Source organism: Streptomyces sp. NPDC028308 (genome assembly GCF_055565855.1).
In genome coordinates this window covers 54,542-166,702 of sequence record NZ_JBVHTO010000007.1, presented here as the reverse complement: position 1 = coordinate 166,702, position 112,161 = coordinate 54,542, and the positions used below count along the sequence as shown (strand labels likewise).

105 protein-coding genes, 1 tRNA gene and 1 riboswitch (2 of these 107 only partly in view) are annotated in these 112,161 nt (G+C 73.2%); of the genes, 57 read left to right on the top strand and 49 right to left on the bottom strand.

All coding sequences use genetic code 11. From position 1 onward, the window contains the following. Positions 1–57 carry the 3' portion of a hypothetical protein gene (locus ACZ4VA_RS17550; protein ID WP_355786761.1) on the top strand. 528 nt of this gene lie to the left of the window's left edge, so the window shows 57 of its 585 coding nt (coding positions 529–585); its start codon lies beyond the left edge, outside the window; its stop codon occupies positions 55–57. A gap of 78 nt (positions 58–135) precedes the next feature. Here ACZ4VA_RS17550 and ACZ4VA_RS17545 read toward each other — a convergent pair whose 3' ends face one another. Continuing rightward, complete coding sequence (locus ACZ4VA_RS17545) at positions 136–639, bottom strand: hypothetical protein (protein WP_468081933.1); 504 nt, start codon at positions 637–639, stop codon at positions 136–138. A gap of 140 nt (positions 640–779) precedes the next feature. Here ACZ4VA_RS17545 and ACZ4VA_RS17540 point away from each other — a divergent pair, with 140 nt between their 5' ends. Further along, positions 780–1,337 carry a SigE family RNA polymerase sigma factor gene (locus tag ACZ4VA_RS17540; RefSeq protein ID WP_355786756.1) on the top strand — a complete coding sequence of 186 codons (558 nt, stop codon included), beginning with the start codon at positions 780–782 and terminating at the stop codon, positions 1,335–1,337. Further along, positions 1,334–2,560: a WD40 repeat domain-containing protein gene (locus ACZ4VA_RS17535; protein ID WP_356175622.1), complete on the top strand. Its 1,227-nt coding sequence runs from the start codon at positions 1,334–1,336 to the stop codon at positions 2,558–2,560. Before ACZ4VA_RS17540 ends, ACZ4VA_RS17535 begins: the two co-directional genes overlap by 4 nt. Positions 2,561–2,667: 107 nt before the next feature. On the opposite strand, the gene dapA is transcribed toward ACZ4VA_RS17535, so the two are convergent. Next, positions 2,668–3,612, bottom strand: coding sequence for a 4-hydroxy-tetrahydrodipicolinate synthase (dapA, locus tag ACZ4VA_RS17530; protein ID WP_468081931.1), 945 nt, complete (start codon positions 3,610–3,612; stop codon positions 2,668–2,670). A 191-nt stretch (positions 3,613–3,803) separates the two neighbouring features. Between dapA and ACZ4VA_RS17525 the strand changes: the two genes are divergently transcribed. From ACZ4VA_RS17525 to ACZ4VA_RS17510, 4 genes are all read left to right on the top strand, one after another. After that, positions 3,804–3,941: a hypothetical protein gene (locus tag ACZ4VA_RS17525; protein WP_355786749.1), complete on the top strand. Its 138-nt coding sequence runs from the start codon at positions 3,804–3,806 to the stop codon at positions 3,939–3,941. Continuing rightward, positions 3,938–4,600, top strand: a complete 663-nt coding sequence (locus tag ACZ4VA_RS17520) for a hypothetical protein (protein ID WP_356175619.1) — start codon at positions 3,938–3,940, stop codon at positions 4,598–4,600. Before ACZ4VA_RS17525 ends, ACZ4VA_RS17520 begins: the two co-directional genes overlap by 4 nt. Before the next feature lie 65 nt (positions 4,601–4,665). Then, on the top strand, positions 4,666–5,079 hold the full coding sequence (locus tag ACZ4VA_RS17515) for a phage holin family protein (protein WP_388905466.1): 414 nt from the start codon (positions 4,666–4,668) through the stop codon (positions 5,077–5,079). After that, a complete protein-coding gene (locus ACZ4VA_RS17510) occupies positions 5,076–5,612 on the top strand; it encodes a DUF3618 domain-containing protein (RefSeq protein WP_388905385.1) in 537 nt (178 codons plus the stop codon). The genes ACZ4VA_RS17515 and ACZ4VA_RS17510 overlap by 4 nt, the downstream gene beginning before the upstream one ends. 558 nt (positions 5,613–6,170) lie before the next feature. Here the strand turns inward: ACZ4VA_RS17510 and ACZ4VA_RS17505 are convergent. Next, positions 6,171–7,193, bottom strand: a complete 1,023-nt coding sequence (locus ACZ4VA_RS17505) for a YihY/virulence factor BrkB family protein (RefSeq protein WP_356175617.1) — start codon at positions 7,191–7,193, stop codon at positions 6,171–6,173. A gap of 137 nt (positions 7,194–7,330) precedes the next feature. On the opposite strand from ACZ4VA_RS17505, the gene ACZ4VA_RS17500 reads away from it, so the two are divergent. Together ACZ4VA_RS17500 and ACZ4VA_RS17495 are read left to right on the top strand one after the other, a co-directional pair. Further along, a complete protein-coding gene (locus ACZ4VA_RS17500) occupies positions 7,331–7,963 on the top strand; it encodes an ArsR/SmtB family transcription factor (protein ID WP_355786721.1) in 633 nt (210 codons plus the stop codon). Between the two features lie 68 nt (positions 7,964–8,031). After that, positions 8,032–8,766: an SRPBCC family protein gene (locus ACZ4VA_RS17495; RefSeq protein WP_356175615.1), complete on the top strand. Its 735-nt coding sequence runs from the start codon at positions 8,032–8,034 to the stop codon at positions 8,764–8,766. Positions 8,767–8,884: 118 nt separating this feature from the next. Here ACZ4VA_RS17495 and ACZ4VA_RS17490 read toward each other — a convergent pair whose 3' ends face one another. Beyond that, positions 8,885–10,711 (bottom strand): endonuclease/exonuclease/phosphatase family protein, encoded by a 1,827-nt coding sequence (locus ACZ4VA_RS17490; RefSeq protein ID WP_468081927.1) that lies wholly within the window; start codon positions 10,709–10,711, stop codon positions 8,885–8,887. Between the two features lie 488 nt (positions 10,712–11,199). Between ACZ4VA_RS17490 and ACZ4VA_RS17485 the strand changes: the two genes are divergently transcribed. Continuing rightward, positions 11,200–12,624, top strand: a complete 1,425-nt coding sequence (locus tag ACZ4VA_RS17485; protein WP_356175609.1) for a hypothetical protein — start codon at positions 11,200–11,202, stop codon at positions 12,622–12,624. 282 nt (positions 12,625–12,906) lie between these two features. Here the strand turns inward: ACZ4VA_RS17485 and ACZ4VA_RS17480 are convergent, their stop codons facing one another. Then, complete coding sequence (locus tag ACZ4VA_RS17480; protein WP_356239103.1) at positions 12,907–13,815, bottom strand: NAD(P)-dependent oxidoreductase; 909 nt, start codon at positions 13,813–13,815, stop codon at positions 12,907–12,909. Positions 13,816–13,899: 84 nt separating this feature from the next. Between ACZ4VA_RS17480 and ACZ4VA_RS17475 the strand changes: the two genes are divergently transcribed. The 7 genes from ACZ4VA_RS17475 to ACZ4VA_RS17445 all read left to right on the top strand — a co-directional run bounded on the left by ACZ4VA_RS17475 (position 13,900) and on the right by ACZ4VA_RS17445 (position 20,557). Beyond that, complete coding sequence (locus ACZ4VA_RS17475) at positions 13,900–14,271, top strand: winged helix-turn-helix transcriptional regulator (RefSeq protein ID WP_355785199.1); 372 nt, start codon at positions 13,900–13,902, stop codon at positions 14,269–14,271. Positions 14,272–14,426: 155 nt separating this feature from the next. Continuing rightward, positions 14,427–15,872 carry an alkaline phosphatase PhoX gene (locus tag ACZ4VA_RS17470; protein WP_355785201.1) on the top strand — a complete coding sequence of 482 codons (1,446 nt, stop codon included), beginning with the start codon at positions 14,427–14,429 and terminating at the stop codon, positions 15,870–15,872. 64 nt (positions 15,873–15,936) lie between these two features. Further along, positions 15,937–16,015: transfer RNA gene (locus tag ACZ4VA_RS17465), tRNA-Met, on the top strand. Between the two features lie 372 nt (positions 16,016–16,387). Beyond that, positions 16,388–17,971: a TROVE domain-containing protein gene (locus ACZ4VA_RS17460; protein ID WP_468081924.1), complete on the top strand. Its 1,584-nt coding sequence runs from the start codon at positions 16,388–16,390 to the stop codon at positions 17,969–17,971. A gap of 147 nt (positions 17,972–18,118) precedes the next feature. Beyond that, positions 18,119–18,787: a GntR family transcriptional regulator gene (locus tag ACZ4VA_RS17455; RefSeq protein WP_468081922.1), complete on the top strand. Its 669-nt coding sequence runs from the start codon at positions 18,119–18,121 to the stop codon at positions 18,785–18,787. Positions 18,788–18,843: 56 nt separating this feature from the next. Further along, positions 18,844–19,860: a 1-aminocyclopropane-1-carboxylate deaminase gene (locus ACZ4VA_RS17450; RefSeq protein ID WP_468081920.1), complete on the top strand. Its 1,017-nt coding sequence runs from the start codon at positions 18,844–18,846 to the stop codon at positions 19,858–19,860. 148 nt (positions 19,861–20,008) lie between these two features. Then, entirely contained in the window at positions 20,009–20,557 is a 549-nt protein-coding gene (locus ACZ4VA_RS17445) for a TetR/AcrR family transcriptional regulator (RefSeq protein WP_356175593.1), read from the top strand. Positions 20,558–21,053: 496 nt separating this feature from the next. On the opposite strand, the gene ACZ4VA_RS17440 is transcribed toward ACZ4VA_RS17445, so the two are convergent. The 8 genes from ACZ4VA_RS17440 to ACZ4VA_RS17405 form a co-directional block, all read right to left on the bottom strand. Then, a complete protein-coding gene (locus tag ACZ4VA_RS17440) occupies positions 21,054–22,226 on the bottom strand; it encodes a TerD family protein (RefSeq protein ID WP_356173560.1) in 1,173 nt (390 codons plus the stop codon). A 64-nt stretch (positions 22,227–22,290) separates the two neighbouring features. Further along, positions 22,291–22,512 carry a hypothetical protein gene (locus ACZ4VA_RS17435; RefSeq protein WP_356173409.1) on the bottom strand — a complete coding sequence of 74 codons (222 nt, stop codon included), beginning with the start codon at positions 22,510–22,512 and terminating at the stop codon, positions 22,291–22,293. A gap of 41 nt (positions 22,513–22,553) precedes the next feature. Next, the gene (locus ACZ4VA_RS17430; RefSeq protein ID WP_356239111.1) at positions 22,554–23,543 is read right to left on the bottom strand and encodes a zinc-dependent alcohol dehydrogenase family protein; all 990 of its coding nucleotides are present in this window, start codon (positions 23,541–23,543) and stop codon (positions 22,554–22,556) included. Beyond that, a complete protein-coding gene (locus ACZ4VA_RS17425; protein WP_356173414.1) occupies positions 23,540–24,391 on the bottom strand; it encodes a carbohydrate ABC transporter permease in 852 nt (283 codons plus the stop codon). Before ACZ4VA_RS17425 ends, ACZ4VA_RS17430 begins: the two co-directional genes overlap by 4 nt. Then, entirely contained in the window at positions 24,388–25,326 is a 939-nt protein-coding gene (locus ACZ4VA_RS17420; RefSeq protein WP_355785561.1) for a carbohydrate ABC transporter permease, read from the bottom strand. The genes ACZ4VA_RS17425 and ACZ4VA_RS17420 overlap by 4 nt, the downstream gene beginning before the upstream one ends. Next, positions 25,323–26,690 carry an ABC transporter substrate-binding protein gene (locus ACZ4VA_RS17415; RefSeq protein WP_355785564.1) on the bottom strand — a complete coding sequence of 456 codons (1,368 nt, stop codon included), beginning with the start codon at positions 26,688–26,690 and terminating at the stop codon, positions 25,323–25,325. Before ACZ4VA_RS17415 ends, ACZ4VA_RS17420 begins: the two co-directional genes overlap by 4 nt. 114 nt (positions 26,691–26,804) lie before the next feature. Further along, positions 26,805–27,575, bottom strand: coding sequence for a DeoR/GlpR family DNA-binding transcription regulator (locus tag ACZ4VA_RS17410; protein WP_356173422.1), 771 nt, complete (start codon positions 27,573–27,575; stop codon positions 26,805–26,807). A 265-nt stretch (positions 27,576–27,840) separates the two neighbouring features. Beyond that, complete coding sequence (locus tag ACZ4VA_RS17405) at positions 27,841–28,665, bottom strand: NAD-dependent epimerase/dehydratase family protein (RefSeq protein WP_355785567.1); 825 nt, start codon at positions 28,663–28,665, stop codon at positions 27,841–27,843. A gap of 287 nt (positions 28,666–28,952) precedes the next feature. On the opposite strand from ACZ4VA_RS17405, the gene ACZ4VA_RS17400 reads away from it, so the two are divergent. Next, entirely contained in the window at positions 28,953–29,894 is a 942-nt protein-coding gene (locus ACZ4VA_RS17400; protein ID WP_468081915.1) for a 5-dehydro-4-deoxyglucarate dehydratase, read from the top strand. Continuing rightward, positions 29,891–31,090: an HAD family hydrolase gene (locus ACZ4VA_RS17395; protein ID WP_356173431.1), complete on the top strand. Its 1,200-nt coding sequence runs from the start codon at positions 29,891–29,893 to the stop codon at positions 31,088–31,090. The genes ACZ4VA_RS17400 and ACZ4VA_RS17395 overlap by 4 nt, the downstream gene beginning before the upstream one ends. Here ACZ4VA_RS17395 and ACZ4VA_RS17390 read toward each other — a convergent pair. Together ACZ4VA_RS17390 and ACZ4VA_RS17385 are read right to left on the bottom strand one after the other, a co-directional pair. Continuing rightward, positions 31,024–32,262, bottom strand: a complete 1,239-nt coding sequence (locus ACZ4VA_RS17390; protein ID WP_468081913.1) for an MFS transporter — start codon at positions 32,260–32,262, stop codon at positions 31,024–31,026. The genes ACZ4VA_RS17395 and ACZ4VA_RS17390 overlap by 67 nt on opposite strands. Positions 32,263–32,312: 50 nt before the next feature. After that, positions 32,313–33,293 (bottom strand): NAD(P)-dependent alcohol dehydrogenase, encoded by a 981-nt coding sequence (locus ACZ4VA_RS17385; RefSeq protein WP_468081911.1) that lies wholly within the window; start codon positions 33,291–33,293, stop codon positions 32,313–32,315. 107 nt (positions 33,294–33,400) lie between these two features. Between ACZ4VA_RS17385 and ACZ4VA_RS17380 the strand changes: the two genes are divergently transcribed. The 14 genes from ACZ4VA_RS17380 (at position 33,401) to ACZ4VA_RS17315 (ending at position 49,650) form a co-directional block, all read left to right on the top strand. Further along, positions 33,401–33,988 carry a TIGR03086 family metal-binding protein gene (locus tag ACZ4VA_RS17380; RefSeq protein ID WP_389390692.1) on the top strand — a complete coding sequence of 196 codons (588 nt, stop codon included), beginning with the start codon at positions 33,401–33,403 and terminating at the stop codon, positions 33,986–33,988. Positions 33,989–34,507: 519 nt separating this feature from the next. Beyond that, positions 34,508–35,293 (top strand): MBL fold metallo-hydrolase, encoded by a 786-nt coding sequence (locus tag ACZ4VA_RS17375; RefSeq protein ID WP_452921251.1) that lies wholly within the window; start codon positions 34,508–34,510, stop codon positions 35,291–35,293. Positions 35,294–35,438: 145 nt separating this feature from the next. Beyond that, entirely contained in the window at positions 35,439–36,095 is a 657-nt protein-coding gene (locus tag ACZ4VA_RS17370) for a GntR family transcriptional regulator (RefSeq protein ID WP_355790167.1), read from the top strand. Next, positions 36,092–37,000: a dihydrodipicolinate synthase family protein gene (locus tag ACZ4VA_RS17365; protein WP_355790169.1), complete on the top strand. Its 909-nt coding sequence runs from the start codon at positions 36,092–36,094 to the stop codon at positions 36,998–37,000. Before ACZ4VA_RS17370 ends, ACZ4VA_RS17365 begins: the two co-directional genes overlap by 4 nt. Then, positions 36,988–38,727: an L-arabinonate dehydratase gene (gene araD, locus ACZ4VA_RS17360; protein ID WP_468081908.1), complete on the top strand. Its 1,740-nt coding sequence runs from the start codon at positions 36,988–36,990 to the stop codon at positions 38,725–38,727. The genes ACZ4VA_RS17365 and araD overlap by 13 nt, the downstream gene beginning before the upstream one ends. Positions 38,728–38,954: 227 nt before the next feature. Then, complete coding sequence (locus ACZ4VA_RS17355) at positions 38,955–39,890, top strand: carbohydrate ABC transporter permease (protein WP_355788123.1); 936 nt, start codon at positions 38,955–38,957, stop codon at positions 39,888–39,890. Further along, positions 39,887–40,789, top strand: coding sequence for a carbohydrate ABC transporter permease (locus tag ACZ4VA_RS17350; protein WP_388905370.1), 903 nt, complete (start codon positions 39,887–39,889; stop codon positions 40,787–40,789). The genes ACZ4VA_RS17355 and ACZ4VA_RS17350 overlap by 4 nt, the downstream gene beginning before the upstream one ends. Then, positions 40,786–41,979 (top strand): Gfo/Idh/MocA family protein, encoded by a 1,194-nt coding sequence (locus ACZ4VA_RS17345; RefSeq protein ID WP_468081905.1) that lies wholly within the window; start codon positions 40,786–40,788, stop codon positions 41,977–41,979. The genes ACZ4VA_RS17350 and ACZ4VA_RS17345 overlap by 4 nt, the downstream gene beginning before the upstream one ends. Then, complete coding sequence (locus tag ACZ4VA_RS17340) at positions 41,976–42,818, top strand: DUF6807 domain-containing protein (RefSeq protein WP_355788118.1); 843 nt, start codon at positions 41,976–41,978, stop codon at positions 42,816–42,818. Before ACZ4VA_RS17345 ends, ACZ4VA_RS17340 begins: the two co-directional genes overlap by 4 nt. After that, positions 42,815–44,383: a glycoside hydrolase family 43 protein gene (locus ACZ4VA_RS17335; protein WP_389390697.1), complete on the top strand. Its 1,569-nt coding sequence runs from the start codon at positions 42,815–42,817 to the stop codon at positions 44,381–44,383. The genes ACZ4VA_RS17340 and ACZ4VA_RS17335 overlap by 4 nt, the downstream gene beginning before the upstream one ends. A 267-nt stretch (positions 44,384–44,650) precedes the next feature. Further along, complete coding sequence (locus ACZ4VA_RS17330; protein ID WP_355795105.1) at positions 44,651–46,003, top strand: ABC transporter substrate-binding protein; 1,353 nt, start codon at positions 44,651–44,653, stop codon at positions 46,001–46,003. A gap of 108 nt (positions 46,004–46,111) precedes the next feature. Beyond that, the gene (locus tag ACZ4VA_RS17325; protein WP_356239128.1) at positions 46,112–46,918 is read left to right on the top strand and encodes a rhamnogalacturonan acetylesterase; all 807 of its coding nucleotides are present in this window, start codon (positions 46,112–46,114) and stop codon (positions 46,916–46,918) included. A gap of 18 nt (positions 46,919–46,936) precedes the next feature. Next, the gene (locus tag ACZ4VA_RS17320) at positions 46,937–48,268 is read left to right on the top strand and encodes a pectate lyase family protein (RefSeq protein WP_355792427.1); all 1,332 of its coding nucleotides are present in this window, start codon (positions 46,937–46,939) and stop codon (positions 48,266–48,268) included. A 260-nt stretch (positions 48,269–48,528) separates the two neighbouring features. Beyond that, on the top strand, positions 48,529–49,650 hold the full coding sequence (locus ACZ4VA_RS17315; RefSeq protein ID WP_468081901.1) for a pectinesterase family protein: 1,122 nt from the start codon (positions 48,529–48,531) through the stop codon (positions 49,648–49,650). Between the two features lie 178 nt (positions 49,651–49,828). On the opposite strand, the gene ACZ4VA_RS17310 is transcribed toward ACZ4VA_RS17315, so the two are convergent. From ACZ4VA_RS17310 to ACZ4VA_RS17300, 3 genes are all read right to left on the bottom strand, one after another. Next, positions 49,829–50,659: a pectate lyase gene (locus tag ACZ4VA_RS17310; RefSeq protein WP_355795021.1), complete on the bottom strand. Its 831-nt coding sequence runs from the start codon at positions 50,657–50,659 to the stop codon at positions 49,829–49,831. A 145-nt stretch (positions 50,660–50,804) separates the two neighbouring features. Beyond that, positions 50,805–51,677, bottom strand: a complete 873-nt coding sequence (locus ACZ4VA_RS17305) for a hypothetical protein (RefSeq protein WP_356239140.1) — start codon at positions 51,675–51,677, stop codon at positions 50,805–50,807. Then, on the bottom strand, positions 51,674–52,240 hold the full coding sequence (locus ACZ4VA_RS17300) for a SigE family RNA polymerase sigma factor (protein ID WP_356239143.1): 567 nt from the start codon (positions 52,238–52,240) through the stop codon (positions 51,674–51,676). Before ACZ4VA_RS17300 ends, ACZ4VA_RS17305 begins: the two co-directional genes overlap by 4 nt. A gap of 258 nt (positions 52,241–52,498) precedes the next feature. On the opposite strand from ACZ4VA_RS17300, the gene ACZ4VA_RS17295 reads away from it, so the two are divergent. Continuing rightward, a complete protein-coding gene (locus ACZ4VA_RS17295; RefSeq protein WP_452921263.1) occupies positions 52,499–53,950 on the top strand; it encodes an NCS2 family permease in 1,452 nt (483 codons plus the stop codon). A 79-nt stretch (positions 53,951–54,029) separates the two neighbouring features. On the opposite strand, the gene ACZ4VA_RS17290 is transcribed toward ACZ4VA_RS17295, so the two are convergent. The 6 genes from ACZ4VA_RS17290 to ACZ4VA_RS17265 all read right to left on the bottom strand — a co-directional run bounded on the left by ACZ4VA_RS17290 (position 54,030) and on the right by ACZ4VA_RS17265 (position 59,966). Beyond that, positions 54,030–55,481: a peptidoglycan D,D-transpeptidase FtsI family protein gene (locus tag ACZ4VA_RS17290; RefSeq protein WP_468081897.1), complete on the bottom strand. Its 1,452-nt coding sequence runs from the start codon at positions 55,479–55,481 to the stop codon at positions 54,030–54,032. Positions 55,482–55,563: 82 nt separating this feature from the next. After that, on the bottom strand, positions 55,564–56,226 hold the full coding sequence (locus ACZ4VA_RS17285) for a response regulator transcription factor (protein WP_468081895.1): 663 nt from the start codon (positions 56,224–56,226) through the stop codon (positions 55,564–55,566). After that, positions 56,223–57,494 carry a sensor histidine kinase gene (locus ACZ4VA_RS17280; RefSeq protein ID WP_468081893.1) on the bottom strand — a complete coding sequence of 424 codons (1,272 nt, stop codon included), beginning with the start codon at positions 57,492–57,494 and terminating at the stop codon, positions 56,223–56,225. The genes ACZ4VA_RS17285 and ACZ4VA_RS17280 overlap by 4 nt, the downstream gene beginning before the upstream one ends. Next, entirely contained in the window at positions 57,491–58,513 is a 1,023-nt protein-coding gene (locus ACZ4VA_RS17275) for a hypothetical protein (RefSeq protein ID WP_468081891.1), read from the bottom strand. The genes ACZ4VA_RS17280 and ACZ4VA_RS17275 overlap by 4 nt, the downstream gene beginning before the upstream one ends. A gap of 207 nt (positions 58,514–58,720) precedes the next feature. Continuing rightward, positions 58,721–59,191 (bottom strand): GNAT family N-acetyltransferase, encoded by a 471-nt coding sequence (locus ACZ4VA_RS17270; RefSeq protein WP_355790683.1) that lies wholly within the window; start codon positions 59,189–59,191, stop codon positions 58,721–58,723. Position 59,192: 1 nt separating this feature from the next. Further along, entirely contained in the window at positions 59,193–59,966 is a 774-nt protein-coding gene (locus ACZ4VA_RS17265; protein WP_355790681.1) for an IclR family transcriptional regulator, read from the bottom strand. 132 nt (positions 59,967–60,098) lie between these two features. Here ACZ4VA_RS17265 and ACZ4VA_RS17260 point away from each other — a divergent pair, with 132 nt between their 5' ends. Further along, complete coding sequence (locus ACZ4VA_RS17260) at positions 60,099–61,628, top strand: aldehyde dehydrogenase (NADP(+)) (protein WP_355790678.1); 1,530 nt, start codon at positions 60,099–60,101, stop codon at positions 61,626–61,628. A gap of 26 nt (positions 61,629–61,654) precedes the next feature. Continuing rightward, positions 61,655–62,263, top strand: a complete 609-nt coding sequence (locus ACZ4VA_RS17255; protein WP_355790675.1) for a DUF1349 domain-containing protein — start codon at positions 61,655–61,657, stop codon at positions 62,261–62,263. A 57-nt stretch (positions 62,264–62,320) separates the two neighbouring features. On the opposite strand, the gene ACZ4VA_RS17250 is transcribed toward ACZ4VA_RS17255, so the two are convergent. Continuing rightward, positions 62,321–63,706 (bottom strand): MFS transporter, encoded by a 1,386-nt coding sequence (locus tag ACZ4VA_RS17250; protein WP_468081888.1) that lies wholly within the window; start codon positions 63,704–63,706, stop codon positions 62,321–62,323. 70 nt (positions 63,707–63,776) lie between these two features. Between ACZ4VA_RS17250 and ACZ4VA_RS17245 the strand changes: the two genes are divergently transcribed. The 5 genes from ACZ4VA_RS17245 to ACZ4VA_RS17225 all read left to right on the top strand — a co-directional run bounded on the left by ACZ4VA_RS17245 (position 63,777) and on the right by ACZ4VA_RS17225 (position 68,451). Continuing rightward, a complete protein-coding gene (locus ACZ4VA_RS17245; RefSeq protein WP_389390708.1) occupies positions 63,777–64,772 on the top strand; it encodes a GlxA family transcriptional regulator in 996 nt (331 codons plus the stop codon). Then, complete coding sequence (locus tag ACZ4VA_RS17240; protein WP_468081886.1) at positions 64,769–65,284, top strand: GNAT family N-acetyltransferase; 516 nt, start codon at positions 64,769–64,771, stop codon at positions 65,282–65,284. Before ACZ4VA_RS17245 ends, ACZ4VA_RS17240 begins: the two co-directional genes overlap by 4 nt. A 75-nt stretch (positions 65,285–65,359) precedes the next feature. Further along, on the top strand, positions 65,360–66,079 hold the full coding sequence (locus tag ACZ4VA_RS17235; protein WP_402383457.1) for a DsbA family oxidoreductase: 720 nt from the start codon (positions 65,360–65,362) through the stop codon (positions 66,077–66,079). A 124-nt stretch (positions 66,080–66,203) separates the two neighbouring features. Next, positions 66,204–67,253, top strand: a complete 1,050-nt coding sequence (locus ACZ4VA_RS17230; RefSeq protein ID WP_355794824.1) for an aminotransferase class V-fold PLP-dependent enzyme — start codon at positions 66,204–66,206, stop codon at positions 67,251–67,253. 151 nt (positions 67,254–67,404) lie between these two features. Further along, the gene (locus tag ACZ4VA_RS17225) at positions 67,405–68,451 is read left to right on the top strand and encodes a maleylpyruvate isomerase family mycothiol-dependent enzyme (protein ID WP_389390711.1); all 1,047 of its coding nucleotides are present in this window, start codon (positions 67,405–67,407) and stop codon (positions 68,449–68,451) included. A gap of 76 nt (positions 68,452–68,527) precedes the next feature. Here the strand turns inward: ACZ4VA_RS17225 and thpD are convergent, their stop codons facing one another. The 5 genes from thpD to ACZ4VA_RS17200 form a co-directional block, all read right to left on the bottom strand. Continuing rightward, positions 68,528–69,427 carry an ectoine hydroxylase gene (gene thpD, locus ACZ4VA_RS17220; RefSeq protein ID WP_356239161.1) on the bottom strand — a complete coding sequence of 300 codons (900 nt, stop codon included), beginning with the start codon at positions 69,425–69,427 and terminating at the stop codon, positions 68,528–68,530. Between the two features lie 5 nt (positions 69,428–69,432). Further along, entirely contained in the window at positions 69,433–69,831 is a 399-nt protein-coding gene (locus ACZ4VA_RS17215) for an ectoine synthase (protein ID WP_355791480.1), read from the bottom strand. Positions 69,832–69,865: 34 nt separating this feature from the next. After that, on the bottom strand, positions 69,866–71,140 hold the full coding sequence (gene ectB / locus ACZ4VA_RS17210; RefSeq protein ID WP_355791477.1) for a diaminobutyrate--2-oxoglutarate transaminase: 1,275 nt from the start codon (positions 71,138–71,140) through the stop codon (positions 69,866–69,868). A gap of 58 nt (positions 71,141–71,198) precedes the next feature. After that, positions 71,199–71,738, bottom strand: a complete 540-nt coding sequence (ectA, locus tag ACZ4VA_RS17205) for a diaminobutyrate acetyltransferase (protein WP_468081882.1) — start codon at positions 71,736–71,738, stop codon at positions 71,199–71,201. Between the two features lie 588 nt (positions 71,739–72,326). Continuing rightward, a complete protein-coding gene (locus tag ACZ4VA_RS17200) occupies positions 72,327–73,433 on the bottom strand; it encodes a pyridoxal-phosphate-dependent aminotransferase family protein (protein WP_468082095.1) in 1,107 nt (368 codons plus the stop codon). A gap of 242 nt (positions 73,434–73,675) precedes the next feature. On the opposite strand from ACZ4VA_RS17200, the gene ACZ4VA_RS17195 reads away from it, so the two are divergent. The 5 genes from ACZ4VA_RS17195 to ACZ4VA_RS17175 all read left to right on the top strand — a co-directional run bounded on the left by ACZ4VA_RS17195 (position 73,676) and on the right by ACZ4VA_RS17175 (position 78,463). Beyond that, positions 73,676–74,527: a transporter substrate-binding domain-containing protein gene (locus tag ACZ4VA_RS17195; RefSeq protein ID WP_355789981.1), complete on the top strand. Its 852-nt coding sequence runs from the start codon at positions 73,676–73,678 to the stop codon at positions 74,525–74,527. Continuing rightward, positions 74,524–75,357: an amino acid ABC transporter permease gene (locus ACZ4VA_RS17190; protein ID WP_355789984.1), complete on the top strand. Its 834-nt coding sequence runs from the start codon at positions 74,524–74,526 to the stop codon at positions 75,355–75,357. The genes ACZ4VA_RS17195 and ACZ4VA_RS17190 overlap by 4 nt, the downstream gene beginning before the upstream one ends. Continuing rightward, positions 75,354–76,163, top strand: a complete 810-nt coding sequence (locus tag ACZ4VA_RS17185; RefSeq protein WP_356173509.1) for an amino acid ABC transporter ATP-binding protein — start codon at positions 75,354–75,356, stop codon at positions 76,161–76,163. The genes ACZ4VA_RS17190 and ACZ4VA_RS17185 overlap by 4 nt, the downstream gene beginning before the upstream one ends. 34 nt (positions 76,164–76,197) lie before the next feature. Beyond that, a complete protein-coding gene (locus ACZ4VA_RS17180; protein ID WP_389390712.1) occupies positions 76,198–77,289 on the top strand; it encodes an amidohydrolase family protein in 1,092 nt (363 codons plus the stop codon). 268 nt (positions 77,290–77,557) lie between these two features. Continuing rightward, complete coding sequence (locus tag ACZ4VA_RS17175) at positions 77,558–78,463, top strand: SCO1860 family LAETG-anchored protein (RefSeq protein ID WP_389390713.1); 906 nt, start codon at positions 77,558–77,560, stop codon at positions 78,461–78,463. A 30-nt stretch (positions 78,464–78,493) separates the two neighbouring features. Here the strand turns inward: ACZ4VA_RS17175 and cobC are convergent, their stop codons facing one another. From cobC to cobM, 6 genes are read right to left on the bottom strand one after another with little or no spacing between them, the layout of a single operon-like run. Continuing rightward, a complete protein-coding gene (cobC, locus tag ACZ4VA_RS17170; protein ID WP_356173520.1) occupies positions 78,494–79,594 on the bottom strand; it encodes an Rv2231c family pyridoxal phosphate-dependent protein CobC in 1,101 nt (366 codons plus the stop codon). Beyond that, positions 79,584–80,516 carry a sirohydrochlorin chelatase gene (locus tag ACZ4VA_RS17165; RefSeq protein ID WP_356173522.1) on the bottom strand — a complete coding sequence of 311 codons (933 nt, stop codon included), beginning with the start codon at positions 80,514–80,516 and terminating at the stop codon, positions 79,584–79,586. Before ACZ4VA_RS17165 ends, cobC begins: the two co-directional genes overlap by 11 nt. Then, positions 80,513–81,169 carry a precorrin-8X methylmutase gene (locus ACZ4VA_RS17160; RefSeq protein ID WP_355790951.1) on the bottom strand — a complete coding sequence of 219 codons (657 nt, stop codon included), beginning with the start codon at positions 81,167–81,169 and terminating at the stop codon, positions 80,513–80,515. The genes ACZ4VA_RS17165 and ACZ4VA_RS17160 overlap by 4 nt, the downstream gene beginning before the upstream one ends. Continuing rightward, a complete protein-coding gene (gene cobJ, locus ACZ4VA_RS17155; RefSeq protein WP_452921277.1) occupies positions 81,166–82,866 on the bottom strand; it encodes a precorrin-3B C(17)-methyltransferase in 1,701 nt (566 codons plus the stop codon). The genes ACZ4VA_RS17160 and cobJ overlap by 4 nt, the downstream gene beginning before the upstream one ends. Then, positions 82,863–84,122, bottom strand: a complete 1,260-nt coding sequence (gene cbiE, locus ACZ4VA_RS17150) for a precorrin-6y C5,15-methyltransferase (decarboxylating) subunit CbiE (RefSeq protein WP_355790957.1) — start codon at positions 84,120–84,122, stop codon at positions 82,863–82,865. The genes cobJ and cbiE overlap by 4 nt, the downstream gene beginning before the upstream one ends. Further along, positions 84,119–84,937: a precorrin-4 C(11)-methyltransferase gene (gene cobM / locus ACZ4VA_RS17145; protein ID WP_356173527.1), complete on the bottom strand. Its 819-nt coding sequence runs from the start codon at positions 84,935–84,937 to the stop codon at positions 84,119–84,121. Before cobM ends, cbiE begins: the two co-directional genes overlap by 4 nt. Before the next feature lie 115 nt (positions 84,938–85,052). Between cobM and ACZ4VA_RS17140 the strand changes: the two genes are divergently transcribed. After that, a complete protein-coding gene (locus ACZ4VA_RS17140) occupies positions 85,053–85,781 on the top strand; it encodes a ZIP family metal transporter (protein ID WP_356173529.1) in 729 nt (242 codons plus the stop codon). A 35-nt stretch (positions 85,782–85,816) separates the two neighbouring features. On the opposite strand, the gene cobI is transcribed toward ACZ4VA_RS17140, so the two are convergent. The 10 genes from cobI to ACZ4VA_RS17090 all read right to left on the bottom strand — a co-directional run bounded on the left by cobI (position 85,817) and on the right by ACZ4VA_RS17090 (position 99,522). Further along, positions 85,817–86,548 (bottom strand): precorrin-2 C(20)-methyltransferase, encoded by a 732-nt coding sequence (gene cobI / locus ACZ4VA_RS17135; protein ID WP_356173532.1) that lies wholly within the window; start codon positions 86,546–86,548, stop codon positions 85,817–85,819. Next, a complete protein-coding gene (locus tag ACZ4VA_RS17130; protein WP_468081876.1) occupies positions 86,545–88,002 on the bottom strand; it encodes a cobyrinate a,c-diamide synthase in 1,458 nt (485 codons plus the stop codon). The genes cobI and ACZ4VA_RS17130 overlap by 4 nt, the downstream gene beginning before the upstream one ends. Next, positions 87,996–88,595, bottom strand: coding sequence for a cob(I)yrinic acid a,c-diamide adenosyltransferase (gene cobO, locus ACZ4VA_RS17125; protein ID WP_355794744.1), 600 nt, complete (start codon positions 88,593–88,595; stop codon positions 87,996–87,998). The genes ACZ4VA_RS17130 and cobO overlap by 7 nt, the downstream gene beginning before the upstream one ends. After that, positions 88,595–90,661, bottom strand: a complete 2,067-nt coding sequence (locus ACZ4VA_RS17120; protein ID WP_452921283.1) for a putative cobaltochelatase — start codon at positions 90,659–90,661, stop codon at positions 88,595–88,597. The genes cobO and ACZ4VA_RS17120 overlap by 1 nt, the downstream gene beginning before the upstream one ends. After that, positions 90,658–94,311, bottom strand: coding sequence for a cobaltochelatase subunit CobN (cobN, locus tag ACZ4VA_RS17115; protein ID WP_468081873.1), 3,654 nt, complete (start codon positions 94,309–94,311; stop codon positions 90,658–90,660). Before cobN ends, ACZ4VA_RS17120 begins: the two co-directional genes overlap by 4 nt. Further along, positions 94,308–95,816, bottom strand: a complete 1,509-nt coding sequence (locus ACZ4VA_RS17110; RefSeq protein ID WP_356173546.1) for a cobyric acid synthase — start codon at positions 95,814–95,816, stop codon at positions 94,308–94,310. Before ACZ4VA_RS17110 ends, cobN begins: the two co-directional genes overlap by 4 nt. Further along, on the bottom strand, positions 95,813–96,754 hold the full coding sequence (locus ACZ4VA_RS17105) for a cobalamin biosynthesis protein (RefSeq protein ID WP_356173548.1): 942 nt from the start codon (positions 96,752–96,754) through the stop codon (positions 95,813–95,815). Before ACZ4VA_RS17105 ends, ACZ4VA_RS17110 begins: the two co-directional genes overlap by 4 nt. A 106-nt stretch (positions 96,755–96,860) precedes the next feature. Then, positions 96,861–97,003: riboswitch (cobalamin riboswitch) on the bottom strand. Positions 97,004–97,140: 137 nt separating this feature from the next. Then, complete coding sequence (locus ACZ4VA_RS17100) at positions 97,141–97,362, bottom strand: hypothetical protein (protein WP_355793092.1); 222 nt, start codon at positions 97,360–97,362, stop codon at positions 97,141–97,143. A gap of 12 nt (positions 97,363–97,374) precedes the next feature. Further along, positions 97,375–98,613, bottom strand: a complete 1,239-nt coding sequence (locus tag ACZ4VA_RS17095) for an inorganic phosphate transporter (protein WP_356173551.1) — start codon at positions 98,611–98,613, stop codon at positions 97,375–97,377. Between the two features lie 168 nt (positions 98,614–98,781). After that, positions 98,782–99,522, bottom strand: a complete 741-nt coding sequence (locus ACZ4VA_RS17090) for a lysozyme (protein WP_356173554.1) — start codon at positions 99,520–99,522, stop codon at positions 98,782–98,784. A gap of 214 nt (positions 99,523–99,736) precedes the next feature. Here ACZ4VA_RS17090 and ACZ4VA_RS17085 point away from each other — a divergent pair, with 214 nt between their 5' ends. The 3 genes from ACZ4VA_RS17085 to ACZ4VA_RS17075 all read left to right on the top strand — a co-directional run bounded on the left by ACZ4VA_RS17085 (position 99,737) and on the right by ACZ4VA_RS17075 (position 104,108). Next, a complete protein-coding gene (locus ACZ4VA_RS17085; protein ID WP_452921288.1) occupies positions 99,737–100,570 on the top strand; it encodes a class II aldolase/adducin family protein in 834 nt (277 codons plus the stop codon). Positions 100,571–100,755: 185 nt separating this feature from the next. Further along, a complete protein-coding gene (locus tag ACZ4VA_RS17080) occupies positions 100,756–101,883 on the top strand; it encodes an alpha/beta hydrolase family protein (RefSeq protein WP_356174070.1) in 1,128 nt (375 codons plus the stop codon). An 818-nt stretch (positions 101,884–102,701) separates the two neighbouring features. After that, positions 102,702–104,108, top strand: coding sequence for a hypothetical protein (locus ACZ4VA_RS17075; RefSeq protein ID WP_356174071.1), 1,407 nt, complete (start codon positions 102,702–102,704; stop codon positions 104,106–104,108). A gap of 7 nt (positions 104,109–104,115) precedes the next feature. Here ACZ4VA_RS17075 and ACZ4VA_RS17070 read toward each other — a convergent pair whose 3' ends face one another. Next, positions 104,116–104,529 (bottom strand): VOC family protein, encoded by a 414-nt coding sequence (locus ACZ4VA_RS17070; protein WP_355781399.1) that lies wholly within the window; start codon positions 104,527–104,529, stop codon positions 104,116–104,118. Between the two features lie 198 nt (positions 104,530–104,727). Continuing rightward, the gene (ypfJ, locus tag ACZ4VA_RS17065; protein WP_468081867.1) at positions 104,728–105,618 is read right to left on the bottom strand and encodes a KPN_02809 family neutral zinc metallopeptidase; all 891 of its coding nucleotides are present in this window, start codon (positions 105,616–105,618) and stop codon (positions 104,728–104,730) included. A 199-nt stretch (positions 105,619–105,817) separates the two neighbouring features. On the opposite strand from ypfJ, the gene ACZ4VA_RS17060 reads away from it, so the two are divergent. From ACZ4VA_RS17060 to ACZ4VA_RS17045, 4 genes are all read left to right on the top strand, one after another. Beyond that, positions 105,818–106,636: a hypothetical protein gene (locus tag ACZ4VA_RS17060; RefSeq protein ID WP_468081865.1), complete on the top strand. Its 819-nt coding sequence runs from the start codon at positions 105,818–105,820 to the stop codon at positions 106,634–106,636. A 92-nt stretch (positions 106,637–106,728) separates the two neighbouring features. Next, on the top strand, positions 106,729–108,327 hold the full coding sequence (locus ACZ4VA_RS17055; protein WP_355781407.1) for an ABC-F family ATP-binding cassette domain-containing protein: 1,599 nt from the start codon (positions 106,729–106,731) through the stop codon (positions 108,325–108,327). A 373-nt stretch (positions 108,328–108,700) separates the two neighbouring features. Further along, on the top strand, positions 108,701–108,922 hold the full coding sequence (locus tag ACZ4VA_RS17050; RefSeq protein WP_006123601.1) for a helix-turn-helix domain-containing protein: 222 nt from the start codon (positions 108,701–108,703) through the stop codon (positions 108,920–108,922). Positions 108,923–109,054: 132 nt separating this feature from the next. Then, on the top strand, positions 109,055–109,846 hold the full coding sequence (locus tag ACZ4VA_RS17045) for an enoyl-CoA hydratase/isomerase family protein (protein ID WP_356174080.1): 792 nt from the start codon (positions 109,055–109,057) through the stop codon (positions 109,844–109,846). Between the two features lie 488 nt (positions 109,847–110,334). Here ACZ4VA_RS17045 and ACZ4VA_RS17040 read toward each other — a convergent pair whose 3' ends face one another. After that, positions 110,335–111,075 carry a nucleopolyhedrovirus P10 family protein gene (locus tag ACZ4VA_RS17040; protein WP_356239192.1) on the bottom strand — a complete coding sequence of 247 codons (741 nt, stop codon included), beginning with the start codon at positions 111,073–111,075 and terminating at the stop codon, positions 110,335–110,337. Between the two features lie 87 nt (positions 111,076–111,162). Here ACZ4VA_RS17040 and ACZ4VA_RS17035 point away from each other — a divergent pair, with 87 nt between their 5' ends. The 3 genes in view from ACZ4VA_RS17035 to ACZ4VA_RS17025 are tightly spaced (at most 32 nt apart) and all read left to right on the top strand, a layout consistent with a single transcriptional unit that may run on beyond the window. After that, positions 111,163–111,660 (top strand): Asp23/Gls24 family envelope stress response protein, encoded by a 498-nt coding sequence (locus tag ACZ4VA_RS17035; protein ID WP_355795689.1) that lies wholly within the window; start codon positions 111,163–111,165, stop codon positions 111,658–111,660. Positions 111,661–111,692: 32 nt separating this feature from the next. Beyond that, entirely contained in the window at positions 111,693–111,878 is a 186-nt protein-coding gene (locus ACZ4VA_RS17030; protein ID WP_355795692.1) for a hypothetical protein, read from the top strand. 3 nt (positions 111,879–111,881) lie between these two features. Then, a protein-coding gene (locus ACZ4VA_RS17025) for an Asp23/Gls24 family envelope stress response protein (protein ID WP_356239195.1) crosses the window boundary here: on the top strand, positions 111,882–112,161 show its 5' portion. It continues 104 nt past the right edge of the window; the window shows 280 of its 384 coding nt (coding positions 1–280); it begins with the start codon at positions 111,882–111,884; its stop codon lies beyond the right edge, outside the window.

Below are 112,161 nucleotides of genomic sequence, written 5' to 3'. Positions count from 1 at the left end.
CGCGAGGACCGGTACCTGATCTGGCACCGTCACGAGCCGTTGCCGACCAGAGATTGACGCCGACAGCGGGCCGCACCCACACCGTGCGTGATACCGAGCGCCCTTCCGTCGTCCGTGCGGGAGGGCGCTCGGTCGTCAGCCGGGGGCGGCCGCGGCGAACCGTGCGAGCGTCTCGAAGTCGCCCTCGCGCAGGCCGGTGCGCGGGTTCACGTGGTGCAGGAGGGCGGGGCCCGGATGGCGGGCGGCCACGTACGCGGTGTCCGCCGGGCTCTGTTCGTCGTCCACCCATGCGAACGGGCGCCGTCCCGCGTACGTGAGGATCGCCTCCGTCTTCCAGTGGACGCCGTCCGGCCGCTCCGTCAGCAGCGTGTCCCCGAAGTCGACGTACGGCAGCTCGGGCAGGCCGACGACGGGAGCGATCCACCGATTGGCGGCGTCCATCCACGTGGTGGCCCAGCACAGGTCGAAGCCGAGACCGAGCAGCGCCCGCCCGTGGCCGGGGTGGAGCCACACCCGTAGGGGGCGGCCGGGCCGCAGGGCCACCAGGATCGTGGTGTAACCCTCGGGCGGACGCCGCGGCCCCGCCGCGTACGGGTTGAGGGGGCCGTCCACATCGAGGAACAGCAGGGGTCTGCTCACCCCGCCAACGTACGGCAGCGGGCGGCCGGCGCACCGGAAGGTTCTTTCTCGCGGGCGCAGGCATAGCGGGGGCCCGTCCGGAGCGTCACATGGGGCAGAGGGGACGGGCACATGCCCGGCCGGGGAAAGAGAAGGTGACGATGGATGCCGAAGGGCAGGAACGATTCCGGGAGTTCGTGGCGAACCGGTCGTCCGCGCTGCTGAAGACGGCCGTGCTGCTCAGCGGTGGGGACCGGCACGCGGCCGAGGACCTGCTGCAGAACGCCCTGATCAAGGCGGCCGGCCGCTGGCACCGCATCGACGAACCCGAGGCGTACGTACGGCAGATCCTCTACCGGCAGCAGATCAGCCGCTGGAGGCTGAAGTGGCCGCGCCGTGAACTGAGCGTCGCCGAGCCGCCGGAGGGGACGGCGGACGCGGACACCTCCGCCGCGGCCGACCTGCGCCTGCTGATGCGCGGGGCGCTCGCCCGGCTCACCGCCCGGCAGCGCACCGTGCTGGTGCTGCGCTACTTCGAGGACCTGCCGGAGGCCGACGTGGCCCGGCTCCTGGGCTGCTCCGTCGGAACCGTGCGGTCCACGACGCACCGCTCCCTCGCCCGGCTGCGCGCCCTCGCCCCCGAACTCGCCCCCCTGGCGCCGGCCGACGGCGAAGAGCGGCCGTCCCGTGACTTCTCGCCGATGGAGGCGCGCCCGTGAACGTCGAAGAACTGGTACGCGAGTCGCTCCGCGAGCAGGCCCTCGAACAGCCGCCGCTCGGGCCGGAGTTCGCCGATCGGGTGCTGGCCGTGCGGCGCCGCCGCCGCACGCGGGCTTTCGCGTCCGCCGCCGCGGCCACCGCCGCCGTGGTCGCCGTCGCCGTGGCGGTGCCGCTGCTCGGCTCCGGCAAGGACGAGGTGCGCCTCGCGAGCGAGATGAACCGCAGCGACATCATCGCCCACCCAGGCCAGACCCCGCCCAGGGACCTGATCGCGGCGGGCGACACCGCGCTGGCCGCCTACTACACCCTGCACCGGGTCGAGCGGAGCGCGAAGACGGCCGTCAACACCCGTACGTACTCCCTGCTGGACCAGAAGACCGGCAAGTACGTGAAGACGGCCAAGTGGTCCTTCGTCAGCGTCGCGCCGGGGATGCGCACCGCCGCCGTCCTGGAGAAGAAGCTGCCCGCGAAGCGGATCGGCGTGCTGGACCTGCTCACCGGCAAGGTCGAGCGCTGGATCCCGGCCGCCCGCGGCGTCGGGTCCGTCGAGTTCTCGCCCGACGGCGGCAAGCTGGTCGCGACGACGTACTCCGAGAACCCCGACCTGGTCTACAAGGCGGACTACGACAGCGACGGCGACGGCAAGAAGAACGACTGGATGCCGTCCTACGACCAGTCGCACCGCACCGGCTTCTACGTCGTCGACGTGGGCTCCGGCACGAGCTCCTGGGGCGGGGTGGAGAAGGAGACGTCGGAATCCGGGGGCGTCAACCCCCGCCAGGACTTCTCCTTCAGCGCCGACGCCGGACTGGTCTACTCGGGGCTCACCTCCGAGCCCTCCGAGCAGTACTACGACCTCAAGGGCAACAAGGTCCCCGAGCCCGCGAAGGAGAAGTACCTCCACTGGTACGTCCAGGCGCGGCTCTCGCCCGACGGCAAGCTCGCGGCCGGGGATTTCGCGGGCGGGGCGAAGACCACGGCCTCCGAGATCCTCGACCCCTACACCGGCAAGAGGGTGGCCAAGGTGCACGGCCAGCAGCTGCTGGCCTGGGTCGACAACAAGCGGCTCATCGCCTGGGACATCGAGCCCGGGACCAACGAGTTCCACAACCGGCTGATGCTCGTCACCATCGGCAGCGACAAGGTCGTCCCGCTCAGTGGTTTCCGCAAGGGCGACGAGAGCGGGGGCGGGCGCTGGACACCGGTCTTCGCCCGGCGCTGACGCGTCGGGCGACGCGGGGCGGGCGTCGGGAGCCGAGGGGCCGGGCCGGCCGGGGACCGGCCCGGCCCGTCAGGACGGTGGGGGCGGACGGGGGTCGGCCCCACCCGTCAGGACACCTCGGCGACCAGCCGCTCGTACGCGGCCAGCAGCCCGTCGGACGCCTCGCGGCCGGCGGGCCGCAGCGGCGCGCGGACCGGTCCGGAGGGCAGATCGAGCCGGGCGAGGAGCGCCTTCGCGGTGACCGCTCCGGGCAGCCCCGCGGACATCATCAGCTCGGTCAGCCCGATGGTCAGCCGCTGCCTGCGCGCCGCCTCCGCCGTGTCACCGGCGTCGAACGCGTCGAGCACGGAACGGAACTGACGGGGCGCCACATTCGCGACCGTGGACACGTATCCCGCGCCACCGATCGCGTACAGGGCGAGGACCTGTTCGTCGCAGCCCGCGTAGAACGCCAACTCCGTGTGCGCCAGCACCTTCTGGGTGCCGAGGAGGTCGTACGCGCAGTCCTTGACCGCCACGATCCGGGGGTGCTCCGCCAGCCGGATCATCGTCGCCGGTTCGATCCGGGTCCCGGTGCGGCCGGGGATGTCGTAGAGCACGATCGGCAGTCCGCAGGCGTCGGCGACGTCCCGGAAGTGGGCCTCGACGGCGTCCTGGGGCGGCCTGCTGTAGTAGGGCGCGGTGACCAACAGCCCGTCCGCGCCCGCCTGTTCGGCCGCCAGGGCCAGTTCCACGGTGTGCCGCGTATCGGCGGTGCCCACCCCCGCGACGACCGGCACGTGCGGGCCGACCGCCGAGCGCACCGCGCGCACGAGCGCGGACTTCTCCGCGTCCGAGGTCGTCGGCGACTCACCCGTGGTGCCGGAGAGCACCAGGCCGTCGCACCCCTCGGCGATCAACCGGACGGCGAGCCGCCGTGCTCCGTCGAGGTCCAGCGCGCCGCTCTCGTCGAACGGGGTGACCATCGCGCAGAGCGCGCGGCCGAAGGGGGCGCCGGGTGCCACCCGCGCGGCGCCCGCGGCGGTGCCAGGAGCGGTGGCCTGCGTACTCATGCGGTGTCCTGTGTGCTCATACCGACAGTCTCGGCACCCGGACAGTGAAGCTCCACTTAATTCTGCTACGAGATATTGGGCGCGTTCACTACACAGTCGCGGCAGTGAGGGCGGGAGGCACTGGTGCCAAGCGGGCCCCTCATGGGTCACCATGACGGGGTCGGAGTCGACGGCAGGTCACGGGAGGCACGATGAGGCTGGGCAAGGCACTCGCCACCGGAGTCGCGGAGGAGACCGGCACCACCGAGCAGGAGGCCGACCTCCGGGTCGCCGAGGCCATGGAGGAGATCGACGCTCCGTCGCCCGAAGAGGTCCCGGTCGCCCGATGAGGCTGCGGCTCCCCGAGGAACGCCCGACGGAGCCGCCGACCGGATACAAGATCGCCCACCCGGTGCTGTCCCAGGACGGCACCCGGGCCGAGTTCACCGGCGTCTCGCTCGGCGGCGCGCTGCCGTACGGAGTGCTGGACGAGGCGCGCTGCGTCTACGGACGGCGCCACCGCGCACCCCACCGCCGCTGCGACTGCGGCTTCCACTGCGTGCACGACCGCGCCGCGGCCCGGGCCCTGCTGTGCACCGCCGAGCACCGGGCGGCGGTCCTGCTGGAGGTTTCGGTCCTCGGCGCCTACATCCGATTCGAACACGGATTTCGGTACGCCCGCCAGCGGGTCCGGACCGCCACCGTCGGCCCCTGTGCCTGCGGAGCCACGGCCGTGGCCCTCGCCGACGCGGCCTGGGGGCGCCCGGGGTGGCTCGCGCTCACGGCGGCGTGCGCGGGATGCGTACGCGGCCGTACGTCGCTGTCACTCGCCGGATTCGCCCGCCTCGCCGGTGAGGGGCTGAGGGTACGGGCGGCCGACGGGATGGCTCTCCCGCCCGCCGAACAGGGCCTGCGCGAGCTGGTCGCGGAGGCCGCGTTCCTCCAGGCGCGGCTCGACGTGTTCCAGAGCCAGTTGGCGCGTCTGGACGAACGGGGACCGCAGGGGTAGCCCCCGCCGGTCCGGGTACCCGGCCCTCCTCAAGCGAGAGGAGGCGGGACACCGTGACCGGGATCATGAACAGCAGGCCCGTGCGGGACGAACACGGGAATCAGTCGGTGGGCGAGCTCGTCGGGCAGGCCACCGAGCAGCTCTCCCAGCTCGTACGCCAGGAGATGACCCTGGCCAAGGAGGAACTGGCCGAGAAGGGCCGGCGCGCGGGCAAGGGCGGCGGGATGATCGGCGCGGCCGGCGCCGTCGGCTACGTCGGGCTGATGGCCCTGGCCGGGACCGGCGTGGCCGCCCTCTCCCTGGTGTTGCCGGTGTGGGCCGCGGCGCTCATCGTGACGGCGGTGCTCTTCGTGATCGCCGGAGTACTGGCGGCCATGGGCCGGGCACAGCTGCGCCAGGCCACTCCGCCCACACCCGAACGGGCGCTTGACAGCGTCAAGGCCGATGTCGACGAGATCAAGGAAAGGGCGCATCGATGACGAACGACAAGACGGGCGCGGACGCCGCGAAGGCGGCCGGAGCACAGGTCCCCGGTGTGCAGCCGGGCACTGACACCGCCGGGGCCACCGCGGGCGCCAAGCCCGGTTCGGACGCCCCGGAGTCGGTGGGCGCCAAGGGCCCCGAGGAGCTGCGGCGGCAGATCGAGGAGACCAGGAGCCGGCTCGGCGACACGGTCGAGGAACTCGCCGCGAAGGCAGACGTGAAGGCCCGCGCCCGGGCCCGCGCCGCCGACCTCAAGGACAAGGCCGGCGCCATGACCGTCCAGATGAAGGGCACCGCCGGCCAGGCGGGCCAGGTCGTGCAGACCAAGGCCGCCCAGGCCGGACACGTCGTGCAGGGCAAGGCCGCCCAGTGCGGTCACGTCGTGCAGGAGAACATGCCGGAGCCGGTGCGCAACGCGGCGTCCACCGTCGTCCAGGCCGGACGTCGGCACCCCGGCCCCGTCCTGATCGGCGCGGGCGTGATCCTCGCGGTCTCCCTGATGCTGCGGCGCCACAACGGACACCACTGACACCGGCGGCACCGGCGGGCCCCCTGCCGGCGCCGACCCGGACGCCACCAAGCGCGCGACACCGCGCCAGTGCCCCTGAGAACCACGGCACTGGCGCTTCGTCGTGAGTGGGGGCGGGAGGTGGAGGCGTAGCAGCCGAACCGGGCGCGGAAGGCGGGGACTTGGGAGCAACGCCGGGCGTCGCGCCGGTGGTGGGGCGTTGAAGCGGCGCCGGGCATCGCGACGGCGGCGGGTGCGGGGGCGGCGGGCATCGCGATGGTGGCTGGGACGAGGGTGTCGCCCGGTGGCGGGGACTTGGGAGCCGCGTCGGACATCGTGACGGTGGGGGTGGGGGTACGGGAGCGGCTCCGGGCATCGCGACCGTGGTGCGGGTGCGGGTGCGGGTGCGGGTGCGGGTGCGGGAGCGGCGCGTCGGGCATCGCGACGCCGGCAGGGGTGCGGACGTAGGCGCGGCGGCCGCGACGACGAGCGGCGACGGGCGGGACCGACCAGGTCCCGCCACCGTCGCCGCGTACGGTGGCGCCGCCGGACGGCACCCGCGTCCGGTGCGGCGCCGCCTCAGCCCGTCCTGCCGCCCTGCGCCGCCCGCGCCCGGGCCTCGCGGAGGGCCCGCAGCCGCGGCGGCCACTTGCGGGTGTCCCGCGGCTCCACGTAGGGCTCCTCGGTGGCCGGCTGACCTCCGGTGATCGCGCGCTGGCGGGCGAGTTCCGCGTCGAACTCCAGGCCCAGCAGGATCGCCAGGTTCGTCAGCCAGAGCCACACGAGGAAGATGATGGCGCCCGCGAGCGCGCCGTACGTCTTGTTGTAGGAACCGAAGTTGGCCGCGTAGAGGGCGAACCCGGCGGAGGCGGCCAGCCAGACGAGCGTGGCGAGGACGCTGCCGGGGCTCACCCAACGGAAGCCGCGGTCACGGACGTTGGGGGCCGCCCAGTACAGCAGGGCGATCATCAGGATCACCAGCACCAGCAGTACGGGCCACTTGGCGATCGACCAGGCGGTGATCGCCGCGTCGCCGAGCCCGACCGCGGTGCCCGCCCGCTCGGCCAGCGGACCGGTGAACACGACGATCATGGCGCTCACCGCGAGCATCACCATCAGGGCGATGGTCAGGATCAGCCGCAGCGGGGTGACCTTCCAGACGGGGCGCCCCTCCGGCAGGTCGTACACCGCGTTCGAGGTGCGGATGAAGGCGGCGACGTAACCTGACGCGGACCACAGGGCGAAGAGCAGGCCGACGATCGCGAGCACGCTCCCCGTGCCGCCGCTGTCGCCCAGCTGCACGACCGCGTCGTGCAGGATGTCGCGGGCCGGCCCGGGGGCCAGGTCGCCGACGTTGTCGAGGAGTTTGTCCGTGGTGCGCTGTCCGGCCACGCCCAGCAGGGACACCAGCACCAGCAGCGCGGGGAACATCGACAGCACGCCGTAGTAGGTCAACGCGGCCGCCCGGTCGGAGAGTTCGTCGTCCATGAACTCCTTCGCCGTGCGTCGCACCACCGCCCACCAGGAGTGCGCGGGCAACTCGGAGGGGCTGTCCTTTTCGGTCAGCCCCTCTCTCTCCGGATCCGGTCGCTTCTCGTCCATGACCTGACGTGTCTCCCGAAACGGCGCCGTGAAGCCGCCCCGGGAAGCCGAATCCTGCTTCGGTGCCCGGCGGGGCGCGGCCCGCCGACAATCCGAGTCGCCTGGACAAATTAATTGTTCGGTGAGACCGTGGAGGCATGCTGGACGTGACCGTGATCGAGGACGCAGAGGCCGCCGCCGCCTCCCTGGACCCGACGAGGGCCCGGCTGCTGGCGGAGCTGGCGGCCGGCCCGGCGTCGGCCGCCATGCTGGCGGGGCGGGTCGGGCTGCCCCGCCAGAAGGTGAACTACCACCTGAAGACCCTGGAGCGGCACGGCCTGGTCGAGCTCGCGGGCGAGCGCCGCAAGGGCAACGTCACCGAGCGGCTGATGCGCGCGACCGCGGCGTCGTACGTCATCTCGCCGCTCGCTCTCGCCGCCGTGCAGCCCGACCCCGACCGCTTCCGGGACCAGCTGTCCGCGCGCTGGCTGCTCGCGCTCGGCGCCCGGCTCGTCCGGGACGTCGGGTCACTGATCACCGGTGCGGCGAAGGCGCGCAAGCGCCTGGCCACCTACGCCCTCGACGGCGAGGTGACCTTCGCCTCCGCCGCCGACCGCGCCGCGTTCATCGAGGAGCTGACGCAGGGTGTCGGCGCCCTCGTCCGCAAGTACCACGACCCGGACGCGCAGGGCGGGCGGGACCACCGCATCGTCCTCGCCGTCCACCCCACGGTCAGACCCGGCACCGGTGCCGACGAACCGCCCGCGCCGGAGATCGGGGCGCCGTCATGAGCGCCGCCACCGCCGTCCGACCCGCCCCCCGAGTGCCCGCCCAGGGCCGAACAGCAGGAGTGACCGTCATGTCCAAGGAATTCGAGATCGCCCGCGAGTTCGAGGTCGAGGCCCCGCCCGAGAAGGTGTGGGAGGCGATCACCAGCGGTACGGGCGGCTGGCTGTGGCCCATGGAGTACGAGCCCAAGGAGGGCGGCACCGGACCCTACGGGGCCACCATCACCGCCTGGGACCCGCCGCACCGACTGACCAGCCGTGTCGAGGACGTCGACGGGATCGACGTCCAGACGCTCAACCAGCTCGACCACACCATCGAGTCCCGCGACGGCGGGCGCTCTTCCTGGGTGCGCTACGTGCACAGCGGCATCTTCGTCGACGACTGGGACAACCAGTACGACGGCGCCGCCAAGCACACCGACTTCTACCTGCACACCCTGCGCGAGTACGTGACGCACTTCGCGGGCCGCCCGGTCGCCTTCACCACCTTCGACGGACCCGAGGCGTCCGTCGCCCCGGAGGCCTTCGCCGCCGTCGGACGGGCGCTCGGTCTCGCCGACGACACCGCCGAGGGTGCGCGGGTGCGGGCCGAGGGACCCGAGGGCCGCGTCCTGGACGCCGTGGTCGACTACCGCAACCCGTACTTCATCGGCCTGCGCACCGACGACGCCCTCTACCGCTTCTTCGGTCGCAACCACTGGGGCGCCCCCGTCGGCGTCAGCGTCCACGACTTCGCGCCCGGTGCCGACGCCAAGGGCACCGAGACGGCCTGGCGGGGCTGGCTCGACGGAGTCTTCGCCGGCTAGTAATGCCGTCCGGACTGCTCCGGGCCGCCGGACGCGAGGAGCCCGGCCCCCTGACGCGGGGCCGGGCTCCGGCGCGTGGGCGGCCGTGGCGGCGTACGAAGGCCGCCGGCCGCCGGTGCTACGGCTTGAAGCGGAGCACCTGCGGGTCGTGGTCGCTGATCTGGTCCGAGAACTCCGAGTTGATGTGCACGCTGTCGTACTCCAGGTCGCAGCCCTTGCGGATCGACGGGCTGACCAGGATCTGGTCCAGGACCTGGCTGTTGCCCTGGTAGTCGTACGTGTAACGCTCGCTCCTCGGCAGCGACTTGATCGCCGACCAGAGCTCGCCGTCGCCCTCCAGCAGCTCCGCCGTCCCGGAGAACTCGAAGTCGTTGATGTCGCCGAGCGCGACGACGTCCGCGTTCTTCTGCGTCGCGAGGATGTCCTTGACGAAGGAGTTCACCGCGGTCGCCTGGAGGTGGCGCTGGGTCTCCGAGCTGCGCACCGGCGGCTGGAACTGCCCGTGCAGCGACTGGTCGCCGCCCTTGGACGCGAAGTGGTTGGCGATCACGAAGACCGTCTTCCCGCGGAAGACGAACTCGCCCGCGAGCGGCTTGCGGCTGCTCTTCCAGGCGTCGGAGGCCGGGTCGATACGGCCGGGGGAGACCGTCAGGGCGGCCTTCCCGCGCTCCTTGGTGACCCCGACGGCGGTCGTCGCGTCGCCGCCCGCGCGGTCCGTGAAGGACACCCGCTCCGGGTTGAACAGGAACACCTGCCGGATGTTGCCGCCCGGCTCGCCGCCGTCGGCGAGGTCGACCGGGTCGATGGACCGCCACTCGTAGGCCGGGCCGCCCGCCGCCGCGATGGCGTCGACCAGCTTGCGCATCGTCAGCTCGGCGGAGACCGTACCGTCGTTCTTGGCGCCGTTGTCGTCCTGGATCTCCTCCAGCGACACGATGTCCGGCGACTGGAGGTTGTTCACGATCGCGGACGCGTGGGCCGCGAACGTCGTGTCACCCGGGTCCAGGTTCTCGACGTTGTACGTCGCGACGGCCAGTTCCTTGCGGCCCTGCGCGTCGGTGGTCTCCCGCTCCAGGCCGCCCTTGTCCAGGGTGCCCAGCTTGCCGGCGACCAGCGTGTAGCCGCCGTACTGGTTGTAGTCGAGCGGGCCGGAGGTGGTGCCCGCGAGCTCGTCGCCCACGTTCGCCGTCGGGAAGTCGGCCGCGGCGCCCAGGGACTGGATCTGCAGCCGCCCGGTGTTCTGCGAGGTGTACGAGCCGTAGACCGTGCCGCCGCGACGGGCGGCGTGCTCGTGCGGCTTCACCGTGACCCACAGTTCGGCGTACGGGTCGGTGGCGGTGACCACCCGGACGTCGGAGACCTGGACGTTCATGCCCTCCAGGGACTCGTAGAGGTCCAGGGCGTACTCCGCCGGCCGGAGCGGCAGGCCGTTGACCGAACCGCCCGCGGCGGGGTCGCCGTCGGCCGTGTAGGCGTCCGGGACCGAGTCGGCGTCGACGACCGTGGCGGCCGGGACCGCGTTGCCCGCGGAGACCACGGTCACCGTCGGCTTGGTGATCTCCGTCAGCGACTGGTTGCCGGTGGAGGCGCCGCCCGGCACGTACTCGGAGACGGTGCCCGTGACCGTCACCTTGTCGCCGACGGCGACCTTCGGGGCGGAGCTGGTGAAGACGAACACGCCCTCACTGGTGGCCGGGTCGGCGTCCGCGTCCGGGTCCTGGAACCAGAACCCCTTCGACGAGCCGTAGGTGCGCACACCGGTGACGATGCCGGTCACGTCCGTGACCTTCTGGCCCGCGAACGGGGAGACGCGGGTGGTGCCCTGGATGTCGTGGATGTGGACGGTGTCCGCGTGGGCGGGTGCGGTGAGCACCACGGCGGAGACGGTGGAACAGACCGCGGCGACGGTCAGCGCGGCGATGCGCGCGGTTCTCTTGCTCGGCAAGGGAATCCCTCCGGGGACGTTACGTGAGCGCCGGGACGAGGGCGGATCGATGGCGGGAGCGCGACCTGCGTGCGGGCCGGTGACGCGCGTAGAAGCAGGTGGGGCGGGCGCCCGTTCGACTTCTACGCGCGTCAATCTCGTGTGTGGCCGGGGGAGTTGTCAAGGTTTCGGGGGTGTACGACTCCTGACAGGGACATGAACCGGGCGGCATGCGTCCAAATCCGTCTAGGCTGAGTCGCCACGGCTGTGCGGTGCGGGCGGCGGGGGGTCACGCGTCTCCACCACGCCCGCCTCCGCCCCGCCGTATCCGTTTTTGTCCGCCCCGCCGTCTCCGGCCCCGACCGTTCGCCCGACACCCGCCCGCGGTGCCGCCTCCCGGCGCCGTCCGCCCGCCCCGCGCCGTACGGTGCCCGGCCGTTCCGCCCGCCGGGCCGGCCCGGCCACCGACACCCCCCGCCTGTCCTGCTTGTCCGGAGGAGAACCAGCCGATGTCAGACAGCTCACCCCTGCCGCCCGTGCGGCTGTCGTCCGAAGCGGAGCTGGCGCGGGACGCGCTCGCCACCCCGCTGCTCTCCCGTGCCGCGCGGCTCGCCCGCTGGGCCGGTCCGGACACGCGTGTGGGCGCGGGCGGTGAACTGGTCGAGGAGCAGCTCGCGCGGGCGGCCGGCGAGCTCGGTCTCACCGGCGACGAGGCCGCGGCGTACGCCAGCGAGGCATGGCGGGTGGCCGTGGACGCCGGTCTGGTCGAGATCGTGGACGAGGAGGAGGGCACCGTCGCGGCGGGCGCCGACCTCGGGCAGCTGACTGCGGGCGCTCCGCACGACGTCCTCGGCGTGTGGCTCGCCGCCCTGGAGACCGTGCTGGCCGACGCGAGCGTGCCGGACCTCGACGACATCGTCGGCGCCATGGACGAGGGCGGCACGATCGACTTCTCCCAGCTCGACTGGGACCCCGAGGCGGAGGCCCGGTTCCTCGACGGCGTGCTCGGCAACCTGTACGTGCTGACGGTCAGTGAGGACGGCCCCGGCGGCAGCCCGGTCCCGCTGCCCGCCCTGGCCGCGTCGATGATCGTCCCCGACGACATGGGCGAGCCCACCAACGACGTGCTGGAGCAGGTGTCGGACGCGATGATGCGGCTCGACGACCAGTTCCGGCTGCTCGAACCGATCGGGCTCGTCGAGTTCCAGCCCGTCGACGAGGCGCTGATGGCGGACGCCGACGAGGAGCCGGCGGCGATCGACGAGACGGACGTCTCACGCTACGGAATGGTGCGGCTGACCCCGCTCGGCCTGTACGGGCTGCGGGCCCGGCTCCTGGAGTCCGGGATCGAGGCACCGGCGGTCGGCGACCTCACGGACAAGGGTGCCGACGCGCTGCTGCACGGTACCTCCGCGTTCCCCCCGGCGGCGGCCCAGGCCGAGACCGAGCAGTGGCTCGCCCGCCGTGAGGCCCTCGCCGCCGCACGCGAACTGCTGGCCGCCGCGCGGGGCGCCGACGCCGGTGCGCCGCTGCGCCGGCTGCGCTGCCAGCAGGCACTGTCGCTCGTCGGGGCCGAGGCGGAACCGGCGCTGCGCGAGGTGCTCGACGACCCCGAACTCGGCGGGCTGGCGCGGGTCTGGCTCACGGAGCGGGGCGCGGCCGACGTACCGGCGCCCTCGGAGGCGATGGTCTTCTGGCTGACCATCGACACCCTGGCCGCGCAGCTCGCGGCCGAGGGCAACTCCGACGAGCTGCAGGGCCTCGTCGAGGGGCTCGCCCAGCAGCACGGCGGCTTCTTCGCGACCGCCTGGCGGGTCGACCACCCGGCCACGCCGGACGTCCTGGAGGCGATGGGCCGTCTGCACCCGGACCGCAAGATCGCCAAGGAGGCCCGCAAGGCGGCGTTCAAGGCGCGCTCGCAGCAGGGGAGTTGACCCATCCCGGCCGGTGATTGAGGGCGGCCTCGCGGGGGCCCGTTCGTGAGGGTGGGCTCGCTGGGCGCCCGTCCGAGAGGCCGGGCTCAGGGGGTCCTGTCCGTGACGCCGGCCTCGTGGGGCGCTGTGTCCGTGAGGCCGGGCTCGCGGGGCGCTGTCCGGCGGGCCCGGTCGCTTTCCCCGGACCGTGTGCCGGGGGTCCGCCCGAATCGGCCCCGCCGCGGGCCGCGGCACCGCCGATCGCGGCCACGGCGACGAGCGCCGATCGCGGCGGCACCGACATCAGTCGGGCGCCCGGATGCTGTCGATGATGCGGGTCCAGTTGTCGCCGCCGTGCCCGGCCTCGATCGCGCGCCGGTAGTGGGCCTGCACGGCCGACGGCAGCGCCAGGTCCAGGCCGAGCGAGGCGCTGGTCTCGACGATGTGGTCGGACGTCGCGCCCATCATGGTGACCGTGCTGAGGTCGCCGGGGTGTTTCCCGGCGTCCAGCGCGCTGCCGGGGTGCTCCTCCGCCGACCGCAGGATGGCGCCGATGGAGTCGGCGGACGAGAGCAGCTCCGGCAGCGCCTGGGCCGCCTTCATCCCCGCGGTGCCCAGCATCGCCGTCGCGTGCATCAGCCCGGACAGCGTGGTGAGGAACACCGCGAGCTGGGCCTGGTACATCATCTGCGCGAGGCCCGGGTCCTCGCCCAGGTACTTCGGCGACCCGATCCGTGCCAGGACCGGACGGTGACGCTCCATCACCCCGGCGGGGCCGCTGTAGTAGACGTGGGCCGCCTCCGAACCGACCATCGGCGCGGGGACCATGACGCCTCCGGTGAGGAACGCGGCGCCGTGGTCCGCCGCCCAGGCCGCTGCCCGGCGTGAGCGCTCGGGGGTGTCGGAGCTCAGGTTGACCAGTGTGCGCCCGGCGAGCGAGGTGGCGGCGTCCCCGAGGATGTCGTACATCGCTCCGTAGTCGGTGAGGCTGAGGATCACGAGGCCGCTCGCCCCGACCGCCGCGGCCGGTGTCGCCGCGAGCGTCGCGCCGTCGGTGACGACGCCGTCGGCGCGGCCGGGAGTGCGGTTCCAGACCGTGACCGGGTGGCCGGCCGCGAGCAGGGTGCGGGTCATCGCCCGGCCCATCGGGCCGAGTCCGATCACGGTGACGGCGGTGTCCCGCCCGGTGGTGTCGTTCTGTCGTTCGTTCACCCCTCCATGCTCGGAGAGCACCGCCCCGCCCGGAAGTACCTACTATTTTCTGCGGTACTCACCTTTCGGTAAGGGGGAACAGCGATGGCCAAGGCACCGAGGAACGGGCCCTACATCTGCGGGATCGACGCCGCGCTCGACGTGGTGAGCGGCAAGTGGAAGGGGCTGATCCTGTGGGAGCTCCACGCGCACGGCGTACGCCGCTTCGCGGAGCTGCGCCGCGGTCTGCCGGGGGTCAGCGAGAAGATGCTGACCCAGCACCTGCGTGAGCTGGAGGCGGACGGGCTCGTGCACCGGAAGGTCCACGCCGAGGTGCCGCCCCGGGTGGAGTACACGCTGACCGAGCACGGGCACACCCTCAACCAGGCGCTGGCCCCGCTCGGTGCCTGGGGCGTCGAGCGGATGCGCCGCGAGGGCTGCGAGAGGGTCGGCGCGGCCGGGACCGCGCACGGGTAGGCGTCCCGGCCGGTGGCCAGGTGGATTCACGTAACGGGGTCCTCCGATGTCGGGCCGCGTTCAACTGCCGTTCAGCCGCGGGCGGGACGGTGGCGCCGCAACGAGGTCCGCCACCCCCCTCACGACAGTCCCACTCCACCGTCACAGGAGACAGCATGTCGCTCACCCGCAGGGACTTCGCCAGACGGTCCGCGCTCACCGGCGCCGGAGTCGCGCTGGCCGGCAGCGTCGGCGCCCTCGCCACCGCGCCGAACGCCCTCGCGTCCACCGACACCGAGAGCACCGGCGACGACTCGGCGGACCGGCACGGGGGTGTCGGCTACGGACCGCTGATCCCCGACCCCGACGGCCTGCTCGCCCTGCCCGCCGGGTTCAAGTACCGCGTCATCACCTACAGCGGCCGCACCAAGCTGGAGTCCGGCGAGTTCACCCCGTCCAACCACGACGGCACGGCCACCTTCGACGGGCCGCGCGGCGCCACCCTCCTGGTCAACAACCACGAACTGTCCGGCGCCCGGTCCAAGTGGAAGTACCCCGTCCCGCTCACCGAGGGCCTGGTCTACGACCCGGCCGCGTCCGGTGGCTGCACGGTCGTCGAGGTCCGCCACGACAAGGTCGCCGAGTGGGTCGGCATCGCCGGCACCGCCACCAACTGCGCGGGCGGCAGCACTCCTTGGGGAACCTGGCTCACCTGCGAGGAGACCGAGGACAAGGCCGGCCAGAACGGCATGACCAAGGACCACGGCTACGTCTTCGAGGTCGACCCCGAGGACCGCCGCCGCAACCGCGACCCCAAGCCCGTCAAGGCCCTGGGCCGGTACGCCCACGAAGCCGTCGTCGTCGACCCCAAGCGCGGCCGCCTCTACCTCACCGAGGACGCCTCGAACCCGAACGGCCTCCTATACCGCTGGACCCCGCCGCAGGGCTTCGAGCACGGCCACGGCCGGCTGGCCGGCCTCGCCGACGACGCGGGCGCGCTCCAGGCGTTCAAGTGCTTCGACTCCGGCGGCCAGTTCGTCGACGACCTGTCCCGCGCGACCAGGATCGGCACGGTGTACGGCGTCGACTGGGTGGACGTCCCGGACCGCGACGCGAAGACGGTCTCCGTGCGCAAGCAGTTCGGCGCCGGCCAGGTCACCCGGGCCCGCAAGCTCGAAGGCATGTGGTGGAGCGACGGCGGCGCCTACATCGTCTCCTCGTTCGCCCGCGCGGAGAGCCCCCTCCAGCACGACGGCCAGGTCTGGTTCTACGACCCCAAGCGCCGCACGCTGACCCTGAAGGTCCTGCTCGGTGTGAACCCGGACCCCGGCAAGGACGGCGCCTTCGACGGCCCCGACAACATCACCGTCTCCCCGTACGGCGGACTCGTCATCGCCGAGGACGGCGCGGGCGTCCAGCACCTCTTCGGGGCCACCGACAGCGGCCGCACGTACCCGATCGCCCGCAACGAGCTCAACATCGGCACCGAAGAGGAGCCGGAGTACAGCGAGTTCACCGGTGTCACGTTCTCGCCCGACGGCCGGACCCTGTTCGCCAACATCCAGGACCCCGGCATCATGCTGGCGATCACGGGACCGTGGAAGCGTCAGCAGCGTCGGTGAGAATCCGCCCGCGGCGGGATGATTAATTCATTGGCCGGTTCCGCGGCCGCCCTTTTAGAGTGATGCCTGTCCAGGTGCGAAGGCAGGACCTACTTCCACTCATAATGGGGCGGCCACGGGTTCGAATCCCGTCACCGGTACCACGCGCCGGTGTAGCTCAGGGGCAGAGCACCTACGTCGGTTCCGCCGACCTGAACTCTGGACACCACAACTTCACGCACCTCCCGGTGCGCAGGCTGCGGCTACTTCTCTCTCAAAGAATCCCCGCCGCCGCCGACTTGATCTCGGGAGGCGCAGCTCATGGTGGGTGCCCGGTGCGCAGGCAACGGTTACTTCTTCCGGATCGGACGGTTGCGGGTTCGAGTCCCGTCATCGGCTCAGGGCCGATGTAGCTCAATCGGCAGAGCATCTGACAAGTCCGTCGCCGACCCCTGATCTCGGGCACCCTCCATTTGCCGCGCCTTCCGCCGAAAACGCGACAGTCACCGTCGCCGACGAATTCGGGGGAATTCATCATGGCGCGATTCAACATCAGGACCGCGAAGCCCAGGAGCACGTCGCGGGTGACCTCCACCGGCCGTGTCCTTCGCACCTACGAGGGCGGCCGCGGCCGTGAGCGCGACGCGCGCTCCGAGCTCTTCCTCCTGGCCGTCGCCAACTTCGTCTCGCAGAACACCTTCTACGAGACCGGCGCCGACCGCGACGACCGGTTCGCCGCGCTCGTGCGGCGGCTCGCCGTCGAGGACCCGTCGTGGACGGCGGGACTGCTCGGCTGGCTGCGCGGCGAGGGCAACCTGCGGACCGCCTCGATCGTGGGCGCCGCCGAGTACGTGAAGGCGCGGCTCGACGCCGGCGCCACCGAAGGCCCCGCCAACCGCGAGGTCGTGGCCTCCGTGCTGCGGCGCCCGGACGAGCCCGGCGAGCTGCTCGCGTACTGGACCTCCCGCTACGGCCGCAACGTGCCCAAGCCCGTCAAGCGCGGTGTCGCCGACGCCGTACGGCGGCTCTACCACGGCGGGTCCCTGCTGAAGTACGACACCGCGTCGAAGGGCTACCGCTTCGGCGACATCCTCAACCTGGTGCACGCGGCGCCGGACCCCGACAAGCCGTGGCAGGGCGACCTCTTCCGGTACGCCCTCGACCGGCGCCACAACCCCGACACCGCCGTCCCGCCCGCCTCGAACCGCGTGCTCGTCGCGCACCGCGAGCTGATGGCGCTGCCGGTCGCCGAGCGGCGGGCCGTGGTCACCGCGCCCGACGGGCCCGAACGGCTGCGTGCGGCCGGTCTCACCTGGGAGGCGCTCGCCGGATGGCTCCAGGGCCCGATGGACCGGGCGGCCTGGGAGGCCGTGATCCCGTCCATGGGCGCGATGGCCCTCGTACGCAACCTGCGCAACTTCGACGAGGCGGGCGTCAGCGACGAGGTCGCGGCCCGGGTCGCGGCGAAGATCAGCGACCCGGCCGAGGTGGCGCGGTCCCGGCAGTTCCCCTTCCGCTACCTCGCCGCCTACCAGCACGCGCCCTCGCTGCGCTGGGCGTATCCGCTGGAGCAGGCGCTCGCCCACTCGCTGGCCAACGTGCCGGCGCTGGGCGGACGCACACTCGTCCTCGTCGACCGGTCCGGCTCGATGTTCTACTCGCGCCTCTCGGAGCGCTCCGAGCTGAACCGGGCGGACGCGGCCGCGATCTTCGGTACGGCGCTCGCGCTGCGGGCGGCGGACGCGGACCTGGTCGAGTTCGGCACGAGCAGCGAGCCCGTGCGGTTCCGCCGGGGCGAGTCGGTGCTGCGGGTCCTGGAGCGGTTCGGGGACCTCGGCGGCACCGACACGAGTGCGGCGGTGCGCCGGCACTACCGGAAGCACGACCGGGTGCTCATCGTCACCGACGAGCAAGCCATGTACAGCCACCACGGCGACCCGACCGAGCAGGTCCCGGCCGACGTCCCCGTCTACACGTGGAACCTCGCGGGGTACCGGCCGGGCCACGGCCCGTCGGGCACGCCCCTCCGGCACACCTTCGGGGGGCTCTCGGACGCGGCCTTCCGGATGGTGCCGCTCCTTGAGGGGGCACGGGACGCCGACTGGCCCTGGGCGAGTTGAGCGACGGGGGCGGAGGCGGGGCTCGGCTCGGGGCGGGCGCTGAGGGGGCGGTTCGTGGTGCGGGGTCGCTGACTGCTGGGGGGCGGTCCGTGGTCGTGCGGGTCGCCCTCTTGTGGCGCGGGACAGCTGATATCTAACATTTCAGTTGTGGAGACGATGCGACCCGTGCGGCGGACCCTGCTCCGGGACCGGGCCTACGAGACCATCCGGGACGCCATCGTGGCCGGTGACCTCGCGCCGGGCGCGGTGGTGCGGGACGCCGAGCTCGCCGAGCGGCTCGGGCTGTCGCGGGCACCGGTCCGCGAGGCGTTCGCCCGGCTCGTGGACGACGGGCTCCTGGAGTCCAAGCCGCAGAGCTACACCAGGGTGACCCCCGTGAACGCCGCCGATGTGCGCGACGCCGCCGCCGTCGTCGGCGCCATGCACGAACTGGCCGTCCGTACGGCGGTTCCCCGGCTCGACGCCGGTCACATCACCGTGATGCGGGAGGCCAACGCGCGGTTCGCCCGCGCCGTGCGGGACGGTGACGTGGACGCCGCCCTGCGTGCCGACGACGAGCTGCACGACGTCCTGGTGCGGGCCGGCGGCAATCGTGCCGCCGCCGCCACCGTCGCCCGGTACACCCCCCTCATCCGGCGGCTGGAGCGGCGCCGCTTCGGTGAGGGGGGCAACTGCCGGTCGGCCGGTCTGCACGAGCGGCTGATCGACGCGTGTGCCGACGGGGACGTGGACGAGGCCGTCCGCGTCACGGCGGACATCTGGCGCGGGCTGGAGGAGCTGGCGGATGGGGATGCCGGTGCCGTCGACGGTGGTTGAGAAGTGGTGAGCGTGCTGGTTTCCGAGACGGCACCCGAATCGGGGAGGACCCCCTCATGTCCCTTGCCTCGTACGCGCGTTACCCCCTGCTCTTCGGGCCCTCGCCCGTGCATCCCCTGGAGCGACTGACCGCACACCTCGGGGGCGCCGCGCTGTGGGCCAAGCGGGAGGACTGCAACTCCGGCATCGCCTACGGCGGCAACAAGACCCGCAAACTGGAGTACCTCGTCGCTGACGCGCTCGCCCAGGGTTGCGACACCCTAGTCTCGATCGGCGGGGTCCAGTCCAACCACACCCGCCAGGTCGCCGCCTGCGCCGCCCGCGCCGGTCTCAAGTGCGTCCTCGTGCAGGAGAGTTGGGTGGATTGGCCCGACGCCGTCTACGACAAGGTCGGCAACATCCTCCTCAGCAGGCTCGCCGGCGCCGACGTGCGGCTCGTCCGGGCCGGGTTCGGCATCGGCGTCAAGGAGAGCTGGGAGCGGGCGCTGCGTGAGGTCGAGGAGGCGGGCGGCAGGCCGTACGCCATCCCGGCGGGCGCCTCGGACCATCCGCTCGGCGGGCTCGGGTTCGCCGGCTGGGCCTACGAGGTCGCCGCACAGGAGGAGGAGCTGGGCGTCTTCTTCGACACCGTGGTGGTGTGCTCGGTGACCGGATCCACCCAGGCGGGGATGGTGGCCGGGTTCGCGGCGCTCGCCGAGGCGGGCGGGCGACCGCGTCGCGTCCTCGGGATCGACGCGTCGGCTGAGCCTGCCCGCACCCGCGAGCAGATCTCGCGCATCGCCCGGGGCACCGGCCGGCTGATCGGTCTGCGGGCCGAACTGACGGAGGCGGACGTCGAGCTCGACGAGAGGTACCACGCAGGTACCTACGGGGTTCCCGACGAGGCGACGCTGGAGGCGATGCGGCTCGCCGCGCGTACCGAGGGGATGGTCACCGACCCCGTCTACGAGGGGAAGTCGATGGCCGGCCTGATCGATCTGGTCGCTCGCGGCGAGATCGGGCGGGAGTCGACAGTGCTGTACGCCCACCTCGGGGGGCAGCCCGCCCTGAACGCCTACAGCGCCCTGTTCTGAGCCGGGCCGGACGGGCCTTCTCCGGTGCTCGTTACGATGCGGAGAGGGGCCCCGGTTGGTGAGGAGTGTGGGGATGGTGGGTGCGGGTGCGGGTGCGGGTGCGGGTGCGGGTTCCGGTGCGGGTTCCGGTGCAGGGGCCGTGCGGGGCATGAGGGCTGACGCGCGGCGGAACTACGAGCGGTTGCTCAAGGAGGCCGCGGTCGCGTTCGCCGAGCACGGGGAGAGCGCGTCGCTGGACGACATCGCCAAGCGGGCGGGGGTGGGGTCCGGCACGCTGTACCGGCATTTCCCCACGCGGCGGGCGCTGTTGGAGGCGGTGTACGTCGACAGTGTCGAAGCGCTGGCGGTCCGGGCGGACCAGATCGCGCGGGAGCTGCCGCCGGGCGAGGCGCTGGGGGAGTGGCTGAACGAACTCGGCGAGGGCATGGTCCGGATGCGCGGGCTGAAGGCGTTGCTCGGGTCGGCTGTCGCGGACGGGTGTGCTCCTGTGCTGAGCGCGTGTGGGGAGCCGTTGAAGCGGGCGGTGGGGCGGTTGGTGGGGGCGGCGCAGCGGGAGGGGACGCTGCGGGCGGATGTGGAGCCGATCGAGGTGCTGCGGCTGGCGCACGGGGTCGTTACGGCGTCGGAGCTGGCCGGGGGTGGGGGGCCGTGCATCCGGCGGTACCTGTCGCTGCTGACGGAGGGACTGCGGGCGTAGGGCCTCCGGCCGACTCCGGTGCGCTGGTCGCCGTTGGTGCGGTGTGGTGGGCGTCGGGCGCCTTCGGTTCGGTGGGTGGGTCGGGGCCGTGCCGGTACATCCGGCCGTCGGTAGTTGTTGTTGGCGTCCGTTACCAGCGTTCCTCGGTCGGGTACGTCCCCGTCTCGACGGCCATTTGATGTACCGGCACGGCCCCTTCGGTGCGATGGCGACTGCGGGTCGCGGGCGGCTGAGCTGCGGGGGCTCGGGCCCGGTGGCTCCCGTGCGGGCCGTGGGGGCTGAGCCCGCGGGGGCGCGGGGCCGGTTGCTCCCGTGCGGGCCGTGGGCGGCGGTCCCGCCCCTAGCTGCGCAATCCTGATGATGGGGAGGGTGGGCGCAGCGGCACCCGTTGGCGTCGGGTTCGCCGGCCCACCCTCGTGACCACCGGTGCTGAGGAGTGTGAGAGGAGTGGGCCCACCCGGGCGGCGTTTCAGGGCGGGTGGGCCTGGTGGGTGGGTCAGAGGGCGGCGGCTGCCGGCTTGACCATGCCTCGGACCGTGCGGGACTTGACGAAGTCGCCCACTGCCGTCATCTCCCACTCGCCGGAGAACTGCTTGATCAGCTTGGCCATGATGACGCCCGTCTGGGCCTCGGCGTTGGTGAGGTCGAAGCGGACCAGCTCCTCGCCCGTCGCGGCGTCGAGGAGGCGGCAGTAGGCCTTGGCGACCTCGGTGAACTTCTGGCCCGAGAAGGAGTTGACCGTGAAGACCAGGCCGGTGACCTCCTGGGGGAGACGGCCGAGGTCGACGACGATCACCTCGTCGTCACCGCCGCCCTCGCCCGTCAGGTTGTCGCCGGAGTGCTTGATCGCGCCGTTCACGATGGAGAGCTTGCCGAAGTAGCAGCTGTCGATGTGATTGCGCTGCGGCCCGTACGCGATGACCGAGGCGTCCAGGTCGATGTCCTTGCCGCGGAACGCGGGCTCCCAGCCGAGGCCCATCTTGACCTGGGAGAGCAGCGGGCGGCCGCCCTTGACCAGGGACACCGTCTGGTTCTTCTGCAGGCTCACCCGGCCCTTGTCGAGGTTGATCTTCCCGGACGAGGGGGCGGCGGGTGCGGCGGCGGGCGGTGCGGCCGGGACGGGCGGGGCCGCCACGGGCTGCGCCGGGGGTGCGGCCGGGGCGGCGGCGGGCGCCGGCTCCTCGACCGTCACACCGAAGTCCGTGGCGATGCCGGCCAGGCCGTTCGCGTAGCCCTGGCCGACCGCGCGGGCCTTCCAGACGCCGTTGCGCAGGTAGACCTCGACGATCACCAGGGCCGTCTCCGCGCCCAGCTGCGGCGGGGTGAAGGAGGCCAGCACGGAGTTGTCGTCCGCGTTGCGGATGGTGGCCGTGGGCTCGATGCCCTGGAAGGTCTGCCCCGCGGCGTCCGGGCTCGCGGTGACGACGATCTTCTCGATGCCCGGGGGGACCGCGGCCGTGTCGACCGTGATCGCGTCCGGCGCGGAACCGCCGCCCGAGCGGTACGTCACGCCGGGGCCCGCGGGCTGGTTGTAGAAGATGAAGTCGTCGTCGGAGCGCACCTTGCCGTCGGCGGTGAGCAGCAGGCCCGAAACGTCGAGCCGCACGGGAGCGGCGACGTCCACCGTCACGCGGGTGACGGGGAGAGGGATGTTCGAGCCGGGGGTCATAGCGGTCATGCCGGGTGAACGACCGACACCGCTTTACCGTTCCCTTACCCGAGGGCCAATCGGGTCATCGCCGGTTGCGGGGGTGGTTGCGCGCCGTGCGTTCGTTGCCGTGCTTGTAGTTCCCGGTCCAGCGGGCCATCACCAGCTGGGGGTCCCCGGCCGCGATCTCGGCGAGGAACCGTTCGGCGCGGGCGCCGCGCAGGGTGCCCGCGGGGCGGTCACGGTGGGTGATGGTGACCGAGCCGTCCGCGTGCTCCTCGTACCGGAATCCCTGGGGTGCTGGCATGGCCGGATGCTAGGCCCCCGGCCATGCCCGGGACCACCGGTTTACGGCGTCACCACGATCTTGCGGCCGACGCCCGCCGCGAACTGCTCCAGTGCCTGCGGGTAGCTCGTCAGCGGCAGCCGGTCGCTGATGAAGACGTCCGGGTCGAGGGCGCCGTTCGCGAACAGCTCGGCCGCGCGTTCGAAACTGTGCAGGACCGCCATCGAGCCGGTGATGGTGATCTCCTGGTTGTAGATGCGGTACGGGTCGATGGTGACCCGGGTCGCGTAGTCGGCGACGCCGAACTGGAGGAAGGTGCCGGCCTTGGCGACCCGGTCCAGGCCGTCCTGGATCGCGGCGCCGTTGCCGGTCGCGTCGACGACCACGTCCCAGCCCTGCGGACGGTCCAGTTCGTCGGCGCCGGTGGCGGCCCCGGAGACGCCGAGGAGCCTGGCCGTGGACAGCCGCTGCTCGTTGAGGTCCACCACGTCGACGCTCGCCGCGCCGGTCCGCTTGGCGAGCTCCAGCATCATCAGGCCCATCGTGCCCGAGCCGTAGATGAGGACGTGGGCGCCGAGGCGGGAGTTGAGGACGTCGTAGCCGCGCACCGCGCAGGAGAGCGGCTCGACGAGGGCGGCGTCCTGGGTGCGGACGTGCTCGGGCAGCTTCACGCAGTTCGCGACGGGGGCCACCGCGTACTGGGCGGCGCCGCCGGCCGTGGTGACGCCGATCGCCGCCCACCGCTCGCAGAGGTTGTTGTGGCCGGTACGGCAGTGCCGGCACTCGTGGCAGTAGAGGGAGGGGTCCACGGCCACGCGGTCGCCGATCGCCAGATCGGTGACGCCGGTGCCGACACCGACCACCTCGCCCGCGAACTCGTGTCCCGGCACGATGGGCAGCTTCGGCGCGAACTCGCCCTGGAGGATGTGCAGATCGGTGCCGCACAGACCGCAGGCCGCGACCTCGACGACCACCTCGCGCGGCCCCGGCGTCGGGTCCGGGACCTCGGTGACGACGGCCCTGCCCACGGACTCGATGACGGCGGCCTTCATTTCACGGCTCCCAACGACAGGCCCTGGACCAGTTTGTCCTGGGCGGCGAACCCCGCGGCGAGCACCGGCAGGGAGATGACGAGCGACGCGGCGCACACCTTGGCCAGGAACAGGCCCTGGCTGGTGATGAAGCCGGTCAGGAAGACGGGCGCGGTCTCGGCCACCACGCCGGTCAGCACCCGGGCGAACAGCAGCTCGTTCCAGCTGAAGATGAAGCAGATCAGGGCGGTGGCCGCGATGCCGGGCGCGGAGATCGGGGCCACGATGCGGGCGAGGACCGTCGGCAGCCGGGCCCCGTCGATCTGCGCGGCCTCGATGACCGCGACCGGCACCTCGGCGAGGAAGGACTGCATCATCCACACCGCGATCGGCAGGTTCATGGAGGTGTAGAGGATGACCAGCAGCCAGATGTTGTCGAGCAGGCCGGTGTTCTTGGCGAACAGGTAGATCGGCAGGAGGCCCGCGACGACCGGCAGCATCTTGGTGGAGAGGAAGAAGAACAGGACGTCGGTCCACTTCCGCACCGGCCGGATGGACAGGGCGTACGCGGCGGGCAGCGCCAGCAGCAGGACGCACAGGGTGGAGACGACGGACGCCACCGTGGAGTTGATCAGGGACGGCCAGGGGCTGGCGCCGCCGCCGGAGCCGAAGAACTCGCGGTAGCCGTCGAGGGTGAGCGAGGCCGCGAAGGACGGCGGGTTGGTCGCCGCGTCCGACTCGGAGTGGAAGGACGTCAGCGCCATCCACGCGACGGGCAGGAAGAAGACGAGGCCTGCCAGCCAGGCGACCAGGCCGAGGCCCGCGCCACGGGTGCGGCGGCTGCGTACGGGGGCTGCGGTGGCGCTCATGCGCGGGACGCCTCCTCGCTGAACAGGGACGACACCACGCGCAGGGCGAAGGTCGCGATGATGATCGAACCGATGACGACCAGGACGCCGGCGGCGGACGCGAGGCCGTTCTCGTGGGCCTGGTAGAAGCTCTGGTAGACGGTGTACGGCAGGTTCGCGGTGCCGAGGCCGCCCGAGGTGATGGTGAAGACGGCGTCGAAGTTCTGCACGATGTAGATCGAGCCGAGCAGGGCGCCGAGTTCGAGATAGCGGCGCAGGTGGGGCAGGGTCAGATGGCGGAAGATCTGCCAGTCGCTCGCCCCGTCGACGCGGGCCGCCTCGATCTGCTCGTGGGAGCGGCTCTGCAGTCCGGCCAGCAGGATCAGCATCATGAACGGCGTCCACTGCCAGACCAGGGAAGCCTCGACCGCCAGCAGCGGGGTGTCGGAGATCCAGTCGGGCTGTGGGCCGCCCACATAGTGCAGGAGACCGTTGAAAAGGCCGTACTCCGGGTTGTAGAGCACATGCTTCCAGAGCAGCGCGGCGGCCACCGGGACGACCAGGAACGGCGCGATGAGCAGCGTGCGGACCAGGCCCCGGCCCCGGAACCTGCGGTCCATGAGCAGGGCGAGGCCGAGCCCCACGAGCAGGCTGACGATGACCACGGTGGCGGTCAGCAGGATCGTGGTGAGGACCGACTTGCGCAGGTCCGGGTCGGTGAGGACGTCCCCGTAGTTGGCGAGGCCGGTGAAGTGACGGGCCTTCGGATAGAGGGAGTTCCAGTCGAAGAAGGAGATCACCAGCGTGGCCACGAAGGGGAGCTGGGTCACGGCGATCATGAAGATCAGGGCAGGGAGCAGCGGGGCGCGGGTGGCCCAGGCGCGGAGCCGTCCCGAGGACCTGGGGGCGGTGCTCGCGGGAGCGGTGGCGATCGGGGCTGTCGTCGTGGCGGTCATCGTCCCTCGTACTCCTCGGAGATCTGCTCGGCCAGCCGCTGGGACTTCTTCAGGGCCGACTCGACGGACTGGCGTCCGGCGACGGCCGCGCTGATCTCCTGGGAGACCTTGGTGCCGAGATCGGTGAACTCGGGGATGCCGACGAACTGGATGCCGGGCGCCGGCCGCGGCTGCACTCCCGGGTCGCGGGGCCGGGCCCCCTCGATGGCGGCCCGCGTCATGTCCTGGAAGGCCGCAGCCTCCTTGCGGTAGTCGGCGTTGGTGTACGTCGAGGCGCGCTTCCCGGCCGGGACGTCGGACCAGCCGACCTTGTCCCCGACGAGCTGCTCGTACTCCTTGCTCGACGCCCAGGAGACGAACTTCCAGGCCTTGTCGGAGTTGTGGGAGGCCTTCTGCATGCCCCAGGCCCAGGTGTAGAGCCAGCCGGAGCTCTCCGTCTTCTCGACCGGCGCCGGCGCGTAGCCGATCTTCCCCTTGACCGGGGACTTGGCCGACTCCAGCGATCCGGCGGCGGAGGTGGCGTCGTACCACATGGCCGTCTTGCCCTGGGTGAGGTTGTTGAGGCACTCGGCGAAGCCGGACTGGGCGGCGCCGGACTCGCCGTGCTCGCGGACCAGGCCGACGTAGAACTTCGTCGCCTTCACGAACTCGGGGGAGTCCAGGCGGGCCTTCCAGTCCTTGTCGAACCAGGTCCCGCCGAAGGTGTTCACGACCGTGGTGAGCGGCGCCATGATCTCGCCCCAGCCGGGCAGACCGCGCAGGCAGATGCCGCGCATGCCGGACTCGGCGCCGTCCACCTTCGCGGCGAGGTCCGCCACCTGCCGCCAGGTCGGGTGCGCGGGCATCCTCAGGCCCTTCGCGGCGAACACGTCCTTGCGGTACATCAGGAACGAGGACTCGCCGTAGAAGGGCTGCCCGTAGAGCTTGCCGTCGTCGCCGGTCAGGGACTGGCGCATGGGCTTGAGTACGTCCTGCTCGTCGTACGCGGGGTCCTCGCGGACGTACGAGTCCATCTCGTGCAGCCAGCCGTTCCTGGCGTAGATCGGTATCTCGTAGTTGCTGAGGGTGGCGACGTCGTACTGCCCGGCCTGGTTGGCGAAGTCCTGACTGATCTTGTCGCGGACGTCGTTCTCGGGCAGGACGGTGAAGTTCACCTCGATGCCGGTCTCCTTGGTGAAGTGCGCGGCGGTGAGCTTCTGGAGTTCGACCATCTGTGGGTTGTTGACCATCAGCACGTTGATGGAGTCGCCGCCGGAACCGGCTCCGCCCGCCCCGGCCCAGCAGCCGGAGAGCAGCGGGGCGAGCAGCGTCCCTGCGGCGGCCGCGGCGAGCGCGCGCGGCCTCCGTCGGCTCTGGGTTCGCATGGATCGCTCCTGGACGTAGGGGGAGACAAGGGGGAGGGCATGGGTGTGACGGCGCCCTGCGCGAAGTGCGGGGCGCGATGCGGAGAGGGTGGTTCGCCCGGGTCGCCTGGGCTCTCAGACGCGGATGACCTGAGGCCCCTGGAGGGAGTAGCGATGGGCTTCGGACGAGGGGAGCAGGGTGCTGGTGACGATCGCCTCCAGCACGCTGATGTCGGCGAACCGGCAGAAGCTCACCGCTCCGAACTTGGTGTGCACGCCCGCGAAGACGGTCCGCCGTGAGGCGCGGACGGCCTGGGCCTTGACTTCGCTGACCGCCGGGTCGGGGGTGGTCAGGCCCTGTTCGCGGGAGATGCCGTTGGCGCCGATGAACGCCAGGTCGATGACGAAGCCGGCGAGCATCTTCGTCGTCCAGTGGTCGACGGTGGCGAGCGTGCCGGGGCGGACCCGGCCGCCGAGCAGCAGGACGCTCGTGTTGTCGGCCTCGGCCAGGGCGCCCGCGGTGGCGAGCGAGGCGGTGACCACGGTCAGCGGGCGGTCCCGGGGCAGGGCCTCGGCGATGAGCTGGGGGGTGAATCCCTCGTCGATGAAGACGGTCTCGGCGTCCCCGAGCAACTCGGCCGCCGCGGCGGCGATCCTGCGCTTCTCGGGGACGTGACTGGTGGTGCGGAAGGCGAGCGTCGTCTCGAAGCCCGCGCTCTCCACCGGGTAGGCGCCGCCGTGGGTGCGCCGCACCAGGCCGTGGTCCTCCAGGGTGCGCAGATCGCGCCGGACGGTCTCCTTGGCCACGCCCAGTTCGGCGGCGAGTGTGGTGACGTCCACCGCGCCGGTGCGGCGCGCGGCCCGGACGATCTCACGCTGTCGTTCTTCCGCGGTCATGGCCGTCATCTGCTCCCTGTGCGCCCTGCTGGACTGCCCGTTCGGGCCCGGTGAGGCCCACGTGGGAAGTTCTACAGCGCGTTGTGGCCAGTGACCAGGCCTGTTCCTTGCCCGATGATGCCCGGCTGTGCCCGTTTCGCGGCTCCGCTTGTCCGTGTCGGACCTGCGGCGGAGCAGGTGAGGGGGTGCGTTCGGGCAGCCGCAGTGCCCGAACAGGGGTGCAGGCGGGCCCGTTCGGTGCCCGCCCGCCCCTGAACGCGTTCCCGTCGCCGGGTCAGTACGGCCAGATCGGCGGGTTCGTGACGAAGTGGCCGCCCAGGTGGGCGTGGTCCGGGTTGTCCGGGTCGAGCTCGCCCTGTTCGGCGACGAGCTTCTCGGCGTACGGCTCGGAGTCGTCCTGCGGCTCGTAGCCGAGGGCCCGCGCGGTCGTGAGGTCCCACCACAGGCGGGTGTTGGCGGAGGAGCCGTAGACGACCGTGTGCCCGACGTCCTCGGCGGTGAGGGCGGCGTGGAAGAGGCGGGCGCCGTCCTCGGGGCTCATCCACACGGAGAGCATGCGGACGCTGGTGGGCTCGGCGAAGCAGGAGCCGATGCGCACCGAGACCGTCTCCAGGCCGTGCTTGTCCCAGTAGAACTGCGCGAGGTCCTCGCCGAAGGACTTCGACAGGCCGTAGAAGGTGTCCGGGCGGCGCGGGGTGTCGATCGGGATCAGAGCGCCGGGTTCGTGGGGTGCCTCGCCCCGCGGCCGGGGCGTGAAGCCGACCGCGTGGTTGGAGGAGGCGAAGACGATCCGGCGTACGCCCTCCTCCAGGGCGGCCTCGTACAGGTTGTACGTTCCCTCGATGTTCGCCTTGAGGATCTTGTCGAAGGAGGCTTCCAGGGAGATGCCCGCGAGGTGGACGACCGCGTCGACGCCCCGTACCGCCTCGCGCAGCGCGGTCCGGTCCGAGAGGTCCGCGGTGATCGCGTCCGGCTCGCCCTCCACGGGGCGCATGTCCAGCAGGCGCAGCTGGTACCCGTACCGCGGCAGCAGTCCCCGCATGAGGGTGCCGAGTCCGCCGGCGGCGCCGGTGAGCAGAACGGTGCGGGGAGCGGGCATCCTCGGTCTCCTTGCATCGGCAGCCGTAAATCATGCGTATGCGTGTACGGCATTCACATTCATGGACACGCTAGGGATCTCCGCCGCCTCGCGTCAAGTGTCGCGCGGAGGCGCTCAATCCGCCTCCGTGTCGCGGGTTTGCGCGCTTGACCGGCCCCGAGGTCGCGGCTTAGCGTGGGCGCGTTCAGAAATATAGACGTGGATCAGAGACGTGCACTGTGTGGTGTGTGCGTGAGCGCCGGCGACGGCGCGGCGCGCCGGGCGCCGTGCCTGTTCAGGGAGAGCCCGTGACGCCAGCCCCGCTCGCCGCCCGACTGCGTGCCCCCAGCGGCCCGCTGTTCTTCCCCGTCACCGCGTACGGCCCCGACGGCTCCGTCGACCTCGACGTCTACCGCGAGCACGTGCGCCGGGGCGTCGACGCCGGAGCGGCGGCCGTGTTCGCGTGCTGCGGCACGGGCGAGTTCCACGCGCTCACGCCCGAGGAGTTCCAGGCGTGCGTACGGGCGGCCGTGGAGGCGGCGGCGGGACGCGTCCCGGTGGTCGCGGGCGCCGGCTACGGCACCGCGCTCGCCGTCCGCTTCGCCCGGCTCGCCGAGGAGGCGGGAGCGGACGGCCTGCTCGCCATGCCGCCGTACCTCGTCGTCGCCGCACAGGAGGGCCTGCTGCGGCACTACCGCGAACTCGCCGCCGCGACCTCCCTCGACATCGTCGTCTACCAGCGCGACAACGCCCTGTTCACCCCCGGCACGGTCGTCGAACTCGCCCGCACCGACGGGATTATCGGCTTCAAGGACGGACTGGGCGACCTCGACCTGATGCAGCGCGTCGTGAGCGCGGTGCGCAGCGAGGCCCCGGGAGACTTCCTCTACTTCAACGGCCTGCCCACCGCCGAACTCACCGCCCTCGCCTACCGCGGCATCGGCATCACCCTGTACTCCTCCGCCGTCTTCTGCTTCGCCCCGGAGATCGCCCTCGCCTTCCACACCGCGCTGAACTCCGGCGACGACACCACCGCCAACCGACTGCTCGACGGCTTCTACCGGTCGTTCGTCGACCTGCGGGGGCTCGGCCGCGGCTACGCCGTCTCGCTGGTCAAGGCGGGCGTACGGCTGCGAGGACTCGACGTCGGCGAGGTCCGGCCGCCCCTGCACGAACCCCCGGAGGAGCACGTCAAACAGCTCGCCGAACTCGTCGAGCGGGGCCACGCGCTGATCGAGGAGGGCCGGTGAGCGCGGCCGGCGGCCGGACCGTGACGCCGCGCGCGGCGGCGTTCGTCTACCCCTGGGACGTCAACGGCGACCCCGGCGCCGCGGCCCGCCTCGCCGCACTCGGCGTACACCAGGCGACGCTCGCCTCCGCCTACCACTCCACCCGCGCCCTCACCCCCCGCCACCCGCGGCACCGCGTCGTCACCGCCTCGCACGCCGCCGTCCTCTACCCGCCGGACGGCGAGCGCTGGAAGGGGCACCGGCTGCGCCCGTACCCGGCCGGGGACTGGGCGCCCGGGGACGCCTACGGGGAGGCCGCCGCCGCCCTCGCCGGAGCCGGCCTCGACGTGCACACCTGGGTGGTCCTCGCCCACAACTCCCGGCTGGGCGAGGAGTTCCCCGACACGTCCGTCGTCAACGCCTACGGGGACCGCTATCCCTGGGCGCCCTGCATCGCGCAGCCCGGCACGCGCGCGTACCTGACCGGCCTCGCCGTGGAGGCGGCCGTGAGGCCCGGGGCCGCCGGGACGGAACTGGAGTCCCTCGGCTGGTACGGGCTCGCCCATCTCCACGCCCACGACAAGACGGCGGGAGTGCGCCTCGGGGACGCCGGCCAGTACCTGATGTCGCTCTGCTTCTGCCCCTCGTGCCGCGACGGGTACGCGGGCCGGGGGCTCGACCCCGACGAGACGGCGGACGCGGTACGGCGCGCGCTGGAGCCGGTCTGGCGGGGCGAGGCGCCCGGCGGGGGCTGGGAGGCGGTGGAGAAGCTCCTCGGCGGGGAGCGCGCGGCCGCCACGCGCGCGTGGCGGGACTCCGTCGCCCGGTCCCTCCAGGAGGAGACGGTCGCCGCCGTACGCGCCGCCGCGCCGGACGGCTTCCGCGTCCTGCTCCACGCGGACCCGGTGTCCTACCACTGCGGAGCGAACGCCGGAGTGGACCCCGGGCACATCCTGTCGGTCGCCGACGGCGTCGTCGTGCCCTGCACCGGGGGACCGGAGCTGCTGGCACCCTTCGCCGAACAGCGGGTCGCGGGGCGCGTGCTGGCGGCCAACCTCACCGTGGTGAGCGGGATGGGCGGCAGCCCCGCCGCCCTGGGCGCGGACATCGCGCGGGCGGCCGGCCTCGGAGCCACCGAAGTGCGGCTCTATCACGCGGGGCTGGCGTCCGACGAGGACCTGTCGCTCGTCGCGGAGGCGCTCGCCCGCCGCGCGTGAGCCCTGAGCAGCGGCACGACGCCCACCGGCAGGGCCGCTCCGAGCAGTACCAGCACCAGCTGGTGGGGGACCAGTTCGACCAGGCCGGCGCCCACGCCGAGACCCACCGCGTTCGGCGCGAACATCAGGGTGCCGGCCGTCGCCGCCGCACGGCCCAGCAGCGCGTCCGGCGTCTCCCGCTGGACCGCCGTCAGGGCGGCCACCAGCACGCACGGCAGGCCCAGGCCGATCGCCGCGCTGCTCACCAGCGCCACGGGGTCGGACGGAACGGCCCGTGCCGCCACGGCGACGGCGGTGACGGCGATCCCGCAGGCGGCGAAGCGCAGACCGCCGAACCTGCGCAGGAGCGGACCCGCGGCCAGCCCGCCGGCCACCGAACCCGCCCCCTGGACGGTGTAGAGCACCCCGGCGTACGCGGGAGGCCGCCCGAGTCCGTCCACCACCGCGTACAGCAGCGCGCCGTTGACGCCCGCGAAGAGCATGGTCGTGCCGCCCGCGAGGACCAGCGCCCGCGGCGTCGGGTGACGCCACAGCACGCGGGCGCCCTCGGCGGTACGCTCCCACGGGCTCCCCTGCACCCGGCGCGGGCTCTCCTCGCGGACGCGCAGCAGGGCGTACAGGGCCGCAGCCAGTACGAAGGTGCACGCGTCGAGGACGGCGACCCAGGCGCCGCCGCAGGCCGCGTACAGGCCCGCTCCCGCCAGTGGGGCGACCAGCTTCATGCCCTCGGCGGCGGCCGTCCGCAGCCCGTTGAGGTCGCCGAGCAGCCGCCGGTCGACCGCCACCGCCACCAGGGCCGCCTCCGCCGCGTCCTGGACGACGCCCGTCGCGCCGTAGACGAGGAGCACCGCGAACAGCAGCCACACGGTGTCCCGCGCCCCCACGGCGCAGAGCGGCAGGAGCAGCGCGGCCAGGCCCAGATTCGTCCACACCAGCAGCGGTCCGCGCCGGGTGCGGTCCGCGAGGGCGCCCAGCAGGGGACCCGCGAGGGTGGGCGCCCACAGGGCGAGGACGCACAGCGCCGCCAGGCCGTCCGAACCCGTCAGGTCCTTCACCCAGACGCCCGCCACCAGCCACATCGCCGACGAGCCGAACCCGGACACGACCACCGCGCCCAGGTACAGCCCCGCCTCGCGGTCCCGCAGGACACGCGTCACCGTCCATGTCGTCATGGACGGCAAGCGTGCGGCTAAGGCCCCCTCGCCGGGATCGGGCAACTGCCCTACGCGGCCTGCGGGACGGTGACCACCAGCTTGCCCCGGGGGTGGCCGTCCGTCAGATGGCGGACGGCGTCGGCGGCCTCGGACAGGGGGTAGGTGCGGTCGACGGCCGGGACGATCTCGCCGCTCTCGGCGAGGCTCCGCAGCGTCAGCAGGTCCTCGCGGCGGGACACGGACATCAGGTTGCGGAGGTTCTGGCGCACGAACGGCGACAGCAGGACGGCGCGCAGCTGGCGGTCCAGGCCGCCCAGCCACGGGCCGCCGCCCTCGCCGCCGGCGATGACGAGGGTGCCGCGCGGGGCGAGGACGCGGCGCAGGCGCGGCAGCGGGCGGTTGCCCGCCACGTCGAGGATCACGTCGTAGCGGACCGGGCCCTCGGTGACGTCCTCGCGGGTGTAGTCGACGACCCTGGTGGCGCCCAGCGAGCGGACGAGGTCCGCGCCGCCGGGGCCGCACACGCCGGTCACCTCCGCGCCGTACATCACCGCGAGCTGCACGGCGAAGCTCCCCACGCCCCCCGAGGCGCCGATGACGAGGACCTTCTGCCCCGGCCGGGGGCGGGCCGTGCCGCGCAGGGCCTGGAGGGCGGTCTGGCCGGAGACGGGGAGGGCGGCGGCCTGCTCGAAGGTGAGGTTCGTCGGCTTGGGGACGAGCCGGCCGGCCTTGGCGCACGTGTACTCGGCGAAGGCGCCCTCGCAGGTGCCGAAGACCTCGTCGCCCGGCTTCAGGCCGGTCACCTTCGCCCCGACGGCCTCCACGGTGCCGGCGCCGTCCCAGCCGCGGACCGGGTTCCTGGGTCTGCGGAGGCCGAGGGCGATGCGGGCGACGTAGGGGCGGCCGGTCATGAGGTGCCACACGCTCGGGTCGACTCCGGCGGCGCGGACCCGGACGAGCACCTCGTCGTCCCCGGGTACGGGACGGTCGATGTCCCGCAGTTCCAGGACGTCGACGGGGCCGTAGACATCCTGAACGATCGCTTTCATGGGGATCCCCTCTCGCGGGCCGGTGCACGGAGCACCCCGGCGGCGATGACTTTCGCGGCCGCCGCCGGTCTACCTCAGGAGTGGAGACGCCTACGGAGGAGTTTCGGATGACCGACACCATGCTCGACCTCGGACCGCAGGCCCGGATCGTGGCCGGGCTCGCCGAGCGGGTGCGCGAGGAGCAGCTCGACGGCGTGACCCCGTGCCCCGCGTACGCGGTGCGCAATCTGCTCGGCCATCTGACCGGGCTCGCCATCGCCTTCCGGGACGCCGCGCGCAAGGATCTCGGGCCGACGACGGACACGCCCCCGGACACCGGCCTGCCCGACATCGGGCCCGGCTGGCGCGAGGACCTGGCGAAGACCCTGGACGAGTTCGCCGAGGCGTGGCGCGACCCGGCCGCCTTCACCGGTGAGACCCGGGCGGGCGGGGTGGCGCTGCCGGGCGCGGTCGCCGCCGCGGTCGCGGCCGACGAACTCGTCGTGCACGGCTGGGACCTGGCCCGCGCCACCGGCCAGGAGTACGAGCCCGACGCGGACGCGCTCCTGGTGGCGCACGGATTCCTCGCCGCCTCGGCGGCGGAACCGGCCGGCGGGGACGGCATCTTCGGCCCCGTCGTGCCCGTGCCGGACGACGCGCCCCTCCTGACCCGGGCGATCGGCCTGAGCGGCCGCGACCCCCACTGGACCCCGTAGGACACCCGCCCCCGACCTCCGCCCGGCCCGGAGACCGCCCCTCCACGGCGACACCCGGGGGCGCGGGGCCGGCGGTGCGGTCGGGGGGACCGGATTCCGTCCCGCGAGGTCGGTACGCCGCTGGGCAGGCCGGGGGACGCCAGGTCGGCGGGGTGGGCAGGCCGACCGGGTGCGCCTCGCGCGGTCGGTGCGGCAGGCGCCGGTCGGCCGCACGCCCGGACCTGTGGCGCCCCCGCGTGCCAACTGCTCCCCGTCCAGGGGGATGTGGCCGCCCGCCCGGGCGTCACGAGGGTGAGAGCCTGCCCCGCGTGGGCGAGGCCCTGCCCTGACCGCTTCCTGGCTGGTCCGGGGTACCCGTGTCGCCCTCGCGGGTCTCCGGCCCCGGGTGGCCAAGCTCCCTCACGCAGACGCCAGTTGGCGTGCCCGCACCTGGGCGGCCCGGGTGCCGGTACGGGGGCGTCGCCGGCGAAGTGTGGGTGGGGGGTGCCCCTCGGGGCGGGGTTTCGTAGGCTCGCTCCCGTGGCGATCACCCTCACCGTCCTCGGCACCGCCTCCCCGCACCCGGGGCCCGGCCGTCCCTGCTCCGGGTATCTGCTGAGCGGCGGCGGCGCCGAGGTGTGGGTCGACGCCGGGCCCGGCAGCTTCGCGGAGTTGCAGAGGTACACGGATCCGGCACGGCTGAGCGCGATCTGGATCTCGCATCTGCACGCGGACCACAGCGCCGACCTGCTGTCGGCCGTCTACGGGTTCGCCTACGGCGGGCTCACCCCGCCGCGGCCCGTCCCCGTCCTCGCGCCCGAGGCGTGCGGACAGCGGCTCGCCGGTTTCTTCGGGCGGCCCGACGCGGGGTTCCTGGACGGAATCCTCGACCTCAGGCCGCTCCGGGACGGTGCCGAGGCACGCTTCGGTGGGCTGCGGCTGACCAGCCGCGCTGTCGTGCACGACACCGAGGCGTACGGGCTGCGCGCCGAGTGCGCGGGCGCCGTCCTCGCGTACTCCGGGGACACCGGCCCCTGTGCCGCGCTCACCCGGCTCGCGGACGGCGCCGACGTGTTCCTCTGCGAGGCCGACGTCGACCGGCATCCCGGCGGCGAAGAGCGAACGCGGGTCCATCTCACGCCGGAGGAAGCGGGCGAGGCGGCCCGCAGGGCGGGCGTCGGCGAGCTGCTCGTGACCCATGTCGGACCCACGCTCACCCGGGAGTCGGCGACCGCGCGGGCCGCCGCCGTGTTCGGCGGCCGTACCGTCACCGCACGCGAGGGCGACGTCCGGACCGTCCGCGGCGCCGGGGGACCCCGCCGGTAAGTCGTCCGGACTTCTTTTGCCGGAAGCGTTGACGAAACACGAGCGCGCTTCTAGCTTCAACGCGTCGTACTTCGTACGTCATATATGAGACGCGATACGCGAGATCAGATGTACGCGATCCGCACGTGAGATCCGAGAGGCGCGCATGACCTCTGTGCCCACACCGATCCCGTCCCGCACGCAGTACGTGCTGGAGGGGATCAAACACCGCATCCTGACCGGGCAGTTGACCCCGGGTCAGGCCCTGGTCGAAACCGAACTCGCCGCGCAGTTCGGGGTGTCCAAGACCCCCGTGCGCGAGGCGCTCAAGACCCTGGCCGGCACCGGGCTCGTCGTGATGAACCAGTACAAGGGCGTCACGGTGCGCATGGTGGACGCGGACATGGCGCGCGAGGTGTACGACGTACGGCTGCTCCTCGAACCCGAGGCACTGCGGCGGGCGGTGCGCCGCGGAGCCTCCCTGGACGCGGCGCGCGACGCCCTCGGCCGTTCCGACGACGCCTCCGACACCGCCGAACGCTCTCTGGCCAACCGGGAGTTCCACCGCGCCCTGTACGTCTCCTGCGGCAACCCGCTGCTCGGCCGGATGCTGGACGAGGTCCGTGACCAGGCCGCCCTGGTCTCCGCCGTCGCCTGGGCGGCCGACCCGTCCTGGGAACGCGAGGCGAACGAGCACCGGGAGATCCTGCGGCTCGCCCTCGACGGCGACGCGGACGGCGCGGCGAGCGCCCTCCACGCGCACATCGCGTCGTTCGTGCAGCGGGCCTTCCCCGAGGCCCGGGGAGAGGACGGTCAGGGATGACGGCGGCGTACGAGACCCAGCGGGCCGCGCTCGCCGAGGTCGTGGCGATCCCGGTGACCCCCTTCGCCGAGGACGGCACGGTCGACCGCGACACCCACCGGGCCCTGCTGCGCCGACTGCTCGACGGCGGTGTGCGCACCCTCACCCCGAACGGCAACACCGGCGAGTTCTACGCGCTGACCCCCGAGGAGCGGCAGCTCGTCACGGAGCTGACCGTCGAGGAGGCGGGGGACCGCGCCGTGACCCTGGTCGGCGTCGGCCACGACGTGCCGACCGCCGTCGCCTCCGCCCGGCACGCCCGCGAACTGGGCGCGCAGATGGTGATGGTCCACCAGCCCGTGCACCCGTACGTGTCCGACGGGGGCTGGGTCGACTACCACCGGGCCATCGCGGAGGCCGTGCCCGAGCTGGGCGTCGTCCCGTACCTGCGCAACGCGCTGCTCCCGGGCGCGCGGCTCGCCGAACTCGCCGACGCCTGCCCGAACGTCATCGGCGTGAAGTACGCGGTCCCGGACGCGGCGCGCTTCGCCGCCTTCGCCCGCGACGCCGGCCTGGAACGGTTCGTGTGGGTGGCCGGACTCGCCGAGCCGTACGCCCCCTCGTACTTCTCCGCGGGCGCCACCGGCTTCACCTCGGGGCTGGTGAACGTCGCCCCGTCCGTCTCGCTGAACATGATCGAAGCGCTTCGATCCGGGGACTATCCGGCGGCCATGAAGGTGTGGGAGCAGATCCGCCGGTTCGAGGAGCTGCGCGCCGCCGACGGCTCCGCGAACAACGTGACCGTGGTCAAGGAGGCGCTCGCCTCGCTCGGTCTGTGCCGTCGCGACGTACGGGCCCCGAGCAAGCCGCTGCCGGAGCCCGAGCGGGCGGAAGTCGCCGCGATAGCCGCGGGGTGGTCGCAGTGAAGCGCCCCGAAGACCTCAGAAGCCACCAGTGGTACGGCAGCGGCGTCTCCTCGAGTCTGCGCTCCTTCAGCCACCGCGCCCGCACCCGCCAGCTCGGCTACCTCCCCGAGGAGCACCTGGGCAAGCCGGTCATCGCGATCCTGAACACCTGGTCGGACATCAACCCCTGCCATGTGCACCTGCGTGACCGCGCACAGGCCGTGAAGCGGGGGGTGTGGCAGGCCGGCGGCTTCCCGCTGGAGTTCCCGGTCTCCACCCTGAGCGAGACCTTCCAGAAGCCGACCCCCATGCTCTACCGCAACCTGCTCGCGATGGAGACCGAGGAGCTGCTCCGGTCCTACCCCGTGGACGGCGCGGTGCTGATGGGCGGCTGCGACAAGTCCACGCCCGCCCTGCTGATGGGCGCGGCCTCCGTCGACCTGCCGGCCGTCTTCGTGCCCGCCGGGCCCATGCTGCCCGGCCACTGGCGCAACGAGGTCCTCGGCTCCGGCACCGACATGTGGAAGTACTGGGACGACAAGCGCGCCGGCCTGATCGGCGACTGCGAGATGTCCGAGCTGGAGAGCGGACTCGCCCGCTCCCCGGGCCACTGCATGACGATGGGCACGGCGTCCACGCTCACCGCCGCCGCCGAGGCCCTCGGCGTCACCGTCCCGGGCGCCTCCAGCATCCCGGCCGTCGACTCCGGGCACGACCGGATGGCCGCCGCCGCGGGCCTTCGCATCGTCGAACTGGTGCACAAGGACCGCAGGTTGAGCCAGATCCTCACCGAGGACGCCTTCACCGACGCGGTCACCACCGTCCTCGGGCTCGGCGGCTCCACCAACGCGGTGATCCACCTGATCGCGATGGCCGGCCGCGCGGGCGTGCGCCTCACCCTGGACGACTTCGACCGCATCGCCCGCACGGTCCCGGTGCTCGCCAACGTCCGGCCCGGCGGACAGACGTACCTGATGGAGGACTTCCACTTCGCCGGCGGCCTGCCCGGGTTCCTGTCCCGCATCCCGGACCTGCTGCACCTGGACCGGCCCACCGTCTCGCACGACACGATGCGCGAGCAGCTCGCCGGCGCCCGGGTGCACGACGACGACGTCATCCGCCCGCGGGACAACCCGGTCGCGGACGAGGGCGGAGTCGCCGTGCTGCGCGGCAACCTCTGTCCCGACGGGGCCGTCATCAAGCACATCACCGCCGAACCGCGCCTGCTGCGGCACACCGGTCCCGCCGTCGTCTTCGACGACTACCGCACCATGCAGCGCACCATCGACGACCCGGACCTGGGCATCACCGCCGACAGCGTGCTGGTGCTGCGCAACTCCGGACCCAAGGGCGGCCCCGGCATGCCGGAGTACGGCATGCTGCCGATCCCCGACCGGCTGCTCAAGCAGGGGGTGCGGGACATGGTGCGGATCTCGGACGCCCGTATGAGCGGCACGAGTTACGGCGCCTGCGTCCTGCACGTGGCACCGGAGTCCTACGTCGGCGGCCCGCTCGCCCTGGTGCGCACCGGCGACAGCATCACCCTCGACGTCGCGGCGCGGTCGCTGCGACTCGACGTCGACGACGCCGAGCTGGAGCGGCGCCGGGCGCGGTGGACGGCGCCGCCCGAGCGGTACGAGCGAGGCTACGGCGCGCTCTACGCCGAACAGATCACGCAGGCCGACACCGGCTGCGACTTCGCCTTCCTGGCCAGGCCGGGGAAGGTGCCGGACCCGTACGCGGGCTGACTCCACGGCCGCGCCCCCACGGCCGAGCACACGAACACCGTACGTGAAGCGCTTCGACGGAACCGCTCAGAAGCGCACAGCACCACCGGCTCGACCGCACCGGCGCGCACCGCGCGACCGGCCCGACCGCACCGGCGTGACCCGCCCGGCTCGCAGACCGGCGCGAGCGGGTCGACGCGCGCACCCCGAGAACGGCTCGACCCGCACACCACGAACGGAGAACAGTCATGGCACAAGCCGCAGCCGTGGCGAAACAGCCCGCGCCACCCCGGCGGCGCCGTGGCTCGTCGACGCCGCGCAGACTCCCGTACCTGCTGATCGCTCCCGCCGGCCTGCTCATGCTGGGCTTCATCGCCTACCCGGTGATCAGCGTCTTCTACTACAGCCTGCAGCACTACAACCCCACCAAGCCCTGGCGCAACGGCTACGCGGGCCTCGACAACTTCGCGCACGCCTTCACCGAGGACCCGCAGTTCTGGGACACGCTGACCTTCAGCGCCCAGTGGGTCGTCGTCGAGGTGGGACTGCAACTCCTCTTCGGCCTCGCGCTCGCCCTGATCGTCAACCAGACCTTCGTGGGCCGGGCGATCGGCCGGGCGCTGGTCTTCTCACCGTGGGCCGTCTCCGGCGTGCTGACCTCCGCGATCTGGGTGCTGCTCTACAACTCCCAGACGGGCATCACCCGTTACCTGGCCGACGTGGGCATCGGCGAGTACGGCACCAGCTGGCTGTCGGACACGGCCACCGTCTTCCCGGCCGCCGTCGTCGCCGACCTGTGGCGCGGAGTCCCCTTCTTCGCGATCCTCATCCTCGCCGACCTCCAGTCCGTCTCCAAGGACCTGTACGAGGCCGCCGAGGTCGACGGGGCCAGCCGCTTCAAGCAGTTCCTGCACATCACGCTGCCCCACATCAAGGACGCCATCGTCCTGTCCACGCTGCTGCGCGCCGTGTGGGAGTTCAACAACGTCGACCTCCTCTACACCCTGACCGGCGGCGGACCCGCGGGCGAGACGACCACCCTCCCGCTCTACATCGCCAACACCAGCGTCGACGCCCACAACTTCGGCTACGCGTCCGCCCTCACCACGGTCGCGTTCGTGATTCTGCTGTTCTGCTCGATCGTCTATCTGCGACTGAGCAAGTTCGGAGGCGGAGACAAGTGATCACCAAGGACGCCGAGACCCTCGTCCCGGTGGTGCCCGCGCCGGTCGCCGAGCAGCCCCGGCCGCGCCCACGCCGTACCCGCCGCGCCTGGGACGAGGTCCCCCGCTGGCACATCTACCTCCCGCTCTCCGTCTACCTGGTCTTCACCCTCGTCCCCTTCTACTGGATCCTGCTCTTCGCGCTCCGGCCCGCCGGCTCGACCTCGCTCCTGCCGTGGCCCGTCACCTTCGAGCACTTCGACAAGGTGTGGACCGAGCGCAGCTTCGGGGTCTACTTCCAGAACAGCGTCCTGATCGCTGTGACCACCCTGGTGATGACGACGGTCGTCGCGCTGGCCGGCGGTTACGCGCTCGCCCGCTTCGACTTCAAGGTCAAGCGCGCCTTCATGCTGGCGCTGCTCTGCTCGCAGTTCGTGCCGGGCGCCCTGCTGCTCGTGCCGCTGTTCCAGATCTTCGCCAAGCTCCAGTTGATCAACTCGATCGGCAGCGTCGTCATCGCCGAGACGGTCTTCCAGCTGCCGCTGTCGATGATCCTCATCAGCGGCTTCATCAGGAACGTGCCGTACTCCCTGGAAGAGGCCGCCTGGGTCGACGGCTGCAACCGCTTCCGCGCCTTCCGGATCGTCGTACTCCCGCTGCTGCGGCCGGGGTTGATCGCCGTCGGCTCCTTCGCCTTCGTGCACGCCTGGAACCACTTCCTGTTCGCCCTGATGTTCCTCAGCAACCAGGACAAGCAGACCCTCCCCGTCGGCCTCAACACCCTGATGAGCTCGGACAGCGTGGACCTGGGCGCGCTCGCCGCGGGCGGCATCATCGCGGCCGTACCCGTGGTCATCGTCTTCGCCTTCATCCAGAGGTGGCTGATCACCGGCTTCAGCGCGGGGGCGGTGAAGGGATGAGCCGCCCGCTGCCACCGCGCACGCCCACCGGCACCGCGCCGCTGCCCGTCGTCCTCGCGGGTGCCCGCGGCCACGGCCGCTGGCACCTGGCCAACATCCGCCGGCTCCAGGACAAGAGCCTCGTCCGGCTGGCGGGCGTCTGCGAGCTGACGCCGCTCACCGGCGAGGAACTGGACGGCTTCACCGGTCCGGGCCAACTCCCCGCGCAGTCGGCCGACTTCGGCGCCCTCCTCGACGCCACCGGCGCGAGCGTCGCGGTGATCTGCACCCCCATCCCCACCCACGCCGACCTCGCGCTGACGGCCGCCGCACGGGGCGTGCACCTGCTCCTGGAGAAGCCGCCCGCGCCGTCCTACGCCGAGTTCGGCAGGATGGCCGAGGGCATCGCCGCGGCCGGTGTCGCCTGCCAGATCGGCTTCCAGTCGCTGGGCTCGCACGCCGTGCCCGCCATCCGCGAGCTGATCGCCTCGGGCGCGCTCGGCCCGGTGGCCGGGATCGGCGCGGCCGGCGCCTGGGCCCGGGACGAGGACTACTACCGGCGGGCACCGTGGGCGGGCAGGCGCCGGATGGACGGCGCCGACGTGGTCGACGGCGCGCTGACGAACCCGCTCGCCCACGCCGTCGCCACCGCGCTCGCACTCGACGGCGGCACACGCGCCGAGGACGTCGCCGGGATCGAGACGGAGCTGCTGCGCGCCAACGACATCGAGTCCGACGACACCTCCTGCGTCCGCGTCACCACCCGGGACGGCGGCCGGATCACCGTGGCCGTCACCCTGTGCGCCGAACACCCGGACGAGCCGTACGTGCTGGTGCACGGCGGCAGCGGACGCGTCACCTTCTGGTACAAGCAGGACCGCGTGCTCGTGCAGCGGTCGGGACGCGGACCCGAGGAGATCCAGTACGGCCGCACGGACCTGCTGGAGAACCTGGTCGCCCATCTGACGGACGGCACCGACCTGCTGGTCACCCCCGAGTCGACCGGCGCGTTCATGAAGGTCGTCGAAGCGGTCCGCCGGGCCCCGGACCCGGTCGCGCTGCCCGAGGACTTCTGGGAGACGGTCCCCGGGGAGAACCGCCGGGTCGTGCGCGGCATCGACGGACTGGTCGCGGCCGCCGCCGACACCCTCGCCCTCTACTCCGAACTCGGCGCCCCCTGGGCGCTGTCGAACGAGGTGAGCAGCCGATGAACAACGATTCGCTCGTCCTGCGCGTCGCCGGCCGCCCGGTCGGCCGTTACGTCACCCGGCCCGAGCTGCCGCCCCGGCTCTCGCCCCGCCCCTACCTCCACCCGGTCACCACCCTGGCGGGCACGGCCGTCACCGAGCTGAGCCCCGCCGACCACACCCACCACCTCGGCGTCGGTGTCGCCGTTCCCGACGTCGAGGGGCACAACTTCTGGGGCGGACGCACCTACGTCCGCGACCGGGGACCGACCGAGCTGGACAACCACGGCGCCCAGCGGCACGGCGGCTTCCAACTGCGCGATCCCGACGGCTTCGTGGAGGAACTGCGCTGGATCGCCGCGAGCCGCGAGCTGCTGCACGAACGCCGTACGGTCGCCGCCACCGGACTCACCGACACCGCCTGGGCGCTGGACTTCACGTTCTCGCTCACCAACACGACCGGGCGGACGCTGTCCATCGGCAGCCCCGCCACCAACGGGCGGCCCGGCGCGGCCTACGGCGGCTTCTTCTGGCGGGCCCGCAAGGAGGCCGGGGCGCCGCGGGTGTTCACAGCCGGCACCGAGGGCGAGGACCGGGTCCACGGCTCGCGCGCCGACTGGCTGGCCCTGGTGGGCAGTTCCTGGACGCTCGTCTTCGCCGGCGCCACCGAGGACACGCGCCGCGACCCGTGGTTCGTCCGCACCGCCGAGTACCCGGGCGTCGGCTCCTCCCTCGCCCACGACGAGCGGCTGCCGCTCGCCGCCGGGGAGACGGCCGTCCGGCGGATCGTCACCGTGGTCGCCGACGGCTGCCTGGACCGGGACGCGGCAGCGGCCCTCGTGCGCAAGGCGGTGAGCCCGTGACCAGGGACTTCAGCGCGGACCTCGGGGACGGGACCTACCGCAACCCCGTCCTCGACGCCGACTGGTCCGACCCCGACGTCCTCCGCGTGGGCGACGACTTCTACCTGACCGCCTCCAGCTTCGGCCGCGCCCCCGGCCTGCCGCTGCTGCACTCCCGGGACCTGGTCAACTGGACCCTGGTCGGCCACGCCCTCGAACGCCTGGAACCCGCCGAGGAGTTCGCGAGGCCCCGGCACGACCGCGGCGTCTGGGCGCCCTCCCTGCGCCGTCACGACGAGCGGTTCTGGATCTTCTGGGGCGACCCCGACCACGGCGTCTTCCAGGTCAACGCGCCCGAGATCCGCGGACCTTGGACCCGGCCGCACCTGGTCAAGGAGGGCAAGGGGCTCATCGACGCCTGCCCGCTGTGGGACGAGGAGAGCGGCGAGGCCTATCTCGTGCACGCCTGGGCCAAATCGCGCTCCGGCGTCAAGAACCGGCTCACCGGGCACCGGATGCGGCCCGACGGCACCGGGCTGCTCGACGAGGGCAAGGTGATCGTCGACGCCGACCGGATCCCCGGCTGGTTCACCCTCGAAGGGCCCAAGCTGTACCGGCACGACGGCTGGTTCTGGATCTTCGCCCCCGCCGGGGGAGTCGAGACCGGCTGGCAGGGCGTCTTCCGCTCCCGGGGCTTCTTCGGGCCCTACGAGGAACGGATCGTGCTGGAGCAGGGGGACACGCAGGTCAACGGCCCGCACCAGGGCGCCTGGGTGCGCACCGCGTCCGGCGAGGACTGGTTCCTGCACTTCCAGTCCCGCGGCCCGTACGGGCGGGTCGTCCACCTCCAGCCGATGCGGTGGGCGGACGGCGGCGGTTCCGACGCGGACGCGGGGGCCGAGGCGGGCTGGCCGGTGCTCGGTGACGCGGGCACCCCCGTCGCCGTACACCGCAAGCCGGACCTGCCGCGTCAGCCTCCGCACGCGCCGGGCACCGACGACGACTTCCCCGGCGGGCGGTTCGGCCGGCAGTGGCAGTGGACCGCCAACCCCCAGGACGGCTGGGCCACCCAGCACTCCGCCGACGGACTGCGGCTGACCTGTGTACGGACGGCGGACGCGCACGATCTGCGGCTGCTGCCGAACGTACTCACGCAGCGGCTGCCCGGGATCGCCGCCACCGTCGAGGTCGAACTCGCCCTGACGGGCGAGGAACCGGGCGCCCGCGCGGGACTCGCCGTCCTCGGCGACGCCTACAGCTGGATCGGCCTCGAACGGGGGAGCGACGGGGCGGTGCGGCTCGTGCACCGCTTCGCCGAGCCCGTGACCGAGCGGGAGCGGGACGCCGCGCACCCGCGGCCCGCCCCCAAAGGACGGGCGCGGCTGCGGATCGACATCGGCGCGGGAGCGCGCTGCCGTTTCTCCTGCGATCTCGGGGACGGCCCGCTGCCGTCCGGCCCGGTGTTCGCGGCCACGCCCTGGCGCTGGGTCGGCGCCCTGCTCGGCCTCTTCGCGCTCGCGCCCGACGGCACCGGACACGCCGGCGCTGCCACGTTCACGCACTTCCGCGTCACCGCGACCCCCTGAGGGTCGACTCCACCTCCGTCGTACGCCTGTCGGGAGCCGCCATGTCACACCCATCGAGCAAGCGCTTACCGAGACCGGGACCGGGCGCCCCCACGGCCGCCGCCGGCCCGGCGGACGACGGAGCCCGGGCACCCCGTGCCCGCCACTGAGCCCCCCGCCCGGCCCCTGGACCCCGAGCCCCCGACGGGACTCGCGGGCCGCTCGGTCCGGGGCAGCACTCGCAGCACCCACCACCCCGTTGGATCCAGCAGAAGAAGAGAGCCGACCATGAAGAGCAGCATCCGGAGAAACAGCCGAGGCGGGTACCGCGCGGCCACGGCCGTCGCCCTGAGCGCCGTCCTCGCGCTCACCGCCACCGCCTGCGGAGACGACGGCAGCGGTGCCGGCGGGGACAAGGGCGACGAGGGATCGGGCAAGGGCGAGATCACCTTCTGGGACAACAACACGGCCGTCCGCCGTGACGTCTGGATGGAGATCATCAAGGACTTCGAGAAGAAGTACCCCGACATCGAGGTCAACTACGTCGGGATCCCCGCCGAGAGCGTCCAGTCCAAGTACGACACGGCCATCCAGGGCGGCGGCCTGCCGGACGTCGGCGGTGTCGGTGCCGCGATGCTCGCCGGGATCGCCGCGCAGAACGCCCTCGAACCCCTGGACTCGCGCCTCGCCGAGAGCCCGCTCGACGGCAAGCTGAACGAGGGCATGCTCGACTCGGTGAAGGTCGCCGGCGGCCAGGACAAGCTGTTCACCGTCCCGACCTCCGCGAGCAACGGCGTGCTGTACTACCGCACCGACCTGTTCAAGGCGGCGGGTCTGGAGGCGCCGACCACCTGGTCCAAGTTCTACGAGGCCGCCGCCAAGCTCACGGACAAGGGCAAGAACGAGTTCGGCTACACGATCCGCGGCGGCGCCGGTTCCATCGCGCAGGCCCTGGACGCGATGTACGGCCAGACCGGGATCACCGAGTTCTGGGACGGCGACAAGACCACGGTCGACGACCCGAAGAACGTGGCCGCGCTGGAGAAGTACGCCGCGCTCTACAAGAAGGCCACCCCGTCCGCCGACGTCAACAACGACTTCACCAAGATGGTCTCGCAGTGGGACAGCGGCAGGATCGGCATGCTGAGCCACAACCTGGGCTCCTACCAGGACCACGTGAAGGCGCTCGGTGACGACAAGTTCCGCGGCCTGCCGAACCCGACCACGGACGACGGCACCCGGGTCCAGGTGTCCAACCCCGTCGACGGGCTCGCCCTGTTCAAGTCCAGCAAGAACAAGTCGGCCGCCTGGCGGTTCATCGAGTTCGCCGCCTCCCACGAGGCCAACAGCAAGTGGAACGAGTCGGCGGGCGCCATCCCGTCCAACACGGAGGCGGCCGGGGACGCGTGGATCCAGAAGGCCGAGCCGACCAAGCTCGCGGCCGAGGCACTGAACAGCGGCAGCACGAAGATCGTGCAGCTGCCGTACTACCTGCCGGACTGGAACACCATCTCCAAGACCGACAACGAGCCGAACTTCCAGAAGGTCCTGCTCGGCAAGATGTCGGCCGAGGACTTCCTGCACACCCTGGCCGACCAGCTCGACGAGGCCCAGGCGGAGTGGAAGCAGCAGCAGAAGTAGCGGCTCCGCCCCCGAGCGCGGGGGCCGGCGGCGGTCCGTCCGAGGGCGCCGCCGCCGGCCCCGCCCCCCGAACTCCCCCGCAGCGCGCCGAAAGCGAGGCACCCCGACGTGTCCCTCACCCGCAGACAGGTCACCGCGGCGGCCCTCGCCGCCGTTCCGCTCACCGCCGCGGCGGCGGCCCCCGCGTCCGCCGGCCCCTCGCCGCAGGGGCCCCGGCGGGGGCGCACCCTCTTCATCGCAGGTGACTCCACCGCCGCCCAGAAGTACGCCGACGCCGCGCCGGAGACCGGCTGGGGCATGGCGCTGCCGTTCTTCCTGCACCGGGACCTCGCGGTCGCCAACCACGCCGTGAACGGGCGCAGTTCGAAGAGCTTCGTCGACGAGGGTCGCCTCGACGCCGTCCTCGCGGCGATCCGGCCGGGCGACCTCCTCCTCGTCCAGTTCGGTCACAACGACGAGAAGACCGCCGACCCCACCCGCTACACCGAGCCCTGGACCACCTACCAGGACCAGCTGCGGCTGTACGTCGACGGGGCGCGGGCCCGGGATGCGCGGCCGGTGCTCGCCACCTCCGTCGAGCGCAGGAGGTTCGACGCGGACGGCACCGCCCTGCCGACCCACGGCGACTACCCGGCGGCGATGCGGGCGCTCGCCGAGGAGGAGGGGGTCGCCCTGCTGGACGTCCAGGCCCTGTCGCTCGCCCTGTGGCAGCGGCTCGGCCCGGAGGAGACCAAGAGGTACTTCAACTGGACCGCGACGGAGCAGGACAACACCCACTTCAACCCGCCCGGCGCGATCGCCGTGGCCCGCCTCGTAGCGGGCGAGCTGACGCGCCGCCGGGCCGTCGCACCGCGGGACGTGCGCCGGCTCGACGGCGACGTTCCCGAGTCCTGGATCACCTGGCCCACCGCCTGACGGAAAGAGAGCCGCACGATGAGCAGATCCAAGCGTCATGCACGTGTCATGGGAGGCCTGCGGGCCGCCGTGTCCCTGGCCGGCTGCACCGCCCTGGTGCTGGCCGTCACGGGCACCACCACCGCCCAGGCCCAGGGCCGCGACCCGGGCCGCGAGAGGCTGGCCGCCGGTGACGGCTGGGGCTCCGCGGGCACCGGCACCACCGGGGGCTCGGCGGCCGACGCCGCGCACGTCAGGACCGTCACCACCTGGGAGCAGTTCAGGACCGCGCTCCGGGAGGGCGGCACCGCACCGAAGATCATCAAGATCAGGGGCACGATCGACGCCAACGCCGCGGGCTGCTCCTCCTTCGCGGCCGACGGCTACGACTTCGGCGCCTACCTGGAGAAGTACTCCCCGGAGAACTGGGGCCTGGACACGGACCTGGAGGGCGAGCCCGCCGACAGCCCCGAGGGACTGCGCCGGATCTCCGCCGCCCGCCAGGCCGAGGCCGTCAAGGTGAGCATCCCGGCCAACACGACCGTCATCGGCGTCGGGAGGAACGCGGGGCTGAAGGGCGCGAGCCTGCAGATCACCGGCGTGGACAACGTGATCGTCCGCAACCTCACCGTCGAGAGCCCCCTCGACTGCTTCCCGCAGTGGGACCCCACCGACGGCGCCACCGGCAACTGGAACTCCGAGTACGACAGCGCGGTCGTGTACGGCTCCACGCACGTCTGGCTGGACCACAACACGTTCACCGACGGCGCCCATCCCGACAGTTCGCTGCCCAGGTACTTCGGCATGGTCTACCAGCAGCACGACGGCGAGCTCGACATCGTGAAGGGCGCCGACTTCGTGACGGCCTCCTGGAACGTCTTCACCGAGCACGACAAGACCCTCATGATCGGCAACAGCGACAGCGCGGCCACCGCCGCCGTCGACCGCGGCCACCTCAAGGTGACGCTGCACCACAACCTGTTCTCCGGCGTCGTCGAGCGCGCCCCGCGCGTCCGCTTCGGGCAGGTCGACGCGTACAACAACCACTACGTCGCCGACACGTCGTACGCCTACAGCTTCGGCATCGGCATGGAGTCCCGGCTCGTCGCCGAGAAGAACGCGTTCACGCTGCCGGCCGGCGTCAGCGCCGCGAAGATCCTCAAGAAGTGGAAGGAGGCCCCGGTCACCGCCACGGGCAACCACGTCAACGGCGCACCCGTCGACCTGATCGCCGTGCACAACGCGGAGATCCCGGCGGAGACGCTCCAGTCGGGGGCGGGCTGGACGCCGACCCTGCGCACGCGGGTCGACTCCCCGAAGGCGGTGCCCGGCATCGTCGACCACCGCGCGGGCGCCGGAAAGATCTGCTGACCCGCGCCGACCGGCCGGGCCGGAGCGGCTCCGCACGCGCCCCGCACCCGGGGCCCGCCGCTCCGGCCCTCCGGCCCCACACCCGCACCCGCACCCGCACCCGGAACCTGGCTGCGCACCCGCACCCGCACCCGGAACCTGGCTCCGGCCCCGCACCCGGAACCTCTCGGGGTCCGGACCGGGGCCTGCCGCTCCGCCCCCTCCCCACCACCGCCTCCGCGACCTGGCGAAGACCCGGGCCGCGGCGAAGGAGCATCACCATGCCCTCGCGTCATCCCCGGCCCGCCCCCGGACGCAGGACCTTCCTCGTCGCCGGCACCGGAGCCGCCCTCGCGCTCGGACTGTCCGGCCCCGCGCACGCGGCCCCGCGGTCACCCTTCGGACGGTACGGCTCGCCCGCCGCCCGCCTCACGGAGCGGACCGTGTACGTGGACGCGTCCGGCGCCGGTGACTTCACCGGCGTCCAGGCCGCGGTCAGCGCCACCACCGGCGCCGGCACCACCCTCGTCATCGCCCCCGGCGTCTACCGCGAGACGGTCGCCGTCGGCACCGCGCGTACGGACATGACCTGGATCGGCGCCTCCGAGAACCCCCGTGACGTCGTGGTCGTCTACGACAACGCCAACGGCACCCCGAAGCCCGGCGGCGGCACCTACGGCACGACCGGATCCGCCACCACCACCGTGCAGGCCGACGGCTTCACCGCCCGCTGGATCACCTTCGCCAACGACTGGCTGCGCGCCGACCACCCGGAGACCACCGGCACCCAGGCCGTCGCCCTCAAGGTCCAGGGCGACCGCTCCGCCTTCCACCACTGCCGGTTCCTCGGCCACCAGGACACGCTGTACGCCGACTCGGCGGCGCTCGGCACCTTCGCCCGCCAGTACTACGCCCACTGCTACGCCGAGGGCGACGTGGACTTCGTCTTCGGCCGGGCGACCGCGGTGTTCGACCACTGCCGCTTCCACACCCTGGACCGCACCGACCTCGCCGGCGCCCCCTACGGCTTCGTCTTCGCCCCGTCCACCGCCGCCGCCAACCCGCGCGGCTACCTCGTCACGCACAGCCGGATCACCAGCGGGGCGCCGGACGCGTACTACAAGCTGGCCCGGCCCTGGGTGCCCGGCTCGGACCCCACCGCCCGCCCCATGCTGACCGTCCGCGACACCCGCCTGGACGCCGGGACCGACGCCCGCGCGCCCTACACCGACATGTCGGCCGCCCACCCGTGGCAGGACCAGCGCTTCGCCGAGTACCGCAACACGGGCCCGGGCGCCGCCGTTCCGGTCCCGGAGAACCGGCCCCAGCTCACTCGGACCGAGGCCGCGTCGGCGACCCGCAAGGCGTACCTCGGCGACTGGACACCGTGGAGGGAGTGCTGACAGACACGGCTTACGCTCTCCTACACCAGGGCCGGCGCGAACTGCCGTGCCCCGTACGCACGGACGCCCCCGCCGGTCGTCACCGGCGTGGGCGTCGTCCCACCGGCCCTCACCGGCAGGGGTGTTGCTCCGCCGGCCGAGGGGGTTCGGCCGGCGGGACTCGGAGACGGCGGGGCGGTCAGTCGTAACTGACGTCCGACGCCTTGTACTTGCAGGTGGTGCCGTCGGGGCCGCTGCCGAGCTGCGTGGGCTCCTTGCCGGTGTTGTTGCCCTGGAAGCGGACGCACGGCTTGATCTTCTTGCCGCCGTCGCCGTGGACGCGCACCCTGCTGAGCGTCGCGGTGTCCCCGTAGTTGGCGTTGACGCCGACCAGCGTCTTGCCCGGCGTGGTCACGTCGACGTCGTCCACGACGATCGTGCGCTTGTACTGCTTGGAGCAGTTGCCGCACGAGCGGACCAGCTTGCCGAAGTTCTCGACCTGGAAGCCGGTCACGGTCAGCTTGCCGGCACCGTTGAACTGGAACACCTTGTCCGAGGCGGACCTGGCGCCGCCCCCGGTCACGGTGTAGGTGGCCGACGACGAGGTGCCCTTGAAGCTCGCCGCGTCCTCGCCGACGTCCAGCCACCACACGTTCCGCAGGGTGCAACTGCCCTTGCAGTGCACGCCGTCGGCACCCGGGGTGCCGATGACGACGTTCTTGAGGACCGCGCCGTCCGCCAGCTCGAAGACGGGGTCCTGGCCCTCGGACTGCCCGCCGTCGCCGAGGGCGCCGCTGCCGTGGAACTCGCGCAGCTTGCCGTCGTAGGTGCCCGAGACCTCGATCGTCTTCGTCACGGCCTTGCTGCCCTTGGCGTCCGGCCAGGACGTCGCGGCGCCGGCCGTGCCCAGCATCGAGGTGGTGACGATCGCCGCGCCGGTGAGGCCGAGAGCGGCCGCGCCGCCGATGACGGCGCGCCGCCGGGTGACCGTGCGGCGGTGGCGTACGCGCTGTTCGACTCGTGCAGTCATGAACCGTGTTCCTTGGGGGTGGGGGAGATCTTTACGTCTCCTGGTCGCCGCCCGCCCGGAAAGGGTTGCCGCCCACGCGCACTTTTCTCACACCGCGTCTCCACGGACCGCGATCCGTTCCTCCACGGGCCGCGGCCGGACGCCGCTAGGAGCCACCGTCGTCCGTGCCCCGGCGCGCGAAGTCGCCGGCCACGCGCAGCCGCAGGTCCGCCGCCTCGGCGGTCGCCGTGTAGCGGTCGTCCTTCGCGTCCCGGCCGCCGCGCGCATGGTCGTACTGGCCGGCGAACACCCACTCGCCGGCCGGGACGCCGCGGCCCGCCTTGAGGACCCACGTGTAGACGAGGAACCCGTCACGTTCGTCCACCGTCAGCGTGAAGTCGTCCTCCGGCAGCGACCGCCAGGCACCGGCCGACGACACCCCGCCGGTGAGCGCGATCCGCAACTCCACGGTGAGCGCCGTGAGCCGCCTCCCCGTCTTGAGGGTCACCTCGCTCTGCGCCCAGAAGTCGTTGCTGTGCGGGTCGACCGATCCGTCGGACCACAGCGGGCCGTCCTCGACACCCGCCGCGGGTGACCGCGGCGTCGCGGGAGCGGACGCCGCGGCGCCGTCCCGGGCCGTCGGCGTGGGCGACGGGGACGCGGCCGGTTTCCCGGACCGCTCCGGCGCGCCCGAACCTTCCGGCGAGTCCGCCGGCCGCGGTGCCCGGCTCGTCGCGCCCGGGGAGGCGTCGGGGGAGGGGGAGACGGCGACGGTCCGCTGCGCGGGGCCCTCGTCCCGCAGGGCCGACGCGACCGCGTAGCCGCCCACCGCGAGGACACCGGCGACCGCGGCCGTGGCGCCGACGACCCGGACCCAGCCCAGAGCCCTGGGGCCCGCCGTGCGCGCGGGGCCCTCGTCGGAGCCCGCCATCCCGCGCTCGACGCGGGCCAGCATGCGTGCCCGGTCCGGCTCGTGCGACCCGACCGCCTCCCGCAGCCTGCCGCGCAGCTCGTCGTGCACGTCCGGCGCCTTCCTCATCGGTCCGTTCCTCCGGCTCCGCCCGCGCGCAGCACCGCTGCGTGCACGCGCCGCGGGGCCTCCTGCGTCCCGAGGAGCCGCTGCAGTTCGGCCATCCCCTTGGACGTCTGGCTCTTCACCGTACCGACCGAGACACCGAGCGCGAGCGCCGTGTCCTTCTCCGAGAGGTCGAAGGCGTGCCGCAGCACCACGCACGCGCGCTTGCGGAACGGCAGCCGGCGCAGCGCCTCCTGGACGTCCACCACCCCCGGCACGTCGGGGTTCTCGACCCTGTCCTCGCGCTGCGACCAGAACAGGGTGATCCGGCGGCGCTCGCGCACCGCGCTGCGTACGCGGGTGCGGGCCAGGTTGGCGACCACGCCCCGCGCGTACGCCACAGGATGGTCCGCGGCGCGTACCCGGTCCCAGCGGTGCCACAGGGCGAGCAGCGCGTCCGCCGCGAGGTCGTCGGCCGCGTCCGCCTCGCCCGTCAACAGGTGGGCCAGACGCGCCAGTTCGGCGTAGTGCCGTTCGAAGAAGGCGTGGAACTCCACGGAGGCGGCGTCGTCGACGACCGTGCCCACGGGCGACCTCTCCTCGCTGCGTCTTCTCGGCGACCGGTGCTGGGGGCGCGTATACGGCCCCCGGTTCGACCCGGGCGCCGACTCGCGGGCCGCCAGGGCGAGATGCGTGAGCGTACCAGCGTACGTACGGGTCTTCGAACGGCGTATGGCGGGCCGAACCCGATTCCGTAACACGGGGAAAACCTGAACGGGGCGCAGCACGGGAACAATCCAGCCAGCATCCGCACACCCGCCACGCAGGCAACGAGGAGCAGCACCATGTCCGATACGCAGAAGGTGGCCGAGCGCCCGGCGTCCCCGACGCCCGCCGTGAACGGCGTCGACCGGTACTTCAAGATCTCCGCCCGCGGTTCCACCTTCGGCAGAGAGATACGCGGCGGCTTCGCCACGTTCTTCACCATGGCCTACATCCTCGTCCTGAACCCGATCATCCTGGGCAGCGCGAAGGACAAGTTCGGCCACCAGCTCGACGCCGTCCAACTCACCACCGCCACGGCCCTGGTGGCCGCCGTCATGACGATCGTGATGGGCATCGGCGGCAACCTCCCGCTCGCCCTCGCCGCGGGCCTCGGCCTCAACGCCGTCGTCGCCTTCCAGATCGCCCCGCTGATGAGCTGGGACGACGCGATGGGCCTGATCGTCCTCGAAGGCCTGCTCATCTGCGTGCTGGTGGTGACCGGTCTGCGGGAGGCCGTCATGCACGCCATCCCGCAGCCCCTGAAGCAGGCGATCAGTGTGGGCATCGGCCTGTTCATCGCCTTCATCGGCTTCGTCGACGCCGGGTTCGTCAGCCGCATCCCCGACGCCGCGAACACCACCGTCCCGGTGCAGCTCGGCGGCACCGGAGCGCTCGCCGGCTGGCCGGTCCTCGTCTTCTGCCTCGGCGTGCTGCTGACCATCGGACTGCTCGCCCGCAAGGTCAAGGGCGCCATCCTCATCAGCATCGTCACCATGACGGTCGTCGCGATCGTCATCAACTCCGTCGCCGACGTGAAGAGTTGGGGACTGACCACACCGAAGGTCCCCGACGACGTGGTGGCCTCACCCGACTTCGGGCTGCTCGGCGACTTCAGCCTGTTCGGCGCCTTCGGCGAGGCGAGCGCGATCACCGTGGTGCTGCTCGTCTTCACGCTGGTCCTGTCCGACTTCTTCGACACCATGGGCACGGTCGTCGGCATCAGCGCGGAGGCGGGCCTGCTGGACGAGGACGGCAAGGTGCCGCAGCTGGGCCGGGTGCTGCTGATCGACGGGGTGGCGGCGGTCGCCGGAGGCGCGGCCTCGGCGTCCTCGTCCACCTCGTACATCGAGTCGGCGGCGGGCGTCGGCGAGGGTTCGCGCACCGGCTTCTCGAACCTGGTCACGGGCGGCCTGTTCGCCCTCGCGCTGTTCCTGACCCCGGTTCTGACCATCGTCCCGCTGCAGGCCGCCGCCCCCGCGCTCGTCGCCGTCGGCTTCCTGATGATGACCCAGGTCAAGCACATCGACTGGGACCGCTATGAGATCGCCATCCCGGCGTTCCTCACCATCGCCGTGATGCCCTTCACGTACTCGATCACCAACGGCATCGGCGCGGGCTTCGTCTCCTACGTCCTCATCAAGACGGTCCTCGGCAGGGCGAAGGAGGTCCACTGGCTGCTGTGGGGCGCGTCGGCCCTGTTCCTGGTGTACTTCGCCATCGACCCGATCGAGCAGATCCTCGGCGTGAAGTAGTAGCCGCCGGAACGCCGCGGGCCGCCCTCCGGATGTGAGGGCGGCCCGCAGACTCGTGCGCACTGCGTCGAACGCGGGCTCAGTCCCGCAGTGCGGCCTCCATCGCGGCCTTCGCGACCGGGGCGGCCAGGCCGTTGCCGCTGACCTCCGAGCGGGCCGCGTCGGACTGCTCGACCAGGACCGCCACGGCGACCTCCTTGCCCGTGGAGTCCGATGTCGCGTACGACGTGAACCACGCGTACGGCGTCTTGCTGTTGTTCTCGCCGTGCTGCGCCGTACCGGTCTTGCCGCCCACCGTGGCACCGGCGATCCGCGCGTTCGTGCCCGTGCCGTCCTCCACGACCGTCCGCATCGCGGACCGCAGCTGCTCGGCCGTGGACGCGCTGACGATCCGCTCGGTGCCGGTGCTGTCGTCGTAGTCCTTCAGCACGTCGCCGTCGGCGTCGCTGGTCCGCGCCACCATGTGCGGCGAGACCAGCTCGCCGCCGTTCGCGATGGCCGCCGAGACCATGGCCATCTGCAGCGGCGTCGCCGTCACGTCGAACTGGCCGATGCCCGTCAGCGCCGTCTGTGCCGGGTCCATGCCCGAGGGGTACACGCTCGGGTAGGCGCGCACCGGCACGTCCTGCGTCTCGTCGTTGAAGCCGAACTTCTCCGCCATCGCGCGGACCTTGTCCTGGCCGAGCCTCACGGCCATCTTCGCGAAGACGTTGTTGCAGGAGTACTGGAGGGCGACCCGGATCGACGCGTCCTCGCAGGGCGCGGAGGCGTTCTCGTTCGCCAGGACCCGGGTCGTGCCCGGCAGCGTGTACGGGTTCGGGCTGTCCGTCCGCGCGTCCACGTCCCGGTACAGCCCGTCCTCCAGGGCGGCCGCCGCGACGACCAGTTTGAACGTCGAACCGGGCGGCAGCGGCTGGCGCAGCGCGCGGTTCGTCATCGGCTTGTCCGAGGACTTGGTCAGCCGCTTCCAGGCGGCGGAGTCGCCGGTGCTGAGCAGGCCGGGGTCGTACGAGGGGGTGGAGACGGCGGCCAGGATGCGCCCGGTCTTCGGGTCGATCGCGACCGCGGCGCCCTTCTTGTCGCCGAGCGCACGGTAGGCGGCCTTCTGCACGGCCGGGTCGATCGTCGTGACGACGTCACCGGGGTCGGCGCGCTTGTTCGTCAGGGTGTCCAGCGGGTTCTTCAGCTGGTTGTCCGTGCCGTCGAGCAGGCTGCGGTAGACGCCCTCCAGCTGCGTCGCCCCGTACACCTGCGAGCTGTAGCCCGTCACCGCCGCGTACAGACTGCCGTTCTTGTACGTGCGCTTGTAATCCAGGTCACCGCCCTTCGTCCGCGCCGAGCCGGTGATCGCGTCGCCGGCCACGATGATGTCCCCGAGCGGGTGCGCGTACTGCTCGATCGCGTTCCGCCGGTTGTGCTTGTCGTCCGCGAGTGCCGTCCCGTCGTAGAACTGCACCCAGGTCGCCCGGACCAGCAGGGCGAGCACGAGCAGCAGCGTGAAGACGGCGGCATGCCTGATCGTCTTGTTCATTGCGCCCTGGAAGACGAATGAACGGGCTCGAATCGTTCCCTTCCGTCCGCATTTCTCATCCGCCTTTCATGAAACGGGGCGCTCAGGCGGAGTCCCGTACGAAGCGCGCCTCGTACGCGGCGATCACCGCCTGGGTGCGGTCCCGGGTGCCCGTCTTCGCCAGGACGGCGGCCACATGGGACTTCACCGTCGCGGGCCCCACGCCGATCCGGGCGGCGATCTCGGCGTTGGTGAGGCCCGTCGCCATCAGCCGCAGCACGTCCCGCTCGCGGTCGGTGAGCTGCGCCACCCACGCGGGCGGCTCGGGGTGGGCGCGGGCGTGCTCGGCGGCCAGCGCCCGAACCGCCGAGGGGAACAGCAGGCTGTCGCTGCGCGCGACCAGCCGCACGGCCTGGACGAGCGCGTCCGCGTCGGCGCGCTTGAGCAGGAACCCCGAGGCGCCGGCGCGCAGCGCCTCGTACACGTAGGAGTCGTTCTCGAAGGTGGTCACCACCACGACGCGGGGCGGGTCGGGGAGCGTCGCGAGGATCTGCCCGGTGGCGCGGATGCCGTCGGTCTCCGGCATGCGGACGTCCATCAGGACGACGTCCGGCCGCAGTTCGCGCACCACGGACACCGCCTCCGCGCCGGTCGCCGCCTCCCCGACGACCTCCAGGTCCGGTTCCGCGGAGAGGATCACGCGCAGCGCGGTGCGCACCATGCGCTCGTCGTCCGCGAGGACGATCCGGATCGTCGGGCCGGTCATGCGGCTCCCTCCACGGGCAGTCGTACGAGCAGGCGCCACACCCCGTCCACGGGGCCGGCCTCGGTCGTGCCGCCCAGCAGCCGCGCCCGGTCCGCGACGCCGCTCAGGCCGTGGCCTCCGCCGGGACGGGGAGCGGGGGCCCCGGTGACCGGGTTCTCGGCGGTGATCTCCAGCGTCTTCTCGCCGCGCGTGATCCGCAGGAGCACGGGGGCCCGCGGCCCGGCGTGCCGCAGCGCGTTGCTCAGCGCCTCCTGCACGATGCGGTACGTCTCCCGGGAGACCAGCGGCGGCAGCGTCCCGGGGTCCACCTCGACCTCCGCCGTGACGGTGAGTCCACCGGCACGGGTGCGGCGCAGCAGGCCGTCGAGGTCGGCGAGGGTGGGGGCCGGAGCGATGGCGCGGCCCTGGACGCCGGTGTCCTGTCCGGTGTCGCCCTCCCGCAACACCCCGAGTACGGCGTCCAGTTCACCGACCGTGCGGCGGGTGGTGTCCTCGATCGCGGCGAGGGCCTCGCGGACGAATCCGGGGTCGGTGTCCAGGACCCGCCGGGCCGCGCTCGCCTGGAGGGTGACGGCGCTGAGCGCGTGGCCGACGGAGTCGTGCAGCTCGCGGGCGAGCCGGTTGCGCACCGCGAGGTCCGCGGCCCGCCGTTCGGCCGCCGCGAGCCGGTCCTCGGGAGCCGGCCCGAGCAGTACGGGCGCCCGGCGGGCGAGCAGCCCTCCCGCCCCGGCCGCACAGGCCGCGAGCGCGATCAGCGACGCGGCCCCGGCGACCGGCGAAAGCGCCAACGCCCAGGAGTGGTCCAGGACTTCGGGGAGCCCGAGCCGGGAGTCCCGCAGAAAGGACACGGCGGGCAGCGCGATCAGCACGGCCGCGAACGGCGGTACGGCGAGGGACATCCCGGCGACGATCCCGCCGAGGCCGAGATGCAGCGTGAACCAGCCCGCGGTGCGGCGCCGGGCCGCCGGGGTCCGCGCGGGGCCGTCGGCGAGCCGGTCGCCCTCGACACCGCACAGCGCCCGCACCGCGGCCACCGACAGCGGCCGGGTGAGCGGGAACAGGGCGGTCACCGCGGCGATCGGCAACCCGACCGCGAAGGAGGCGAGTTGAAGGGGGAGGGAGCCGAAGACGTACCGCGAGTCCGCCAGCGGTCCGACGACGACCTCGCCCACGAGGACGTACGGCATCGCGAGGGCGCCGCCGAGGATCAGGTGGATCCACCGCAGCCGCGCCCGCCGTCCGAACAGGAACCGGGCGAACGCGCTCACGCCGGCCGCTTCGCCCGGGTGGACCGCTCCGCCAGGAAACGCGCGGCGACGGTGATCACGAGCAGGCCGACAATCATCTGCCCAGCGTAGGTGAGGCTCATCAGCCCCGTGGGGCGTCCGGCGAGGTCGTCGGAGCCGCCCAGGCCCGCCAGCGAGAGCCAGCCGCCCCAGCAGGCGGTGGCCCCGGAACCGACCCAGGCGAGCGCCAGCGGCACCCGCACCGGCAGCGCGGGTCCCCGCCGGAAGGCGAGCAGGACGGCGCCCGCGACGGCGGACAGCAGGAAGACGGCGTCCAGCGCCTCCAGCACGTGGAAGTCGGCGGTCCGGTGCGCGGCGCGACCGGCGCTCAGCCCCGCCGTGCCACCGCAGGCCCACAGCAGGTGCGCGCCGGCCGGGACGAGCGCGAGGACGGCGGCGGCGACGGCGGTGGCCCGCTGCGCCGGCCCCACGCCGCTCGCCGGCAGTTCCCGCAGGCGGCCCCGCCACAGCTGCCCCCAGCGGTCCCGCGCGTACAGGACGAACAGGGTGCCCAGAGTGAGCCCCTGCACGATGAACCCCGTGTAGACCACCGCGAAGACCCACTCGTCCAGGAACGGCTCGCGTCCGGTGTCCGCCGCCCGGTTCACGGACCCGCCGAGCGCCCCGACGAGGAGTTGCAGCGGATACCCGGTCATCACGGGTGCGAGCAGTCCGGTCGCCGTCCACATCGGCAGGGCGAGCAGCCACGCGGGCACGCGCAGCCCCCAGGGCCGGGTCAGCAGCAGTACGAGCACGATGACGGCGCCGTCCATCGCGACCGTCAGGCCGTTCGCCACGACCAGTTGGGCGCGGTGCTCCAGCAGCGGGCTGCCCGCGGGGATGCCGAGGTGACTGCCCGCGATCCAGGCCGACTTGAGGGACAGGTACGGCAGGCAGGAGACGACGGCGACGACCCGCAGGACCCGGCGCGCCCGCGCGGGACGCCCGCCCGGGGAGGGTGTGCCGGCGGGGACCGTCGCGGAGAGGGAGGGCTGCGTCATGCCCCCACCGTGGCGTGGCGGGACGCTGCTCCACGTCCTGCGCGGCGACGATCCGCCTCCGCCGCACGGGGGAGAGGCGTCCGGTCCCCGCCCGGGGTTCGGTCTCCCGGGGTTCGGTCCAGCGGGGTATCGGTCCCGCAGGGGTCAGTCCTGCGGGGTTCAATCCCGTGGGGTTCGGTCCCACGGCGTTCTTCAGCCCCGCGGCGTTCAGTCCCGCAGTGCGAGGACGACCTCGTCGATCTCCTCGGCGCGGGCCTCGGCGTAGCCGCGGGTGCGCTCCGTCTCCCGGAAGCCGCACTTCTCCAGAACCCGGACGGAGGCCGCGTTGTCCGCGGCGGCCCGGGCGCGCAGCGGGCGCTCGGGGACGGCGGCGAGCAGCGCACGCAGGGCCGCCGTCGCGATACCGCGGCCCCAGTACGCGCGGTCGATCCAGTACGTCACCTCCAGCTCGCCCGGCTCGCCGTACACCGCGGCGCTGCCGACCACGTCACCGTCCACCAGGACCGTGCGCACCACGGCGGAGGAGGACCGCACGCGGCGCCAGTGGGCGTCGAACAGCTCCCGGTCGGCCGGGTCCCGGGCCGTGAACGCGGCCATCCGGTTCGACTCGGGGTCGTTCGACAGCCGGAAGAAGACCGGCAGGTCGCTGTCGTGCACGGGGCGCAGGGCCACCTCCACGTCAGAGCCTCCTCGTCGCGAGGGTGAGCCGGTCGCGCGCGTCGAACAAGGCGTCCTTGACCATCTGCTCGTGGGCGGGCGTGAGGCGCGCCACCGGCACCGAGCAGCTGATGGCGTCGCGGGCGGGCGTCCGGTACGGGATCGCCACGCCGAAGCAGCGCAGCCCCAGCGTGTTCTCCTCGCGGTCCACCGCGAAGCCCTGCTCCCGCACCTGGTGCAGCTCCTCGATGAGCTTCTCCCGGTCGGTGATCGTGTGCTCGGTCAGCGCGGGCAGCGTCTCGGGGAGCATCTTGCGGACCTGCTCGTCGGTGTGGGTGGCGAGCAGCGCCTTGCCCAGGGAGGTGGAGTGCGCGGGCAGCCGCCGTCCCACCCGGGTGAAGGGGCGCAGGTAGTGCTGCGACTGGCGGGTGGCGAGGTAGACCACGTTCGTGCCGTCGAGGCGGGCGAGGTGGATGGTCTCCGTCGTGTCGTCCGACAGGCGGTCCAGGGTGGGCCGGGCGGCGGCCACGACCTCGTCGCCGTCGATGTAGGAGGTGCCGACGAGCAGCGCGCGGACGCCGATGCCGTACCGCGTGCCGGTCGCGTCCGTCTCCACCCAGCCGAGCTCGACCAGCGTGCGCAGCAGCATGTAGAGGCTGGACTTGGGGTAGCCGACGGCTTCCTGCACGGAGGCCAGGGAGTGCATTCCGGGCCGGCCGGCGAAGTACTCGAGCAATTCCACGGTCCGCACCGCGGACTTGACCTGCGCCCCGCCGCCTGTCTCGACTGCCGACATCGCCCTTGACCCCTTCGTTGGACGGGAAATAGTCTCCAACAGCATATTCACCATCAGAGACAGCGTTCAGCATATCGAACGCCCCTGGTGAGTGACACAGGAACTGCGGCATCACATCTGGAGGAACCCGCGGTGGCAGCAGCACCAGTCTGGAGTGTCGACCCCCGTACCGGGAAGCAGCGCGAGCAGGTTGCGGTGGAGGCCACAGCCCAGGAAGTGGACGAGGCCGTCCGCGCCGCGCACGCCGCCAGAGGGGCTCTCGCCGACCGCACCGTGCGCGCCGCCTTCCTGCGCACGGCGGCCGACCTGCTCGAAGAGGCCAAGGACCGGCTGGTCGAGGCGGCCGACGCGGAGACCGCGCTCGGCCCGGTCCGGCTCACCGGCGAACTCGCCCGCACCTGCTACCAGCTGCGGGCCTTCGCGGACATCGTCGACGAGGGCGCCTTCCTCGACGTCGTGATCAACCACCCCGACGACACCGCGACCCCGCCGATCCCGGACCTGCGCCGCTACAAGGTGCCGCTGGGCGTCGTCGCCGTCTACTCGGCCTCGAACTTCCCGTTCGCGTTCTCGGTCGCGGGCGGCGACACCGCCAGCGCGCTCGCCGCGGGCTGCCCGGTCGTCGTCAAGGCCCACCCCGACCACCCGGGGCTGTCCGAGCTGGTCGCCTCGACCCTGCGCAGGGCCGCCGCCCGGCACGACGTGCCCGCCGGCGTCGTCGGCCTGGTCCACGGCTTCGAGGCCGGCGTCGAGCTGGTGAAGCACCCGCTCGTCTCCGCGGCCGGATTCACCGGCTCGGTCCGCGGCGGACGCGCCCTGTTCGACGCGGCGGCCGCCCGCCCCGTGCCGATCCCCTTCCACGGCGAGCTCGGCTCGCTCAACCCGGTCGTCGTCACCGAGGCCGCCGCCACCGAGCGCGCCGAGGCCATCGGCGCCGGGCTCGCGGGCTCCATGACGCTGGGCGTCGGCCAGTTCTGCGTCAAGCCCGGCCTGGTGCTGGCCCCCGCGGGCGACGCAGGGGACCGGCTGCTGAAGTCCCTCACCGACGCCGTCAGCGACACCGAGGCGGGCGTCCTGCTCGACCACCGCATGCGGGACAACTTCCTGGCCGGGGTCGCCGAGCGCACCGGGCTCCCGGACGTGGAGTCCCCGGTCACCCCCGGCGCGGGCGGCGAGCACACGGTGAGCCCCGGCTTCCTGACCGTGCCGGCGCGGAACCTCGCCGCCGAGGGCGAGCACGACCTGCTCCTGGAGGAGTGCTTCGGTCCGCTCACCGTCGTCGCCCGCTACGAGGACGACGCGGAGGCCGGCGCGGTGCTCTCCCGCCTCCCCGGCAACCTCACCGCCACCGTGCACCTGTCCACCGAGGAGGCGGCAGGCGAGGGGCGCGGCGCCGAGATCCTCGCCGAACTGACCCCGCTCGCGGGCCGCGTCCTGGTCAACGCCTGGCCGACCGGCGTCGCCGTCGCCCCGGCCCAGCACCACGGCGGCCCCTACCCGGCGACCACCTCCACCTCGACCTCGGTGGGCGGTACGGCGATCGAGCGCTGGCTGCGCCCGGTGGCGTACCAGAACGCGCCGGAGACCCTGCTGCCGCCGGAGCTGCGCGACGACAACCCGCTGGGGCTGCCCCGCCGTTACGACGGGCGGCTGGAGCGCTGAGCACACCGGCCTGGGACACTCGGCGGATGGACGTCGAGATTCCCGAACTCCCTTTCCCGCTGCGCACCTACGGGCCGGACGGCCACTGGTCGTACGAGGACGGAGTGCTCACCGGATGGGCGGGCGCGCGGCAGGACCGCTTCGTGCCGCCCACCGGTGAGGCTCTGGACCCCGCCTCCGACGCACCCCGGCTGCTGGGCGCGCCCGAGGGCGACTTCCAGCTGATAGCCCGGGTCACCGTCGGCTTCGCCGGCTCCTTCGACGCCGGGGTGCTCTACGTCCACGTGGGGGAGCGGGCCTGGGCGAAGCTCTGCCTGGAGTACTCCCCGGACGTGCCCACCGTCTGCACGGTGGTCACCCGGGGGCACTCCGACGACGCCAACTCCTTCACCGTCGACGGCAGTTCCGTCTGGCTCCGGGTGAGCCGCACGGGCCGCGCCTTCGCCTTCCACGCCTCCCGCGACGGCGTCCGCTGGACCTTCGTCCGGCTGTTCACCCTCGGTGACGAGGAGGCGTCCGGGGCGGCCCTCGTCGGCTTCATGACGCAGTCGCCGATGGGTGAGGGCTGCGTGGTGACGTACGACGCCGTCGAGTTCCGCCCCGACTGGCCGAAGGACCTGCGGGACGGCAGCTGACGGTTCGGGCCCCTCCGCTGTTCGTCCGGGGCGGGTCGGGTCGGGTCGGGGGAAGCCCTAGCGGGCCGGGCGCAGGCGGGTGGACGCCGCCGCCGTCGCGGCCAGCGCGAGCGCGCTCAGCGCCAGGCTCGTCCGCAGCCCCGCCTCGAACCCCCCGGCGACCAGCGACCCGAACGCCGCGACGGCCAGCCCGCCGGCCACCTGCCGGGCGGAGTTGAGGACACCCGCCGCCAGCCCCGCCCGCTCCGGCGGCACCGCGTCCATCATGGCGGCCGTCAGCGGCGGCACGGTCAGCGCGCAGCCCAGAGCCACCGGGACGAGCAGGACGGCCACCAGGCCGGTCGGCGTGGAGGCGTCGACGCACAGGAGCGGCAGGAGCCCGGCGGCGGCCAGGCTCTGCCCGATCACCATCGGCCGGCGGGGCCCGTACCGCCCCGCCAGCTTGCCCGCCGCGAGGTTCGTCACCGCGATGAGCCCGGTCATGGGCAGGAACATCAGCCCCGCGTACAGCGCGGAACGGCCCTGCACCTGCTGGAAGAAGAGGGAGAACAGGAAGACCACCCCGTAGAACCCGACGCTGCACGCGGCCCCCGCGGCGACCGCCACCCGCACGTTCCGGCCGCGGAACAGTCCGAGCGGTACGACGGGACTCTCCCGCCGTGCCTCCACGCGGACGAAGGCGACGGCCGACGCCACGGCCACCCCCAGCGCGAGGAGCCCCCAACGCCCGCCCTCGATCACGGCGAACGTCAGCGCCGTGAGCGCGAGGACCGCGGTGAGCTGGCCCGGCAGGTCCAGCGGCGCCGGCCGGCGCTCCGAGCGCGGCGCCCTGAGCAGCAGCGCGAGAGCCACCGCGCCCAGCGGCACGTTGACGAAGAAGATGCCGCGCCAGTCCCAGGCGGTGGTCAGCGCGCCGCCGGCCACCGGTCCGAGCGCCACCGCGACCGATCCGCCGGCCGCCCACAGGGCCACCGCGCGCGAGCGCCGCACGGGGTCCGGGTACGCCTGCCGCACCAGGGCGAGCGAGGCGGGCAGCACCACCGCCGCGGCGGCGCCCTGCACCACCCGGGAACCGATCAGCACCGGCAGGGTCGGGGCCAGCCCGCAGGCCACGGAGGCCAGGGTGAACACCCCGGCCCCGAGGGCGTACGCGCGACTGGCCCCGGCCCGGTCCGAGAACGCGCCCGTGGACAGCATCAGGGCCGCGAACGCCAGCGTGTAGGAGTCCACCACCCACTGGAGCCCGGACATCCCGCTGCCGAGGTCCGAACCGATCGCCGGCAGGGCCACGTTCACCACGGACGCGTCGAGGGTGATCAGTGCGAAGCCGAGCAGCGCCGCCGCGAGGGTCAGGGCGGGGGACGGGGGCGGCCCGGCCCTGCGCGCGGAGGAGGGGACGGGCGGCCCGCTCACGGGCGTCTCGGTGGTCCGGTTCGTCGGCATGCCCCCATGCTGCGGATCACCGGCGGCGTAGAGTAGTGGCCCGAATGACATACGTCCGGAGGTTCTGGCCATGTCCCGCGTACCCGGCGTCCGCCGCGTCGCCGTCGTCGCGGCGTCACCCGTGTCGATGTTCAACCTCGCCATCCCCGAGATGCTGTTCGGAAAGGTGGAGGTCGACGGCGAACCGGGCTACGAGGTGGTCATCTGCGCCCCCGAACCGGGCCCCGTCCCCACCACCGGCGGCCTCGACCTTCATGTGAGCCGGGGACTCGACGCCGTACGGGACGCGGAGACGGTCCTGGTCGCGGGCACCGGACAGCGGTACGTGCCCGACCCCCGCACGGTGGCCGCCCTGCGCGAGGCCGCCGCGGCCGGGAAGCGGATCGCGTCGATCTGCAGCGGCGCCTTCGCGCTCGCGGAGGCCGGACTGCTGGACGGGCGCCGCGCCACCACGTACTGGGAGCAGGCCGGGGAGCTGCGCAGGCGCTACCCGTCGCTCGAACTCCAGGGCGACGTCCTGTACGTGCAGGACGGCCCGATCATGACCTCGTCCGGGTACGCCGCCGGGATCGACCTGTGCCTGCACATCATCCGCGGCGACTACGGCGCCGCGGTCGCCAACCGGGTGGCCCGGCTCGCGCTCGTCGCCCCCGTACGCCCCGGCGGCCAGACGCAGTTCACGCAGACACCGCTGCCGCCGGAGCGCGGCACCGCCTGCGCCGACACCCGCGGCTGGGCCATGCGCAACCTCGACAAGCCGCTCACCCTCACCGACCTGGCCCGGCACGCCGGGGTCAGCGTCCGCACCCTCACCCGCCGGTTCCACGCCGAGAGCGGGGTCAGCCCACTCCAGTGGCTGCTGCACCAGCGCGTCGAGCGGGCCAAGGAACTCCTGGAGACGACCACCCTGCCGATGGACCAGGTCGCCCGCGCCTGCGGCCTCGGCACCGCCGACTCCCTCCGCGGCCACCTGGTCCGCCGCACCGGCCTCACCCCGAGCGCCTACCGCACCCAGTTCGACCGCCGCGGAACCGCGGCCGGGCCGCCCACGTCCTCCGTTGCATGATCGGAGACCGCGCGGCCCGGGTGAACCGGGTGAACCGGGTGATCAGGACCGCACTGCCCGCCGAGGCCCCGGCGGTCGCCGCCCTGCACGCCCGGGCCCGGGCGACGTACTACCCCGACGGCCTGCCCGACGACGGCATCGACTGGCCGGCCAGGTGGCGGCAGGCCATCGACCGCCCGGACGGCCACGTGCTGTGCGTGGTCGAGCGCGGCCGGATCGCCGCGCTCGCCTCCTTCCGGACGACCGAGGACGCGCCCGCCGACACCGTGAAGCTCTTCCAGTTCCACGTCGACCCCGAGCACTGGCGGACCGGCATCGGCACGGCCCTGCACGCCGCCTGCGTCGAGCAGTGGCAGGCCGACCGGAAACGGACCGCGTCACTGGACGTGCACGTCGACAACCGGCGCGCCCAGGCCTTCTACGCGCGCCAGGGCTGGGTCCCGGACCCGGCGAACCCGCCGACCGAGGACGACCACCACCTGTTCCTGCGCTTCACGGTCCCGGGGGAATGACCCGGGCGCACCGGACGTTCACGTACGCGGCGGAGGGCCTCTCCGTACCCCGTACGACCTGGAAGAAGCCGAAGAATGCGCGTCGAGATCTGGAGCGACATCGCCTGCCCGTGGTGCTACGTGGGCAAGGCCCGCTTCGAGAAGGCGCTCGCCGCCTTCCCGCACCGGGCCCAGGTGGAGGTGGTGCACCGCTCCTTCGAGCTCGACCCGACGCGGGCCAAGGGCGACACCGGACTCGTCCTGCCGATGCTGGCCGCGAAGTACGGCATGAGCGAGGCGCAGGCGCAGGCCGCCGAGGACAACCTCGGCGCGAACGCCGCCGCCGAGGGCCTGGAGTACCGCACCGAGGGCCGCGACCACGGCAGCACCTTCGACATGCACCGCCTGCTGCACCTCGCCAAGGAGCGAGGCCGCCAGGACGAGCTGATCGGCCTGCTGTACCGCGCCAACTTCGCGGAGGAGCGGTCGGTCTTTGACGACGACGAGCGCCTCGTGGAGCTGGCCGTCGCCGCCGGTCTCGACGCGGACGCCGCCCGCGCGGTCCTCGCCGACCCGGCTGCCTACGCCGACGAGGTCCGCGCCGACGAGCGCGAGGCCGCCGAGCTGGGCGCGACCGGAGTCCCCTTCTTCGTCCTCGACCGCACCTACGGCGTCTCCGGCGCCCAGCCCGCCGAGGTCTTCACCCAGGCGCTGACCCAGGCCTGGGGCGATCGGTCCCCGCTGACCCTGCTCCAGGAGCCGGGCGGCGCCGCGGAGGTGTGCGGCCCCGACGGCTGCGCCGTCCCGCAGAACTGAGCACGCGGATCCGGGCCCGGCCGGCGGGAAACCGCAGGTCGGGCCCCATCCATAAGCAACGCTTGGCGAAACTGCGTAAAAATCGGCAATGGACGGGGGCTTCCGGGGGCCGCAGAGTGGTCCCATGGAGACCTTCGAGACCCTCGTACGAGCCGAGTTCGCCCCGAAGAACACCTACCTCAACACCGCGAGCACCGGGCTGCTCCCGGTCCGCGCGGTGGACGCCATGCGGGCCGGCGTCGAGTCCGTGGCGGCGGGGCAGCCGCAGGACATGTTCGCGGACGTGGAGGCGGCCAGGTCCGCCTTCGCCCGGCTGGCCGGCGTCTCCGACCGCCGGGTCGCGGCCGGCGCCTCCGTCGCCGTCTACACCGGCCTGATCGCCGCCTCGCTCCCGGCGGGCGCCGAAGTCCTCACCGCCGAGGCCGACTTCACCTCCGTGGTGAACCCCTTCCACGTCCGCGGCGACCTCAAGGTGCGCACCGTGCCGCTGGAGCGGATCGCCGAGTCCGTGCGGCCCGGTACGGCACTGGTCGCCGTCAGTGCCGCGCAGTCCGCCGACGGCCGCGTCGCCGACCTGGCCGCGATCCGGGACGCCGCCCGCACGCACGGGGCACGGACGTACGTCGACGTGTCCCAGGCCGCCGGCTGGCTGCCGATCGAGGCGGACGCGTACGACTTCGTGTCCTCCGTCGCCTTCAAGTGGCTCGTCTGCCCCCGGGGCGTGGCCTTCCTGGTCGTCCCCGAGGACCTCGGCGGCCTCACCCCCGTCTTCGCGGGCTGGGTCGCGGGCGAGCGCCCCTGGGACAGCTGCTACGGACCCGTCGAGGAACTCGCCCACTCCGCAAGGCGGTTCGACGAGAGCCCCAGCCTGTTCTCGTACGCGGGGGCCCGTAGGTCGCTGGCGCTCATCGAGGAACTGGGCGTGGACACCGTACGGGCCCACGACCTCGCCCTGGCCGACCGGTTCCGCGCGGGGCTCGACCGGCTCGGGCACCGGCCCGTCCCCGCCCCCGGCTCACCCATCGTGTCCGTCCCCGAACTGGGGCACCGGCAGGCCGAGTTGAGCAGGGCCGGGGTCGAGGTGTCCGACCGCGCGGGCAATCTGAGGGCGGCCTTCCACCTCTACAACACCCCCGCGGACGTCGACCGCCTGCTGGACGTCCTGTCGGGCTGACCCGAAAGGGGCCGCTCGCCCGCGGTGCCGCCCGGTCCCCGCGCGACGGGACCGACCGGCCGGGCGTGCGTACGCTGGAGGGAGCGGGGCGACGGGGCCGCGGGCCGGCCCCGGCCGCCGTGCCGACCACGGCCCGGAAGGACGGCGCCGGATGACCACCGAACACGAGCGGGTACGAGAGCTGCTGGCGGACTGGGCCGCGGGAGCGCTGCCGCCCTCGGACGAGAAGACGGTGCCGTCGCACCTGGCGGGATGCGAGTCCTGCGCCGCCGAGGCGGAACGGCTCCGGCGGACGGTGCGGCCGCCGGGCGGCCCGGACGGCGCGGGCGACGGCCCGCCGGGTCCCGGCGCCGTGCCGCACACAGCCGGTGGCGCCCGGCCCACGGCCTCGCGCACGCCTCCCGCGGCGGCGCCGGTCGCCGCGCACGCGGCGCCCTACGCGGCCGCGGTCGCCGCACTGCGTCCGCTGCTGCGTGAGGCGGACACCGCAGGTTCGTGGCGGACGCCCGTCGTGCACGGCTGGGACGTGCACGCCACCGTCGCCCACCTGATCGCCGCGGACGAGCCGCTGGCGCTGCGGCTGGGCCTGGCCGCCCGGGTGCCGCCGTCGAGGACCGTCACCGGGGAGGGCGCCGGGTGGCGCGAGGAGTGGGGCGCGCGGACCGCCGAGGTGATCGCGTACGAGCGGGCGCGCGCCCCGCGGGAGACCGTCGCCGCGTGGGCCGAGCAGGCCGCGGACCTGCTCGCCACCCGTGAGGCACGCGAGCCCGAACCGGCCGCGCAGTGCACGACGCTGATGGGCGTCAGGCTCCCCGTCGCGGACCACTTCCTCGTCCGCGCCTTCGAGACGTGGATCCACGGCGCCGACATCGGCCGGGCGCTGGGCCTCGCCGTGCCCCCGCCGCCCGAGCCGCACCTGTGGCAGCTCGTCCGCCTCGCCGTCCGTATCCTCGGCACGGCGCTGGGTCCACAGGCGGCACCGGTGCTCTTCACGGTGACCGGCCGCGGCGGGGACACCGAGTGGGTGCTGGGCTCGGAGGACGAGCCGGTGCGCGCCGAGCTCGTCCTGGACCCGGTCGACCTCTGCCTGCTCGTCGGCGGCCGGAGCACCCCCGAGGAGGTGCCGCGCGGCGCGACGGGTGACTCCACGGCGGTACGCGCCGTGCTGGACAGGGCGGCGTCACTGGCCTGGCTGTGATCATCCCGAGCCGCGTGCCACGCCGGGGGCCCGGCACCCCGTGGGGGTGCCGGGCCCCCGGCCTGACCGCGGTCGGTCACTGCACCGGGGTGAAGTCCCGGGCGCCGATGAACTCCGGCCGCCGCACGGGCGCCGCGAACGGCTCCACCGCGGCGTTCTCCACGCTGTTGAACACGATGAAGACGTTGCTGCGCGGGAACGGCGTGATGTTGTCACCCGAACCGTGCATGCAGTTGCAGTCGAACCACGTGGCCGACCCCGCCTTGCCGGTGAACAGCTTGATGCCGTGCCGCCCGGCGAACGCGGTGAGCGCCTCGTCCGAGGGTGTGCCCGCGTCCTGCATCTGCAGCGACTTCTTGTAGTTGTCCTTCGGCGTGGCCCCCGCGCACCCGAGGAACGTCTTGTGCGACCCCGGCATGATCATGAGACCGCCGTTGGTGTCGAGGTTCTCGGTCAGCGCGATCGAGACGGACACCGTCCGCATGTTCGGCAGACCGTCCTCGGCGTGCCAGGTCTCGAAGTCCGAGTGCCAGTAGAACCCGCTGGCCCCGAAGCCCGGCTTGACGTTGATCCGCGACTGGTGGACGTACACGTCCGAGCCGAGGATCTGCCGGGCCCGGCCCACCACGCGCTCGTCGCGCACCAGCCGCGCGAAGACCTCGCTGATCCGGTGCACCTCGAAGACCGAGCGGATCTCCTGCGACGCCGGCTCGACGATCGAGCGCTCGTCGGCGCGGATGGCCGGATCGGCGACGAGCCGCTCCAGTTCGGCGCGGTAGACCCCGACCTCGTCGGGGGTGATGAGCTCCTCGACGGCGAGGAACCCGTCGCGCTCGTACGCCTGGAGGTCGGACGCCTCGATCGGGCCCGGGTCGCCCGGCGCGCCCCAGACGACCGGGTCCTGGCGGGGCACGGACACCTCGGTGGCGCCGCGGCTCGGGTAGAGGTCGGTGGTCCTCTCGGGGGTGATGGTCATGGTGCTCAGACCTCCTCGGTCAGCAGCGGGTAGACGCCGTTCTCGTCGTGGTCCTCCCGTCCGGTGACGGGCGGGTTGAAGACGCAGACGCACCGGAAGTCGGTCTTGGGGCGCATGGTGTGGCGCTCGTGGCCGTCGAGCAGGTACATCGTGCCCGGCGTGATCCAGTGCTTCTCGCCGGTCTCGTCGTTGGTCAGCTCGGCCTCGCCCTCCACGCAGAGGACGGCCTCGATGTGGTTCGCGTACCACATCGACGTCTCGGTACCCGCGTACAGGGTCGTCTCGTGGAGGGAGAACCCGACCTTCTCCTTGGCGAGCACGATGCGCTTGCTCTCCCAGGTGCCGGTCGCGGCCTTCACATGCCGGTCGGTTCCCTCGATGTCCTTGAACGATCGGACGATCACGGTGAGTTGCTGCCTTTCTGTCGTGCGTACGCGGTCAGGCGACCGTCTCGCGGACGGCGCGGGCGAGGGTGCGCAGACCCTCGTCCAGCTCGTCGGGCGTGATCGTCAGCGCCGGGAGCAGCTTGACGACCTCGCTCTCCGGGCCCGAGGTCTCGATGAGCAGACCGAGTTCGAAGGCGCGCTGCGCGACACGTCCGGCGCGCTCCTTCTCCTTGAACTCCAGGCCCCACACGAGGCCGCGGCCCCGGTACTCCTTGATGTCGGCGAGGTTCTCCTCGGTGATGGAGATCAGCGCCTGCTCTACCTGCTCGCCGCGGGCGCGGGTCTGCTTCTCCATCGCGGAGCCGTCGGTCCAGTACGCCTCCAGGGCCGCGGCGGCGGTGACGAACGCCGGGTTGTTGCCGCGGAAGGTGCCGTTGTGCTCGCCCGGCTCCCAGATGTCCAGCTCGGGCTTGAACAGGCACAGCGACATCGGCAGCCCGTAGCCGCTGATGGACTTGGACACGGTGACGATGTCGGGGGTGACGCCCGCCTCCTCGAAGGAGAAGAAGGCGCCGGTCCGGCCGCAGCCCATCTGGATGTCGTCGACGATGAGCAGCATGTCCTGGCGCTCGCACAGCTCGGCGAGCGCGCGCAGCCACTCGGCGCGGGCCACGTTGATGCCGCCCTCGCCCTGCACCGTCTCGACGATCACGGCGGCGGGCTTGTTGAGACCGGAGCCCTGGTCCTCCAGCAGCCGCTCGAACCACAGGAAGTCCGGGACCTGGCCGTCGAAGTAGTTGTCGAACGGCATCGGGGTGCCGTGCACGAGCGGGATGCCGGCGCCCGCCCGCTTGAAGGCGTTGCCGGTGACGGCGAGCGAGCCCAGCGACATGCCGTGGAAGGCGTTCGTGAACGACACGATCGCCTCGCGGCCCTTCACCTTCCGGGCCAGCTTCAGCGCGGCCTCCACCGCGTTGGTGCCCGTCGGGCCCGGGAACATGACCTTGTAGGGCAGGTCGCGCGGGCGCAGGATCAGGTTCTGGAAGGACTCCAGGAAGGCGCGCTTGGCGGTCGTCGACATGTCGAGACCGTGGGTGACGCCGTCGCGCTCCAGGTAGTCGATGAGGGCGCGTTTGAGCACCGGGTTGTTGTGGCCGTAGTTGAGCGACCCGGCGCCCGCGAAGAAGTCGAGGTACTCGTGGCCGTCCTCGTCGTACATGCGGCTGCCCTGGGCGCGGTCGAAGACGGTGGGCCAGCCGCGGCAGTAGCTGCGCACCTCCGACTCCACGGTCTCGAAGACGCTCAGGTCGGGCTGGGTGATGGTCACAGCGAATCTCCTCCTGGGAGATGAAGTCGTGGGGGGATGCCGGAGAGGGCGGGGCGGATCAGAAGGACAGCGGTCCGATGCGGTGCAGCACCTCGGGGTCGTGCGGCCCGTCGGGGAACTGTCCGGTGTCGAACAGCACCTCACGCTCCAGGTCCGCGCCGTGGCGTGCGGCGTACGAGGCGAACAGGCGCTCCGAGGCGGTGTTGCCCGGCGAGACGGTGGTCTCCACGAAGTCGAGGCCGCGCTCCCGCGCCACCCGCGCGGTCAGTCCGTCGAGCAGGGCGCCGGCGAGTCCGCGTCCGCGACAGGCGCTGTCCACGGCCACCTGCCACACGAGCAGCGTCCGCGGCTGCTCGGGGCGGATGTAGCCGGTGACGAAACCGACGGGCCCGCCCTTCGCGTCGCGCGCCACCGCCGAGGTGCCGGCGAAGTCACGGCACCACAGGAGGTAGCTGTACGAGGAGTTCAGGTCGAGGTTTCCGGAATCCTTGGCGATGCGCCAGAGCGCGGCCCCGTCGGCCACCCCCGGACGGTCGATCCGGAGTCCTTCGGGCATTTCCAGGAATTCCGCTTGCAGGTCTGCTGGTGCGGCGGTCATGCCGGTTGAATTTACCCAGCGAAAGTTGAAATTGCATCGTCGGCCGGGGTTACGTACCGGCCACCCGTGTGTTATCACGCGGGCGTGAGTTCTCCGCTCCGGGCGCTGAGTTATGTGGGGTATTGCCCGGATATTAGGGGAGGAATCGGGCCCTCTGTGGAGTGTGTCACAGCCATGTGACCTCCTCAGCGCCCGCCCGAAATGCATCGCTCGGTGTTCGCAAAATCTTCGCGTTTAGCCACACGGAAAGCGGGCAGAAGAGGACGGGAAGCTATGCCGGACAATGCAAATGGAATGAGCGGGGAAAAGCGCGTTGAATTCTCGCGGAAGCGGACTCTATTGGCACGCGTGAAAAGTGAGCCGCTTCACGTGCGCGGCGCTTCCGTCCTTTATGGGACAGCTCACTCGCGCGGAACGTCCGGGCGCGGGATGCGCGGGCGGCAAGAAACGCCCCGCCCGCAGGAAGCGGACGGGGCGCAGGGGTCTGCCGCGCGGCCGGAGGGGCCGCAGAGTCCGGCCGGGCGGTCGGAGCGGTTCACGCGCGGACGGCCCGCACGGGCAGGGGACCGCGGTACTGCGGGAGCAGGCTCACGCCCAGGCGTCCGCCACGGCGCGTCCCGCGGCCTCCAGGTCCACCGTCGCGGTCGCGCCCACCTCGGCCAGGGCGGAGCCCAGCGCGGCCAGGCAGGCCCTTACGACACCGCGTGTGGCGTCCGGCCCGTAGTGGTTCACCCGGATCATCTCCTTGGCCAGCGCGCCGCCGCCCGCGGCCAGCGGAAGCGCGGGGTCGGCGGCCAGGGCGCGCGCGACCAGCCCGGACGCGTCGACGCCCGACGGGGCGCGCAGCGTCGTCGCCACCGGAGCGGCGTCGGACACCTCGTGCACGTACGGCTCGATGCCGCCGCCGAGCGCGAGCGCCCCCGCGCGGGTGGCCGCCGCCGCCGAGGCGTGGCGGGCCATCACCGCGGCCGGCCCCTCGGCCTCGATGCGCTCGACGCACGCCTCCAGGGCCAGCATCTCCAGCTGCGCGGGTGCGTGCAGCAGCGTCGTACGGCCGCCGTCGATCCACCGCTCCTTCCAGTCGAGCAGCGACAGGTACGACCGGCGGGGGGCCGCGGGGTTCGCGGCCATCCGCGCCCACGCCCGCTCGCTCACGGACACCGCCGACACGCCCGCGGGCCCGCCCATCGCCTTCTGCGCCCCGATGACGCACAGGTCGACACCCCACGCGTCCGGCAGCACCGGCTCGGCGCCGATCGAGGCGACGGCGTCCAGGTAGAACAGCGCGCCGTGCTCGCGCACCACCTCGCCGATCTCCCCGACCGGGTTCGTGTTGCCGGTGGCCGCCTCGGCGTGCACCAGCGAGACGAAGTCGATCTCCGGGTGCTCGGCGAACGCGGCACGGACCTGCGCGGCCGTGACCGCCGCGTGGAACGGCACGGCGAGGTCGACCACGGTCGCGCCGCAGTCCCGCAGCCAGTCGCCGAAGGTCTGCCCGTAGGGCCCCGTGATGATGTTGAGGGCCGTCGTCCCCGGCCCCGCGGCGGCGCGGATGGCGCCCTCCAGGGGGAGCAGCGCCTCGCCCTGCATGATCACGACGTCCTGATCGGTGGAGAGCAGCCGCGCCACTCGGTCCTCGATCGACGCGAAGCGCGCCGCGGTCAAGGGGGCCAGGTCCAGGAAGGGGTGGGTCACGGCGACGCTCTCTTCGCTCACGGGTTCCAGTACGCGGATTCCAGTACGTGGATACGCGGTACGAGCCTAACCGGCGGCCGGGCGGGGTCCCCGGCGAGGTGCCGCGGTCCCGGACGGCCCCGCGGAGTGCCGCGCAGGGGGCGAGATCTGAGGCCGGACGGCCCAGCGACCATCGGATTGATTTGAGCAACCCAAACCTTTCCTTATAATCGGAAGCCTCAGTTCCCTCACTGGAGGTCCTCGTGAACTCGGTCCTCGGACGCCGGACCCGCATTCTGGCCGCCACCACCGCGACGGCCGGGCTGCTGCTCGTGGCCGGCTGCTCCTCGGACGACGGCGGGGGCGAGAAGACCGCCTCCGGCGGGGTCACGCTGGTCAAGGGCGGCCAGCTCACCACCTGCACCCACCTGCCGTACCCGCCCTTCCAGTCGGAGATCGACGGCAAGGTGCAGGGCTTCGACGTGTCGCTGATCGACCTGGTCGCCAAGGACCTCGGCGTGAAGCAGGACATCGTCGACACGCCGTTCGAGAACTTCAAGACCGGCGCGTTCCTCAACTCCGAGCAGTGCGACCTCGCCGCGGCCGGTATGACGATCACCGAGGAGCGCAAGAAGAACGTCGACTTCTCGGACCCGTACTTCGACGCCACGCAGGCCGTCCTCGTCGACAAGAAGAGCGGCGTCAACTCCCTCGCGGACGTGAAGGCCAAGGGCAAGAAGCTCGGCGCCCAGGCGCAGACCACGGGCGAGGACTACGCGAAGAAGCAGGGCTTCGACCCGGTCTCCTTCGAGTCCTCCGACGCGGTCATCAACGGCCTGCGCTCCGGCCAGGTCCAGGCCGTCATCATCGACTACCCGGTCGTCCAGGGCTGGCTCAAGGACAAGGCCAACGCCGACGCCTTCAAGGTGGTCGACAACCTCAACACCGGTGAGCAGTACGGCTTCACGGTGAAGAAGGGCAACACCAAGCTGCTCGCCGCGATCAACAAGGCGATCAAGGAAGCCAAGGCCGACGGCACCTACAAGAAGCTGTACGAGAAGTGGATCGGCCCGTACGACGAGTCCGCGGCGACCGCCTCCCCGTCCGCCTCATGAGTGAGGCCGACACAACCGTCCAGCCCCGCAGGTCCGGACTGACCCGGCGGCAGAAGCGCGCCATATCGCGCGGTGTGCAGTACGTCGTGTTCGTCGCCGCCGTGATCGCATTCGCGCTCACGGCGGACTGGGGACGGCTGAAGAACCAGTTCGCCCAGTGGGACCTGGTCCGGCAGATGTTCCCGGACGTCATCACGCTGGCGCTGAAGAACACCGTGCTGTACACGATGTCCGGCTTCGTCTTCGGGCTCGTCCTCGGCATGGTCATCGCCCTGATGCGGCTGTCCCCGGTGGGCCCCTACCGCTGGCTCGCGGGCATCTACATCGAGGTGTTCCGCGGCCTGCCCGCCCTGCTGATCTTCGTCTTCGTGGGCGTCGCCGTACCGCTCGCCTTCCCGGGCACGGAGATCCCGGGCGGCACCTACGGCAAGGTGGCGCTCGCGCTCGGCCTGGTCTCCGCCGCGTACATGGCGGAGACGATCCGCGCCGGCATCCAGGCGGTGCCCAAGGGGCAGATGGAGGCGGCCCGTTCGCTCGGCTTCTCGCACGCGCGGGCGATGGTCTCGATCATCATCCCGCAGGCGTTCCGCATCGTGATCCCGCCGCTCACCAACGAACTGGTCCTGCTGTTCAAGGACTCCTCGCTGGTGCTGTTCCTCGGCGTCACGCTGGAGGAGCGCGAACTCACCAAGTTCGGCCGGGACCTGGCGAGCCAGACCGCCAACTCCACGCCGATCCTGGTCGCGGGCCTGTGCTACCTGCTCGTGACCGTGCCGCTCGGCTTCGTCGTGCGGCGCCTGGAGGCCAAGGCCGGGGAGGCCACCAAGTGAGCACGTCCAAGACTCCCGAGATCCAGGTCAAGGGGCTGCACAAGTCCTTCGGCGACAACGAGGTGCTGCGCGGCATCGACCTGGAGATCGGCTCCGGCGAGGTCGTCTGCGTGATCGGCCCGTCCGGCTCCGGCAAGTCGACCCTGCTGCGCTGCGTGAACCTCCTGGAGGAGCCCACGAAGGGGCAGGTCTTCGTCGGCGGCACGGAGGTCACGCACCCCGACGTCGACATCGACGCCGTCCGCCGCCGCATCGGCATGGTCTTCCAGCAGTTCAACCTCTTCCCGCACCTGACGGTGACCGAGAACCTGGCGCTGCCGCAGCGCCGGGTCCTCGGCCGCGACAAGGCGCAGGCGGCACGCGTGGCCGAGGAGAACCTGCGCCGGGTCGGGCTGTCCGAGAAGGCCGACGCCTATCCGGCCTCGCTCTCCGGGGGTCAGCAGCAGCGCGTGGCGATCGCCCGGGCGCTGGCCATGGGCCCCGAGGTGATGCTCTTCGACGAGCCGACCTCGGCCCTCGACCCGGAACTCGTCGGCGACGTCCTCGCCGTCATGCGGATGCTCGCGAACGAGGGCATGACCATGATGGTCGTCACCCACGAGATGAGCTTCGCGCGCGAGGTCGCCGACCGGGTCGTCTTCATGGACGGCGGCGTGGTCGTCGAGGAGGGCGCCCCCGCTCAGGTCATCGGCGACCCGGCCCACGAGCGCACCCGGCACTTCCTGTCCCGGCTGCTCGACCCCGCCATGGCGGACGTCGAGGAGGGCACCGCCGAGACCGACGCGACGGTCGAAAAGGGCCTCTAGCCAGGCCACCCGGGCCAGGAACTAGGGTGCGGGCATGAGCGATCGCACGGTGCTGCACGTGAAGGGGCGGGTGCTCGTCGGGCCCGACGACGTCCGGGACGAACTCTGGGCGGTCGGCGGGAGGATCTCGTACGAGCGTCCCGCCGCCGCCCGCGACGTCCGGACCGTGGAGGGGTGGGCGCTGCCCGGCCTCGTCGACGCGCACTGCCACGTCGGACTCGGCCCGCACGGGCCGGTCCCCGAGGACGTGGCGGAGAAGCAGGCGCTCACCGACCGCGAGGCGGGCACCCTGCTGATCCGCGACGCCGGCTCGCCCTCCGACACCCGCTGGATCGACGACCGCGAGGACCTCCCGAAGATCATCCGCGCGGGCCGGCACATCGCCCGCACCCGCCGCTACATCCGCGGCTTCGCCCACGAGATCGAACCCGGCGACCTCGTCGCGTACGTGGCCCGCGAGGCCCGGCGCGGCGACGGCTGGGTCAAGCTGGTGGGGGACTGGATCGACCGCGGGACCGGCGACCTGAGCGCCTGCTGGCCGCGGGAGGCGGTGGAGGCGGCCATCGCCGAGGCCCACCGGCTCGGCGCCCGCGTCACCGCCCACTGCTTCGCCGAGGACTCCCTGCGCGACCTCGTCGAGGCCGGCATCGACTGCATCGAGCACGCCACGGGCCTGACCGAGGACACCATCCCGCTGTTCGCCGAGCGCGGCGTCGCGATCGTCCCGACGCTGGTGAACATCGCGACGTTCCCGCAGCTCGCGGCGGGCGGCGAGGCCAAGTACCCCGACTGGTCCGCGCACATGCGGCGCCTGCACGAGCGGCGCTACGACACCGTGCGCGCCGCCTACGACGCGGGCATCCCGATCTTCGTCGGCACCGACGCGGGCGGCTCCCTCGCCCACGGCCTGGTCGCGAGCGAGGTGGCCGAGCTCGTCACGGCCGGCCTCCCGCCGCTGGAGGCGCTGTCCGCGACCGCGTGGGGAGCCCGGCGCTGGCTGGGACGGCCGGGACTCGACGAGGGGGCACCCGCGGACCTCGTGGTCTACGACGAGGACCCCCGGGCGGACGTCCGGGTGCTCGCCGCGCCGCGCCGGGTCGTCCTCGACGGGCGGATCGCCGGCTGACCTCCCACGCGACGCCGGTTGACGCAGCGTGACGTGCGCGCCGGCCGGCTCGTTGGGCACCCCCGCCACCGCGCCGGGGCGTCAACCGGCGTGAGCGCACGGGGGAGTTCAGAGGGGGATGCGGGCGAACACCCGTGCCGGAGGATTCGAAGAAATGCACGGGAATCCCACGTTGGAGTGAAGTGACGTCAGGTGGCTGACTGTTCACTCTCCGTGGGTGATTCTTGCCGGGTCCCAAGTCTGTTCTCCACTGGGGGTCCCAACCACCGTGAACGGCAACCACTTCCGCATGCCCGCACGCCGCCTCGCCGCCACCGCGGCGGCCACCGCCCTGGCCGCCGGTCCCGCGGCCCTGGCCGGCTCCGGCTCCGCCCACGCGACCACCGACCACGGTCGCGCGAGCGCCGTCGTCCTGCGCACCGCGCTCGACGTCTCCCTGCTCGACAAGTCCGTGAACCTCCCGCTCGCGGTCTCCCTCGACGAGGTCCGGGCACCGCGGAGCGCGCACAAGACCGCGCTCACCGCCCAGTTGGACGGCGTCTCCGGCGGGCGGCCGTTCAGCGTGCTGCGCGCGGACGTCGCCACCGCCGAGGCGACGGTTTCCGCACGCAAGGCCGAGGGCCGCACCAGCCTCGCGCACGCGAAGCTCCATGTCCCCGGGCTGCCGCTGCTCTCCCTCATCGAGGTCGAGCAGGTCACCTCCAGGGCGACCTGCGAGGCGGGAAGGAAGCCGGTCGCCACCTCGAACCTGCTCGGCGCGGTGACCGTCCTCGGCAAGAAGGTCACCCTCTCCACGGGCGGCCCCACCGAGGTCGAGGTGCCCGGGGTCGGAGAGGTCCGCCTCGACCTCTCCCGGACGCGGACCACGACCCGTACGGCCGCCGCCTCCGCGCTCGAACTCAAGGTGTCCGTCGACCCGTTGAAGCTGAACGTCGCCGAGGTCGAGGGCACGCTCACGCTGGCCGGCGCCACCTGCGAGTCACCCGCTGCACCGGCGAAGGCCGCCCCGGGCGCCGACCCCGTGTCCGAGGTGAAGCCCCAGGGCGCCCCGGCCGAGGCCGGCCTCGCCGAGACCGGGGGCAGCCCGGTGACGCCGTACATCGCCGGCGGCGCGTTGGCGCTGCTGGCGGCCGGCGGGGGAGGGGTCTACCTGTCCCGGCGGGGCCGCGGCTGACCCCAGGGTGCGGGGCACGGGCCCCGCGCCTCAGTCCCCGGCGAGCGTCACCGCCCGGTCCAGCGCCTGAAGGAAACGATTCACCGTCGCCCGGTCCCGCACCGCGAGCCGCAGCCATTCCTCTCCCAGTCCCGGGAAGGTGTCGCCACGGCGCACGGCGAACCCCAGATCCCGCAGATGCCGGCGCACGGCGCCCGCCCGGGGCAGCCGCACGAGCACGAAGGAGCCCTCCGCCGGCTCCACCACCCGCAGCCCGTCGGACCCGAACTCCCGCAGTCCCGCGACGAGATGGGCCCGGTCCGCGGCGATGCGGTGCGCGGCGTGACCGGCCTCCGCGAGCGCCTGCGGCGACACGCACGCCTCCGCCGCGGCGAGGGCGGGCGTGGAGACCGGCCACAACGGCTGGGCCCGCTCCAGTTCCGCGATCGTCTCCGGGGCGGCCAGCACGTACCCGATGCGCAGCCCCGCCAGACCCCACGTCTTGGTGAGGCTGCGCAGCACCACGAGCCCGGGCACGTCCGTCCGCCCGGCGAGGGCCTCGCGCTCGCCGGGCACGGCGTCCATGAACGCCTCGTCGACCACCAGCGTCCGCCCGGGGCGGGCCAGTTCGGCGATCCGGTCCGCCGGATGCAGGACCGACGTCGGGTTGGTCGGATTGCCGATCACGACGAGGTCCGCGCTGTCCGGCACGGCCCCCGCGTCGAGCCGGAAACCGTCCCGCTCGCGCAGCAGGACCCGCTCGACGGTGTGCCCGGCGTCCCGCAGCGCCGCCTCCGGCTCCGTGAACTGCGGGTGCACCACCACGGGGTGACGCACCTTCAGGGCACGGGCGAGCAGTACGAACGCCTCCGCCGCACCGGCCGTCAGCAGCACGTGCTCCACCGGCAGCCCGTGCCGCGCGGCCACCGCCGCCCGCGCCGCCCGCCCGTCCGGATAGGCGGCGAGCCCCGCGAGCGACGCGGCTATCCGCTCCCGCAGCCACTCCGGCGGCGTGTCGGCCCGGACGTTCACCGCGAGGTCGGTGAGCGCCGAGCCGTCGTCACGGACCTCTGCGTCACCGTGGTGACGCAGGTCGTGCGCCGTCCCCGCGGAACCGGCCGCACCGGCCCCGGACACGCCCTCAGTGGGCATGGGAGTGCGAGTGCGCGTGGTCTCCGTGATGTCCGTGGTGGTGACCGTCGTCGTCCGGGTGGAAGTGCGGCTGCTGCGCCATGCCGACCTTGTCCTCGAAGCCCGGCAGCGCGATGCGGTACACGCACGAGTCGCAGTTCATCCTCAGATCGCCCTGCACCGCCTCCCGGTAGCGCTCCATGACCAGGTCCAGCAGCTCCGGCTCGGGGCCGATGACGTCGGCGGAGCGGACCTCCACCTCGGGGTGCGCGGCGGCCCAGCCCTCCGTCTGCTGCCGCACCCGGTCCGGCAGGATCCCCGTGAACAGGAAGTAGGGCAGCACGACGATCCGCCGGGCGCCGAGCTTCGCGCAGCGGTCCAGCCCGGACGGCACGTCGGGCGCCGCCAGCGACACGAACGCGGTCTCCACCCCGGCGTAGCCGCGGCCCTCCCACAGCAGCCGGGCCGCCTTGTGCACCTCGGCGTTGGCGTCCGGATCGGTCGAACCGCGTCCGACGAGCAGCACGGTCACGTCGGCCCGGTCACCGGGCGTCCGCTCCGGACCGGCGCCCAGCGCCTCCTCGACGCGCCGCTCCAGCACGGCCAGCAGCGAGGGGTGCGGGCCCAGCGGACGCCCGTACGTGTACGAGATCCCGGGGTGCCGCTCCTTCTCGCGGTTCAGCGCCGCCGGGATGTCGCCCTTGGCGTGCCCGGCGGACACCAGCATCAGCGGGACGGCGGCGAAACGGCGTACGCCCCGCTCGACGAGCTCGCCCACCGCCTCGGTGAGCGGGGGCGGCGACAGCTCGATGAAGCCGCCGGCGACGGGCAGTTCGGGGTGGCGGCGGCCCAGCTCCCGCACGAAGGCGCGGAAGGCCTCGGCACCGGCCTCGTCCCGGGTGCCGTGTCCGGCGATGAGCAGGGCGGGGGGAGGGGTGGTCACGACTTCTCCTTAGCGGCCTGGAAGGCCTCGGCGGTCCGAGCGGCCTCGGCGGCCGGTGGCACGGGGTGGTACAGCAGGGCGTTCAGCGCGGCCGCGGCGACCGCGGAACCGCCCTTCTCGGACACGTTGCTGACAGCGGGCAGCCCGCTCTCGCGCAACGCGGCCTTGGACTCGGCCGCCCCGACGAAACCGACGGGCAGACCGATGACGAGCGCGGGATCGGCGTTCAGTGTGAGCAGTTCCTCCAGGGCGGTCGGCGCACAGCCGACGACCCAGATCGCGCCGGGACCGACGTCCTCCAGCGCGAGGCGTATCGCGTGCGCCGAACGGGTCAGCCCGGGACCGGACTTGGCGTCCTTGAGCCGGCACACGGTGTCGCGCCGGGTGATCCCCGCCGCGACCATCTCGACGTCCACCACGACGGGCGCCCCCGCGTGCAGCGCCGCGTGCGCCCTCTCCAGCACCCGCTCGTCCATGACGAGGTCGTCGGCGTAGTCGAGGTCGGCGGCGGAGTGGATGACCCGCTCCACGACCGCCCGCGTCAGCGGCGGGAGGCCCGAGGTGTCCAGACGCGCCCGCAGCCGCCGGAAGGACTCCTGCTCGATGGGGTGCACGACCCGGCTCGCGGGCGACACCGTCCCGTACTCGCTCACTTGGGCTCCTCCTGCCAGCGGTAGCCGCGCGGCGTCACCATGCGCCCGGCGATCTCACGGGTCGCCGTGTTGCCCACGGTCACCACGGTCATCATGTCCACCACGGCCGGGTCGAGTCCCGCGAGCGTGGTGAGCAGACTGCTCTGGTCCGGACGCGACGCGTTCCGCACGACACCCACCGGCGTCGAGGGCTCGCGGTGCTCCGCGAGGATCGCGAGGGCCTTGGGCAGCTGCCAGTCGCGGCCCCGGCTGCGCGGGTTGTAGAACGTCACGACGATGTCGGCCTCCGCGGCGGCGCGCACCCGCCGCTCGATGACCTCCCACGGCGTGTGCAGGTCGGACAGGCTGATCGACACGTGGTCGTGTCCGAGCGGCGCGCCCAGGATGGCCCCGGCCGCGAGCGCGGCGGTCACCCCGGGCACCCCGACGACGTCGATGTCGTCGGATGCCTCGGCCAGCGCCGGCGATGCCATGGCGTACACGCCCGCGTCCCCGCTGCCGATCAGCGCGACGGCCTGTCCGCGGCGGGCCTCCGCCACCGCGGTGCGCGCGCGTTCCTCCTCGGCGCCGAGCCCGGACTCCAGGATCCGGGTGCCGGGACGGAGCAGGTCGCGGATCTGGTCGACGTACTGGTCGAGGCCGACGAGCACGGCCGCGCGCCGCAGTTCGTCCTTCGCCCGCGGGGTGAGCAGGTCACGCGCCCCCGGACCGAGGCCGACCACCGCGAGCCGGCCCCGGGGCACCCGGCGGACGACGGCGCAGGTCGCCATCGCGGGCAGCCCGTCCGCCCGTACCGACTTCCGCTTGGGCACGAGGAGTTCACCCCCGCCGGCCAGCGCGGCGGCCTCCGCCACGGACGGCGTGCCGACGGCGGCCAGCGGCGCGTCGGAGGGGTTCGGTACCTCGACCGCGGCCAACTCCTCGGCCGCGTACGTCACCACGGGCACCCCGAGCCGTTCGGCCGCCCCCACGATGCCGGGCTCGCCGGCCTTCGCGTCGACGGTGGCGAGCGCGGCGACGGACTTCACGGACAGCCCGGCGTCCCGCAGCGCGTCCTCGACCAGCGCGAGGACCTCGTCCACCGGAGCGCCCTTGGAGGCGCCGACGCCGACGACGAGGGACGGCGGCCGCAGCACCGCCTCGCGCTCGGTGGGCCCGACGGCCCGGTCGGTGACGCGGACGGTGTACGCGCCGTGCGTGCCCACCGGCAACGGCGGCAGCGGCCAGGCCAGTTCGGCCTCAAGCGCCACGGGCTCCCCGTCGAGCAGCGCCCGCGACACCGCCGCGACGTCCCCCTCGGCAGGGAAGCCCAGGGTGTCGAGACCGGGCAGCCCGACGGCGTCCGTCGCGGTGGTGATCACCGGCTCGGCACCGAGCAACCCGCCCACCTCGCGGGCCAGTTCGTTGGCGCCGCCGCCGTGCCCGCCCACCAGGGACACGGCGAACCGGCCCGCCTCGTCGACGCACACGATCCCCGGGTCGGACGCCTTGTCGCCCAGCAGCGGCGCGACGATCCGCACCACCGCGCCCGTGGCCAGGAAGCACACCAGCCGGTCGCACTCGGCGAAGGCCAGCCGCACGGCGTCCCCGACGGAGCCGCCGGACCCGTCGTACACCCGGGTACGGCCGGGCCAGGCCGCGGCCAGCCGGTCACGGGCAGCCGCGCCCGCCGCCGTCGCGGAAATCAGGCCGATCACTGAGGGACTCCTTCGGTACTGGCCGGAGGCCGGACGCCCCACAGCAGGAAAACGGGATTGGTCGCGGCGAGCCGGGTGACCTCACCCGGCAGCGGCGCGAGCCGGGACGACTGGAGCAGGACGCCCTCGCAGTCGAACCCGGCGGCGGTCAGCGCCTCCCGGACGGCGGGCACCCGGTCGAGCGCGGCCATGGCGACCACGACCGCCCGCCGCGCCCGCCGCGCGCACGCCGTGACGATGACGGGCAGCTCCCGGCCCCCGCCGCCGATGAAGACGGCGTCCGGGTCGTCCAGGTCGGACAGCACGGTCGGCGCGGCACCGTGCACGACCTGCACGTCCACACCGTGCGCCGCCGCGTTGGCGCGGATGCGCTCCACCCCGTCCCGCGTCTTCTCTATGGCGGTGACGGCGGCGCCGAAGCGCGCGCACTCGACGGCGACGGACCCGGAACCGGAACCCACGTCCCAGACGAGGTCGCCCCGCCGCGGGCCGAGCCGGGCCAGCGCAAGGGCCCGCACCTCGAACTTGGTGATCATCGAGTCGCGGTGCGCGAAGTCGGTCTCGGCCAGCGCCCACCGGGCCGGCCCTTCCGGCGGCCCCGCCACCGTGCGGACGGGGGCCACGGCACGCGACTCGTCCAGGCACAGCACGACGCTCACCGCGGGGCCCCAGTCGCGCGTCGCGGCCTCGGCGGGCGTGACCCGCTCCACCCGCTCGCCTCCGGGGTCGCCAAGGCTGCTCGCGACGACGAGGACGCGCTCGCCGGAGCGGTAGGCCAGCGCGGCCCCCAGCTCGGCGGGACCGGCGCCGGGCCCGGTCAGCACCGCCACCTTCGGATGCGCGCGGCAGACGTTCACCGCGGTCCGCAGGTCCCGCCCGTGGGCGCTCACCACGACCGCGTCGTCCCAGGTCAGGCCGAGCCGCGCGAACGCGGTCGCGACGGAGGAGACACCGGGCGAGACCGCCAGGCGCTCCGGCCCGAACCGCTCGGCCAGGGCCCGCACGATCCCGAAGAACCCCGGGTCCCCGGAGGCGAGCACGACGACCGGCTGCGCGTCCCCGTGCTTGTCCAGGTGCCGCTCGATCGCGTCCAGCGCCGGCGCCAGCGGGCCGAGCACGATCCGTTCCGCCGTGCCGGGCACCCGCACGGCGGCCAGGTGCCGACGGCCGCCCACGACGAGCCCCGCCCCGGCGAGCGCCGCCTCGGCTTGAGTGGGCGGGGGCGCCCCCGTACCCGTACCGACGACGGTGATCACGTCGTCGCACCTCGCGCGCGCAGCGCCCGGCGGGCCTCCGGGTCGGCCTTGCGGAAGCCGTGGAAGTGCCCGGGGTGGTACAGGTGTGAGCGGGTGCCGCTCGCGTCGAGCGCCGGTCCCACCAGGAAGAGGGTGTGCTTCCAGAGCTTGTGCTCCTTGACGGTCTCCTCCAGCGTGCCGATCGTGCACTTCACGATCAGCTCCTCCGGCCAGGTCGCCTGGTAGGCGACGACCACGGGAGTGGACGTCGGGTAGCCGCCCTCCAGCAGTTCCCGGACGAGCTGCCCGCTGCGGGCGGCCGACAGGAACAGCGCCATCGTCGTGCCGTGCCGCGCGAACTCCCGGACCTCCTCGCCGGGCGGCATCGGCGTCTTGCCGCCGCCGAGCCGGGTGAGGATCACGGACTGCGCGACCTCGGGGATCGTCAGCTCCCGCTGGGCCAGGGCGGCGACCGCGGAGAAGGAGGAGACGCCCGGGACGATCTCCGTCTCGACGCCCAGTTCGGCGCACCGGTCGACCTGCTCCTGCGTGCCGCCCCACAGCGCGGGGTCCCCGGAGTGGATCCGGGCCACCTTGAGGCCCTCCCGGGCGGCCCGCTCGTACACGGCGACGACGTCCTCCAGGGACATCGTCGCCGAGTCCAGGATCTCGGCGCCCTCGCGCGCGTGGTCGAGGACCTCCGCCTGCACCAGGCTGGCCGCCCAGATCACGATGTCCGCGTCCGCGATGGCGCGCGCGGCACGGAACGTCAACAGGTCGGCGGCGCCGGGGCCGGCACCGACGAAGGTCACCTTGCCGGTGGGGGCATCGGCCATGGGAATCGGTCCTCTCCTACGGATACGGGTACTGCGGGTCGCGCGGGGCGGGACGTCAGGCGGCGCTGCGCCGCCGGACGTGCGTGAACGGGGGTCGATCGGATAGCAAGGGCCTATGGCGGTCTTCGTCGCGCTCGGCGCGTTCCTGATGACGCTGGCCGGCGGCTGGACGGCACAGCGGGTGACCGACCGTCGTCATCTGGTGCTGGGCCTGGCCGGCGGCCTGATGCTGGGCGTGGTCGGCCTCGACCTGCTGCCCGAGGCACTGGAGGCGGCGGGCGGCGAGATCTTCGGCGTACCGGCCGCGCTGCTGCTGTTCGTGGCCGGGTTCCTGCTGGCCCATCTGGGCGAACGGCTGCTCGCCACCCGCCGGGCCGCGCACGGCGGCGAGGAACGCGACCCGCGCGCGCCCGAGGTGGGCCTGACGGCGGCCGCCGCCATGGTCGGGCACAGCGCCATGGACGGCGTGGCGATCGGCGCCGCCTTCCAGGTGGGCGGCGGCATGGGGCTGGCGGTCGCACTGGCCGTCGTCGCCCACGACTTCGCGGACGGCTTCAACACGTACACGATCACGAGCCTGTACGGGAACGCCCGCCGCAAAGCGCTCCTCATGCTCTTCGCGGACGCGGTGGCACCCGTGGCCGGAGCCGCCTCGACCCTCTTCGTGACCATCCCGGAACAGGCGCTCGGCTGCTACCTCGGCCTCTTCGGCGGCGTACTGCTCTACCTGGCCGCCGCCGAGATCCTGCCCGAGGCGCACCACGAGCACCCGGCCCGCTCGACCCTGCTGTTCACGGTCGCGGGCGCGGCCTTCATCTGGCTGGTGGTGGGCATCGCGCAGTGAGGGCGCGCGGCGGGCAGGCGGACGCCGGTCGCGGTTCACAACTTCCCGCCCCGCCCGCCGTCGCGCGGCGCGGGCGCGATCAGCGTGGAGAGGTAGGGCAGCGCCCCGCCGTCGAGGTCGGCGGCCGGCCGGATGGACTCCTCGGGCAGCCCGAGAGCCGACCCCCACACGGCGTCGTCCAGGCGCCCGGTCTCGCGCAGCGCCGCCGCGACCTCGTGCGCCTGCCGTCCGAACTTGTACGCCACGACCGTGCCCGGCCCGTGCAGCGCGTCCTTGAGGACGGCGGCCCCCGCGGTCACCGGGACCAGGGTCAGCGGCTCCGTCCCCTCGGTGAGGACGGCACCCGAGCGGGCGGCGAGATCCTGCATGGCGGTGATGCCCGGCACGGTCTCGACCACCGTGCCCGGCAGGGCCCGCTCGATGGTCTGGGCGAGGTAGGTGAACGTCGAGTACACGTTGGGGTCGCCGATGGTGGCGAAGGCGACGGTGCCGTGCCGTTCGAGCAGCCCCGCGACCCGCTCGCCGGCCGCGTCCCAGGCGGCCTCGCGGCGCTCCCGGTCCGTCCGCTCGTTGAGCGCGAACACGACCCGTACGACCTTCTCCTCGGGCACGTAGTGCAGGACGGTCGCCTCGGCGCGCCCCCGCTCGCCGGTGTCCAGCACGGGCACCACGACGACCTCCGCCGCCCGCAGCGCGTTGACGCCCTTGACGGTCACCAGTTCCGGGTCGCCGGGTCCGACCCCGACCCCGATCAGCTTGCTGCTCATGACGTCAGGCACCTCTCCACGAACCGGCGGGCGACACCGGGCGCGGACGCCCAGTGCGTGTGCAGATAACTCGCGTGCACACCTTGTTGGACGAAACCTTCGGTCCGGCGTCCCGGGGCGTGCACGCCCCAGGCGGGAGCAGCCCCGGCGCCGGGATCGACGACGGTGCGGTGGAACTCGTGCCCGCGCATCCGCGTCCCGGCCGCGGCGAGCGCGCTGTCGGACACGGCGACGGCGTCCCGGTAGCCGAGGGTGAGCCGCTCGCTCATCCGGGCCGTGGCGTCCAGCACCCCGCACATGGGCTGCCCGTCCAGCTCACGGCACAGGTACAGCAGTCCGGCGCACTCGGCGGCCACGGGTGCCCCGGCGAGCGCCAGCTCCGAGACGGCCTTGCGCAGCGGCTCGTTGGCCGACAGCTCCGGGGCGTACACCTCGGGGAACCCGCCCCCGATCACCAACCCGCCCGTGCCTTCCGGCAGTTGCTCGTCCCGCAGCGGGTCGAACGTGACGACCTCGGCACCGGCGGCGGCCAGCAGCTCGGCGTGCTCGGCGTAGGAGAACGTGAAGGCGGGCCCTCCGGCGACGGCGACCGTCCTGCCCCTCGCCGGCCGGGTACCGTCGGGTCCGCCCGGCGATCGGGGGCGGGCCCCCTGGTCGGCCTGAGGAGCGGTGGCGCGGTCCGCGGCTCCGGGAACACCGGCGGACGGCGCGGGCGCCACGGCCTCGGCCGCGTCCCACTCCCCGGCCGTCAGCGCGGGCGCACTGCGCGCCAGCGCGAACAGCGCGTCCAGGTCGCAGCCCTCGCGGACCTGCGCGGCCATCGCGGCGACGGCCTCCACCGCTCCGTCCCGCCGCTCGGCGACGGGCACGAGCCCCAGGTGCCGGGACGGCGTGTCCACCTGCGGCGCCCGGCGCAGCACCCCCAGCACGGGCACCCCGGACGCGTCCAGGGCCTCCCGCAGGAGCGCCTCGTGGCGGTCCGAGCCCACCTTGTTGAGGATCACCCCGGCCACCCGCACCTCGGGGTCCCAGGACGCGAACCCGTGCACCAGCGCGGCCACCGACCGCGACTGCGACGACGCGTCGACGACCAGGACGACCGGCGCCCGCAGCAGCTTCGCGACGTGCGCGGTCGACGCCAGCTCGCCCTGCCCGGCCGCACCGTCGTACAGCCCCATCACGCCCTCGACGACGGCGAGGTCGCAGCCGCGGGCGCCGTGCGCGAAGAGCGGCGCGACCAGCTCGGGGCCGCACAGGTACGCGTCGAGGTTGCGTCCCACGCGCCCGGTGGCGAGCGCGTGGTACCCGGGGTCGATGTAGTCCGGCCCCACCTTGTGCGGGGACACGGCGAGCCCCCGCCCGGCGAAGGCCGCCATCAGCCCCGTGGCCACGGTGGTCTTGCCGCTGCCCGAAGAGGGCGCGGCGACGACCAGCCGGGGGACGCCCGTCACCACTCGATGCCCCTCTGGCCCTTCTGGCCCGCGTCCATCGGGTGCTTGACCTTGGACATGTCGGTCACGAGGTCGGCGAATTCCACCAGCTTCTCCGGGGCGTTGCGCCCGGTGATCACCACGTGCTGCGTGCCCGGCCGGTCCCGCAGCACGGACACAACCTCGTCGGTGTCGATCCAGCCCCAGTGCATCGGGTAGGCGAACTCGTCGAGGACGTACAGCCGGTAGGTCTCGGCGGCCAGGTCGCGCTTGACCTGCTCCCAGCCCTCGCGGGCCTTCTCCTCGTTGTCCATCTGCGCGTCGCGCTGGACCCAGGACCAGCCCTCGCCCATCTTGTGCCAGTCGACGGTGCCGCCCTCGCCGCTGGCGCCCAGCACGCGCAGCGCGTTCTCCTCGCCGACCTTCCACTTCGCCGACTTGACGAACTGGAACACCCCGATCGGCCAGCCCTGGTTCCAGGCGCGCAGCGCGAGCCCGAAGGCGGCTGTGGACTTGCCCTTGCCGATCCCGGTGTGCACCACGACCAGCGGACGGTTACGTCGCTGACGTGTCGTCAGTCCGTCGTCCGGTACGACGCTCGGCTGTCCCTGCGGCATTACGCGGCCCTCCTGTTGGTTCCCTGCACGTCCCGGACGAGCCCGGCGATCGAGTCGGCCCGCAGTTCGTCCAACGTGACCGCGGTGCCCTCCAGTTCACGCGCGAGCTGCCCCGCGAGCCCGAGCCGCACCGGCCCCGTCTCACAGTCCACGACCACGGAGGCGACGGAATCGGCCGCGAACAGCCGGGCCGCCCGCCCCGCGAGCGCCACCGGTTCCGGACCGCCGGTCGCCCGGCCGTCCGTCACCACGACGACCAGCGGGCGGCGCGCCGCGTCCCGCAGCCGCTCCACCCGCAGCACGTCGTGGGCCTTGAGCAGACCGGCCGCCAGCGGCGTCCGGCCGCCCGTGGGCAGCGACTCCAGCCGGGCCGCCGCCGCGTCCACCGAGGAGGTGGGCGGCAGCGCCACGTCGGCGGACGAGCCGCGGAAGGTCACCAGTCCCACCTTGTCCCGCCGCTGGTAGGCGTCGAGCAGCAGCGACAGCACCGCTCCCTTCACCGCGCTCATCCGCTGCCGGGCCGCCATCGACCCGGAGGCGTCCACCACGAACAGGACGAGGTTGCCCTCGCGCCCCTCGCGGGTGGCCTGGCGCAGATCGTCCCGCCGTACGACGAGACCGCGCCCCGAGCGGCCGCGCGCCTTCTGGTGCGGGGCCGCCGCCTGCACGGTGGCCGCCAGGTGCAGCTTGGTGAGGGTGCCCCGGGGCCGCCGCGAGCCGGTGGTGCGGCCGTGCTCGGTCCGTGCCCGGGACCGCCGCCCGGCGGCGCCCTCGCCCAGCCCCGGCACGCTCAGCACCTTGGTGCGGAACGGCTCCGCCGCCCGCGCGGGCTGCTGCTCGCCGGCGCCGGAGGACCCCGGCTGCCCGCTCTCGCCCGCCTCCGGGCGCGCGGCCTCGTCACCGCCGGGCTCCGGGCTGCCGGCCGCCTCCCGAGGCCCGTCCTGCGTCTCGGCCGGCCCGTCCTGAGGGCCGTCCCGCGGTCCGTCCTGCGGCGGACGCCCGCCGCCGTCGGGTCCGTCCGGGTCCGGGTCGTCGTCGCCGTCCGTGCCGTCCCCGCCGCCGAACTCCTCCAGCGTCTCGTCGAGCTTGTCCTCGTCGAGACCGGGGGCGTCGAACGGGTTGCGCCGGCGCCGGTGCGGCAGCGCCAGCAGCGCCGCCTGCCGCACGTCCTCCGCAAGCACCTCGGTCCGGCCGGCCCACGCGGCCAGCGCGGTCGCGGTACGCGCCATCACGATGTCGGCCCGCATGCCGTCGACCTCGAAGGCCGCGCAGGTCGCCGCGATCTGCCGCAGCGCCCCGTCGCCGAGCCGCACGGAGGGCAGCAGGTCACGGGCGGCCACGATCCGGGCCCGCACCGCCGACTCCTCGTCGGCCCAGCGCGCGGCGAAGCCCTCCGGATCGTCGTCGTAGGCGAGCCGCCTGCGCACGACCTCCACCCGCTGGTCCGGCTCACGCGAGGCCGCGACCTCGACCGTCAGCCCGAACCGGTCGAGCAACTGCGGCCGCAGCTCGCCCTCTTCGGGGTTCATCGTGCCGACGAGCAGGAACCGGGCGGCGTGCCGCACCGAGACGCCCTCGCGCTCCACGTACGAGGCACCCATCGCCGCCGCGTCCAGCAGCAGGTCGACCAGGTGGTCGTGCAGGAGGTTGACCTCGTCGACGTACAGGATGCCGCGGTGCGCGTCCGCCAGCAGGCCGGGTTCGAAGGCCTTCACGCCCTCGGACAGGGCGCGTTCGATGTCCAGCGCGCCCACGAGCCGGTCCTCGGAGGCGCCGACGGGCAGCTCGACCATGCGGGCCGGCCGGGACACCCCGGGGCCCACCTCGTGCGGCCCGTCCGGGCACGCCGGGTCGGGCGAGCCGGGCGCGCACGAGAAGCGGCAGCCCGCGACGACGTCCACCTCCGGCATCAGGGCCGAAAGGGCGCGTACGGCGGTCGACTTGGCGGTGCCCTTCTCGCCGCGCACCAGCACGCCGCCCACCGCGGGCGAGACGGCGTTCAGCAGCAGCGCGAGCCGCAGGTCGTCCTGACCGACGACGGCCGTGAACGGGAATGGGGTACTCACTGGTCGTCGCCCTCCAGATCGCCTTCGAGCTCCAGGTAGGTGGCGCGCAGCCGCTCCAGCGTCCGCGCGTCCGGTTCGGCCCACAGGCCGCGCTCGGCCGCCTCCAGCAGCCGTTCCGTGATCCCGCGCAGGGCCCACGGGTTGGACTTCTTCATGAAGTCCCGGTTCTCCGCGTCGAAGACGTATTCCGCGCTGAGCTTCTCGTACATCCAGTCGTCGACCACACCGGCCGTCGCGTCGTACCCGAAGAGGTAGTCGACGGTCGCCGCCATCTCGAACGCGCCCTTGTAGCCGTGCCGCCGCATCGCCGCCATCCAGCGCGGGTTGACCACCCGGGCCCGGAACACGCGGTGCGTCTCCTCGCCCAGGGTGCGGGTCTTCACCTGGTCCGGGGTGGCGGAGTCACCGACGTACGCCTCGGGGCTGGCGCCGGTCAGATGGCGCACCATGGCCACCATGCCGCCGTGGTACTGGAAGTAGTCGTCGGCGTCGACCAGGTCGTGCTCGCGGGTGTCGACGTTCTTCGCGGCCACGGCGATCCGCCTGAACGCGGTCTCCATGTCGCCGCGCGCCGCCCGCCCGTCCAGCCCGCGCCCGTACGCGTAACCGCCCCACACCGCGTACACCTCGGCGAGGTCCGCGTCCGAGCGCCAGTTCCGCGCGTCGATGAGCGGGAGCAGCCCGGCGCCGTACGCCCCCGGCTTGGAGCCGAAGATACGGGCCGTGGCGCGCCGCCGGTCACCGTGCTCGGCGGTGTCCTCGTCGACGTGCCGGCGCACGAAGTTGGCGTCCGCGGGCTCGTCCAGCTCGGCCACCGCCCGCACCGCGTCGTCGAGCAGCCCGACCACGTGCGGGAACGCGTCCCGGAAGAAACCGGAGATCCGCACGGTGACGTCGATGCGCGGCCGGCCCAGCTCCGCCAGGGGCACGATCTCGAAGCCGGTCACCCGTCGCGACGCGTCGTCCCAGACCGGCCGGCAGCCGAGCAGCGCGAGGATCTCCGCGATGTCGTCGCCCTGGGTGCGCATCGCGGACGTGCCCCACACGGTCAGTCCGACGGACGTCGGGTACTCACCGGTGTCCTGGAGGTAGCGGGCCACGAGGGAGTCGGCGAGCGCCTGGCCGACCTCCCAGGAGAGCCGGGACGGGATCGCCTTGGGGTCGACGGAGTAGAAGTTGCGGCCGGTCGGCAGGACGTTGACGAGTCCGCGGGTCGGCGAACCCGACGGGCCGGCCGGGACGTAACCGCCGCGCAGCGCCTTGAGGATGTGCCCGATCTCGTCCGTCGTGCGGGCGAGCCGCGGCACGACCTCACGGCAGGCGAACTCCACCACCGCGACCCCGTCCGGGAGTTCGGCGCCGAGGACCTCCCGCACGAGAGGGGCGGCCTCGGACGTCGCCCAGCCGCGCTCCTCCATGCCCAGCGCGATCCGGCGGCACAGCTGCTCCAGCAGGTCGACCGCGTCGGCGCCGGTCCGCGCCGGGCCCCCGACCAGGTCGGTGAGTTCCGCCGGCACCTTCACCGGTGCGCCCGGCTCGGCCAGCAACTCCTTCTCGGACAGGCCGAAATGCGCCGCCAGCGAGGCCCGCAGCCCCGGCAGGGCGTTGGCCTGGCCGCCCCACACCTGCGAGGCGCGCAGCACGGCCAGCACGAGGTTCACGCGCGGCTCGGCCTCGGGCCCGCCGCCCAGGATGTGCAGTCCGTCGCGGATCTGCACGTCCTTGATCTCGCACAGGTAGCCGTCGATGTGCATGACGAACTCGTCGAACGTCTCGTCGTCCGGCTGCTCGTCGACGTGCAGGTCGTGGTGCAGCTCGGCCGCCTTCACCAGCGTCCAGATCTGCGCGCGCACCGCGGGCGCCTTCGCCGGGTCCAGATCGGACACCAGGGCGTACTCGTCGAGGAGTTGCTCCAGCTTGGCGAGGTCGCCGTAGGTGTCCGCGCGGGCCATCGGCGGCACCAGGTGGTCGACCACGGTGGCGTGCCCGCGCCGCTTGGCCTGCGTGCCCTCACCGGGGTCGTTGACGATGAACGGGTAGACCAGGGGGAGTTCGCCGAGCACGGCGTCGGGCGCGCAGCCGCCGCTGAGCCCGAGTCCCTTGCCCGGCAGCCACTCCATGGTGCCGTGCTTGCCCATGTGCACCACGGCGTCCGCGCCGAAGGAGTTCTCCAGCCAACGGTAGGCCGCCATGTAGTGGTGCGACGGCGGCATGTCCGGGTCGTGGTAGATCGCGATCGGGTTCTCGCCGAAGCCGCGCGGCGGCTGGATCATCACGACGACGTTCCCGAACTGGAGGCAGGCCAGCACGATGTCGTCGCCGTCGACGTACAGCGAGCCGGGCGGCTCGCCCCACGCCTCCAGCATGCCCTCGCGCAGCGCGGGGTCGAGCGTGTCGAACCACGCCCGGTAGTCGGCGAGCGGCACCCGTGCGGGCGCGGACGCCAGCTGCTCCTCGGTGAGCCACTCGACGTCGTGGCCGCCGGCCTCGATGAGCCGGTGGATCAACTCGTCGCCGTTGTCCGGGTATTCGGTCAGCGCGTACCCGGCGTCCCGCAGCGCGTCGAGGACGCGGACGGCGGAGGCGGGGGTGTCGAGACCGACCGCGTTGCCGACCCGGGAGTGCTTGGTCGGATAGGCGGTGAAGACCAGGGCGAGCTTCTTCTCCGCGTTCGGCTTGTGCTTCAACAGTGCGTGCCGTACGGCGATCCCGGCCACCCGCGCGGCCCGCTCGGGGTCGGCGACGTACACCGGCACGTCGTCCGGGCCCTGCTCCTTGAAGGAGAACGGCACGGTGATCAGACGTCCGTCGAACTCCGGGATCGCGACCTGCATCGCCGCGTCCATCGGGGACAGGGCGGCGTCCGAGGCGTCCCACGCGGCGCGCGAGGAGGTGAGGCACAGCCCTTGCAGGACGGGGATGTCGAGGTCGGCGAGCGCCCCGATGTCCCAGGCCTCCTCGTCGCCGCCGGCCGAGGCCTCGGAGGCGTGCGTGCCGCCCGCCGCGAGGACGGTCGCGACCAGCGCGTCCGCCTTCCCGAGGATCTCGTACAGCCCGGCGTCGGCACCGCGCAGCGAACCGCAGAACACCGGGAGGGCGTTGGCGCCGCGCGCCTCGATCGCGTCGCACAGCGTGTCGACGAAGGCGGTGTTGCCGGACAGTTCGTGGGCCCGGTAGAAGAGCACGCCGACGGTCGGGCGGCCCTCGGCCAGGTCCCGCTCGCCGTGCACCCCGAACTCGGCCGTCTTCCTCGGCTCCTCGAAGCCCTCACCCGTGAGCAGCACGGTGTCCGAGAGGAAGCGCGCCAGTTCGGTCAGGTTCTCCGGGCCGCCCTCGACGAGGTAGCGCAGCGCCTCCGCGACGACACCGGCCGGCACGGACGACTCCGCCATCAGCTCGGCGTCCGGTACGGACTCCCCGCCGAGCAGTACGGTCGGGATCCCGGACGCCCGCAGCGCGGCCAGCCCGTCCTCCCAGGCCCGCTTGCCGCCCAGCAGCCGTACGACGGCGACGTCCGCGCCCGTCACCAGCGCGGGCAGCTCCTCGGCGACGTCTACCCGGTTCGGGTTGCCGATCCGGTACGCGGCGCCGGAGGCCCGGGCCGCCAGCAGATCCGTGTCGGCGGTCGACAACAACAACACTGTGCTCATGCGGGTGCTCCCGGTGGGATGAAAGGCAGTCCTGTCGGAGCGCCCGACTCGATGAGCCGCCACAGCGCGTCCGTGTCCGCGTGTTCCTCGATCAGATCGCCGAGCAGGTCCAGCTGCTCCTCGCGCAGGGTGGCGAACGACGTGCCGGCGGCCGGCACGAACCGGCGGCCCGCGGCGGCCGCCACCTCCCGCAGGAACGCCCGCCGGAACCCGTCCGACTCCAGCGAGCCGTGCCAGTGCGTGCCCCAGACGGCGCCGACCCGGCAGCCGTCCAGGAAGGGTTCGCCGCCGGTGACCTCGGCGACCCCGTGGTGGATCTCGTAGCCCTCGACGTGCTCGCCGAGCGCCTCGCCGACGGGCCGCGTGAGCGTCTTCTCCCGCGCGAACCGCACCCGCACGGGCAGCAGTCCGAGCCCCTCGACGTGGCCCGCCCGCGACTCGACGTCGTCCTCGATGTGCTCGCCCAGGGCCTGGAAGCCGCCGCAGATCCCGAGGACGGGCCGCCCCTCGGCGGCCCTGCGCGCGATCGCGTCCGCGAGGCCGCGCTCCCGCAGCCACCGCAGGGCGTTCACCGTGCCACGGGTGCCCGGTACGACGACCAGGTCCGCGTCGGCCAGTTCCTCCGCCCGGTCCACGAACCGCACGACGACGCCCGGTTCGGCGGCGAGGGCGTCGACGTCCGTGAAGTTGGACATCAGCGGCACCGCGCAGACGGCGACCCGCAGCACGTCCTCGCCGACCGGCGGCGCCACGACGGACTCCCGGACGCTCCCGCGCAGGGACACCCGAAGTCCGTCCTCCTCGTCGATGCCGAGGCCGTGCCGGAACGGCAGGACGCCGTACGAGGGCCGGCCGGTGAGCCCGTGCAGCATCTCCAGGCCCGGCTCCAGCAGCGAGACGTCCCCGCGGAACTTGTTGACCAGGAACCCGGCGACGAGCTCCTGGTCCTCGCGGCTGAGCAGCGCGACCGTGCCGAAGAAGGACGCGAAGACGCCGCCCCGGTCGATGTCCCCGACCACCAGGACGGGCAGGCGCGCGTTGCGGGCGATGCCCATGTTCACGATGTCGGTGCGCCGCAGATTGATCTCGGCAGGACTGCCGGCCCCCTCACAGATCACCGCGTCATACGTGCCCCGCAACTCGGCCAGGCACTCCAGCACGGTCCCGAGCAGCGCCTCCTGGCGGCCCCCGTGGTAGCCGCGCGCGCTCATCTCGCCGACCGGCTTCCCCATCAGCACGACCTGGCTGCTGCGGTCGCTGCCCGGCTTGAGCAGCACGGGGTTCATCAGCGCGGTCGGCTCGACGCGGGCGGCCTGCGCCTGCATGGCCTGCGCCCGCCCGATCTCCGCACCCTCGCGCGTGACGAAGGAGTTGAGGGACATGTTCTGCGCCTTGAAGGGCGCCACCTTCACGCCCTGCCGCACCAGCCACCGGCAGATCCCGGCGGTCACGACGCTCTTGCCCGCGTCGGAGGTGGTTCCGGCGACCAGCAGCCCGCCGCTCACGGCCTCGCTCCCTTCGACAGCAGTCGTCCCGCGACGCAGACGCCCAGCGCGAGCCGGCTCACCCGGCGCGACAGGCGTACGGCCCGTTCGATGTCGTGCACCCCGACGGCTCGGCCGCTCCCGTTCAGCACGGGCCGGTGCTCGACCCTGCCGCCGTAGGAGAGGGTCCCGCCGAGCCGCACGCCCAGCGCCCCCGCGAACGAGGCCTCCACGGGACCGGCGTTGGGGCTCGGGTGGCGGCCGGCGTCGGCGCGCCAGGCGCGGACCGCGCCGCGCGGGTCGTCGCCCGCGACGGCCGCGAGGACGGCGGTGAGCCGGGCACCCGGCCAGCCGGCGACGTCGTCGAGCCGCGCGGAGGCCCAGCCGTAGCGGCGGTGGCGGGCCGACTTGTGGCCGACCATGGCGTCCAGGGTGTTCACGGCCCGGAAGGCGACCAGTCCGGGCACCCCGGCGACGGCGCCCCAGACGAGGGCTCCCACCACGGCGTCGGAGGTGTTCTCGGCGACGGACTCGACCACGGCCCGGGCGATCCCGTCGGCGTCCAGCGCCTGCGGGTCCCGCCCGCACAGGTGTGGCAGCCGCTCACGGGCGGCGTCGACGTCCCCGGCTTCCAGCGCGCGGCCCACGGCGCGGGCCTCACGGCCGAGGGAGGTGCCGCCTACGACGGCCCAGGTGGCGGCGGCGGTCAGCGCGACGGCGGCGGCGGGGGAGGGGCGTACGGAACGGCTCGCCAGCGCGGCGAGCCCGGCGGCGCCGCCCACGCAGACGGCGGTGTGCAGCGCGCCCCACCCGCGGTGGTCCCGCCACAGCACCCGTTCCACGGCGCCCGCGGCCCGTCCGAAAGCGGCGACCGGGTGCCCGCGGCGGGGATCGCCGAGGAGCAGGTCGCCGAGGAGGCCGGCGGTGGCGCCGTACGCGAAGACGCGATCGGCACGCACGGCGTCAGCCCGCCGTGGGGTGAAGTAGAACCCTCGTACTCAACAAGACCCGCAACGGGCAGCCGCGCATGGCGATATGTCCTCACTCAGGGTGTCCGCGCCCTGGTTCGAAGAGACCGGCGGGGAGAGTTCCTGGCTCCCGGGGGACTTCCTTCCCCGGTGACAGTGGCGGGACCGCGCCGGATTCACACCGGCTTCCTCTCCAGTCGCCGTACTTGGCTCCGGCAGTCCACCACGGGCTCAGAACAGCCGTCAACTTGCTGTTGACCTGCGGAGGGAGAGTGTGCGAAGGCCCACACGCACGTGGGGTGCGGGACGGTGATCCGTCCCGCACCCCACGTGAAGTGATGCCGCGTTGTTCGGCTTTCGCCGGTTCTGTCCGGTCGTCAGGCGACGATCAGATAGATCCCGTACCCCACCGCCGCCGCGCAGGCGGCGAAGCAGGCGTACGCGGTGGTGACCGCGAGGGCGGCGGATCCGCCCTGCGCGCCGGCGGACTCCCGCTTGGTGAGGCCGACGATGCCGAGGGTGAAGAGGCCGACGAGGGCCACGGTGACCACGAGGCTGACTCCGAACACGGAGCCGAGGGCTGCCCAGTCGATGTGCATGCTGTTCGTTCCTTAGACCGTGGCCGGGCGGGTGGGCTCGGTGGAGGGACCGGAGTCCGGGGCCGGGATGGTGGCCGTCAGGCTGACCGGGCCGGCCGGCGGCGGGGTGACCGCGGCGATCGCGGTGGTGACGACACCCGCGGGCTCGGCGTCGGTCTCGTTGACGTTGTCCATGGTGACGGGCTGGCGGCGCGAGAGCGTCCAGATGACCCCGGCACCGGCCACGAGCAGCGTGCCCGTGGCGATGATGCCCCAGGTGCCCTGCTGGGTGAGGAACTCGGCGCCGGCGCCGACGAGCCCCGCGGCGGGCAGGGTCAGGCCCCAGGCGATGAACATGCGGGTCGCGGTCGACCAGCGGACGACGCCGCCCTTGCGGCCGAGGCCGGAGCCCATGACCGCGCCGGAGCAGGACTGGGTGGTGGAGAGCGAGAAGCCCAGGTGCGAGGAGGCCAGGATGACCGTGGCGGCGCTGGTCTGGGCGGCGAAGCCCTGCGGCGGCGCGAGGTCGGTGAGGCCCTTGCCCATGGTGCGGATGATGCGCCAGCCGCCGAGGTAGGTGCCGAGCGCGATGGCCATACCGGCCGAGACGATGACCCAGGTGGGAGGGTTGGAGCCCGGCGCGAGCACGCCGCCGGTGACCAGGGCGAGGGTGATGATGCCCATCGTCTTCTGCGCGTCGTTCGTGCCGTGGGCCAGCGAGACCAGGCCCGCGGAGGCGATCTGGCCGGCGCGGTAGCCCTTGGCGGTCGCCTTCTCGTCGGCGCGGCTGCCGATCTTGTACGTCAGTCGCGTGGCGAGCATCGCGGCGAGTCCGGCCACGACGGGCGCGGCGACCGCGGGGATGAGCACCTTGGTGACGACGGTCGAGCCGTTCACCGACGACCAGCCGGCCGACATGACCGCGGCGCCGATGAGGCCGCCGAAGAGTGCGTGGGAGGAGCTGGAGGGCAGACCCAGGAGCCAGGTCAGCAGATTCCACAGGATGGCGCCGACGAGCGCCGCGAATATGACCTCGGTGCGGATGCCCTCTTCGTTGATGATGCCGCCGGAGATCGTCTTGGCGACCTCCACGGAGAGGAAGGCGCCGACGAGATTCAGCGCGGCGGACATCGCCACCGCCGTCTTGGGCTTCAGAGCGCCGGTCGAGATGGTCGTCGCCATCGCGTTGGCAGTGTCGTGGAAACCGTTCGTGAAATCGAACACGAGAGCGGTAACGATCACGATCCCGAGGAGAAGCGTGATGTGTTCCATTTACCCAGGCTTCTGTTGGACGTCAGTGGCAAGTGGAACGTAGGCAACCTGGGTGAACGGAAGATGAACTGGGGCGGGCGGAGCGGTGACCCGATCGGCGTGCCGCCCTTCCGCTTGTGTGCGACTGGCGCGTGCGAGGGCCGCAGAGAGGCGGAATATGGGGCTCCGCTAGCCCCTCGCGAAGGTCCGCAGTCCGCGCAGGGACCCGTTGAAGAGATTCTGGTCACCCGGCAGCCGGCCGCCGTTGTCGTACTGCCAGAACGTCCAGTACGTCCACCCCGCGGGCAGCGGCCCCGCGTCCGCCGAGTCGTAACGCGCGATCCACAGCGCGTGGTCCGCGGCGAAGGCGGAGCTGGCGCCGGTGCAGTCGTTCCACCAGTGCGTCGTCGTGTAGATCACCGGCCGGCGGCCCGTAGCCCGCTCGACGCCGTCGCTGAACGCCCGGATCCACCTCACCATCGCGGCCCTGCCCAGGCCGTAGCACTTCCTCCCGTACGGGTTGTACTCGATGTCGAGCGCGGGCGGCAGCGTCCAGCCGTCCGGACGCCAGGCGCCTCCGTTGCGTACGAAGAACGCCGCCTGCGCGCCACCCGACGACCGGTCCGGCAGGGCGAAGTGGTACGCGCCGCGCAGGAGGCCCGCGGCGCGCGAGCCGTCGTACTGGCGGCCGAAATACGGGTTCCGGTAGCCGGTCGACTCGGTCGCCTTCACGTAGACGAACCGGGCCCCCTCGGCCTTCGCGGCCGGCCAGTCGACGTTCTTCTGGTGCGAGGAGACGTCGTGTCCCCGCGGCTTGCCCGCCGCCGACACCGGCGCCCCGGCCAGTGCGGCCCCGCCTGCCACGAGCGCCGCCACGGCGACCGCGATCGCGCGGACCCGGCGGCGGGACGGGTGGTGCTCACGGGCCATGCTCTCCCCCATGGAAATGGCGACGGAATGACGACACGCCACGACAAATCCCCCAGAGGCTACTGGAAAACCGGCGGCACTTTGACCATCCGTGTCCGTGGGGTGACAGTGGGTGATGTGGTTGGTCAACTGCTCGTCGGGCCGCGCGGGTTCGGCGCGGACACCCGTGCCGTCGGCAGCCGCGGGTGGGCGCCCGTCCTGGCAGGATCGCGGCATGGCTGAACAGCGGCGGGACCCACGGGACGACCGGTCGGGGCGGGACGGGACCCGGGGCGACGGGGGAGACCGGACGGCGCCGACCCCGGGAGGCCCCACCGGGGTGCACGCGACGGACCCGGTCGCGGGGGACCTTGGGGTGCGGCACGCCGAGGACGCGGGGGAGCGGCTCGCGGCGGCCTGGGACGAGCTCGTGGCGACGGCCCGCCGCACCGTGGCCGACGGGCTGGTCGTCGGCACGTCGGGCAACGTCTCGGTGCGCGTGGGGGACACCGTCCTGGTCACCCCCTCGGGCGTGCCGTACGACCGGCTGACACCCGCGGACCTCGTCGCCGTCGCCCTCGACGGCCGCCGGGTGCGCGGCGCGCTCCCGCCGACGAGCGAACTGCCGATGCATCTCGCCGTCTACCGCACCACCGACGCGCGCGCCGTCGTGCACACCCACGCCGTCCACGCCACGGCCGTCTCGACGCTCGTGCACGAGCTACCGCTGATCCACTACATGTCCGGCGCCCTCGGCGGCCCGGTCCGCGTCGCCCCGTACGCGACGTACGGCACCGAGGAACTGGCCGAGAACATGCTCCGGGCCCTCGCCGGCCGCTCGGCCTGCCTCCTGCGCAACCACGGCACCGTCGCCCACGGCGCCACCCTCGACCAGGCCTACGACCGCACGGCCCAGCTGGAGTGGATGTGCCGCGTCTGGCTCACCGCGTCCTCCGTCCCCGGCCTCACCCCGTCCCTCCTGGCCCCCGCCCAGCTGGCCGAGGCGACCCGGCGGCTGGCCGACTACGGCCGGCCGCGCGAGGAGGACCGGGACCCGCGGCAGGGCTGACGTCCCTCCCGACGGCACCGAGAGTTCCCCCGAGGCCACCTCACCGCGGCCTCACGGGGGGTCCCGGAGCGGGCGCCCGCACCCCGGGGCGATCACCCGCGAGATCCGGCCGGCGGCCCCGGCCGACGAAAACGCCGAGGACCCGCCCGCTGGCCGACAGCGGGCTCCCCCGGGAGACTGGAGCGGTGCGCACTGTCAAAGCGACGGCCGCCGCCGTCACCGTTGCCCTCGCCGCAGGCGCGGCCTCCGTAGCCGCCGGCCGGTACGCCAGCGATGCCGCGCTGAAGGCGCCACCGGGCCGCCCCCTGCCCACCGAACCCCGCCTCACCGTGCACTCCACGGCCGCGGGCCAGATCGCCCTCACCCGCGCCCTGGCCTCACTGCGCCCCGGTACGTACGGACTCGGCGGCGACGGCTCCCACGCGGTCGTCGGCCCGGTCCTGGACGGTGCCCCGCACCCCGCGGACACGGTCGTACGCCGCCTGGAACGCGTCACGCACGGCACCCTGGAACCCGGCGACAAGGTCTGGCTGACCCCGAACGTGTACGTGGGCGACCCGGCCGGCGCCCTCGGCCTGGAGCACGCCGACGTGGACGTGCCCGGCGAGCTCGGCGCCCTGCCCGCGTGGTTCGTGCCCGGCGCCCGCGACACCTGGGTGATCACCGTGCACGGCCTCGGCACCACCCGCGAACACCCGATGAACGTCATGCCGTTCCTCCAGCGCCAGCATCTGCCGGTGCTCGACCTCGCCTACCGGGGCGACCTCGGCGCACCCCGCTCGCAGGACGGGCTGAACCACCTCGGCGAGACCGAGTGGCGCGACCTGGACGCGGCCATCCGCTACGCGGTGCGCTACGGCGCCGAGAAGGTCGTCCTCCACGGCTGGTCCACCGGCGCCACCATGGCCCTGCACGCCGCCGCGCACTCCGCGCTCCGCGACCGCATCTCCGGACTCGTCCTGGACTCGCCGGTGCTCAGCTGGGAGACGACGCTGCGCGCGCTGGCCTCGGCCCGCCGCACGCCCGCCGCGCTGCTGCCCCTCGCGGTGCGCGCCGCCCAGGGGCGCACCAGCCCGCACGGCGACCGCGTCCGGGAGGTCGTGGACCCGGCCCGGCTCACCATCCCGACCCTGCTGGTGCACGGCCCCGACGACGTGATCGCCCCCTGGGGTCCCTCGCGCCGGCTCGCGGCGCTGCGCCCCGACCTCGTCACCCTGCACACCGTCCGGCACGCACCGCACGGCGCCATGTGGAACGCCGACCCGGCCCACTACGAGGAGACCCTCCGCCGCTTCCTCACCCCCCTGATGTGACCCCCGAAGCCGGGCCACCCCACGCCCACCGGGTCACCCCGGCCACCCCTGACGAGCCTCGACACTCACGCGCGGGGCGCCCTGGGGTCCACTGACGGGGGCTGGGGTGCCCCGCGTATCGCCCGCCGGCCCCCCCAGCCCCCGCCTGAGGCTGCCCTCGGCACGCCTCCGGCAGGCGCCACGGCACCCATCGGCCGAGCGCCCCCGCACTCGTAGGCCGGGCTTCGGACCGACGGCCGGGCCCTTCGACACGCGCCCGCCGGGCACCCGGCTGCCGCCTGAGGGGCCCTCGGCACTCGCCAGCCGAACGCCCGGCCCCCGCTTGAGGGCCGCTCAGCTCTCGTCCGCCGGACATCCGGCCCCCGCTTGAGGGGGCCCCGCGCTCGTCCGCCAAGCGCCCCAGCACCTGCCGACAGGGTGTCCCGATGTCGGCCGCCGGCGGCCCGGCCCCCCCCGCATGAGGGGGCCGTCGGCATTCGTCGGCAGGCGCCCCCGGGCCCTCGGCCGGACGCCCCGGACCGGCGCGCGGGCCCCGGGCACTCGCCCACCGCCGGAGGCTGCCCTCGGCACGCGTCCCGCAGGCGCCCCGGCCCCGCCGGTCAGGCGGCCCCGCTCTCGTCCGTCGGGCGCCCCGGACCGACCGGCGGGTTTCGGCCATCTCGTTGCGTCGGGGTGCCGTCCCCTTCCGTTTGCATGCCGGGTGAGGGCCCGTCCGGACCCCTCGCGCACCCCCGGGGGACCCCGCCCGGCGACCTCCCCGAACGGCCCTCAGGGCATTCCGTTTGGGTTTTCGGACTGTCAACCGGAAGACTGCACCTGTGACGTCCCGTAACCCGCGCGACTCCAGGCTCCGACTCGTCCGCCCGCGGCCCCTGGCCGCCGCCCCCCGAGCGGTGGCCCAGAGCCGCTCCCGCCGCCCCGCACCCCGACCGCCCGAGGGCACGCCGGCGCCCGCGGAACTGGCCCGTATGGCGCGCGCCGGCCTGGCCGGCGCCGCCCGCGTCGCCCGCTGGGCCGACACCGCGCTGCACCCGGGAGGCGACGGCGCGACCCCCGACGGCAAGGGCACCCTCTCCGAGGCCACCGCCGAACGGGCCGCGGCCGAACTGGGACTGACCCCCGCTCAGGTCCGCGCCGACTGGGACACCGCACGCCTGGCGGGCCTCGTCGAGGTGCACGGCAACAGCGCACGGCCCGGCTGGCGCCTGCGCGCCTGGAACCGCGACGACAGCGCCGTACTGCGCGGCTGGGTCGCCCTCTTCGACGCCTGGTCGCTCGCGTATCCCGAGCCGACGGACCGCGAGCCCGCCGCCGTCGCCGAGGTCGTCTCCGCGATGCCCCAGGTGCTCTCCTTCCTCCAGCTGTCCGCGGGCCCCGTCGACGTGGCGCAACTGCTGGACCTGCTCGAACAGCGCGTCACCGAACTGCGCACCGAGCGCTGCGAGATCCCGTACGGCCCCGGCCCCGGCCCCGGACCGGTGGCCGAAACCGAGGTCCCGGACACCCCGCTCGCCCCGCTCCTCGACTGGGCCCTGCACGCCCTCGCCTCCGTGGGAGCGCTCACCTGCGCCGACGGACAGGCCACGCTCACCCCGCTCGGCAGCTGGGCGGTCTGGGTCAAGCTGGAGCAGATCTGCGTCGCCGCGCAGAGCCCCGCGGGGAACATCGAGCAGTCGGCCGAGGACATGCTGCGCGGCTGCGCCCGACTGCGGCCCAACGCGGCCCGCGCCGAGTACCGGGCCTGGCTCGCCGCCCGCCCCGTCGGCAGCGCCGTCACCGAACTCCTCGACGCGGCCCGCGGGGAGGACGCCCTCCTGCGCGGCCTCGCCTTCGAGGCCCTGCGCGTGGTCGGCGCCCCCGCCGAACCGGACGTGCGCACCGTCGCCGACGAGACCCCGCTGCGCCCCTACGCGCTGCTGTGGCTCGCCGAGCACGAGGGCCACGACCCCGAGGACGCGCACGAGGTGCTGACCCGCGAGGAGGCCACCTGGCTGTGGGTGGACACGGCGGCGGCCGTCGCCGACCACGGTGAAGCCCCGCTGCTGGTACGGCACTTGGAGTCCGCGGTGCAGCCCACCGTCCCGGCGCTGCTCGACGAGGTCCGCGCGGTCGGGCACCCCCGCACCGTGCAGGTCCTGGTCGCGCTCGCCGCGGCCCACCCGGACCCGGCGCTCGCCAAGGCCGTGCGCCGGGCCGCCTTCCAGGTGCACACCGGGGGAAGCTGACTCGGGCTCAGGCCCCGGTCTCGGGGGTGTACGTCCCGAAGCTCCATATGTTGCCCTCGAGGTCCCGGGCCATGTAGTCCCGGGAGCCGTAGTCCTGGTCCGTCGGGGGCATCAGTATCTCCGCGCCGTGGTCCACGGCCTGCTGGTGGTGCGCGTCCACGTCGTCCACCACGACGTACACCCCCGCGGGCCCGGCGTCCTTCATGGCCGCGTCGAAGACGCCGCCGCGGCCCTTGGAGCCCAGCATCACCGCGCCGTTGCCCTGCGCCAGCTCGGCGTGCAGCACCGTGCCGTCCTCGCCCTCGTACACCGACAGTTCCGTGAAGCCGAAGGCGTCCGTGAGCTGTCTGATGGCCTTCTTCGCGTCCGCGTACAGCAGTGTCGGGTAGATGCTCGGGCGGCCGCCGTCCGTGCCTGCCATGCCGACCACGCCCTCTCGTCTCGGCGCCGAATGTGACCTGCTCCACAGTCTCGCACCGACCACTGACAACGCCCCGCCGAGCGCACAGGACCGCGCCCCCGCCTCGTGGGCCGGCGGGGGCGCTGCGGGAGAGGTCGTCGAAGGACAGCGCCCGCCGCGGAAGGGGTCAGCGGAAGGCGCCCGCCGTGGGAGAAGCAGTCAGCGGAAGGTGTCGCACCGGGCCATGTCGCCGGTGCGGTAGCCCTGCCGGAACCACTGCTGCCGCTGCTCGGACGAGCCGTGCGTCCACGACTCCGGGGACACCCGGCCCTGGAACTTCTCCTGGATCCGGTCGTCACCGACGGCCGCCGCCGCGTCCAGGCCGTCGGTGATGTCGGCGTCGGTCAGGCTGGTGATCAGCGGCCTGCCGGTCGACTCGTCCTTCGCGGTGGTCGCGTGGTGCGCCCACACGCCGGCGTAGCAGTCGGCCTGGAGCTCCACCCGCACCGAGTTGCTGTTCGCGCCGGTACGCCCGTCCTGCGACTTGTCCAGCGTCCCCGTCAGGTCCTGCACATGGTGTCCGTACTCGTGGGCGATCACGTACGCCTGCGCGAACGGCCCGCCGCTCGCGCCGAACCGCGTCCGCAGCTCCCCGAAGAAGTCCAGGTCCAGGAACACCTTGCGGTCGCCCGGGCAGTAGAAGGGCCCGACGGCCGAGGTCGCGTTCCCGCACGCGGTACCGACCCGCTGGCTGAACAGCACCGTCCGCGACGACGTGTACGTCTCGCCGCGGCGCTCGAACTCCTGCGCCCAGTAGTCCTGCACGCTGTTGACCACCGCGACGACCCGGCAGTCGTCCTTGGTGTTCGCGTCCCGCCCCGTGTGGCAGTCCTGGCTTACCTCGTCGAGGGACGAGGCGGTCGCCGAGGGCTCGTCGCCGTCCGACGAGAGGCCCAGCTGGTCCGGACCCACCCCGAAGAACAGGCCGAGCAGCAGCGCGATCACGCCGACGACGCCACCCCCGATGGTCGCTCCGCCGCTGGGGATCCGGCTGCCGCGCACGTCCTGCACCTCGGAGGTGTCCAGGCCGGCGTCGTCGTCGAACTGCATGCGCGCACCACCCTTTGTGTACGTCTGTGTACGTCGTTCCGTGGCCGCATTCTTTAGCGGCACCGCTGACCGCGGCGTCGGGCGGACGTCCGAACGGGCGACACGCCCCGCCCGCACGTCGTGTCCCGGCGCCCCCGCACCCGCTCCCGCCTACGCTCTGCGCCTGATCCGTGGGCCGGGGCAACCGCAGGGGGCAAGGGTGGTCGTACCGCCGATCAAGGCGACAGAGCCGGACCAGGCCACCCCCTACGGAGGACCGCTCACCGTGTCCAGCCGGGCGACCGCCACGGCGCATCCCCGGTACCCCCGAACCGATCGGCGAATCTCCCGCCGTCTCCTGCCCCCCGCCGTCGCCGTCCTCGCGGCGGTCCTGCTGCTGGCGGCGGCCCACCGGGCCCGGCCGGCCCCCTACGGGGACCGCCTCACCGTCCACGCGCGCGTGGAGCACGCGACGCAGATCCGGCTGCGGACCGGCCGGGCCGCCGTGCAGGCCCGCGACGCGGAGACGGGCCGCGCGCGCTGGACCCACACCCGCGACGGGCGCCGCCCCCTCGCCGTCCTCCACGCGCGCGTGCACGCGATCGCGCTCTGGGACGACGGACTGGTCACCGACACCCGGTCCGACGGCCGCGCGGTCCGCTGGCACCGCGCCCTCCCCGGGGCCGCCGGCTGGCTCGCCGCCTACGGGGGACGGGGCGTCCTGCGGACCCTCGACCCCGGGGCCCGCATGCTGGCCGTCCTCACCCCGGAGCGCATCGCCGCCTACCGCACCGCCGACGGCGACCTGCGCTGGACCCTGCCGGCCCCGGCCGGCTGCGCCTTCACCCCCGGACGGGCCGCGCACAGCCGAGGAACGCTGCTGGTCGCGCAGCCCTGCGCCGCCGACGCCCCCTGGACCGAGCAGATCGTCGCCGTCGACGACCTCGGCCGGATCACCCCCGGCCGGACGCCGCTGGGCAACGGCAGGCAGGGCGCCGAACACCCGTACACCGGAAAAGTGGTTGCACGGTCCCGTTAGACTTGGCCCATGGCCATTCTCCTCGCGCATTAGACGGCGGGATTCGTCATCAGCCGTCCAGTCCGCCAACGACCCTGCCCAGGAGTCTGTCCGTGATCTCCGCCTCCGGTATCGAGCTGCGCGCCGGCGCCCGTGTCCTCATCGAGTCCGCCACCTTCCGCATCGCCAAGGGCGACCGCATCGGCCTGGTCGGCCGCAATGGCGCGGGCAAGACCACGCTCACCAAGGTCCTCGCAGGTCAGGGCATCCCCGCAGCGGGCGCCGTCACCCGCTCGGGCGAGGTCGGCTACCTCCCGCAGGACCCGCGCACCGGCGACCTCGACGTGCTCGCCCGCGACCGCATCCTCTCCGCCCGCGGCCTGGACACCCTGATCCGCAAGATGCGGGAGAACGAGCAGCGCATCGCGAACGGCGCCGGCGCCACCCGCGAGAAGGCCCTGCGGCAGTACGAGCGCCAGGAGACGGAATTCCTCACCAAGGGCGGGTACTCCGCCGAGGCCGAGGCCGCCACCATCGCCGCCGCGCTCAACCTGCCCGACCGCGTGCTCGCCCAGCCCCTGCACACGCTCTCCGGAGGTCAGCGCCGCCGTATCGAGCTGGCCCGCATCCTGTTCTCGGACGCGGACACGCTGCTCCTCGACGAGCCGACGAACCACCTCGACGCCGACTCCATCGTCTGGCTGCGTGACTACCTGAAGACCTACCGCGGCGGCTTCATCGTCATCTCCCACGACGTCGACCTGGTCGAGACGGTCGTGAACAAGGTCTTCTACCTCGACGCCAACCGCGCCCAGATCGACGTCTACAACATGGGCTGGAAGCTCTACCAGCAGCAGCGCGAGGCCGACGAGAAGCGCCGCAAGCGCGAGCGGCAGAACGCCGAGAAGAAGGCGTCCGCGCTGCACTCGCAGGCCGACAAGATGCGCGCCAAGGCCACCAAGACCGTCGCCGCGCAGAACATGGCCCGCCGCGCCGACAAGCTGCTCGCGGGCCTGGAGGCCGAGCGGAAGTCCGACAAGGTCGCCAAGCTGCGCTTCCCGGAGCCCGCGCCCTGCGGCAAGACCCCGCTGATGGCCGAAGGCCTGTCGAAGTCGTACGGCTCGCTGGAGATCTTCACCGATGTCGACCTCGCCATCGACAAGGGCTCCCGCGTCGTGATCCTCGGGCTGAACGGCGCCGGCAAGACGACCCTCCTGCGGCTGCTCGGCGGCGCCGAGAAGCCCGACACCGGCCAGGTCATCGAGGGGCACGGCCTCAAGCTCGGCTACTACGCGCAGGAGCACGAGACCCTCGACCCGGAGCGCACGGTCCTGGAGAACATGCGCTCCGCCGCCCCCGACCTGGACCTGGTCGAGGTCCGCAAGACGCTCGGCTCGTTCCTGTTCTCCGGCGACGACGTCGACAAGCCGGCCGGGGTGCTGTCCGGCGGCGAGAAGACCCGGCTGGCGCTCGCCACCCTCGTGGTCTCCTCCGCGAACGTCCTGCTGCTCGACGAGCCGACGAACAACCTCGACCCCGCCAGCCGCGAGGAGATCCTCGGCGCGCTGCGCACCTACAAGGGCGCGGTCGTCCTCGTCACCCACGACGAGGGCGCGGTGGAGGCCCTCCAGCCGGAGCGGATCATCCTGCTGCCCGACGGCGTCGAGGACCTGTGGGGCTCCGACTACGCGGACCTGGTCGCCCTGGCGTGACCCCCGGCGGGGACGCCGCCCGCGTCAGCCCGCGTTGATCGAATGACTGATCCACTGCGTATGGATCATTCGGCCGATCCGTGATCCATCATCTGTGTGAGATCTCCTCATACCGAGGTGTGTCCTACATCGATTTCACGGCCGAGTCCCCGGTTCCCGGGGGCTCGGCCGTCTCGCGTCGCTGACCTGCTGCTTCGTGGACGAACCCGTTCGACCCCTTGCGGACGAGTGTGCGGAAGCTGGCGTTCCGCTCGTGGGGACGGGCTCCTGTCGTCAAAACCTTGTCTTACGGACCTTGCCGAATGGGTGGCCATGAAGCGCGGAAGGGGTGATCATGAGAAGTCCAGAGCGCACTTCCCATGAGGAGGCACGGGTGGCCGAGACTCTGAAGAAGGGCAGCCGGGTTACCGGCGCCGCGCGCGACAAGCTCGCGGCAGACCTGAAGAAGAAGTACGACTCCGGTGCGAGCATCCGGGCGCTGGCCGAAGAAACCGGTCGCTCGTATGGCTTCGTGCACCGGATGCTCAGTGAGTCGGGCGTCACGCTCCGTGGACGTGGCGGTGCGACGCGGGGCAAGAAGGCCGCTTCGGCCTGAGGCCGGGCGTCCCCATCGGCTTCGGTGGTGGCCACCCGGTCGGTCAGCCGATCGACCGGGTGGTTACTGTGCAGTCACTTAAGGGTGCCGTCGTACGGCATCCTCTGTGACCGCACTCATCGGAGGCTTCCCATGGCTTCGCTCGACCCGGTACTCGACAAGGACGGCGTACGGCTCACCGTCGACGAGGCAGTCGCCACGGTGACGCTGACCAATCCGGCCAAGCGCAACGCCCAGAGTCCTGCTCTGTGGCGGGCGTTGACGCAAGCCGGGCGGTCACTGCCGGGCACCGTCCGGGTCGTCGTGCTCCGCGCCGAGGGCAAGTCCTTCTCCGCGGGGCTGGACCGGCAGGCGTTCACGCCCGAGGGCTTCGACGGCGAGCCGTCGTTCATCGACCTCGCGCGTGGCTCCGACGCCGATCTCGACGCGACCATCGCCGAGTACCAGGAGGCGTTCACCTGGTGGCGGCGCAGCGACATCGTCTCCGTCGCCGCCGTCCAGGGGCACGCCATCGGGGCGGGTTTCCAGCTCGCGCTCGCCTGCGACCTGCGCGTCGTCGCCGACGACGCGGAGTTCGCCATGCGCGAGACCAGCCTCGGCCTCGTGCCCGACCTCACCGGTACGCACCCGCTGGTGCACCTCGTGGGGTACGCCCGCGCACTGGAGATCTGCGCGACGGGACGCTCCGTCTCCGCCGAGGAGGCCGAGCGCACGGGCCTCGCCAACCTCCGCGTGCCGGCCGAGCAGCTCGACGCCGCCGTCCGGGACCTGACCGCCGCGCTGCTGGCGGCGCCGCGTGACGCCGTCATCGAGACGAAGGCGTTGCTGCGGGGGGCGCAGGGACGGTCCTACGAGGACCAGCGCACGGCCGAGCGCGCCGCCCAGGCCCGCCGCCTCCGCGACCTGGCCGGCACCGGCGACTGACCCGCCCGAGCAACCGCGGCCCGTCCACTCGCCTGGCCTACGGGGCTCCTCCGGCCGACCGCCGTCCGAGCGCGGGGTCAAGGGCCTGTCTACGCCGGCCACGCCCAGGCCTGGGCGAGCCGTCTCGCGAGCTGTAGACGCCCCGAGCCGGGGCGGGCGGTGCCTCGGCTTGTCCCCGTCTCCTGCCAGGGTCTGGGTGGCGGGCGCCTGAGCTGTCCGCCCGTTGCGTGCCGGGGGCGGATCGGCGGTGCCTCGGGGTTGTCCGCGTCTCCCGCGCGGGTCTGGGCGGGGCTGCACGAGTTGTCCGCCCGGTTCCGTGCCGGGGGGCGGACGGCGGCGCTGCCCTACGCCCGTGACTGGGCTGTGGGGCGCTGTGCGAGCTGTCCGCCCCGGCCTGTGCCGGGGACGGGGCGGCGGCGGCTCGCTGCTGTTCGTTCCTCCCGTGCTCGGAACGGGTGGACGGGCCGAGGGCACCGTCGGTGTCGGGCTCAGTCCGTCGCTGTGACCAGGACCGCCACCGACGGGTGGTCCGGCAGGGCGTCCGTCACCGCGGCGCGGACGCCGCGGGCGGTGTCGAGCGCGCGCGCGTCCGCCGTGACCGCGATCTCGACGCGGACGTGGCGGCGCGGCAGCGCGGCGCCGCCGTCCGCCGTGTCACCCGTCCGGTCCTCGATGTGCACCGGACGGCCCAGTACGTCCGTCAGACGGGCGACGCCCGGAACGGCCAGTGCGGCAGCGCCCGCGACGGACTCCTCGCCGTCCGCCGGCACGGCCGCGGGCCGCCGCTCGGCCTCGGCCGCCGCGGGCGCCTCCCCGTCCTCCAGGAGCCCCGTCACCCGCAGGTCCACCTCGGCGACCCGCAGCCCGAGCCTCTCCGTCGCCGCCGCGAGCAGCGCCGACCGCAGCCGGGCCGCCGTCGTCGGCAGGGGCTCCGCCCCCGGTGCCGTCGGGTCCGCCCAGGCCAGGAACTCCGCGTCCACGCGCAGGGGACCCGGCGGCAGGGCACTGGGCGGCGCCGGCACCGCGGCGTCGTACACCTGGTCGGGGTCGGCGAGCGCGAGCCTGAGCTTGCCGAGCCGGACACCGCCCACGGGGGCCGCCGCCCGCCGCAGCACCGTGTCGGCCGCGGCCTCCGTGATCCACGCCCCGTCGCGCGCGCTGCCCAGCGGCAGCAGCCTGCCGAGCCCCAGCTGATTCCGTACCGCCTGCGTCCATCGGTCCGCCGTCATTCCTCCAGACTGCCGCATCCCCGGCGCGAGACCACGCAACCCCGCTTACTGTGGGTGAAGAAGGACGAACGAAAGGGACATACGGCGATGACCGACATGACGGAGCGGAACAGGCCGGACAACCCCCAGGGCGAGTCCGTCGGAAGCACGCAGACGCGCAAGGAGAACGTGACCAGGCGTGGTGGCGGGGACCCGGGTGCCCGGGGCCGTACGACCATCGCCGACGGAGTGGTGGAGAAGATCGCCGGCCTCGCGGCCCGCGACGTACTCGGCGTGCACGCCATGGGCAGCGGCATGAGCAGGACCTTCGGGGCCATGCGCGACCGGGTGCCCGGCGGCGGCAGCGGCAAGTCCGTCACCCGTGGGGTCAAGGCCGAGGTCGGCGAGGTGCAGACCGCGCTCGACCTGGAGATCGTCGTCGAGTACGGCGTGTCGATCGCGGACGTGGCCCGTGACGTGAGGGAGAACGTGGTCGCGGCCGTCGAGCGCATGACCGGGCTCGAGGTCGTCGAGGTCAACATCGCCGTCAGCGACGTGAAGCTGCCGGACGAGGAGGACGAGGAGCCGGAGTCCCGGCTGCAGTGAATGCCGGATACCCGGACTGTTGAGGAGCGCACATGAGTGTGGCCGTGATCGGCATGATCGCCGGTATGGCGCTGGCCTTCGCCGGGTATTTCGGCGGTTTCGGGGCCTTCCTGCTGGTAGCGGCTCTCGGGGCCGTCGGCTTCGTGGTCGGGAAATTTCTGGAGGGCGACCTGGACCTGAACGATTTCATCCGCAGCCGCGACGACCGGCGGCGGTGACGCGTGCCGTCCCAGTCCAGCCGGCTCGGTGAGACCCGAAAGCCCGTGCAGGCCGTCGCGGCGGCCGAGCGGGGTGCTACGAAAATCGCCGACCGGGTCGTGGCGAAGATCGCCTCGCAGGCGGCCCGGGAGGCGCTGGACGCGCCGCCCGCCGACGCCGGGCGCCCGCACGCCTCGGTGGCCCTGCACCACGAGATCGCCCGCGTAAGGATCAGCCTCGAACTCCACTACCCCTCGGACATCGGCGGCCAGTGCCGGGCGGTGCGTCGTCACGTCGCCCAGC

What these genes read in the sequence shown, in the direction of transcription:
- ACZ4VA_RS17540 (WP_355786756.1), top strand. Translation starts at nt 780, where the DNA reads ATGGATGCCGAAGGGCAGGAACGATTCCGGGAGTTCGTGGCGAACCGG.
- dapA (WP_468081931.1), bottom strand. Translation starts at nt 3,612, where the DNA reads ATGAGTACGCAGGCCACCGCTCCTGGCACCGCCGCGGGCGCCGCGCGG.
- ACZ4VA_RS17525 (WP_355786749.1), top strand. Translation starts at nt 3,804, where the DNA reads ATGAGGCTGGGCAAGGCACTCGCCACCGGAGTCGCGGAGGAGACCGGC.
- ACZ4VA_RS17520 (WP_356175619.1), top strand. Translation starts at nt 3,938, where the DNA reads ATGAGGCTGCGGCTCCCCGAGGAACGCCCGACGGAGCCGCCGACCGGA.
- ACZ4VA_RS17515 (WP_388905466.1), top strand. Translation starts at nt 4,666, where the DNA reads ATGAACAGCAGGCCCGTGCGGGACGAACACGGGAATCAGTCGGTGGGC.
- ACZ4VA_RS17510 (WP_388905385.1), top strand. Translation starts at nt 5,076, where the DNA reads ATGACGAACGACAAGACGGGCGCGGACGCCGCGAAGGCGGCCGGAGCA.
- ACZ4VA_RS17505 (WP_356175617.1), bottom strand. Translation starts at nt 7,193, where the DNA reads ATGGACGAGAAGCGACCGGATCCGGAGAGAGAGGGGCTGACCGAAAAG.
- ACZ4VA_RS17500 (WP_355786721.1), top strand. Translation starts at nt 7,331, where the DNA reads ATGCTGGACGTGACCGTGATCGAGGACGCAGAGGCCGCCGCCGCCTCC.
- ACZ4VA_RS17495 (WP_356175615.1), top strand. Translation starts at nt 8,032, where the DNA reads ATGTCCAAGGAATTCGAGATCGCCCGCGAGTTCGAGGTCGAGGCCCCG.
- ACZ4VA_RS17485 (WP_356175609.1), top strand. Translation starts at nt 11,200, where the DNA reads ATGTCAGACAGCTCACCCCTGCCGCCCGTGCGGCTGTCGTCCGAAGCG.
- ACZ4VA_RS17475 (WP_355785199.1), top strand. Translation starts at nt 13,900, where the DNA reads ATGGCCAAGGCACCGAGGAACGGGCCCTACATCTGCGGGATCGACGCC.
- ACZ4VA_RS17470 (WP_355785201.1), top strand. Translation starts at nt 14,427, where the DNA reads ATGTCGCTCACCCGCAGGGACTTCGCCAGACGGTCCGCGCTCACCGGC.
- ACZ4VA_RS17460 (WP_468081924.1), top strand. Translation starts at nt 16,388, where the DNA reads ATGGCGCGATTCAACATCAGGACCGCGAAGCCCAGGAGCACGTCGCGG.
- ACZ4VA_RS17450 (WP_468081920.1), top strand. Translation starts at nt 18,844, where the DNA reads ATGTCCCTTGCCTCGTACGCGCGTTACCCCCTGCTCTTCGGGCCCTCG.
- ACZ4VA_RS17445 (WP_356175593.1), top strand. Translation starts at nt 20,009, where the DNA reads ATGAGGGCTGACGCGCGGCGGAACTACGAGCGGTTGCTCAAGGAGGCC.
- ACZ4VA_RS17440 (WP_356173560.1), bottom strand. Translation starts at nt 22,226, where the DNA reads ATGACCCCCGGCTCGAACATCCCTCTCCCCGTCACCCGCGTGACGGTG.
- ACZ4VA_RS17435 (WP_356173409.1), bottom strand. Translation starts at nt 22,512, where the DNA reads ATGCCAGCACCCCAGGGATTCCGGTACGAGGAGCACGCGGACGGCTCG.
- ACZ4VA_RS17430 (WP_356239111.1), bottom strand. Translation starts at nt 23,543, where the DNA reads ATGAAGGCCGCCGTCATCGAGTCCGTGGGCAGGGCCGTCGTCACCGAG.
- ACZ4VA_RS17425 (WP_356173414.1), bottom strand. Translation starts at nt 24,391, where the DNA reads ATGAGCGCCACCGCAGCCCCCGTACGCAGCCGCCGCACCCGTGGCGCG.
- ACZ4VA_RS17420 (WP_355785561.1), bottom strand. Translation starts at nt 25,326, where the DNA reads ATGACCGCCACGACGACAGCCCCGATCGCCACCGCTCCCGCGAGCACC.
- ACZ4VA_RS17415 (WP_355785564.1), bottom strand. Translation starts at nt 26,690, where the DNA reads ATGCGAACCCAGAGCCGACGGAGGCCGCGCGCGCTCGCCGCGGCCGCC.
- ACZ4VA_RS17410 (WP_356173422.1), bottom strand. Translation starts at nt 27,575, where the DNA reads ATGACGGCCATGACCGCGGAAGAACGACAGCGTGAGATCGTCCGGGCC.
- ACZ4VA_RS17405 (WP_355785567.1), bottom strand. Translation starts at nt 28,665, where the DNA reads ATGCCCGCTCCCCGCACCGTTCTGCTCACCGGCGCCGCCGGCGGACTC.
- ACZ4VA_RS17390 (WP_468081913.1), bottom strand. Translation starts at nt 32,262, where the DNA reads ATGACGACATGGACGGTGACGCGTGTCCTGCGGGACCGCGAGGCGGGG.
- ACZ4VA_RS17385 (WP_468081911.1), bottom strand. Translation starts at nt 33,293, where the DNA reads ATGAAAGCGATCGTTCAGGATGTCTACGGCCCCGTCGACGTCCTGGAA.
- ACZ4VA_RS17380 (WP_389390692.1), top strand. Translation starts at nt 33,401, where the DNA reads ATGACCGACACCATGCTCGACCTCGGACCGCAGGCCCGGATCGTGGCC.
- ACZ4VA_RS17370 (WP_355790167.1), top strand. Translation starts at nt 35,439, where the DNA reads ATGACCTCTGTGCCCACACCGATCCCGTCCCGCACGCAGTACGTGCTG.
- ACZ4VA_RS17365 (WP_355790169.1), top strand. Translation starts at nt 36,092, where the DNA reads ATGACGGCGGCGTACGAGACCCAGCGGGCCGCGCTCGCCGAGGTCGTG.
- ACZ4VA_RS17355 (WP_355788123.1), top strand. Translation starts at nt 38,955, where the DNA reads ATGGCACAAGCCGCAGCCGTGGCGAAACAGCCCGCGCCACCCCGGCGG.
- ACZ4VA_RS17345 (WP_468081905.1), top strand. Translation starts at nt 40,786, where the DNA reads ATGAGCCGCCCGCTGCCACCGCGCACGCCCACCGGCACCGCGCCGCTG.
- ACZ4VA_RS17340 (WP_355788118.1), top strand. Translation starts at nt 41,976, where the DNA reads ATGAACAACGATTCGCTCGTCCTGCGCGTCGCCGGCCGCCCGGTCGGC.
- ACZ4VA_RS17330 (WP_355795105.1), top strand. Translation starts at nt 44,651, where the DNA reads ATGAAGAGCAGCATCCGGAGAAACAGCCGAGGCGGGTACCGCGCGGCC.
- ACZ4VA_RS17320 (WP_355792427.1), top strand. Translation starts at nt 46,937, where the DNA reads ATGAGCAGATCCAAGCGTCATGCACGTGTCATGGGAGGCCTGCGGGCC.
- ACZ4VA_RS17315 (WP_468081901.1), top strand. Translation starts at nt 48,529, where the DNA reads ATGCCCTCGCGTCATCCCCGGCCCGCCCCCGGACGCAGGACCTTCCTC.
- ACZ4VA_RS17310 (WP_355795021.1), bottom strand. Translation starts at nt 50,659, where the DNA reads ATGACTGCACGAGTCGAACAGCGCGTACGCCACCGCCGCACGGTCACC.
- ACZ4VA_RS17305 (WP_356239140.1), bottom strand. Translation starts at nt 51,677, where the DNA reads ATGAGGAAGGCGCCGGACGTGCACGACGAGCTGCGCGGCAGGCTGCGG.
- ACZ4VA_RS17295 (WP_452921263.1), top strand. Translation starts at nt 52,499, where the DNA reads ATGTCCGATACGCAGAAGGTGGCCGAGCGCCCGGCGTCCCCGACGCCC.
- ACZ4VA_RS17290 (WP_468081897.1), bottom strand. Translation starts at nt 55,481, where the DNA reads ATGAACAAGACGATCAGGCATGCCGCCGTCTTCACGCTGCTGCTCGTG.
- ACZ4VA_RS17285 (WP_468081895.1), bottom strand. Translation starts at nt 56,226, where the DNA reads ATGACCGGCCCGACGATCCGGATCGTCCTCGCGGACGACGAGCGCATG.
- ACZ4VA_RS17275 (WP_468081891.1), bottom strand. Translation starts at nt 58,513, where the DNA reads ATGACGCAGCCCTCCCTCTCCGCGACGGTCCCCGCCGGCACACCCTCC.
- ACZ4VA_RS17265 (WP_355790681.1), bottom strand. Translation starts at nt 59,966, where the DNA reads ATGTCGGCAGTCGAGACAGGCGGCGGGGCGCAGGTCAAGTCCGCGGTG.
- ACZ4VA_RS17255 (WP_355790675.1), top strand. Translation starts at nt 61,655, where the DNA reads ATGGACGTCGAGATTCCCGAACTCCCTTTCCCGCTGCGCACCTACGGG.
- ACZ4VA_RS17250 (WP_468081888.1), bottom strand. Translation starts at nt 63,706, where the DNA reads ATGCCGACGAACCGGACCACCGAGACGCCCGTGAGCGGGCCGCCCGTC.
- ACZ4VA_RS17245 (WP_389390708.1), top strand. Translation starts at nt 63,777, where the DNA reads ATGTCCCGCGTACCCGGCGTCCGCCGCGTCGCCGTCGTCGCGGCGTCA.
- ACZ4VA_RS17240 (WP_468081886.1), top strand. Translation starts at nt 64,769, where the DNA reads ATGATCGGAGACCGCGCGGCCCGGGTGAACCGGGTGAACCGGGTGATC.
- ACZ4VA_RS17235 (WP_402383457.1), top strand. Translation starts at nt 65,360, where the DNA reads ATGCGCGTCGAGATCTGGAGCGACATCGCCTGCCCGTGGTGCTACGTG.
- ACZ4VA_RS17230 (WP_355794824.1), top strand. Translation starts at nt 66,204, where the DNA reads ATGGAGACCTTCGAGACCCTCGTACGAGCCGAGTTCGCCCCGAAGAAC.
- ACZ4VA_RS17225 (WP_389390711.1), top strand. Translation starts at nt 67,405, where the DNA reads ATGACCACCGAACACGAGCGGGTACGAGAGCTGCTGGCGGACTGGGCC.
- thpD (WP_356239161.1), bottom strand. Translation starts at nt 69,427, where the DNA reads ATGACCATCACCCCCGAGAGGACCACCGACCTCTACCCGAGCCGCGGC.
- ectA (WP_468081882.1), bottom strand. Translation starts at nt 71,738, where the DNA reads ATGACCGCCGCACCAGCAGACCTGCAAGCGGAATTCCTGGAAATGCCC.
- ACZ4VA_RS17190 (WP_355789984.1), top strand. Translation starts at nt 74,524, where the DNA reads ATGAGTGAGGCCGACACAACCGTCCAGCCCCGCAGGTCCGGACTGACC.
- ACZ4VA_RS17180 (WP_389390712.1), top strand. Translation starts at nt 76,198, where the DNA reads ATGAGCGATCGCACGGTGCTGCACGTGAAGGGGCGGGTGCTCGTCGGG.
- cobC (WP_356173520.1), bottom strand. Translation starts at nt 79,594, where the DNA reads ATGCCCACTGAGGGCGTGTCCGGGGCCGGTGCGGCCGGTTCCGCGGGG.
- cobM (WP_356173527.1), bottom strand. Translation starts at nt 84,937, where the DNA reads ATGGCCGATGCCCCCACCGGCAAGGTGACCTTCGTCGGTGCCGGCCCC.
- ACZ4VA_RS17140 (WP_356173529.1), top strand. Translation starts at nt 85,053, where the DNA reads ATGGCGGTCTTCGTCGCGCTCGGCGCGTTCCTGATGACGCTGGCCGGC.
- cobI (WP_356173532.1), bottom strand. Translation starts at nt 86,548, where the DNA reads ATGAGCAGCAAGCTGATCGGGGTCGGGGTCGGACCCGGCGACCCGGAA.
- cobO (WP_355794744.1), bottom strand. Translation starts at nt 88,595, where the DNA reads ATGCCGCAGGGACAGCCGAGCGTCGTACCGGACGACGGACTGACGACA.
- cobN (WP_468081873.1), bottom strand. Translation starts at nt 94,311, where the DNA reads ATGAGCACAGTGTTGTTGTTGTCGACCGCCGACACGGATCTGCTGGCG.
- ACZ4VA_RS17100 (WP_355793092.1), bottom strand. Translation starts at nt 97,362, where the DNA reads ATGCACATCGACTGGGCAGCCCTCGGCTCCGTGTTCGGAGTCAGCCTC.
- ACZ4VA_RS17095 (WP_356173551.1), bottom strand. Translation starts at nt 98,613, where the DNA reads ATGGAACACATCACGCTTCTCCTCGGGATCGTGATCGTTACCGCTCTC.
- ACZ4VA_RS17090 (WP_356173554.1), bottom strand. Translation starts at nt 99,522, where the DNA reads ATGGCCCGTGAGCACCACCCGTCCCGCCGCCGGGTCCGCGCGATCGCG.
- ACZ4VA_RS17085 (WP_452921288.1), top strand. Translation starts at nt 99,737, where the DNA reads ATGGCTGAACAGCGGCGGGACCCACGGGACGACCGGTCGGGGCGGGAC.
- ACZ4VA_RS17070 (WP_355781399.1), bottom strand. Translation starts at nt 104,529, where the DNA reads ATGGCAGGCACGGACGGCGGCCGCCCGAGCATCTACCCGACACTGCTG.
- ypfJ (WP_468081867.1), bottom strand. Translation starts at nt 105,618, where the DNA reads ATGCAGTTCGACGACGACGCCGGCCTGGACACCTCCGAGGTGCAGGAC.
- ACZ4VA_RS17045 (WP_356174080.1), top strand. Translation starts at nt 109,055, where the DNA reads ATGGCTTCGCTCGACCCGGTACTCGACAAGGACGGCGTACGGCTCACC.
- ACZ4VA_RS17040 (WP_356239192.1), bottom strand. Translation starts at nt 111,075, where the DNA reads ATGACGGCGGACCGATGGACGCAGGCGGTACGGAATCAGCTGGGGCTC.
- ACZ4VA_RS17035 (WP_355795689.1), top strand. Translation starts at nt 111,163, where the DNA reads ATGACCGACATGACGGAGCGGAACAGGCCGGACAACCCCCAGGGCGAG.
- ACZ4VA_RS17030 (WP_355795692.1), top strand. Translation starts at nt 111,693, where the DNA reads ATGAGTGTGGCCGTGATCGGCATGATCGCCGGTATGGCGCTGGCCTTC.